The following is a 115,343-nucleotide window of genomic DNA, read 5'->3' on the forward strand; positions in this document are numbered from 1 at the left end:
GCGTGGTGTGGGCGGCGCTCAACCTGTCCACGTCGCGCGAGGTGGCGCTGAAGCTCATTCACCGCCCGGATCCCGAGCTCCGGCGGCGGCTGCAGCGGGAAGGGCGGAATGGCGGGGCGTTGCGGCACGGCAACGTCATCGACGTGTACGACATGGGCGAGACCGAGTTCGGCGAGCCCTTCCTCGTGATGCAGCTGCTCGCGGGAGAGACGCTCGCGGAGCTGCTCCAGCGCAGGCGTCGGCTCGACGCGGACGTGGCGGCGGCGATCGGGCGCGACGTGGCGAGGGGCCTCGCCGCGGTGCATGCGGCGCACATCGTCCACCGCGATCTGAAGCCGGCGAACATCTTCCTGCACCGCGAGCCGGACGTGGACGAGCCGGTGGTGAAGGTGCTCGATTTCGGGGTCGCGAAGAACCTCGCCCTGAACGACGGCATCCGCACGGCGACCGGCGGCGCGGTCGGGTCGCCGCTCTACATGAGCCCGGAGCAGGTGAGGGCCGATCCGAGCGTCGATCACCGCGCCGACCTCTGGGCGCTCGGCGTGGTGCTGTTCGAGATGCTGACCGGCATGCGGCCGTTCCAGGGGGACGCGCGGGCGATCTTCACCGGGATCTTGACCGGGGAAATCCCGAAGATTTCCAGGTACTTGCGTCGGGTGGATCCGGGGCTCGTGGAGCTCGTGGCGCGGTGCATGGCGCGCCACCGGGACGAGCGGATCGGGTCGGCGGCGGAGGTCGCGGAGCTCCTCGACGGGTACACGGCCGCGGGAGCGAGGTCGGGCGGGAGGGCGGGCGCCGCCGTGGGGGGCGCGGGTGGAGGCGGCTACGCGGCGCCGGCGGGGATGGCGCCGGCGGGGATGCCGCCGGCGCTGGGGGCGAGCGTGGTGCCGGCGGGGATGCCGCCGGCGCTGGGGGCGAGCGTGGTGCCGGCGGGGATGCCGCCGGCGCAGAGGGCGAGCGTGGTGCCGGCGGGGATGCCGCCGGCGCAGAGGGCGAGCGTGGTGCCGGCGGGGATGCCGCCGGCGCAGAGGGCGAGCGTGGTGCCGGCGGGGATGCCGCCGGCGCTGGGGGCGAGCGCCGGGGCCGAGCCGGTGTGGAACGCTGAGCTGACCCAGAAGCTCGATCCGGAGGTCATGGCGGGCGCGGACGCGGGGGCGCGCGTCTCGCCGGCACGAGGACAGGACGAGCCGGGCAGATCGGGGAGCTCGACGACCGCGCCGCTCGTGCCGGGCCGGGAGGCGGTCGGGGCGGGAGCGCAGCCGTCGCCGTGGGCAGCGCGCGCGACGCCGCCGCCGCCGCTGGAGCAGCAGCGGCGCCCGGCGAGGGTCCAGGTCCCCGGCGCGATCCTGGCGTTGCTGGCCGCCTTCGCCGCTGGGCTCGTGGGAGCGGTGCTCTTCTTCGCCCTGCGCGCGCCCGAGGGCAGCGAGGTGCTCGCGGAGCCTGACGCGTCGATCGATGCCGGGGTCGCGAGCGAGGTCAGCGTCGTCCGGCCGGCTGAGACGCTGCCTCCTCCGGCGGCGCCTGCACCGCAAGCTCCGGCCGCGGCTGAGCCGATCGAGGGCGATGCCGACGCGGATGCGGGCGCGGCGAGCGACTCGGGCCACGCGGAGGCGGACGCCTCGGCGTCACCGGCGCCGAGCGCTCCGGCCGCAGCGGCGACGGCCGTCACGGGGGCGGCGGCGCCGGCGGCGGCGGCGGCGCCGTCTGCGCCGCGGAGCGCCGTTGCCGCGCAGCCCGTGGGCAAGGCGCCTGGGAAAACGGCTGCGCCGTCGCCTCCGCAGCAGCCCGCTGCCAAGCGGCCCAAGGTGGATCCCTGCGCGGGAAAGACGGGGTTCATGCGGACCAACTGCCTGCGGGAGAACGAGAAGAAGCGGGATCCGTACGCGCCCTGAGCGGCGTCGACCGCCGAGGCGCGCGTTCCGTGATTCCGGTCGCGCTGGAGCGATGGTAAGCCCGCGGTGAGCTGACGGCGTGACCCGGGGGGGCATATGTCGGAACCGATCGAGGCGTACAGGCTCCTTCCGGGCATGCTGCTCGCGCGGAAGTACCGCCTGAGCCGCAAGATCGGGCAGGGCGCGATGGGGGTCGTCTGGGCCGCGAGGAATGAGGCCACGGGGCGCGAGGTGGCGCTCAAGGTGATCGCCCGTCCTGATCCGTCGCTGCGCAAGCGGCTCCTCCGCGAGGCGCAGTCCTGCGGCGCGCTCCAGCATCCGAACATCGTCGACGTGATCGATGTGGCCCGCGCCGAGGGCGGCGAGCCGTGCCTCATCATGGAGCTGCTCGTGGGCGACAGCGTGGCCGCGCTGCTCGAGGCGCGGCGCCGTCTGGAGGCGCCGCTGGCCGCCCGGATCGCGCACGACGTGGCGGGCGCGCTCGCCGCGGCGCACGCCGTGCAGATCGTGCACCGCGACCTCAAGCCGGCGAACGTGTTCCTGCACCGCCCGCCCGAGGTGGGCGACTTCGTGGTCAAGGTGCTCGACTTCGGGGTGGCGAAGAGCCTCGCGGCCGCGAGCGGGTTGACGTCGACGCTCGATGTGGTGGGCTCGCCGGTCTACATGAGCCCGGAGCAGCTGCGCGCGGACGAGGACCTCGATGCGCGGGCGGATCTCTGGTCGCTCGGGGTGATGCTGTTCGAGATGCTGACCGGCGTGCGACCCTTCCAGGGCGAGGGGCCGCAGCTGCTGTCGCAGATCCTGTCGGGGGAGATCCCGAAGGTGTCCCGCTATCTGCGGCGCGTGGACGAGCGGCTCGTGACGATCGTCGACCGGTGTCTGCGCAGGGAGCGGCAGGAGCGGTTCGGGACCGCGGAGGAGGTGGCGCGGGAGCTCGCGGCGTTCGTCGTGTCGACCGCGGGCGAGGCGGAGCGCGGGGCGCTGCACATCACGGGGGAGCGCGGGCGGCCGCCGCTGGGGAGCACGGCGGATCAGGAGACGGTGGTGGCTCCGGCGCGAGGGCAGGGGAGCGCGGTCGGCGCGGAGGACGTGGTGACGACGGTGCCGCTCGGGCGGCCGGGGACACCGGCGACGGAGAACGGCGGCGGGAAGACGGCGGTGGTGCAGAGCAGGAGAGGGCTCCCGCTGCGACGACAGCGGCGCCTGCTGCTGAAGGATCGGGACGGCCGGCGGCGGCGGAGAGAGCCGCCGCGGGCGCAGAGCGCAGGGCTGCGGCGCTGCGGCGCCGGTCGCGGGCGAGCCGGCGGCGCCGAAGGCGGCGGCATCCGCGGCGGGATTGGGGGCGCAGGCCGAGGGGGCAGAGCCGGCGGTTGTGCCAGGGCCGGAGCCCGCGCTGACGCTGATGCAAGGTGTGTCGGGTGGCGCTGCTGGAGCGAGCGCGGCGCCTGAGCGGGCGCAGGTCCCCGGGGCAGCGTCGCCGGCGCCGAGCGCCGCCCCGGCTGCCCCCAGGGAGGCATCGATGGGGAGCATCGAAAAACCGATGTGCCGCGTCGAAAAGCCGATGCGCGACGGCCAAAGATCGAGGTGAGATCTCGACGAACGGGGGGCTCACTTCGCCGGGCCGAAGGTGCGCATCGACGGGTCGATGGGTGACCTCCGCCGGGCGCCATGGCGCATCGGTGCGCTGCGCCGGAGCGTTCAGGGCGAGGTGAGCTCGGGCGAGCTCCACGCCGGCCGCAGCGCTTGATGCAAGCGTCGTAGCGGAGCCCTGGACGACGGGTGAGCCGTCGCAAGCGTTGAAACGAGCTGCGCGGCGGGGGTCGGGGTGGCTCGGCGCCCGAGGCGCGCTGCGAGGCCGGCGAGGTGCCCGTTGCGTGCGCTGACCGCGCTGATTGCGCGGCGGAGAGGTGATTTCAAGCGTTGCAGCGGGCTGCAGTGTGCCAGCAGCCGGTGGGATTTCGGCGGAGTGTCGGTGGTGCTCATCGCGGTGGCCGGCGTATCGGGGCGGTCTAGTTGAAGACGAGCGTGTCGGCCGCGATCCCTGTGGCGCCTCGGTGGCCGGTGTCGCCGTCGCCGCCGAGGCCAGCGGCGCCGAGCTGGATGGCAATACCGCTGAGGGGCGGCGGGGTGCCGTTGAAGGCGATGCCGAGAGAATGGCCGCCCTGCCCGCCGCCGCCCTTGCCGCCGTCGCCGCCGCGGCCGCCTCGGCCGCCGTCGCAGCCGCCGTACAGGCCATCGGACTCGTTCAGATCAACCGTTCCGCCCAGACCGGCCGCGCCGCCCTCGCCGCCCGGCTGTCCGTCTCCGCCGTTGCCACCACGGCCGCCATCGCCAGCTTTCAAGACGACGGCTTCGAAGGAAAGCGTTGCATCGACGCTGAGGAGCGCGATGCTGGCGCCGCCCGGGAGGCCACCTCGGCCACCCAGGCCGCCGCAGCCGCCAGCCCCGCCGGAGCCACCGGCTGCGCCGGCGCGGTCTTCGATGAGGTTATCGAAACAACGATAATCTCTCGAGACGGACGATTCGCCTCGGTCACCGCCGCCACCGCCACCGCCCTGTCCAGGCGCGCCACGGCTCCCAGGGGCTCCGGGGACGCCGGCATAGCCGGTCATCGAGATGCTACCGGGGCCCTCTGCGCCAGCGCCGGGGGTACCCCTGGGACGGCTGTTGCCCGAGGCGCCATTGGCGCAGCGGCCCGATGAGCTCCAGCCTGTGCCGCCATTTTCCTCATCGCCGCTTGCCGGGAGAAGGGGTGTTCCGTTGCCCCCGGGGCCACCCATCGCAGGCCAGCTCCATCCGCCGTATCCACCGGTCGAATCATCGGTCGGATCGTCGGGGGTGCCGCACCGATTCATCGCGGTGGCTCCGCCGGGGACGCGCTCACCATCCGTGCGGGTACATCCGGGGCTTCCCGTGTACCCTGGTACGCCTGGAATGGCCGGCTCCGTGAAGGTCGCGCCATCCGCGCCCGGCGCTGCATCTCCGGCCTCCAGCTCGCAGCGCACGAGCTCCACGGCCGTGCCGTGCGCGACGGCGGCGATCGACGAGACCCCTGCGCCGTTGTGTTGCTGCGCGGTCGACCTCGTCACGACGTGCAGGTCCTCGATCCGGACGGTCCCCGATGGCCCGCCCATGGTCAGCGGGATCATGCCTTCGCCTGCGGTCAACACCGTCTTGGTCGCGTCGCCGGCCCAGATCCAGCCGTTGTTGCAGTCGAGCCCGCCGTAGAGGGTGACGCCGCCCGGCACCGCGACGACTTCGCTGAACTCTTCACCGGCACCGGCGCACGCGTAGACGCGCCCGGTTTTATTCTGCTGGGCTTGGTGGATGGCTTCCTGGAGCGAGCCGGACGGTGCTGCCTTCGTTCCCGTGCCCACGGAGCCGGCGCGGCTCGCCGACACGAACACGCCGCACGTGTCGTCGACCGCGCCGGTGCTCTCGCGGGGCACGCACGTCTCGTCCGGCGGGTCGGCGTCCGGCGGATCGGCGTCCGGCGGATCGGCGTCCGGCGGGTCGGCGTCCGGCGGGTCGGCGTCCGGTGGGTCGGCGTCCGGCGGTCCCGCGTCCGGCGTCTCCACCGGGGGCCCGCCTGCGGCGCCATCCAGGCAACCTTGATGCCGGTCCTCGCAGTTCCCCAGTGGCGTATCGTAGACACAGCTCGATGTCTGCATCACGCCGATCATCGATGCCATGATCAGCGCCGAAGCCCCGTGTGCGGCGAGCCGCATCGCCCTCTTGGTCTGTCGGTTCATGGATCCCTCGACTCAGAAAACGCCGCCGGCGGCGATACCCCCGCCGACCGGGCTCACAAGCGGAATGACGCGCACATGCCGCTCGTCCGGCGCGCGCGACGGGCTGGCAATCCAGTAGCCGAGTGTCCCGAGCGCGGCGACTCCTCCACCGACGAAGCTCCACAGCGCCAGGTTGCTGAACAGGTCTCTGTCGTCGACCAGCGAGCTCAGCTTCTGGCAAGCCGTCACCGGATCTCCGGGGGTGAGGTTCGTGCAATCCACATTGCCGCCTCGGACGGCATGGACCGCATTCCACTGCCTCCTCACGGCCCTTTCGGTGCCGTTCGCGGCGAACGTGAACACCACCCCCGCGATCACCCCGGCACCGGCCGCCGCGCCGCCGGCCAGGAGCACCCCCACGTTCGAGCGCTTCGCGCCGTCCCGTGGCGGAGCCGCCGGACTCGGCGGCGGTGCGCTCACCGGCGGTCTTTCGAGCGCGAAGGCGCGCCGGATCTCGCTCCCCGCCGCGACCTCCACGGCGGTTTCCTGCGGCGCATGGTCATCATGCCGCACGGCCAACGTGTGCGGCCCCGGCTCCAGAAACACCGGATCGAGGAGCGGCGTCTTTCCCACAACAGCGCCGTCCACCACCACCGCCGCTCCTGGGACGTCGGCGTGGACGATCACCGCGCCGACCTGCGCGCGCGCTTTCGCGAACGTCTCGGCGGCGGCGGCGCGCTCTTGCGGGGTCGCGGTTGCGTCTTTCTCGAGCTCGCGCACGTAGACCGCGAGGTGCTCGGCAGCGTCGCGGTAACGCTGTAGCATCAGCTCGCACGTGCCGATTCCCCCGAGGATCGTGTAGTGCTCTTGCAGCGCCCATGCCGCGACGAACGACGCGTGAGCGTCCGCCCACCGCTTCTTCTCCGACGCGGCCACGCCCTCGAGATAGAGCTTCCGCGCCTTGTCGCTCACGGCCTCGCCGGGCGCGCGCTGCATGCCTGGCCGAGGCCCGGGCTTCGGCTGCGCGCTGTTTCCCGTCGGAGCACTGCCCTTCGGTTGCGCCTCGCTCGGCGAGGTGGCCGCGAGCAGGCCGAGGAAGCAGAGCAGCGGAGCCACCGGGGTGAGGCGCATGCCACCATCTTACCCGCGGTTCGAGTGCTCGCCGCGGTTTTTGACGGGCCGCGCCACGCCGCGGATCGTGGGGCTGCCGACGTGGGGTCCAGCGGAACGGGCGATATCGTCGCTGTCCTTGCTGCCTGGACAGGCTTCACGTGCTGTCGTGAACCGGCGCTCGCGGGTCCGGGTCTGGCGGGTGGCGGCTTCGTGGCCAGAGGCGTCTCGCTGCGGTCCCAGGCGGCCCCAGGCGGCCCGGGGACGAGGGGGGCGCCGACAGGGGCTCGCGCCACGAGGAGGTCAGGGGTTGGCGAACTCGAACGTGTCGGCCGCGACGCCAGGCTTGCCGTTGTATTTGGGGTCGCTGTTGTGACCTTCGCCGCCGTCGCCAGCAGCACCGTGGTCTATCTCGACCCCGACGGTCGGCGGCGCAGTCCCACGGAAGGCAATACCGATGGAGTGCCCGCCGAGCCCGCCACCCCCCTTTCCGCCTTGACCGCCGTCGCCGCCCGTACCACCGGCACAGCCGGCGCTCAGGGGTCTATTCGCTATGCCCATGCCGCCGGGTCCGCCGTCGGCACCGCTTCCGCCGAGCTGGCCCGAGGCTCCGGCGACGCCATGGCCACCGGCCCTGGCGATCAGGCGAACGTCCTGAAAGGTGAGCGCTGCATCGATGCTGAGAAGGGCGATGCTGGAGCCACCTGCTCCGCCGCCGTTGCCACCGTTGCCGCCACAGCCGCCGGTCCCGCCGGAGCCGCCGCTCGCGCCGCCAAACTCTGCTGAGGCGCCGGTGCAGGCGCCCTCACCCTTCCCACCTGCGCCGCCGCCACCGCCCTGGCCGGGTTTCCCGAGTTGGCCCGGCTCCCCAGGAGCGCCCTCATAACCGGCGCTGCTGATTGTCCCTGTTCCAGTGGCGCCCATGCCTGGAACTCCGGGGTCACCCGCCTTGCCCATGCCGCCGCCGCCGCAGTCTCCGTTCGCCAGGCGGGCCCCGGCATTGGCTATGCCGTTGGGAGTACCGTTGCTGCCAGGGAGCCCTTGGGAATCCGAGCCGTTCCCGCCCAATCCGCCCCTTGATTCCTCACTGGAATCCCCGGTCCGGCACTCCTTGCGTGGAGATGCGTTAGGGGCCACGACCACCCCCGTGCATGCAGCGTTGCCGGCGTTGCCCGGCTTCCCAGCCATCGCGCTGTCCGGCGGATCGGCGGGCGCTCCCGTGGCTCCCGGCGCCGCGTCGTCCGCTTCAAGCGTGCAGCGCACGAGCGTTATGCTGCCGCCCTCGGCGATCGTCGCGATGGACGACGTTCCACGCATCGCGACATCCTGCGGGTCGAACTTTTCTGCTTTGACATGGAGGTCCTCAATTCGAACGCTTCCGCCCGCAGCGCTGATCTTGAGAGGGACCGTTCCGGGCTCCGCCGTCAGGACCGTCTCTGCGCCTTCTTCATCGACCCGTATCCAATTGGCGTCGCAGTCGAGCCGGCCGTAAATCGTCACGCCTGCGGGCACCGTGACGGCTTCCGTGTAGGTCCCGATGCACACATAGACGCGCGGATTCTCGCTGTCCACCACGCGGCCGATCGCTTCGCTGATCGACTTGAGCGGCTCCTGCTTCGTGCCATCCGCGCCGTCGACGCCGGCCTCGGACACGAACACCCCACAGTCGTCGCCGACACCGTCTTTTGCTGCTCCCGGGTCACACCCCGGAGGCGGAGGGTCGATTCCGCCACTGCCACCGTTTCCGCCGCTTCCGCCGTTGCCACCGTTCCCGCCGGAGCCAGATGCGCCAGTGAGCAATTTGTCTTTATCGTCGTCTGGTTGTATGCACCCGCTCACGTGGATCCCCAGGGCCACGGCGGTCAGGAGAAGCGTTGCCGCGAAGCGACAACCAAGACGATGACCCACCCTGCTGACTTCCCGGTCCACGATGCCTCCGCTCAAAACTGGCCGCTCAAGGAAAGACCTGCCGAGCCCCAACCCACCTGCGGCGCGACCTGCATGCGACTGGCCGGCGCGGCAGGCCGGTCCACGAGCGCGTAGATCACCGTCCCCGCCCCGACTGCGCCGACGATGAAGCTGTAGAGGGCCGTATTGATGAAGGTGTACTGGAGATCGACCGTATCACTCAGCTCCGCGCACACCGGTGGGTACTTGATGCTCGGGCAGCGCCCCTTGAGCGTGCGATCGGAACGGACCGAATCGCGCAGGTTCTCGGCGTCGCCTCCCTTCCCCAGCGCGAGGACCGTGAACACCGTCCCCGCGACCACGCCCACCCCCGCGACTGCCCCTCCAGCGATGAGCAGCGTCCGGTTCGGCCCTGGGTCTTTCACGTCCTTCCCCTGCCACGGCGTCTCCCGCTTCTGGTCCTGCGGCGGCTCGCTCGCCCGCGCGCTCTTCAGCTCGACGCTGCGCTCGATCTCTTCCCCCGCCTTGAGCTCCACCGCGACGCTCGCCGGCTCGTACCCTTGCCGCCGCACCGAGATCGTATGCGCCCCCGGCTCGAGGAACACCGGATCCAGAAGGGGCGCGGCGCCAACGACCTCCTGCCCCACGGCGACCTCTGCGTTCTCCACGTTGACGTGCAGCCGGACCGCGCCCACCTTCGCCCGCGCCTGCGCAAACGTCTTGAGCGCAGCCGCGCGCTCCTCCGCCGTCGCCGTCGCGTCCTTCTCGATCTCGCGCACGTAGATCGCGAGGTGCTTCGCCGCGTCGACATACCGCTGCAGCATCAGCTCGCACGTCCCCATGCCGCCGGCGATCGTGTAGTGCTTCTGCAGCGCCCAGGCCGCCACGAACGACGCATACGCGTCAGCCCAGCGCCCCTTCTCCGACGCGGCCACGCCCTCCATGTAGAGCTTCCTGGCCTTGTCGCTCATCGCCTCGCTGGGCGCGTTCGGGGCCTTGATGGCCGTCTGGCCCGCAGCGCCCGCCTGCCCCGCGCCCCCCGGCGAGGCGCCGCCCCTCGGCTGCGCCTCGCTCGGCGAGGCGGCCGCCAGCAGGCCGACGAAGCACATCAACGGAACACTCTGCGCGAGACGCATGATCAAAACTTTACCTTCGGTTGAATCGCGCCCACAGGCTTCTGGTCCTCTGGCTCGCGCGCTGACTCTTTCCCGCGTGGCTGCTGCGCGGCAGACGGCTTCGAGGTCGACTTCCCGCCGCCGGTCTTCCGCGGCTGGCCCGCCGTCGACGCCGACGCAGGCGGCTTCGCCTGCGGATCCCCCTCGGCGCTCGCCGCCTCTTCCGGCTGCGCCGCTCGCCCCGCAGCCGGCGCCGCCCCCGTCGCCTGCGGCGCCGCCGTCTCGGCCCCCTCCTTCACGCTCGCCCCCGGCGTCCCGCGCTCCGGCTCCGGGGCCGCCGAGGGCGCCCCCGCCGGCGACGGCGCCGGCTGCGCTCCCGGACCCTTCGACACAACGGCCCACGCAACAGCCCCCGCCGCGACGGCGCACCCGAGCCCCGCGACCGCCCAGAGCGCCTTCCGCGATGTCCGGGGCTGCTCGACGACGATGGGAATGTCCCCGAGGTCGTCATCCGCCGTGTTCACCCCCGCCGCGACAGACGGCACCCCCGGCGCGTGCGGCGCGCCCCTGCCCGCAGCGCTCGGCAAGGGCGCCGCCCCCCGCCGAGCCGCGTCCGCCGAGCCCCTCGCCGTCGACCCCCCGCCGCCCACCGCCGGTCCTCCTGCGGCCACACCCCCGCTCACCGCATGGCCCGGCCGAGCCTCCACAAGCCCCGCGTCCCGCAGCAGCTTCTCGGCATCGATGACCAGCGTCCCCTTCGGCCCCATCGCCTGCGACGCCGGCCCCGCGCTCGGCCCCTCCGTCGCGTGCGCCTCGCCCCACTCGACCCGCCGCTGCGCCGCCGGCGGCGCCGACAGCGCCCGCCCCCGCTCCGACACGGGCCCCGCAGGCATCGCCCCTCCAGCGGTCTGCGCCAGCTGCGCCGCGCCTCCCGCCTGCTGCGCCGCGTACCGCTCGCGCCAGCCCCCGAACTGCGGCTTGTTGTCCCCCGGCTCGCCCTGCGGCCGCGCCCCGAACACCTTGCGCGCGATCTCCCCCTCGTCCTCCGCGAGGTCCTCGATCCGGATCAGCACCCCGTGCCGATCCTCCATCGTCATGTCGCGCTCCCTCACGAACCGCACCGAGACCCCACCCGGGATATCCGCCTCGCGCCCGCTCGTGATCGACGTCCACTTGATGTTCGACCGGTACAGCACCATCGCGATCTTCGCCGCCGCATGCGCGATCGCGCCGAACGGCTCATCGTGCTTGTGCACGATCACGACGCGCTTCGGCAGCGCCCCCTCGTCGGCCACCCAGTCCCACGTCGCGCTGCTCCGCCGCAGGTACGGCAGATCCCCGAACTCCTCCACATACCGCTCGAGCACGTGCGCCACCCGCTCCGGCGCCTCGCGCACCGCGCCCGCGTACTCGCGGTAGAACATGCCCGCCGACGAGTTGACCTCCGTCGCGTTCATCACGTGCCGGTAAAACGTCGCCGACGCCTCCAAGAGCGACGTGTAACCGAGGTCCCGATCCACCGCGACGAGCCCGTGCGCGAACGGCGGGTTCCCACGCCCGGCGTGATCGATCGCGCCGCCGATCCGGAACCCGAAGATGAGCCCCACCGCCCCGTGCCCCGGCTCATGCTGCGTGTCGTCGCGCGACAGGTTGCCGATCGCGAACGCATGCGTCGCCCCCGTCGCCGGCTCGATGTACTTCATCAGCCGCGCCAGGTGGCTGAAGTGCGTCGTCGTGAGCGCCCCCTGGGGCACCTCGGGGCAGTACATGAAATCGATCTGATGCCCAGGGATGTTCCCGTGCAGCACGTGATACCACGACGCCTCCGCAGGCGCGCGATACCGTGGGATCACATACCCCGAGGCGCCCTCGCTACCGTACATTGGGCCTGACCTGCTGCGGCATCTGCGGGGCAGGGAGCTGCGCGGTCCGCGACAGCGCCGGATTCGGCCCCATGTCCTGCTTCATCCGCTGGAGCAGCTGCGGGTCGTACGCGTTCTTCGGGAGGATGCGCTCCACGAAATGCGAGAACAGATGGTGCGTGCTGTGCCCGTAGCTCGCCGAACCGACAAGCACCCGGATATCGATGTGGTTCTTGTACCGCTCCAGGCTGTCGATGAGCGGCTTGTAATACCCGCGCGCCTCCTTCTCCACCTCGGCAGGCGTCCCGGACAGAACATCGGACTTGTTGATGAACAGCACCACCGCCTTGCACGACGCCAGCGTCTTCGGGCTGAAGAAGAACTGCAGCGACTGCGGCTGAAACTCCCGGAGCTGCTCCTGGATCCGCGACGGCTCGAGCTTCTGCCCGTCCTTGCCCGCCAGATCCACCACCATCAGGAGCCCGTGGATCTCCTCCATGATGAGCTCCTGCTGCGCGTCCACGATGTGCTCGCCGCCCCAGTCGCCGACCTCGAACACGTGCTCCGTCAAGACCTCTTTCGTCTGCACGTGGCTCACCGTCCGCTCGTAACGCTCGATCTTCGTGCCCTGCAGCGTGCCGAGATCCACGAGCGGATTCGCCCACTTGAGCGTGAGCGACGTCTTGCCGGTCCACTTGATGCCAAGCGTCAGGATCTTGTACCGCTTCTGCGTGATCTTCGGCCGGCTCTCGAGCTCGCTCTTGTACCAGTCGATCTCCTTCTGCTGAGCGTCGAGCCAGTCGACCTTCTGCCGGTCCTCGCTCCGCGCCATGTCGAGCGACTGCTGGAGCTGAGCGTACTGCGCCCGCACCTGCTCCAGCTGGCCCTTGGCCTGCCGGAGCGCCTCGATGTGCTGGTTCGCGTCCTTCAGCTGCCGCTTCAACGGCATCACCTGCATCAGCAGGAACACGGCGCCCGCGCCGCACGCCACCGCAATCAACCCGAGCACAATCGGTAGAACAACCTGCATGGCTCACAACCCTCGCGCCCCGCCGGGCGGCTCTCCCAAGCTGTCCTGTCCCGTGCGGCCGGAAAAACGGTCAGCGCGGGCCGGCCTGAGTCCTGAGCTCTCATCAGACCACGGCTCGCCGCAGCGGACAAGTGCGAGGTAATCCTCGGCACGAGCCGCTCATTCACCGCCCGTCACCGCCCCACACGCGGCCCCACGCCCCACGTACGAGTGCCCCACGCCCCACGTGCGAGTGCCCCGCGCCCTCGTCGCCGCAGCCCGCTCCCCGCGACGTCCCGCTACCGGCCCGCCCCGCTCACCTCGCGCCGCCGCCCTTCCGGGTCACCCGCGGCAGCGCCGTCCTCGTCTCCGGCGCGAGATCCAGCGCGTCCCGCTCCCCGGCCGCGAGCCGCTGCGCGCCCGCATAGGCGATCATCGCCCCGTTGTCCGTGCAGCTCGCGAACGGCGGGACGAACAGGGCAAGCCCGCGCCGCTCGCACGCCGCCGCCATCTTCGCCCGGAGGCCCCGGTTCGCCGCGACGCCCCCCCCGAGGACCACCCGCTCGACGCCCTCCACCCGCGCGGCCCGCACGGTCTTCTGCACGAGCGCGTCGACCACCGCGCCCTGGAACGCCGCGCACAGGTCGTGGAGCGCCTGCCCCTCCGGCCGCCCCCGCTTCGCCACGTGGCGCGCCACAGAGCTCTTGATGCCCGAGAAGCTGAACTCGAGCGACTCCTTCCGCGCCATCAGCGCCGGCACCGCCTCCGCCGCGGCCGCCGCGTCCCCCGTGGCCGCGAGCCGGTCGACCACCGGGCCGCCCGGATACCCGAGGCCGAGCAGCTTCGCCACCTTGTCGAACGCCTCGCCCGCCGCGTCGTCGCGCGTCGCGCCGAGCTCGCGGATCGCGCCGATCGCAGGCCCGTCCACCCGGTAGATCGCCGTGTGCCCGCCCGAGGCGAGCAGCGCGACGTACGGGAACGACGGCCGCGGCTCCGGCGAGGGCAGCAGAGGCGCGCCGTCCCGCCGCAGGAACACCGCGAGCAGGTGCCCCACGAGGTGATCGACGCCGACGAGCGGCTTGCCCGCCGCCCACGCGAGCCCCTTCGCGGCCTGCAGGCCGACGAGCAGCGCCCCCGCGAGGCCCGGCCGCGACGTCACCGCGACGCCGTCGAGGTCCGCCGCCGTCATGCCCGCGCGCGCCAGCGCCTCGCGCACCACCGGGACCACCGCGCGCGCGTGATCGCGCGCCGCGATCTCGGGCACGACGCCCCCGTACGGCGCGTGCAGCGCCACCTGGCTGCGCACGACGTCCGAGAGGACGTCGCCCCCCTCGGTCACCACCGCCGCCGCCGTCTCATCGCACGATGTCTCGATCCCTAGAACCCGCATGTTCCCGTCCGCCGCGTCAGCCTGAAGTTGCCGAACACCTGCCGCTGTCCCTCCTCCGGCGCCTCGCCCGACGCGAGCGGCTCCCGGCCCGGCCGGAGCAGGCGGACCTCGACCGACCCGTCCGTGCGCAGCGACAGGATCGCGAGCAGCGGCTCCGCCGCCGGATCCGACGCGCTGACAGCGTAGATCGCGTTGCGCTCCCGGCCCTCGCCGAGCTCCAGCCGCGAGAGCGGATCGTGGGCGAGCGCGCCGATCGGCCGCAGCGACGCCCCGTCGAGGAGGCGCCGCTCCGGCGCGGCCCCGTCGGGCGCCTCGTAGGTCCACAGCGCGCCCGGCGGCTCGGGCCCGTCGAGCGCGTCCGCGTCGAGCGACAGCCGCATCTGCACCCGCGGGCTCAGGCCCGCGCGGAACGCGCCGCCCAGCGTGATCGCGCCGCAGTAGGCCTCGCCGTCGGCCGTCGAGAACCGGCTCACGTCGTCGCAGCCGGCCGCCGCGCCCGCGCTCAGGGAGCCGGCCAGGGCGAGCGGCGCGAGCCGCAGCGCGCCGCGCCGCGGCCCGGGCAGAGCGGCGCAGCTCAAGGCGCGGCGCTCCGCAGCAGCTCGGCCGCGGCCTGGCGCACGCGCGGCTCGGGGTCGCGCGCCGCGAGCTGCTGCAGCACCGGCGCCGCCGCCGCGCGATCCGCCGAGGCGAGGGCGCGCGCCGCCGCCTCGCGCACCAGGGCGTACGCGTCGGAGCGGGCCGCGGCGCCGAGCGTCCCGGCGACCTGACCCGACCCGCCGCCGGCCGGCGCGCCCAGCCGACCCAGGGCCTCCGCCGCGCGCACGCGGAGCGGCCAGCTGGGCGAGGTCCGCAGGAGCTCCGAGACGGCCGCGATCGTCGCCCCGTGCCGGACCGCGCCGAGCGCCGCGAGCGCCGCCCGCCGCACGCTCTCCTCCGGATCGCCGAGCGCGTCGACCACCGCGGCCTGCGCCTCGGGCTCGGGCCGGGTCGCGAGCAGCTCCACCGCGCGCGTGCGCACCTCGATCGCCGGGTGCCGCACGAGCGCCACGAACCCGCTCACGACCGCGGCCGCGACCCCCTCCACCGCCGCCTCCACCTGCCGCTTCAGCTCCGGGGCGAGCTCCGCGCGCGCCTCCGTGAACGGCGCGAGCCCGAGCGCCGCCCCGCCCCCGGCGGCGCCGCGTTCGCCGCCCGCCTCGCCGGGCACGCCCACGCCGCGCGACAGGATCGCGTCCGCCACGACAAGCGCCCGCTCCGGCGACGTCGCGACCGCGGCGACCGCCGCCTTCTGGAGCGCCGGGCCGAGCGCCACGAGCGCCGCCGCGCGGTCCTCCGGGCCGGGCGGATCCGGATCGAGCCCCGCGAGCACGTCCTTCACCGTCAGCGCCCCGTCCGGTACGGGCAGCGGCTCGCGCGCGCGCGGGTACTCCCGCCGCGTGAGCGCGACCGCCGCCGACACCGCGGCGGCGCGCAGCCCCTCGTCCGACGAGAACGCGCCGGCCGCGATCGCCTGGGCGGCCCCCGCCGAGGCGGACGCGTCGGCCTCGCCGGGGCCGCCGCCGCCCTTCGAGGCGCCGCCGCCGCCGAGCCGCGCGAGCGTGATCAGCGCCGCGCGGCGGAGCTCCGGCTCGCTGGAGTCGGCGAGCGACATGAACAGCGCGGGCCCCTCGCCGCCGCCCCCGAGCTCGCCCAGCGCGCGGACCGCGGCCGCGCGCGGCATGGAGCCGGCCTCGGGCGCCCGCGCGACCGCGGACAGCGCCGCCGCGTGCTTCCGGTCGTGCGTCAGCCCGAGGCCGATCGCCGCGATGGCCCGCACCTCCGGCGCCGGCGACGACAGGAGCCGCGCGAGCAGCGCCTCGGCCTTCGCCGCCGCGGGCCGGCCGCCGCCCGCCGCGAGCCGGGCCACGCCCCAGGTGGCCGCGACCGCGACCGCGTCGTTCGGCAGCACGCTCGCGGCCGCGTCCCTCGGCGCGAGCATCTGCTCGTAGCGCTGCAGCATCGCCGGGTCGCGCAGCGCGCCGCACGCGATCATCGCGCGGGCGCGCAGGCCCTTGTCCGCCTGCCCGATCGCGAAGTTGTAGAGCGCCGGCCCGGCGCTCTTGTTCTCGACGTAGGCCAGCACCTCGATCGCGATCTTCTGCTGCGACTCCTTCTCGTCGGCGAGCGCGTCGAGCAGCGGCTTCACCGCGCGCGCGCCGATCTTCGCGAGCTCGGCGCGCGCGGGCGCGCTCGCCGCGCGGTCCTCGGCGCGGACCTTCTGCATCAGGGGGAAGGTCATCGCCCCGTACAGCTCCACGAGCAGCCGCCGGTAGAGCGGCCTCTGCGGGTTGCCGACCGCGACCGGCAGGAGCTCGCGCTCGAGCACCTCGAGCGAGCTCCTGCCGAGGTTCACCTGCATCGACATCCGCGCCGCGCGCGCGACGAGCTCCTCGTCGTTCGACGCCCGCACCACCCGCCGGAAGAGCCGGTCGGCCTCGTCGGCCTGCCCCGCGGTGAGCAGCAGCTCGGCCAGGTCGAAGTAGACGGGGAACAGCCGGTCGTTCTTCGCGAGCGCCTGCCGGTACTCGGCGATGGCGCGCGGGAAATCCTGCCGCCTCCGGTACATGTCGCCGAGCTTCTGGTGACCGCCCGCGTCCTCGGGCGACAGCTCGACCGCGCGCGCGGCGTACCGGATCGCGTCGTCGTCGCGGTAGAGCTCCGCGGCGTACTGCGCCATGCGCTGGTAGAACTCGCGGGCCCGCTTCGGGTTCACCTCGACGAGCTTGCCCAGCACGTCGATGGCGCCGAGGAGGTTCTGCTGGAGCACGAGCACGCGCTCCAGCGCGAGGAGCGAGTCCTCGTCGCCCGGCGCGGCCTGGACGAGCCTCCGGAGCGTGGCCTCGGCGTCGGGCAGCCGGTGCAGCTTGCGCTGCACCTCGGCGAGCAGCCGCCCCGCCTCCAGGTCGGGCGGGGTCGCGTTGAAGCGCGCGCCGAGCGGCCCGACGCGGCTCGGCAGCTCGTGGGTGAGCGACCAGAGGCTGACGATGTGGGTGCGCGCCTCGCGCGCGAGCAGCTTGTCGTTGCCCGCGCCGGCGAGCAGCTGCTCCCAGAGCCCGCGCGCCTCCGCGTAGCGCGGCGCGGCGTTGCCGAGCGAGCTCGCGGTGCGCTCCAGCGCGATCGCCAGCGCCTTCTTGTAGCGGGCGTTCGCGGGCTCGAGCTGCGCGGCCTCCCGGAGCGCGGCGAGCGCCTCGGCCGCCATGTCGTGGTCGAGGTACACCTCGCCGAGGGTGGCCGCGGCGCGCGCCCGGCTCGGCACGACCTGCTTGATGCGCGCCCAGGTCTCCAGCGCCTTCTTCTTGTCGCCCGCCTGGAAGTACCGATCGCCCAGGTCGACGAGGTGGCTCGGATCGCCGCCCGCGGCCCCGGCGAGCCGCTGGAGCACCTTGAGGGCACGGTCCTTCTCCTCGACCCGCTCGTAGAAGTCGGCGACGGCCGCGAGCGTCTCGGGCTCGTCCGCGACGCGCCCCTCGAGCTGGGTGAGCAGCGCGAGCGCCTTGGGCCGATCGCCCCGCTGGATGAGCGTCTCGCACAGCTCGAACACGAAGTCGGCGTTGTTCGGGGCCGCCTTGATCAGGAGCTCGTACTCGCGGATCGCGGTGTCGAGCTCGCCGGCGGTCTGGAGCAGGTGGACGAGCCGGAGCCGCGTGTCGATGTGCTTGCCGTCGAGCGCGAGCGCCCTCCTGTAGATCGCGATCGCCTTGTCGACGTCGCCGGTCTCCTCGTACAGCGCGCCCAGGGTCGAGAGCCGCTGGAAGTCCTGCCCCTTCTCGGCCTCGAGGAGGGTGATGAGCTCCGCGAGCTTCCCCTCGGCGCGGAACGCGTCGGTCAGGATGAGGAGGATCTCGGCCCGCACCCCCGCCGCGTTGCCGGCGATGGCGAGCGCCCGCTTCAGCACGGCGAGCGCCTCGTCCATCTTCTTCTGCCTGGCGAGCGCCTGCCCGAGGTCGCGCAGCGCCGGCGCGAGCGCCCGGTTGTCGCCGGTCGCGGCCTTCACGAGCTCGCGGAACTCGGCCTCGGCGCGCGCGTGATGCCCGCGCGCGGAGAGCTCGCGCCCGAGCTCCGCCTTCACGAAGAGCGAGCCCTGCGCGTTCTTCATGAGCGCGTCGTGCTGCGCCTTCGCCGCGTCGAAGTCCGAGAGGTCGAGGCAGAGCGCGAGCAGCGTGCGCCGGGTCTGCTCGACGTCCGCGGTGACCTTGAGCAGCGGCAGCGCCTTCTCGTAGTGCGCCCGCGCGCGGGCCTTGTCGCCGCGGTCCGCCTCGAGCTGGGCGAGCGCCATCATCGCCGCCGGGTCCGCCGGCCGGTCCGCGATGGCGGCCTCGTACGTCTTGATGGCGTCGTCGTAGCGCCCGTCCTGCTTGTAGATGCCGGCGAGCACCACCTTGGAGGCCCAGGCGCCTTCGCCGGGCTGCGCGGCGCGGCGCTCGAACTCCTCGACGAGCTTCTTCAGGTTCCCGTCGCGCTCGCGGTAGAGCTGGGCGAGGCGCTGGAGGGGGAAGGGCGCGCTCGGCTGGCTCATGACGATGGCCGTGTAGCGAGCGATCAGCGCGTCGCTCGACGGCCCGCCCCGCTTCGCGTCGCCGCTCTCGCCTGCCTCGGGCTTCGCCTGCGGCCGCGGTCCGGGCTGCGGCCGCGGTCCGGGCTGCGGCCGCGCGGCGGGGCCCGGCTTGCCGCCGCCGGGCTTCGGGGCCTTGGGCCTGGGCCGCTTGCCGCGGCCGGAGGGATCGAAATCCGCGGCCGCGGCGTGCGGGGCCGCGAGCGTCGCGGCTGCGGGGATCACGACCGCGAGGCAGCCGGCCAGAACAAGGGATCGCACGGGGGTAGGGTAGACCGGCGGTGCGCGGCGGGCCACGCGGAGCGGCGGCGGCGCCTCCAGGAAGGGGCGCGGTCCAGGCGCCGCGGCGCGCCGGGCGGGTGAGCTCGGCAGGCGCCTCGTGCCGTCCCGGCGGAGCGCTTTACCCGCAGGGCGCGGGCGGAGACAGCCCCGTGCGCGGAGCGGACGAGTACGACACGCCCATCCAGTCCGGCATCTGAACGACGTCTTCAATGACGTGACGCGTTGATTCGGGAACTTCTTGTCTGCCGCCCTCGAGGACAACCTCTTTCTCGTCGTCACGGTGATGTCCTGTCAGGACCCCGCCGGCCGGGAGCCGGACAAGCCCCATCACGGCTTCATCCTGGGCCCTGCCGGCGCCGCGCCCGCGCACGCGCTGGGGCAGCCTTCGACGGAAAGCGCGCCAGGGTGAGGCCGGTCGATGAGGCCCTCTCGGGAGCCGAGGACGGACGCTCGCGGGAATGACCGCTCCGGACACGCGTTGTGGTACGGAGCACAATGTCCTGTACACCTTTCCATCGGCCCGCGACAAACCTTCCCCGGCACCTCGCAACGGTTGCCTTGCTTACAAGATAAATTGCTGCCTGGAAGCGGTACGGTTCTGGATATCCTCGGCCACTGCGATGGGTTCCGACGCACCGCACTGGCGAGCGCTGCGGCTCCGGAGCCGCCGCGGGGGTACCGCTGATGCGCGCAGGTGACGTCGTCGGCAACCGCTTCGAGATCGAGGGCCACGCGACCGCCGGCGGCATGGCGCAGGTCTTCCGCGCCCGCGACCGGCTCACCGGCTCGCCGGTCGCCGTGAAGATCCTCCAGCGCAAGGGCCCTCAGGAGACGCACCGCTTCGTCCGGGAAGCCCAGGCGCTCGCCACGCTCCGTCACCCCGGGATCGTCGGGTACGTCGCCCACGGCACGACCGAGGGCGGTGACCTCTTCCTTGCCATGCAGTGGCTCGCCGGTGAGACGCTCGCCGAGCGCTTCCTCCGCGAGCCGCTCACCGTGACAGAGAGCCTCGCGCTCGGCGCGCGCGTCGCCGCCACGCTCGGCGCCCTCCACCGGCTCGGCATCGTCCACCGCGACCTCAAGCCGAGCAACCTCCTGCTCGTCGGCGGCTCCGTCGACGAGGTCACCCTGCTCGATTTCGGCGTCGCGCGCGTCGCGGAGGCGAGCCAGGAGCTCACCATGCCGGGCGTGATGCTCGGCACCCCCGGCTACATGGCCCCCGAGCAGGCGCGCGGCGAGCCCACCATCGACGCCCGCGCCGACGTCTTTGCCCTCGGCTGCGTCCTCTACCGCTGTCTCACCGGCCGGCCCCCGTTCGTCGGCAACGACGGCCTCTCCGTGCTCGTGAAGGTCCTCCTCGAGGATCCTCCGCGGCTCCGGGAGCTCCGCGGCGAGGTGCCCGCGGCGCTCGACGACCTCGTCACCCGCATGCTCGCCAAGGCCCCGCGCGACCGCCCGCGCGACGGCGCGGCCGTGGCCGCCGAGCTCGCGTCGGTCGGCGATGTCGCGCCCGGCTCGCGGCGCGGCCTCCCCTCGCCGATCGGCGGCCCCGCCCCCGAGCTCACGACCGGCGAGCGACGGATGATCTGCCTCCTCCTCGCCCGCGACGGCGCGCTCGACAGCGACGCGACCCGGTCCGAGGGCGAGGACGCGCTCCGGGTGCGCGCGCTCAGCGCCCTGGCCGAGCGCCACCAGGGCCGCCTCGAGATCATCGAGTCGCGCTCCCCCGTCGTCGTGCTGTCCGGCGCCGTCGCGCCGACCGATCTCGCCGCCCGGGGGGCGCGGTGCGCGCTCGCGATGCAGGTGCTGCTCGGCGGCGCGCCGGTCGCGCTGGTCTCGGGGCGCACCGAGCTCACCGCCCGCTCCCCCATCGGCAACCTCATCGATCAGGCCGCCGCGCTCCTCGCCGGCGACGCGGCGCGGCCCGGCGTCGTCCGCATCGACGAGGTCACGGCCGCCCTGCTCGGCGCGCGGTTCGATCTCGGATCGGATCACGCCGGCCACCTCCTGCGCGGCGAGCGCGACGACCTCGAGGTCGTGCCGCGCCTGCTCGGCAAGCCGACGCCGTGCGTGGGCCGCGACCGCGAGCTGTCCCTCCTGGAGGCGACCTTCGTCCAGTGCATCGAGGAGCAGACCCCGTCCGCGGTGCTGGTCACGGCCCCCGCCGGCCTGGGCAAATCGCGCCTGCGCACCGAGCTGCTCCGGCGCCTCCGGTCGCGGGGCGAGCCGATGGAGGTGTGGATCGCGCGCGGCGATCCGATGAGCGCCGGGGCCGCCTTCGGCCTCCTGGCGCAGGTGCTCCGGCGCGCGCTCGGCGTCGCCGACGGCGCGCCGGCCGCGGCGGTGCAGCGCAAGATCCGCGAGCGCGTCGGTGGCCACGGCGCGCACGGCGCCCGCCTCGCGCCGTTCCTCGGCGAGCTCGTGGGCGCGCCCTTCCCGGACGAGGAGAGCGAGGCGCTCCGGGTGGCGCGCCGCAGCTCCGTGCTCATGGGCGATCAGCTGCACCTCGCCTGGGAGGAGTTCCTGCGCGCCGAGTGCGCGACGCAGCCGGTGCTGCTCGTGCTCGAGGACCTGCACTGGGGCGACCTGCCCACGGTGACCATGATCAACAGCGCCCTCCGCAACCTGCGCGACGCGCCGTTCATGGTGCTGGCGCTCGGCCGGCCCGAGGTGCGCGAGATGTTCCCGAAGCTGTGGGCCGGCCGCGGCGTGCAGGAGATCGAGCTCACGGGGCTCTCGCGCCGCGCCAGCGAGCGGCTCGCGCGCCAGGCGCTCGGCAACGCGGTCACCGACGAGGTCGTCGCCACGCTTGTCGAGCGCGCCGACGGCAACGCCTTCTTCCTGGAAGAGCAGATCCGCGCCGCGGCCGAGGGGCGAGGCGCCGCGCTGCCGGAGACGGTGCTGGCGATGGTGCAGGCGCGGCTCGAGGCGCTCGACCCCGAGGCGCGGCGAGTGCTCAGGGCGGCGAGCGTCTTCGGCCAGAGCTTCCGGCCCGCCGGCGTGGCCGCGCTGCTTGGCGGCGCCGACGCCGAGGTGGCGGACCGGCTCGCCGAGCTCGTCGAGCGCGAGGTGATCGTCCCGAGGCGGCAGCCGGGTCGGGGCGGCGCGCGCGGCGAGGGCCTCTTCTCCGCCGGCTCTTCCTCCCCGCCGCGCGCGGTGCTCGGCGACGGGCCCGAGCGCGGCGCGTCGCCGGCGGGCGAGGCCGCGGCGCTCGATGTCGGCGAGGCGGGCACGACCGAGCCCGAGCACAGCTTCCGGCACGGCCTCGTGCGCGAGGCGGCGTACGGGGCGCTGACCGACTACGACCGGCAGCTCGGCCACCGGCTGGCGGGCGAGTGGCTGGAAGGGGAGGGGAAGGGCGACGCGGCGGAGCTCGCGGAGCACTTCGAGCGCGGCGCCGAGCCGGGGCGAGCGGCGGCGTGGTACCGGCGCGCGGCGGAGCAGGCCCTGCGCGGCAACGACCTCCTCGCCGCGATCCGCCACGCCGAGCGCGGCCGCGCGTGCGGCGCCGCCGGGGCGGAGGCGGGCGGGCTGCTCCTTGTCGAGTCGGAGGCCCGCGTGTGGCGCGGCGATTTCGCCCTGGCCGAGCAGCGCGCGCTCGAGGCGATCGCGCTGTTCGAGCCGGGCTCGCCGTCCTGGTACTCCGCCGTGACCGACGTGGTGATGTCCGCCGGCAAGCAGGGGGCCCTCGATCGCGTCGAGTCCTGGGTGGCGACGGCGCGGGGCGCGTCGCCCCGCGAGGGCGCGCTGACCCGGCGGGACATCTCGCTCGTCGAGGGGGCCCTCTGGCTCGTCTTCGGCGGCCGCTACGCCGCCGCGGACGGGATCATCGCCGCGCTCGAGCGCAGCGAGGGGGAGGGCCGAGCGCTCGACGTCGAGGTGCTCGCCAGGCTCTACGAGGCGCGCGCCATCCGCGCGATGACCTCCGGCGACCCCGGGGCGTGCCTGGAGGGCATCGAGGCGGCGCTCGCGGTGTTCGAGCGGAGCGGCGACCGGCGCAACGCCTGCTCGCTGCGGGTGAACCTGGGCGCCATCACCATGGAGCTCGGCGATTACGAGGGGGCCGAGGTCGCGCTGCGCGCCGCGCTGCGCGCCGCGGAGCAGATGGAGCTCACGGATCTGGCCGCGTTCGCCCGCAGCAACCTCGGCAACGTGATGATCGCCCGCGGCGATCTCGACGAGGCGCGGCGGGTCGAGGCGGAGGCGATCGCGACGTTCCAGCGGCTGGGCGATCCGCGGGCCGAGGGGGTCGCCCGCGCCTACCTGGCGAAGGCGGCGCTGCTCGGCGGCGACCTCGCCGCCGCGGAGGCCGAGGCTCGCGCGGCCGCGGAGCTCCTGCAGAGCGCGCCGCCGCTGCGCGCCGCGGCGTGGGCCCTCTCCGCGCGCGTGCTGCTCCGGAGGGGCCGCGCCGACGAGGCGCTCGCGCTGTCCGGCGAGGCGCTCTCCCTCCTGGAGTCGCTCGGCGCGGTCGAGGAGGGAGAGTCGCTGATCCGGCTCGTCCGGGCCGAGGCCCTCTTCGCGAGCGGCAGGCACGATGAAGCGAGCGCCGCGATCGCGCGGGCGCGCCACAGCGTGCTCTCCCGCGCGGGGCAGATCTCGAATCCTTGCTACCGGGCTCAGTTTCTCTCGTCGCTCGACAACGACGAGACGCTCGCGCTCGCGGCGCGGTGGCTCGGCGACAGCGATGCTTCGTGACGTTGCGATCCGCCGTACGTAGGACTCCCTGCCATCGGCTCTCCCGGAGTCCGCGCGTCGCCTACGAGCACGCCAGATCGACCGCTCTCTCGCTGTTTTCGCGAGCTCACCGCAGGCGCAGAATTTTAAGTTTTCTCCTGAAAACGCGTTGAGGAAATTCCTGATTCGTGTTTCATTGATGTTGAGGGGGCTATGCGAAATCGTATCGTACTCGCGATCTCGTTCCTGGGCCTGGTGAGTGCCTGCTTGCCGGCCTGTATCCATGACGCCGATCCTGTCGAGGAGGACAGCGAGACGGCGGCGCAAGCGGTGTTCACGCGGAACGCGTTCACGAATAACGCGCTCACGGCGAGCGCGCTCACGACGGACAGGCTCGCTACGGGGGCGCTCACGGGCAACCCGCTGACGAGCGCCGCGATCGCGCGCAGCACGGATGTCATGAGCGCGCTCCGGGATCCCCTGGCCCGCGAGTTCCTGACCTATGTGGCGGGTTGCGCGCTCCCTGCGGGGCAGTCCGTGGAGGTCTCGCTGGACGGCGAGACTCACGTGTTCGACGGGGACGTCGGCCTTTCGCCCGAGTGGGGCAGGGCGGACGGGCACTGCAACGCACGATGTCAGGGCTGGGTGTCGGCCTGCATGCTGGCCAGGGTCAACCACCTCGGGGAGAGCCTCCCCATCTCGATGCGTGGCCAGAACAAGGCCCTTGACGCGGATCCCGCCGAGCGGGAGTCCTTCCCTCACCGGGAGGGGGCCTACTTCGGCGATCTCTTCGCGCCGGAGCAGCTCCGGTTCGCGTGCAGGTCGCCCGGGGCGACGCTCATCCGCCGCGTGTGCGGCGGGACGGGCGTGGACACGCAGGGCTGCGTCGTCGACGTCCTCGGCGGGTGCGACGCGCATTGCGGCTCGCCGGCGTCGGACGGCAGCTTTCGGAACTGCGCCGGCGGGGGCCACAAGATGCCGACGACGGTGACGATCTACCGGCAGTAGCTGCGCGCGCCGGTCCCTGACCGCCTGAACGAGGACGAGGCCTGGCCAGCGCGGCATTCACGCCGTGATCCACGGGCATCGTCGTCTCTCTCCGGCCTCGGCCCGGCCCCTTTGCGGCGGGCGTCTCTCCCGCGACGGCTCCCCGCTTTCGTACTAGAGTCGCGCCGTCATGAACCGAAGGCCGCCCGCCCTGCTCGCCTGTCTGCTCCTCGCCGCCTGCGCCTCCCCGGAACCCCGGCCCAAGGAGCCCCTCGGCCAGATCCCCGAGGCGACGACCACGGCGAAGCCCGAGTGGCTCCCGTTCCGCATCCGCGCCGGCAAGAGCGTCGCCGCCGACCCGCGCGAGAAGCACCTCGCCGACCTCCGGCAGCTCACCTTCGGCGGTGAGAACGCCGAGGCCTACTGGTCGCCCGACGGCAGGAAGCTCATTTTCCAGTCGACCCGCGACGGCAACAAGTGCGATCAGCAGTATATCATCGACCTGGAGAGCGGCGAGATCCGCCGGGTCTCGAACGGCCAGGGCAAGACGACCTGCGGCTATTTCCTCTTCCCGGCGCCCCCGGCCCCGGCGCAGCCGCGCGTCCTCTTCGCCTCGACGCACGCCGCCGGCGAGGCGTGCCCGCCGAAGCCCGACCACTCGCAGGGGTACGTGTGGCCGCTCGACGAGTTCGACATCTACACCGCGAACGCCGACGGCTCGGATCTCCGCCCCCTCATCCAGGGCAAGGGCTATGACGCCGAGGCGACCGTCGCGTTCGACGGCTCGCGCCTCGTGTTCACGAGCACGCGCGACGGGGACATCGAGCTCTACACCGCGAAGCTCGACGGCTCCGATGTCCAGCGCATCACGAGCACGCCTGGCTACGACGGCGGCGCCTTCTTCTCGCCCGATTCGACAAAGCTGCTCTGGCGGGCGAGCCGCCCGACCGGCGCGGCGCTCGACGACTACCGCGCGCTGCTCGCCAAGGGGCTCGTGCGCCCCAGCGCGCTCGAGATCTTCGTCGCGAGCGCCGACGGGCAGAACCCGCGCGCGGTGACGAGGAACGGCCGCGCCAACTTCGCGCCCTACTTCCTGCCGGACTCGCGGCGGCTCCTCTTCGCCTCGGATTTCAGCACCCCGCTGGGCGCCCGGGGCATCCCGAACTTCGACCTCTACCTTGTCGACTCCGAGGCGCCCCCGGGGCCGGACGGCGTGCCGCCCGTCGAGCGCGTGACGTTCTACGACGGCTTCGACAGCTTCCCGATGTTCTCGCCGACCGGCGAGCACGTCGTCTTCGCCTCGAACCGGTACGGCGCGAAGCCCGGCGAGACCAACCTGTTCGCGGCCCGCTGGGTCGAATGACCGCGCCGCCGTCGCGGACCCGCGCGCCGATCGCCCTGGCGTCGGCGTGCGCGCTCGCGGGCTGCTCCAGCGCCCCCGCGCAGCCGGCCCGCCCCGCCGCGGCCGCCCCCCCCTCGGCGGACATCGCGGGCGCGGCCTACGCCTCGCCGGCGCGCTGGAGCTATCACCCGGCGCCGCCCGAGGCCGCGGTCGCGTGGGCGCCGTTCGCCGGCTCCGGCTGCGTCGTCGTGGCCCAGGGCGGCCAGCGCTGGACGGTGACGCCCGATCCCCGCGCGTCCGTGCCGCCGCCGGGCGCCGGCGCGCAGCCCGGCCGCTGCGCGGGGCAGGGCAGGACCAGCGCCTCGCCCGCGCCCGAGGAGCTCACCGCCATCGTGCGGCGCTCGCCGGCCTCCTGGGTGTTCGTCGGCGCGAGCGGGGCGATCTACGAGGCCTCCTCGCCGCTCGGCCAGTTCACGCGTGCGCTGTCGCCGCCGGAGCCGCTCGCGCAGCTCGCGGGCGCCGGCGGCTCGCTGATCGGGGTGACCCGGGGCGGCGGCGTGCTCCGGTGGCGCGAGGAGCTCGGGTGGAAGCCGGTCCTGCTCGACGGCGCCGCGGCGCAGACCGGGGCTCTGCCGCGCGCCTTCGGCGTCGCCATGGCCGACGGCGGCCGCGCGCTCGCGCTGGCGCTGCCCGAGGCGCTCTTCGCGAGCGAGGACGGCGGGGCCACCTGGGCGCGCGCGCCGCTCCCGACGATGGGCCTCTCGCGGGTCGGCGTCCTCGGCGGCGAGCTCCTCGCCGAGGGGCTCCTCGCGTCGGCGACCTGGGACCCGCGGCGGGCGCCGGCGTTCTCGCGCAGCGCGGCGACGCTCCCGCGCGCCGACGTCGAGCTCGCCATCGCGGCCCCGCGCGCCCCGTCCGCCTCGTCGGTGGGGTTCGGGCGGGCGGCGATCACCGGCGACCGCTACGTCGAGGCGGTGCGCCCGGACGACGCCGGCGCGCCGTGGCTCCTCGCGAGCGGCCCCATCGACGGCCCGCTCAAGGAAGCGCCCCTGCCGGGTACGGGCGAGTGCGGGAGCATCAAGCTCGGCGCGAGCGGCCGGCGCATCGTCGCGGTGTGCTCCGAGCCGGACGGCGACCGCATCGTGGCGCGGGTGCTCCGCAGCGAGGACGGCGGCGGCGCGTGGTCGCCGGCCGCCACGCTGGAGACGCCCGACATCGACCTGGTCGGCGTCGCCGTGGCGCCCGAGGGCGCGGCGCTCCTGACCGGCGTCTGCAAGCCGAGCGACGGCGCGGACAGCTGCAAGCCGACCGCGCCGCTGCTCCTGACCCGCGAGGGCGCCGGCGACGAGCGCGACGCGGTGGCCCTCGCGGCGGCCCCCACGCTCGGCACCCCCGCCGTGCTGCCCGCGTTCTCGGCGGACGGGCGCTCCGCCTACTTCCTCGGTTACCGCGGCAAGGACGATCGCCTCGCGCTGTTCGTCTCGCACGACGGCGGCGAGACCTTCGCGCCGCGCTCGCTCGACACGACCGCCGCGGCGTCGCCGGCGCCCCGGGGAGATGGCGCCGAGGACGAGGAGGAGGACGCCGAGGGCGGGCCGGGCGACCGCCCGTCGCCCGAGGGGCTCGAGATCGTCGAGGAGAGCACGCTGCGCCCCGCGGACGACGGTACCGTCGGCTTGCTGCTCTCGGAGCGCGGCTCGCTCACGTACCTGACCGCCGACGACGACGGCCGGGTGCTCACGGTGGCGGCCACGCCGACGGAGGCCGCGGCGCTCGCCGGCTTCGGGCGGCGCGTGGTCGCGCTGGCGGCGCGGTCGTCGCGCGCTGGCGGCGAGGACGTCGCGGCGCTCTGGGAGTCGCTCGACGGCGGCATGACCTGGGCGGAGCTCCCGGAGATTCCTGCGCTCTCGCGCGAGCTCTCCCAGGCCCCGATCGCCTGCGGCGCGAGCGGCTGCCTCTTCGGCGACGTCGCGACCCGCGTCGGCTGGGGCGGCCAGGCCGAGGGCGCGCGGCCGCGCGCGCCTGAGCCTGCGCCGCGCGCCCAGCCTGCCCAGCCTGCCGTGCGCGCGCCCATCGTCTGCGAGACGCTGCCGTCCTCGAAGTGGACGCGCATCGACCACGTCGACTCGAGCGGCCTCGGCCTGCCCGACGGCGACGAGCTCCTGCGCGGCCGGTCGGTCTGGTCGTTGCTCACGCGCGCCCCGAGCGGCGCCATCGACGTCGTCTCCGCGGTGCTCCCCGAGTCCGGCGCCGGCGAGGCGCGCGTCATCACGCGACCGCTGTTCCCCGCGGTGCCGGCGGGGGCCGGGCGAGCGCGGGTGGCGACCAACCTCACCCTGCAGATGGAGGGCTACGCCGCGGCGCGCGTGCGGATCCCCGGCGGCGCGGCGAAGCCCGGCGCGCCGATGCGCAACGTCGAGGTCGCCTGGGAGAACTGGATGGACGGCACCTCGGGTCGCGGCGTGATCCCCGACGCCGGCCCGTTCGAGCTCGGCGACGTGAAGGTCGCTCCGGACGCCGCGCGCCAGCCGCAGACGGGCGCGCGCCCTCAGCCCGGCCCTCGAGGCGCGGCCCCGCGCCGCGCGCCCGCGCCGCCTCCCGAGGATTTCTTCGATCCCGCGCTCCTGTCGGTCTCGCTGGGCGGGCTCTTCGTCCGCCCGCACTCCGGCAGCGCGCACTCGGCGCTCACGTTCTTCTACGAGCGGTCCGGCAAGCTCCAGCGCTTCGACTTCCCGTCCTGGCCCGCGTCGGGCCTCCACGGCAGCCTCGACGTGCGTGCCGACGCCGTCTTCGCGGACGGCCGGCCCGTCGGCGTGGGGATGGTCCGGCAGGCGTCGAGCGGCCCGGTGACGGGGATGCTGCTCGCTCACCGCCCGGCCCCGGCGCCCTCTGCCGGCGCGTCCACCTCACCGGGTCCAGGCGCCGCGTGGGCGATCGACGCCGTGACCGTCGCGCCTCCCGCGGGCCGCGATCGGGTCGTGCACACCGACTGGACCTATGCTGGCAAGTCGATCGGCGTCACGACGCTGGTCGCCGATCCAGGGCATGCGATCGCCTGGGCTGTCTTCCAGCCCTTCCGCGGAGACGGAACGCTCGGCCCTGCGCAGCCGTTGCCGACGCCGTTCGATCTCGGCGACGTGCCGCGCCCGTGCTCCGCCGCCGATCGCGCGGCGACCGCGCGCCACGAGGCGCCGCTTTTCCTCGGCAGCGACGCCCTGTTCCCGGGCACGCGCCACCCCGTCGTCGTCACCGACGCCGCTGGCCCCTCCGGCGCGCCCGAGGTGATGGTGCTCCTGACCGCCTCCACGGTGCTCCACGGCGCGCCGGCCGCGCCGTGCGTCGCCGGCTGGGACGCGCGGGCGATCGGGCGGGCTCCCCTGTCCGCGATCCTCCCCGGCGATCTCGCGCAGTCGTGGCTGTTCCGGGCCGCGGCGAGCTCGTCGGGCGCGAGCGGTACGGCCGTCGAGCTCCGCCCGATGGCCTGCCGCTTCGATCCAGGCGCGAAGGTCCCGGAGGCGGTATGGAGCGAGCCGGCCACGGCGCGCCCCGAGCGCTGAGCGCTCGCCCAAAAAAGGATGAATGAAACGAAGCCGATGGTGCGATGAAACGATCCCGGATCCTGGCTTGCGGTAACCTTATAGCGGCTCGCGTCTGCGCTTCGGCGCTTGCGTTGGCGGTCTCTGCGGCGATAGCCTGGCCTGCCTGAAAGGGAGGCGGCATGATCCGGAAGCGACGGCGGTTCGAGCTCAGGAAGACGCTGTTCCTGCTTCCGAACCTGATCACCCTCTCATCGATATTTTGCGGCTTCGACTCGATCCGGCGCTCGGCGACCGCGCAGTCGGAGGATGACTTCTACCGCGCCGCCCTGCTGATCGTCTTCGCGATGTTCTTCGACACCCTCGACGGGCGTGTCGCGCGGATGACGAAGACCCAGAGCGCCTTCGGCCTGCAGATCGACTCGCTGGCCGATATCGTTTCGTTCGGCGTGGCGCCGTCGATGCTCGTGTACCAGTGGACGCTGCACCGCTTCGATCTCGCGGGGCTGCTCGTGGCGTTCATCTTCACGGCGTGCGGCGCGGTCCGGCTGGCGCGCTTCAACGTCCTTTCCATGGGCGACGCGGGCAAGCCCGCGAAGCCCTCGAAGTACATCGTCGGCCTGCCGATCCCGGGCGCGGCGGGGATCCTGGTCTCGATCGTGGTGGCGAACCACGCGGCCGCCGGCGAGATCGGCGGCGAGCGCTACGCCTCGGCGATCCTCGTGACAACGGCGATCCTGTCGCTGCTGATGGTCTCGACGATCCGGTTCCGCTCGTTCAAGGATCTCCGGCTCAACGTCCGGACGGTGCTCTTCGTCGCGTTCGCGGTCGGGTCGAGCGCGGTGATCTCGACGCAGCTGCAGCCTGCGTTCGTGCTCGTGTGGCTGCTCGGCTTCTACGTGCTGCTCGGGATCTTCGAGTCGCTCTGGCACCTGCCGGCGCGCCTCCGCGGCCTGCCGCGGGACTCGGTGCCTCCGCCCAGGGTGCCCCCTCCGGCCTGACGCGTGCCTGGCCCGGGGCCATCCCTTGCCGCCAGCGTCGCGGTCCAACCGCTCGGGCCTGTTTTTGGGTAGACTGCGCGCGATGATGAAGAACCGCGTGTTCTTTCCGCAGGCCGCGCTCGACGACTGGATCGCGAGCGACCGCGTCGATCTGAACAACGACGAGCTTCTGATCAAGACCGAGGGCCGCCGCTACAAGATCATCGAGGCGATCCGCGTCCTCCGCGAGGTGACGGGCTCGGCGGACATCCACGAGGTCCTCGGCAGGGTCAAGACGCGCGCGTTCCTGCGGGAGCTCGGCGCGGAGATCCTCGAGGGGTCCATGATCATCGGCGACAACGCCTACGACGTGATCCCGGGGTTCGTCGGCGCGCCGGTGGGCACGTTCGCCGAGCACCGCAAGGCCGCGACGGCGTCGATCGCGACGAACAGCAGCCTGACGAGCGACGAAGAGCTCCTCGCCGCGTTCCTGACGAGCGAGATGTAGCGACACCGCATCACGTCGCATCGGCGCCTCGGTCGGCGGCGCATCGATGTCCCTGAACGGGGCGCACCGGACGCAGCGGCGCGCCGGCGGTCGGGGGCTCCCGTCCGTGCATGAACCGGCTCTGCCGCGCATCGGGTCGGCTCCGACGAGAGTACGCCTCCGCCTTCGAGGCCGGCGGGCCATCCCCGGTGAGGCACGCTATAACGGGGGCCATGCCCGAGGTCATCTCCGGGATCAGCTTTGCGCTCGCGCTGCTGTTCTACGGTGCCGCCAGCGCCCTGTTCTTCTTCGACGTCGCCCGGAGCCGCACGCGGCTCCCCTCCGCGGGCGACCTCTCGGGCTTCCTTGGCGCGGCGGGGCACGTCCACGACGCCACCGCGCGGCCGAGCTCTGCCGTCGCCGCGCCCACCTCGCGGCATGCGCCCCTGCTGCTCGGCCTCGGCGCCCTCGGACACGCGACCTACGTCACGATCGCCAGCTTCGTCGCGCGCGTCTGCCCGGTCCAATCGGTTCACTTCATGCTTTCGGTCGCGTCGCTCCTCGCGATCGCCGTTTATCTCATCGCCCGCCGTCGCTTCCGCATCGACGCGCTCGGCCTCCTCATCGGGCCGCTCGGGCTCGCCTTCCTGCTCGGCACCTTCTTCCTCGGCAAGCCGCACCCCGAGCCGAAGCTCAGCCCGCTGTTCATCGCGGCCCACGTCATGGCGAACCTGCTCGGGATCGCCCTCTTCCTCCTCGCCGGCGCCTCCGCCGCGCTCTATCTCGTCCAGGAGAAGCGGCTCAAGCGGAAGCGGCACGTCGAGCGCATGGGCAGCCTCCCGCCGCTCGACACCCTCGATCGCGCCGTCCACCGCTTCCTGAGCGCCGGTTTCCCCTTGCTGACGCTCGGCATCGTCACGGGGACGTACTGGGCGCACCAGCTCGAGCTGGGCAACACCGACGAGGTGATGCGCGCCATCTTCGGCTACGCCACGTGGCTCCTCATCGCGCTCGTGCTGCTCCTGCGCGCCGCCGCGGGCTGGCGCGGCCGCCGCGCGGCGTACGGCACCATCGCGGGGCTCGCCTGCGCCGCGGCGGTGCTCATCATCTATCTCGTCCGCCCCGCCGCGGGGCTCGGAGGCTAGCGCCGGTGATCTTCGTCGGGCTCTCCCACAAAAGCGCGCCCATCGAGGTGCGCGAGCGGCTCGCGATCGGGCGGGACCAGCTCCCCGAGGTGCTCGCGCGCCTCACCGCGCACCCCGCCATCGGGGAGGCGCTCGTGCTCTCCACCTGCAACCGCGTCGAGGTCTACGCCTCACCGCGGCAGCGAGCGCCCGCGCTGCCCCGCACCGGCAGCGCCTCGCCGCCGCCCGGCGACGAGCTCCCGCTCCAGAACGAGGCGCTCCGCGCCGCCGTGGCGGTGCTCGTCGGCCTCGGCGGCGATGGCGTCCGCAGCCACCTCGCCGGCCGCGTCGGCAGCGACGCCGTCCTCCACCTCTTCCGCGTCGCCGCCTCGCTCGACTCGATGGTCGTCGGCGAGCCGCAGATCCTCGGGCAGATGAAGGAGGCCATCGAGATCGCCCGCGGGGCGAGGACCCTCGGCGTCAAGCTCGGCCGCGCGGCCCACCGGGCGATCAAGGTCGGCAAGCGCGTGCGCACCGAGACGGCGATCGGCGCGGGCCAGGTCTCGGTCTCCAGCGTCGCGATCGACCTCGCCCGCCAGATCTTCGCGGAGCTCGCCGGCCGCACGGCGCTGCTCATCGGCGCCGGCGAGATGGCCGAGGCCGCCTCGAAGCTCCTCGTCCGCGCCGGCGCCCGCCTCGTCGTGGTCAACCGGAGCCTGGATCGCGCGGCCGCGCTCGCGCGCGAGGTCGGCGGCGAGCCCCGCCCCTGGGCCGAGCTCGAGCGCGCCGTCATCGACGCCGACATCGTGATCTCGTCGACCTCGAGCCCGAGCTACGTGGTCTCGCCCGACCTCGTCCGCCGGGCCCGCAAGGCCAGGAGGGGCAGGAGCCTGTTCCTCATCGACATCGCGGTCCCGCGCGACATCGACCCTGCCGTCAACAAGCTCGACAACGTCTATCTCTACGACGTCGACGACCTCTCGCAGATCGTGGCGCAGTCCGTCGAGGGGCGCGCCGCCGAGGCGGCGCGGGCCGAGGCGATCGTCGCGGACGAGGCGCACGCCTTCGAGGCGTGGACGCTCGAGCGCGCCCTGACGCCCACGATCGTGGGCTTGCGGGCCCGCACCCGCTCCATCCTCGTGGCCGAGGTCGAGCGCAGCCTCGCCGGCAAGCTCCGTCACCTCGGCCCGGCCGAGCGCCATGCCCTCGCGCTGATGGTCGACGCCGCCACGAACAAGCTGCTCCACGTGCCCACCACCCGCCTCCGCGCGATGGCCAGCGATCCCCGCGTCGCGGAGCACGTCGACTCGCTCCGCGAGCTGTTCGACATCGACGGCGCGCCGGCCGACTGCGGCGCCGCGGCGCTCGCCGAGGGGGAGCTCCGCGGCGCCGCGGACAGCCCTCACACGCCGCGGTCTGCCCGCGGCGCAGCGCCGCCCGTCTCCGGCGCTCGCAACGGCGCATCGCCCCGGCAGGCCGAGCCGTGCCCTCTGGCCGCGGAGGACAACGGCCTCTACGCCCGGCAGCCCGGCGCGCGCCCCCAGGCCGCCGAGGCCGGCGTCATGGCCGTGGCGAATCCAGCCGCGGCCGTGCGCGCAGCTGGGTTAAAGGGAGCGTGACCCCATGGAGCTCACCCTCGCCACGCGCCGCTCGGCGCTCGCCCTCGCCCAGTCCCGCGCCTTCGCTCGTTCCCTCGAGGCGGCGGTGCCCGATCTCACCCTCCGCGAGCTCGAGGTGGTGACCTCGGGCGACAAGACGCAGGATCGCTCGCTCCAGGACATCGGCGGCAAGGGGTTGTTCATCAAGGAGCTCGAGGAGGCGCTGCTCGACCGGCGCGCCGATTTCGCGGTCCACTCGATCAAGGACGTCCCCGCCGAGATCGCCCCGGCGCTCTGCCTCGCCTGCATCCCCGCGCGGGAGGATCCTCGCGACGTGCTCGTCACCCGGAGCGGCGCGCCGCTCGCGGAGCTGCCGGCGGGCGCCCGGGTCGGCACCTCGAGCCTCCGCCGGGCGGTCGCGCTGCGCGAGGCGCGCCCGGATCTCGTGATCGAGCCGGTCCGCGGCAACGTCGACACCCGCCTCCGCAAGGTGTTCGACGGATCGTTCGACGCCGTGGTGCTGGCGCTCGCCGGCCTGAAGCGGCTCGGCATCGAGGGCCGCGCCACCGAGGTCCTGTCGCCCGAGGTGTCGCTGCCGGCGATCGGCCAGGGGGCGCTCGGCATCGAGTGCCGCGCGGAGGACGCCGGCGTGCGCGACGTCCTGGCGGCGCTCGCGGATCGCGAGACCACCGTCTGCGTCACGGCGGAGCGAGCCGTGATGGCGGCCGTGGAAGGCAGCTGCCGGACGCCCGTGGCCGCCTACGCCGTGCGGGACGGCGACGCGCTCTGGCTGCGGGCGTTCCTCGCCGAGCCCGACGGCTCCCGGCTGCGGCGGGCGGAGCGGCGCCTTGCGTGGCCCGGAGACGCCCGCGAAGCCGCGCGCCTCGGAGAGGATCTCGGGGTGGAGCTCAAGCAAGGCTGAGGCGCACAGCGCGACGCGGCCGAGCCAGCAGTCGATCACGAGGGCTCGCACCCCACCGCGATGAACGGTCAAGCCTGGGCGCCGGCGCCTCGGCTGGCGATGCATCCGGGCGAGCCGTCGGCCCGCGCTCCGCGCGCCGCCGCGTCCGCGCGAGCGTTCGCCCCGCGCTTCCCACGCCGGCGCGCCCGTGCGAGACCGGGCCTGCCGGCGGTCTCCCGCCGCCCAGCGCTCATGCCGGGCTACGTCGCCCTCGTCCTCCACGCCCACCTGCCGTACGTGCGCCACCCCGAGCACGCCCGCTCGCTGGAGGAGCGCTGGTTCTTCGAGGCGCTCTGGGAGTGCTACCTCCCCTTGCTCGGCGTCCTCGATCGCCTCGCGGCCGATCGCGTCGTCGCCCCGCTGACCCTCTCCGTCTCGCCGTCGCTCCTCGCGATGCTGCGCGACGAGCTCCTCCTTCGCCGGTTCGAGGATCACCTCCGCCGCCTCGCCGCGCTCGCCGCCCGGGTCGAGGCCCGCTTCGCCGGGAGCGGCTTCGCGGCGGCCGCCGCGCTCTACCGCGCGCGGCTCGCTGACGCGGCGAGCGCCTGGGACGCGCTGGGCGGCGATCTCCCGGGCGCCCTCGTGCGCCACGCCGGGGCGGGCCGCGTCGAGCTCCTCACCACCGCCGCGACGCACGCCTACCTGCCCGGCCTGCTCCCCACGCCGGCGTCCATCCGGGCGCAGCTCCGGCTTGGCCGCCGCGCCTTCGCGGCCCTCGCCGGCGCGCCCGAGCCGCGCGGCTTCTGGCTGCCCGAGTGCGCTTACGCGCCCGGCATCGACGCCGATCTCGCGGCGGCCGGCGTCCGCTTCACCGTGCTCGACGCCCACGCCCTCACGCTCGCCGCGCCGCCTCCGTCCGCCGGCGCCTCGGTCCCCGTGCTCTCGCCGGCCGGCGTCGCGTGCTTCGGGCGCGATCGCGACAGCGCGCGCGAGGTCTGGTCGCGCGACGCCGGCTACCCGGGCCACCCGGTCTACCGCGAGTTCTACCGCGACGTCGGGCTCGACCTCCCCGAGCGCGAGCTCGATGGGGAGCTCGGTCCCGGCGGCACCCGGCTCATGACCGGCCTCAAGCTCCATCGCGTGACGGGGCCTGGCCCCGACAAGGCGCCCTACGACCCGGCCCGCGCGTCCGCGCAGGCGCGCGCCCACGCCGCGGAGTTCGTGGCCCGCCGCGAGGCCGCGCTCGCGTCGAGCCGCGGCGCGCCGGCCCCGCCCATCCTCGTGGCTCCGTACGACGCCGAGCTCTTCGGCCACTGGTGGCTCGAAGGGCCCGAGTTTCTCGAGCACGCCCTGCGCCGCCTCGCGGCCTCGGATCGCGCCGTCCCGATCGCGCTCGGCGCGTACCTCGAGCGCCACCCGCCCGTCGAGGTCGTCGCGCCCGCCGCCTCGACCTGGGGCGAAGGCGGGTTCGGCGCGTTCTGGACGGGCCCGAGCGCGGCGCCCCTGTGGCGGCACGCCCATCACGCCGAGCGCGCGGTGCTCGGGGCGCTCTCGCGCTGCCGTGGCGCGGGCGGCCTATCCGGCCGCGCGCTGGACCAGGCGATCCGCGAGCTCCTCCTCCTCCAGTCGAGCGACTGGGCGTTCATGATGTCCGCCGGCGAGATGGTTCCCTATGCGGAGGCGCGCGCCCGCGCCCACGCGGCCCGTGCCCGCCGGCTCGCGAGCCTGGCCCAGCAACCCACGGCCGCTCCCGCCGACGTCGCCTGGCTCGACGCGCTCTGCAGGCTCGACCCTTTCCTCGCCGAGCTCACGGGCCCCGCGCTCCAGGACGCCTTCGACCCGTGGCGATGAGGCGCGTTCCCTCCCTGTCGCCCCGTCTCCGGACATCTCCGGCGGCGAGGGACTGAACAGCTCCCGGAAACAGCGAATCTACTTGTGCTGAAATATTCTGTGACGGAATTTGTCGCGGCGGCTGGCCACCCGCCCCGTTGCGCAGCACCATTCGGCGCTCGGCGCCGTCTTTCTGGATGATGACCGGCGATTCACCGGGGCGTTTCATTGCCGAGCGTCGGCCGGCGCAACCATGACCACGGCGTGCGGCACGTTTTCCGCGGTCATGGCGGCATAAAGTGCGAGAGGGACGGAGACATTGCCTCGAGCACCCCCTTGCTGACCGGCTGGTCAGCACCCTACTGTCATGTCCGCCAGCTTTGCTCCTGGACCGCACCGGCAGGCGCTGGCAAAGAACCGGGCGAACTCCCCATGACACATCCTCCTTGCGGACCCGAGCACCGTATCGCTCGAAGGGCCTTCGGCGCTCGTAGCGCCGCCTCGATCCACTCCCGCGCCGCAGCCGTCGCGGCGCTGCTCGCGGCGCTCGCGCTGCCCACGCTGACCGCTTGCCGCCGCGCGGACGCGGACGCGCAGCCGTCGGCGGCGCGCGACACCGCCGCGCCCCGCGAGAAGCTCGCCGTGCGCTTCGGGAAGGTGACCGCGCGCCCGCTCGCGCAGACGCTCGACGTCAGCGGCACCCTCGTCGCCGACGAGCGCAGCGAGGTGGCGACGCAGGTCGCCGGCTCCGTCGTGAGCGTCGCGGTCGACGTGGGCTCCCGGGTCAAGAAGGGCGATCCGCTCGTCGTGCTCGACGCGCGCAACGCCGCGCTCCAGTCGCAGGCGGCCTCCGCCGCCGTGGCCCAGGCCCGGGCCAGGCTCGCGCTGCCGGAGGGCGCGTCGCCGAAGGGGATCGATCCCGACCAGGTGCCGGAGGTCCGGGCCGCGAAGCAGAGCATGGAGCTCGCGAAGTCCGAGGCGGATCGCGTGAAGCAGCTCTTCGATCAGGGCGCCGTCGCCCAGTCGACCTGGGACTCGGCGCGCACGCAGGCCCAGAACGCGGCCGCGCAGTACGAGGCCGCGGTCAACGGCATCCGCGCGACCGTCGCTTCGCTCACGTCGGCGCAGGCGCAGGCGGGGCTCGCCTCGAAGTCGGTGTCCGACACGACGGTGCGGGCTCCGTTCGACGGCGCCGTCGCCGAGAAGCGGATCAGCGTCGGCGAGTTCGCGAGCCCGGGCCGCGTCGTGGCGGTCGTGGTCCGCGACAACCCGCTGCGGCTCCAGATCGACGTGCCCGAGGGCGACATCGCGTCCATCGAGATCGGCAAGCCGGTCAGCGTCTCGGTCGCCGCCTTCCCCGATCGCACGTTCCCGGGCGTCGTGAAGCGGATCGGCGCGAGCCTCAGGGCCTCCTCGCGCACGCTGCCCGTCGAGGCCGAGTTCGACAACAGCGAGGGGAAGCTCCGGCCCGGCCTCTTCGCGCAGGGGCAGCTGGCGCTGACCGGCGAGTCAAGAACGGCGCTCCTCGTGCCCGAGTCGGCGGTCGGCACCTCCGGGACGAGCGCGCGCGTGTTCGTGAGGGCCGGCGAACGCGTGACGGAGCGGCTGGTCAAGACCGGCCGCAAGATCGACGACCTCGTCGAGGTCATCGGTCCGCTCGCCGAGGGGGATGAGGTCGCGATCGACAAGGTGGGCGAGCTGGCGGACGGCATCGAGGTCGCGGCGGCGCAGTGAGCCGAGCGCACGCGCGTCTCATTACTGAGGAAAGGTAGCGACCATGCAATGGCTCGCGGCAATCTGCATCCGTAGGCCGGTGTTCGCCTCGGTGATCGTCCTGCTCCTGACCGTGCTCGGGGCGTTCTCCTACTTCGGCCTCGGCGTGGACCGGTTCCCCAAGGTCGAGTTCCCGTTCATCGTCGTGACGACGGTCCTCCCCGGCGCGGCGCCCGAGGAGGTGGAGACGGAGCTCTCGGACAAGATCGAGTCGGCGGTCAACACCATCAGCGGCATCGACGAGCTGCGCTCCGCGTCGGTCGAGGGGCTGAGCCAGGTCATGATCTCCTTCCAGCTCGAGAAGAACGTCGACGTGGCCGCGCAGGAGGTCCGCGACAAGGTCGAGGGCATCCTCGCGGAGCTCCCGGAGGGCATCGACCCGCCGATCGTGGGCAAGCTGGATCCGGACGCCGCCCCGATCCTCACGCTCGCCGTCTCGTCGCCGAAGGCGAGCGTCCGCGAGGTGACCGAGTTCGCCGACAAGACGCTGCGGCGTGAGCTGGAGTCGCTCGCCGGCGTCGGCCAGGTGCTGCTCATCGGCGGCCGGAGCCGCCAGATCAACATCTGGATCGATCCGGAGAAGCTCGAGAAGTACTCGCTGACCGGCGGCGTGGTGGCCCAGGCGCTGGCGAGCCAGAACGTCGAGATCCCCGCCGGCCGGATCGAGCAGGGCGGCAGATCGCTCACCCTGCGGACGCGCGGCCGCGTGCAGTCGGTCGAGCAGATGGCGGACATCGTGCTCGTGGACCGCGACGGCTACTCCGTCCGGCTCGGCGACGTCGCCGACGTCCAGGACGGCATGGCGGAGCCGGAGTCCGCCGGCTTCCGCGGCCTCGATCCCGCCGTGCTCCTCAGCATCCGCAAGCAGAGCGGGACGAACACCGTCGAGGTCATCGACGGGCTGAAGGCGCGGATCAGCGACGTCGAGAAGCGCCTGCCCCCTGGCTACCAGATCGTCATCGCGCGCGATCAGTCGGAGTTCATCAAGAACTCGGTCAACGCCGTCAAGGAGCACCTGGTGCTCGGCGCGCTGCTCGCCGCGATCATCGTCGCGCTCTTCCTCGCGAACGTCCGCAGCACGCTCATCTCCGCGATCGCCATCCCGACGAGCATCATCTCCACGTTCGCTCTGATGAAGGTGGCGGGCTTCACGCTCAACGGGATCACGCTCCTCGCGCTGACACTGGCGGTCGGCATCGTGATCGACGACGCGATCGTCGTCCTCGAGAACTGCTACCGCTGGATCGAGGAAAAGGGCGCGAGCCCGTGGGAGGCGGCGCTCCAGGGCACGCGGGAGATCGGCCCCGCGGTGCTCGCGACGACGCTCTCGCTGATCGCTGTGTTCGTCCCCGTCGCGTTCATGAGCGGCATCGTCGGCCGCTTCCTGAACTCGTTCGGCCTCACCATGGCGTTCTCGATCCTGGTCTCGCTGATCGTGAGCTTCACGCTGACGCCGATGCTGTCGGCGCGGTGGCTGCGGAAGCCGGAGAAGCACGACGCCGGCAGCTCCAAGGAGTCGCGCTTCTACGGGCCGATCGAGCGCGGCTACATGGCGCTCCTCCGCTGGTCGATGGCGCACCGCTGGGTGATCGTGCTCGCCTCGGTCCTCGCGCTGCTCTCGATCCCGGTGCTGGGCGGCCTCGCGAAGTTCAACTTCCTCCCGATCGAGGACGAGTCGCAGTTCCAGGTCAGCATGCGCGCGCCCGAGGGCGTGAGCCTCGACGGGACGCGCGTCATCGCCACGCGGCTCGCCTCGGACCTCGAGAAGCTCCCGGGCGTGGTCTACACGCTGACGACGATCGGCGACGATCCGCAGAAGACGCCGAACCTCGCCAGCATCTACGTGAAGCTCAAGCCCGCGGACGAGCGCGATCTGTCGCAGCAGGACCTCATCGATCGCGCCCGGCGCGAGCTCCAGCCGAAGTTCGATGCGGAGAAGCTCCGGGCGAACATCGGCCCCGTGCCCGCCTTCTCCGGCGGCCAGAACACCCAGATCGCGTACCAGGTGCAGGGCCCCGACCTCCAGCGGATCGGCCAGTACTCCGACACGCTGCTCCAGAAGCTCAAGGCGATGCCGGGCGTCGTCGATCCGGACACGTCGCTGCTCGTCGGCAAGCCGGAGATCCGCGTGGTCATCGACCGCAAGAAGGCCGCCGATCTCGGCGTCCAGGTCGGCGACGTCGCCAGCACCCTGCGCCTCCTGGTCGGCGGGTACAAGGTGTCGACCTACAACGAAGGCGGGGAGCAGTACGAGGTGCGCGCGCGCGCGCTGCCGAGCTTCCGCTCCGACAAGGAGGGCCTCGCGAAGATCACGGTGCCGTCGACGAAGCTCGGCGCGGTCACGCTCGACAACGTGGTGACGTTCACCGAGGGGACAGGGCCGTCGCGCATCGAGCGCTACAACCGCCAGCGGCAGGTCATGCTGACCGCCAACCTCGAGGCGGGCTACTCGCAGCAGACGGTCGTCCAGGAGCTCGACAAGGCCGCGTCGCAGCTGAACCTGGCGTCCGGCTACTCCGCCGGCCCCGTCGGCGCGTCGAAGGAGCTCGTCAAGATGATGAAGAGCTTCCTGGTCGCCCTGCTCCTGTCGCTGGTCTTCATGTACCTCGTGCTCGCCGCGCAGTTCGAGTCGTGGCTGCACCCGATCACGATCCTCCTGTCGCTGCCGCTGACGGTGCCGTTCGCGTTCATTGCGGTCATCATCTTCCGGCAGTCGCTCAACATCTTCTCGCTGCTCGGCATCGTCGTGCTGTTCGGCGTCGTGAAGAAGAACTCGATCCTCCAGATCGATCACACGATCAAGCTGCGCGAGCACGGCTTGCCGCGCGCGCAGGCCATCCTGGAGGCGAACCGCGACAGGCTCCGGCCCATCCTGATGACCACGCTCGCGTTCGTGGCCGGCATGATCCCGCTCGTGGCCTCGAGCGGCGCGGGCTCGGGCACGAACCGCGCGACCGGGTTCGTGATCATCGGCGGGCAGTCGCTGGCGCTCCTCCTGACGCTGCTCGCGACCCCGGTCGCCTACTCGCTGTTCGACGACATGTCGTCGTGGTTGAAGCGGGTCCTGCCCTTCATGCGGGGCAGCGACGACCAGGGCGCGCCGCGCGGGGCGGGGGAGGGCGGCGTCGCTCCGGCGGGGGACGGGGGCGTCGCGGCGGGGCCTCACGGCGCCGCGGCGCGCGCCGCGATCGCGCACGAGGGGGGCCGGCCGGCGGGGGCCCACCTCGACTAGCCTCGCCGCCTGGCCGCGCTCCGGGCCGCGGCGCGCCGCGCCCGGCCCCCGGAGCGATCGCGACGCGCCGCCGCTCAGTCCGCGTCGCCGTGCACCTTGCGCAGGATCACATCCAGCAGACCGTCGAACGCGTCGCGCATCGCCCAGGCCTGGGCGGCGTCGTCGTCGAGCCTGGCGGCCTTGCGGCGGCCCTCGGCGAGCGCCTGCTTCGGGCCCCTGCACGCGCGGCCGAGCCGGCGCTCCATGTCGAACGAGGCGCCCTCGTAGATGTGATAGCAGGACGCGAAATCCCCCTGGTTGTAGAGCGGCGAGCCGACCTCGATCGCGCCGTCCATCGTCCGCGCCAGCACGAGGAGGTCACCCTCGGTGCAGCCGCGGAGGACCGCGAGCCGGTGGTGGGGCACCGCGCGCTTGACCGCCGGCAGCGCTTGCCCCTCGTCGGCCGTCTCGGCCGCGAACGTCGAGAGCGGGACGGGGTCGGGGTGCACGAGCAGCGTCTTGAGGTAGTCGGCGGGCACGCCGAAGTTGAGGTTCTGCCCCTGCGTCGCGACCGCGGCGGCGACGCCGATCACCTCGCCGCGCTCGTTGAACAGCGGTCCGCCCGAGGAGCCCGGCGCGATCGGCGCGGAGATCTGCAGCAGCGTCAGCGCGGGATCGACCACGCGGACCGCGCTCACGAGGCCGTTCGACACGGTGTCCGCCAGGCCGAGCGGATGGCCGATCGCCACGACCGGGTCACCGGGGCGGACCGCGCGGCTGTCGCCCAGGGACAGCAGCGGGAGCCTCCGTGGCGCGTGGATCCGGACGATCGCGAGATCCCGGCCCTCGTCGAACGCGAGCACCTCGAGCACCGGGTGCTCGCTCTGATCCCAGAGGACCACCTTGAGATCCGAGATCCCGGCGATGACGTGGTAGTTCGTCGCGATCCAGCCGTCCTCGCGGACGAGGAAGCCCGCCCCCAGCGAGCCGTCGCCGCGGATCGTGACGACCGCCGGCGTGGCGCGCGCCGCGATCTGGGCCGGGGTCATCGCGGCGGGCTGCGACGCCGCGCTCGCCGGCTGGCCGCCTGAGCCGGCGCCGCAGCCGAGCGCCGCGAGCGCCGCCGCGGCGAGCAGCCCGGAGAGGCGCGGCCGGCGGGACCGCGGCTGGGGCCGGGGACGGGGAGGAGCGGCGCTGGAGCGCCGGTCGTCGTCATGGAGCTCGCCTGGCAGGCTGCGGTGGTTCATGTCGCTCCCCGGGGCCGCCCCGTGAGCGGCCTCCCTCCGGCAAGCGTAACGAAGAGCCGACGGATCGTCTCGCGTGCACGGAGAAAATCCCGGCGTGGCCGCCTATGCTGTCGCGGTGAGCCAAGACCACGACGCGCGCGATCCGATCTTCGCCCTCAGCGACGAGTTCGTCGACGCCTTCGCCGCACAATGTCCTGCCCACGCCACCCTGGCGGGCATCCCGTGCGACGACGGCGCCTGGAACGACTGGAGCCCGAGCGGCGCCGCGTCCTGGGCTTCGACGGCCGCGTCCTTCCAGGAGAGGCTCCGGTCGCTGCCGCCGCCTGGGCGCGGGGCGGAGGCGCGGTGGGGTCGCCTCGCACGCCGTGTGATGGCCGATCACCTGGACGAGCGGCTCGACGATTTCCGCCACGGCGAGCACCTGCGCGACCTCAACAACATCGAGTCGGCATTCCAGCACCTCCGGATGGTCTTCGACCTCATGGACGTGCGCAGCGCCGCCGGCTGGGAGGCCATCGCGTCGCGCCTCGAAGGCCTCCCGCAGGCCTGCGACAGCTACCAGGCGTCGCTCGAGGAGGGGCGCCGGACAGGCCAGGTCGTCGCGCGCCGCCAGGCGCGCGCGGTCATCGAGCAGGCCCGCTATCAGGTGGGCGAGGCGTCGTTCTTCCTCACGTTGCCCGCCGCCTACGAGGCCTCCGGCTGCGCCACGGACGCCGGCCGCGCGCGCCTCGCCGCCGGGGCCGAGCGGGCGCGCGCCGCCTTCGGGGCGCTCGCCGGCTACCTGGAGCAGACGTACCTGCCGAGCGCGCGCGCCGCGGATGCGGTGGGCGAGGAGCGCTACCTGCGCATGGCGCGCCGCTTCCTCGGCGCGAGCATCGATCCGATCGAGACCTACGCCTGGGGGTGGTCCGAGGTGCACGACATTGAGGCCCGGATGGCGCGCCTCGCTGGCGAGATCCTTCCCGGCGCGTCGTTGCCCGAGGTGATCGAGCTGCTCAAGACCGATCCCGCCCGGTGCGCGCACAGCGCCGACGAGTTTCTCCGGATCATGTCCGAGCGCCAGCGGAGGGCGCTCGCCGAGCTCGACGGCGTCCACTTCGACATCCCCGCGCCCATCCGTCACATCGAGGTGAAGCTGGCCCCGCCGGGCGGCGCGCTCGGTGCGTACTACGTGCCCCCGAGCGACGGCTTCAAGCGGCCCGGCACCGTCTGGTACGCCCCTGGCGCGAAGCAGGAGTTCCCGCTCTACGAGGAGATCACCACCGCGTACCACGAGGGATTCCCCGGCCATCACCTGCAGTGCGCGCTTCAGGTGCACCTCGACGACCGGCTGAGCCGGCTCCACCGCTTCCTGGTGACGTGCTCCGGCTACGCCGAGGGGTGGGCGCTCTATGCCGAGCAGCTGATGTACGAGCTCGGCTATTTCGAGCGCCCCGACTACGTGCTCGGGATGCTCTCGGGCAAGCTCACGCGCGCCTACCGCGTCGTCCTCGACATCGGCATGCACCTCGAGCTGCCGATCCCCCGGCACGCCCCGCTCCACGCCGGGGAGCCGTGGCGCTACGAGACCGCGGTCGAGTACCTCCACCGCCGGGCCTTCCTCGCGCCGGAGTACGCGCACAGCGAGGCGACGCGCTATCTCGGCTGGCCGGGGCAGGCGATCTCCTACAAGGTCGGCGAGCGGGTCGTCCTGGAGCTGCGCGAGGCGCTGCGGCGCCGGCAGGGCGAGGCCTTCGATCTGAAGGCGTTTCACGCCAAGGTGATCGGCTCCGGGTCGGTCGGGCTCGACCACCTGCGCGAGCTCGTCCTCGACGACGCGACCTGAGCGCGCCTTGGACGTGGCTCGCCCGCCCGCGTCGCGGCTCGACGCGCGGTCGCGAGCGTGCCAATCGAGGCGGGTGAGCTCTCCCCCCGCGAGCGAGATCCCCGAGGCGCGGCCGAGCGGCTCGGATCTGTGCACCGCGTGCGGTCTGTGCTGCACGGGGCTGCTCTTCGACGTCGCGCCGCTCGAGGAGCAGGAGCTCCCGCTCGCCGAGAAGCTGCGCCTGCCGCTCGCGTGCAACCAGTACCACGACGCCTTCAGGCTGCCGTGCCCCTGTCACCTCGACCGGAGGTGCACCGTCTACGAGACGCGCTTCTCCGTGTGCAGCAGCTACGAGTGCGGCCTGCTCCGGCGCTGCAAGGCCGGCGAGGTGCCGCTCGGCGAGGCGCTGTCCCGCGTCGAGCGCGTGCTCCGCCTGACGGACGCCGTGCGCCGGCGCGTGCCCCCGCTGGATCCTCCGCGCCCGCTCTGGGACGAGGCGCGCGAGCACCTCCGCCGCCGTGACGCCGCGGACGACTCACCGGCGTGGCGGAGCGAGCGGGAGTCGCTCGTCGCCGAGCTCGCCGAGCTCAGGGTCGCCTGCAGGGAAGGGCTGGATCCGTAGCGCTGGCAGCGCTGGAGATGCCGCCAGGACGCGGAGAGCGCGAGACGGTGTTTCCGGAGCTCGCGCTGGTTCGATCCGTAGCTCGTTCTACCGTGCGCCGGGGGATCTCACTTCGTCGCTCTCTCTCGAAGGCGGCGCCCCGACTCCGGTGCTTCGTTCTGGTCGAGCGCGATTCGTCCTCGACTTCGCGCGTCGCACCGCGAGCCGGACGGGCTCGTCCGGGCCTCCCGGTGGCTGACTCCGCGCCGTATATACGGCTGATGGAACCGAAGATCCGCCGGATGACCAACAAGTATTCTGCCATCACCGCAGTGACGAGCTTCGTCACGCAGCCCATTCCCGGCGCAGATGAGCTGATCGTGGTTCCCATCCATTACTACTTTTCCGTGTCGCTGACGCGGGCGCGGGGCGCGCCGCTCCTCGGGGCTCCGTGGCTGCAGGTGAGCAAGATCATCTGGGGCGGAGCTGCCGTGCGGCTCTTCGCCAACTTCACGCTCGGCCTCGTCCCGGTCGCCGGTCTCTTCTCCAACGCGATCACCGCCATCGCCTTGACCGAGCTCCTGGGTCGCTACCTCGACGGCGCGCTCAGCAGCTCGGCGCCTCCTCCCCCGGTTTCCATGAGGACCATCCGAGACGCGGTTCACGGACGGCGCCAGGCGTCGAGAGCTCAGCCTATCTGACCGGCGCTCCGCCGCGTCGTCCGGAGATCTGTCCCCGGTCCGACCCCTGCTCGAGCCGGAGCGCATCGCGGCCCGCGTGCTGCGTGCGCTGCGTCAACCCGCGGCCTCGCCACCGCGCCCCGGCGCGGGCTGCCGCGGTCCGCGCGCGCGGGACGGTCTCTCCTGGCGATCGCCGCCGAGATCGAATAGATCCCCGGCCATGCTCTCCGAGACCCGCGAGAAAGTCCTGGACATCAAAAGGCGCTTTGAGGCGCTAAGGGGGCATCTTTGACGTCCCTAAGCTCGAACGGATGCTCCAGGATCTGACCCAGACGACGCTGTCGCCCGGGTTCTGGAACGATCAGGAAAAAGCCCAAGCCGTCCTCCGCAAGCGCACCCAGGTCGAGTCGAAGCTCGAGCTGGCGCAGAAGCTCGGCCGCGAGATCGAGGATCTCGCGGAGTACCTGGAGCTCGGCGCGGCCGAGGGCGACGAGGGCGTCATCGCCGACGCCGACACGCAGGCCGACGCCATCGCGGCGCGCCTGCGCAAGGTCGAGCTCGATCGCATGCTGTCCGGCCCCGCCGACCGCGGCAACGCCATCGTCAGCATCCACCCGGGCGCGGGCGGCACCGACGCGAAGGACTGGGCATCCATGCTCCTCCGCATGTACCTGCGCTTCTGCGAGCGCCGGGGCTACAAGACGGAGATCATCGACTACCAGGACGGCGACGAGGCCGGCATCGACGCCGTCACCTTCACGGTGACCGGCGACGCCGCCTACGGCTACCTGCGCTCCGAGGCCGGCGTCCACCGTCTGGTGCGGATGAGCCCGTTCAACGCCGATCACACCCGCCAGACCGCGTTCGCCGCCGTCGAGGTCACCCCGGACAGCGACGACGAGATCAACATCCAGGTCAACGAGAAGGACATCGAGATCACGACGATGCGCGCCGGCGGCAAGGGCGGGCAGAACGTGAACAAGGTGGAGACCGCCGTTCGCCTGCGCCACCTCCCGACCGGCCTCAACATCGTGTGCCGCGCCGAGCGCAGCCAGCACCAGAACCGCGCGATGGCGATGAAGGTCCTCAAGGCGAAGCTGTACGAGATGGAGCTCCAGAAGCGGGAGGCCGAGGTCCAGGCCTACAACGCCGGGAAGAGCGCCATCAACTTCGGCAGCCAGATCAGGAACTACGTCCTCGCGCCCTACAGGCTCGTCAAGGACGTCCGCACCTCCATCGACGCCACCGACGTGGACGCTGTCCTCGACGGCGATCTCGATGGCTTCATCGAGGCTTATCTGCTCGCCGCGGCCGGCGGCTCGCTCAAGAAGGGCGGCTCGGTCGCGCAGGACGACGCTCTGTGAGCCAGCAAAAAGACAGACCGAACGACAGGAAGACCGAGCGGTTGGCGAAGGACGCCGCCGAGGCCGCGCGCGCCGAGGAGACGCTGATCGCCACCCGCAAGGCGAAGGCGGCGCGCCTCCGCGCCCGCGGCGAGAACCCGTTCGCCAACGACGTCACGGCGGGCGAGCCGCTCGTCGAGCTCGCGGCCGTCCGCGCCCGCTTCGACGGGGCGCGGCTCGCGGCCGAGCCCAGGCCGGAGGGCGCGGCGCCGGACCGGCCCGCCGGGGACCGCTACGACCCGGCGCGCGTCGAGCCGCACCCGTTCCGCGTCGCGGGCCGGGTCCTCTTCGTGCGCTCGTTCGGCGGCGTCACGTTCGTGCGGCTGCGCGATCGGACCGGCGAGCTCCAGCTCATCTGCGAGCAGGGGAGCCTCGCCGATTTCGAGCGGCTGGAGGAGATCGATCTCGGCGACTTCGTCGAGGCCCACGGCGTCGCGATGGCCACGCAAAAGGGGGAGCTCTCGATCCGCGCAGGGCGCCTCCGGCTGCTCACGAAGGCCTACCGCCCGCTGCCGACCAAGACGAGCTTCAAGGACGTCGAGTCGCGCTACCGCATGCGGTACGTCGACCTCGTGGCCAACCCGCACGTCGCGGGGGTCTTCCGCGCCCGCAGCGCGATCGTCGCCGCGCTGCGCGAGTTCCTCGACGCGCGCGGCTTCCTCGAGGTCGAGACCCCGACGATGCACACGCTCGTCGGCGGCGCGGCGGCGAAGCCGTTCAAGACCCACCACAACGCGCTCGACCTCGAGCTCTTCATGCGCATCGCGCCCGAGCTCTTCCTGAAGCGGCTCGTGGTCGGCGGCTTCGAGCGCGTCTACGAGATCGCGCGCTGCTACCGGAACGAGGGGCTGTCGACGCGGCACAACCCCGAGTTCACGATGCTCGAGTACTACCAGGCGTACGCGACGTACGAGACCCTGATGGACGCGACCGAGGCGATGCTCCGCCACGTCGACGCCCGCCTCGCCGAGCGCCTCCCGGCCGAGCACGCCGCCTGGGCGGCCGGGCGCGCGTTCTCGCTCGATCGCTTCGCGCGCGTCCCCATGGCCGAGGGGATCGCCCGCGCCCTGGCGAAGGCGGGGCTCCCGGCCGACGTCCCGCAGCGCGTCGCCGCGGACGACGCCCCGATCAAGGAGTGGGCGAAGGCCGCGAAGGCGAGCGGGCGCGAGATCGACTGGACGAACTTCCGCTCGGGCGCGAAGAAGTGCGAGTCGCCCGGGGAGCTCGTCTTTTGCGCCTACGAGTACGTGGTCGAGCCGTTCCTCACGAAGGACTACCGCACCGAGGCGGGCGACAAGAGCGTCCCCGTCTTCATCATCGACTATCCCTTCGAGGTCTCCCCGCTCGCGCGCAAGAAGGACAGCGATCCTGCGCTCGTCGATCGCTTCGAGCTCTTCATCGAGGGCCGTGAGCTCTGCAACGCCTTCAGCGAGCTCAACGATCCCGAGGACCAGGACGCGCGCTTCCGCGCGCAGGTCGCCAAGAAGTCGCGGGGCGAGGAGGAGACGATGGATTACGACGCCGACTACGTCCGCGCCCTCGAGCACGGCCTCCCGCCGACGGCGGGCTTCGGCATGGGGATCGATCGCTTGGCGATGCTCCTCACCGGCGCGACGTCGATCCGCGACGTCATCCTGTTCCCCCTCCTCCGCCCCGAGACCGACGCGTGATCGAGCTCTCCAGACCCTTGCAGGTCGCGCTCCTCGCCGCCGTGGCGCTGGGTGTCCTCCTGCTCGTATGGCGCGGCGCCACCCGCTTCGACAAGAAGGGCGAGCAGGAGCCGCGGCGCCCCGTCGTCGCGCGTATCGGGCTCGTGGTCGCGCTCGCGGGCGCCAGCCTGCTCGCGCTCACGCTCATCACGTCCAGCGGGCACTCGAAGGGCCTCGCGTTCGTCGGCGCCTTCTTCTCCAGCAACTCCGAGGGGATCGCGAAGCTCGTCGCCGCGCTGGTCCTGGGGGGCGTCCTCCGGCTGTTCCGGGCCGGAACGGATACGGAGAACGCCAGGTGGCTCTCCGGCAGGAGGGGGTCCAGGGTCCGCGCGGGGCTCAGGGCGCTCGGCGCGACGTCCCTCCTCGCCGCGCTCGCGCTCGTCGTCCTCTGGGGCGCGGTCCTGCCCATCCAGCCGACCTCTAAGTGGATCCTCGGAGGCCTCCTGTCCGGCGTGGGCGTGGGCTATCTGGTCGCCGGGAGCCGCCCTGTCCGCAAGGGGCTGTATCGCGCGCTCGTCTGGTGGTGGGGCGCGCTCGTGGGCGTGACGTTCGGGGTCACCGCGGCGCTCACGTCCAGGATGCCCACGGGGCGGCTCGCGTCGGTCAACGCCGCCGATCAGATCATCCGCTTCACCGCGCTCGTCTCGAGCGTCATCTTCCTGTTCTTCGTGCTCTCGGCGCTCCTGCCGCTCATCCTCGACGCGCTCGAGCGCCGGAGCTTCGTGCCCTACGTGGGCGCGCGCCACGTGCGCGCCTCGAAGAGCGGCTTCCTCACGGTCATCTCGGTCCTGTCGATGGCCGGGGTCGGCGTCAGCTCGTGCGCCCTGTGCTCGGTGACGAGCATCATGGGCGGCTTCGGCGCCGACCTGAAGCGCAAGATCCTCGGCAACAACGCGCACATGGTCGTCGACGTCAGCCGCCCCGGCGGCTTCGGCGACTGGGACGACAAGCTCACCCAGGTGCGCGTCGCGCTCGCGCCCTATGGAGCCGCCGCGACGCCCGTCGTGGCCGGCGAGGCGATGGGCTCCAGCGCCTCGAACACCGCCGGCGCCCTCGTCCGTGGCATCGATCCGGATACCATCGGACAGGTCATCGACCTCGCCAAGAACATCGAGGTCGGCAGCTTCGACTACCTGCGCGACCCCGAGAAGCTGACGAGCCTGCCCCCCGAGGAGATCATCGGCCGGGGCCCGGGCGGAGAGCCGTACTTCAAGGGGCCGGACTTCCGCCAGCCGTCGGACGTCGACCCGTCGGTGCGCGACTACCTGAAGCAGCAGACGCGCATGTACCCGGGCGTCATCATCGGCCGGGAGCTCGCGAAGTCGCTCCACGTGCTCGTCGGGGACGAGGTGACCCTCCTGTCACCCATGGGCGAGCTCGGCCCCACCGGCGTGATGCCGCGCTCCCGCAGGTTCCGCGTCGCGGCGATCTTCTATAGTGGCATGTACGAGTACGACGTCACGCACGCGTACGTCTTGATGGAGGAGGCGCAGAAGTTCTTCAGCCTCGAGGACAAGATCACCCACATCGACATCCGGGTCCCGGATCCCGAGCGGGTGCAGGAGGTCCGACCGGCCGTCGAGGCGGCGATCGCCGCGAGCGCTGCGCTGGACGAGGCGCCGCCGGAGGGCGGCAAGCCGCCGCCGAAGCTCCGCGTCCGCGACTGGATGGAGATGAACAAGAACCTCTTCAGCGCGCTCAAGCTGGAGAAGATCGCGACGTTCATCATCCTGTCCATCGCCATCGCGGTCGCGAGCTTCTGCATCGTGTGCACGCTGCTCCTCATGGTGACGGAGAAGGGCAAGGAGATCGCCGTCCTGAAGGCGCTCGGCGCCTCGGACAACGCGGTGATGCGCGTGTTCATGCTGGAGGGCGTCATCATCGGCGCCATCGGCACCGTCTACGGCGTCGGCACCGCGCTCGCCGCCTGCACGGGCCTGTCCTGGTTCGGCGTCCGGCTCGATCCGGACGTCTATTACATCGACCGGCTGCCCGTGAACGTGAACGGCTCCGACTATGCGATGGTCGCGGCGGCGGCGCTGCTCATCTGCACCATCGCCACCCTCTACCCGGCCCGCGCCGCCTCGAAGCTCTCTCCGGTCGACGGGCTCCGTTACGAGTAATCCCTCCATGTCCACTCCGCTCGTCGTCGTCGAAGATCTCCGCAAGACGTTCGTTCACATGGGGCGCGAGCTCCACGTGCTCTGCGGCATCGATATCGTCATCAACCAGGGCGAGGTCGTGGCGTTCGTGGGCCCCTCCGGGGCGGGCAAGAGCACGTTCCTCCACTGCATCGGCACGCTGGACCTCCCGACGAGCGGCCGCATCCGCCTCGGCAGCGACGAGCTCACCGGCCTCGCGAGCTCGCGGCTCGCGGCGATCCGGAACCGGATGATCGGCTTCGTCTTCCAGTTCCATCACCTGCTCCCCGAGTTCAACGCGGTCGAGAACGTGATGATGCCGGGCCTCATCCAGGGGAAGACCCGCCGCGATATGGAGCCGCTCGCGCGCTCGTTGCTCGCCGAGGTCGGGCTCGCGGAGCGCGCGACGCACCGGCCCGGGGAGCTGTCGGGCGGCGAGCAGCAGCGGGTGGCCCTGGCGCGGGCGCTCGTCCTGTCGCCGAAGCTCCTCCTCGCCGACGAGCCGACCGGGAACCTCGACACCGCGACGAGCGACTCGATCCACCAGCTGTTCTTCGAGATGAACCGCAAGCACGGCACAACGATCGTCGTGGTGACGCACAACCTCAGCTTCGCCGAGTCGATGCCGCGCGTGGTGACCATGCGCGACGGGGCCATCGAGAGCGACCGCATCGGCAGCGAGCGCGCCGCGGCCGCCGGGTACCGCGGCGGCTCAGCCGGATAGGCGCTCGCTCAGGAGCTCGGCTGCGCGCAACGACATGGCCATGATGGTCATCTGCGGGTTCACGCCGAGCGACGAGGGGATCGCGCTCCCGTCGCACACGTAGAGGCCGGCGACGTCGTGCGCCTGGTGGTCCGGCCCGAGGCACGACGACCGCGGATCGACCCCGATACGGCATGTCCCGAGCGGGTGGAACGCGGCCACGTCGAGGTCCCCTGCCTTGATCTGCCGCGCCTTGAGCCGCTCCAGGTCGGCGGGGCCGTTCACCTCGTCGCAGCCGGCGACGAGCGGCAGGACCCGCCGCGCCCCCGCGGCCAGGAACACCTCGCAGAGCGTCTCGATCCCGCGCTGCATCTTCGCGACGTCCTCCTGGTTCATCGTGTAGAGCACGAGCGGCGTACCGCCGAGCCCGGGCCTCACCTCGCCGCGGCTCGTGTCCTTGATCATGAACCCGAAGGTCGCGAGGTGCGGGTATCGCTCCATGAGCTCCGTGTAGCGATGCCCTGTCCAGGGAACGGCCAGCGCCGCGACGTCGAACGGGAGCGAGCCTCCCTCGAACATCAGCCCTTCATCGGCGAAGTGATCGATCTGGTAGCCCTGCGGGATGCCTTGCCACTGGTCGATTCGCTCGTCGAAGAGCGCCATCACCTTCGACGCCGGGTGGATCGACAGGTTCTTCCCCAGCATGCCGCTCGAGAGGCATGCCCCGCTCCGGCGCAGCAGCAGCGGCGTCATCAGCGCGCCGCCGGCCACCACGACGGCCTCCGCCCTGACCACGAGCCGCGGCCTCCGCCGCCTGGCGCCGCTCGGCGCGCGACCGCCGGCCCTCGCGTCGCCGCCGAGCACAGCCGTCGCCCCGCGCGCGCGGCCCGCCACGATGTCGATCGTCCTGACGCGCGCCGCCGTGATGAGCTGCGCGCCCCGCTTCAGCGCCTCGGGCACGTAGCTCACGTCGGTCGAGCGCTTGGCCCCGGTGGGGCAGCCGAAGCAGCAGAGCCCCTGCCCATCGCAGTCCGGCGCGTTGCGCTGGAGCGGCCCGTGCCGGAGGCCGAGCCGCTCCGCGCCGCGCCGGACGATCGGCCCGATCGCCCCGAGGTGCAGCGGATCGGCGGGGGCGACCTGGAGCATGCGCTCGACGCGCTCGTAGTAGGGGGCGAGCCCGTCGGACGAGAACTCCGCCGGCATCCCCATGCCGTCCCGCCACGAAGCGAAGGTGCTCTCCGGAGCCCTGTAGCAGGTGCCGGAGTTGATCACGGTGCTCCCTCCGACGGCGCGCCCCGCGAACACCGGGATGCCCACGTTGCCGATCGCCATGTCGAGCCCGTGGTCGCGGTACATCTCCCGGTACGCCCGCGCGGGCCGCCCGGTGAAGCTCGAGCGGCGGTGGTAGTCGCCCTCCTCGATCATGAGCACCGCGTGTCCTCGCGACGCGAGCTCGTAGGCGGCGGCCGCTCCGCCGGCCCCGGTGCCGATCACGAGCACCTCGCACTCGAGCTCCAGGTCCTCCTCGACCTCGCGCCCGTTCGTCACCTGCGAGAGCCAGCGGGGCGCCTCATCGCGCACCGTGGGCAGCTCGTAGCGGCAGCCGACGTGCTCGAACATCTCGGGCCGGTCGTAGTGGATGAACCTGAGCGGCGTGAGCACGGCGCGGAGCAGCGAGCGCAGCGCCAGCGCCCGGCTCTGCTCGAAGCTGCGGAGCACCTCCATCCGCTCCTCGAGCGGCAGCGCCGACAGCGGCCTGAGCCGCATCGGCACCGGGGCGAGCTCGATGGCCCACAGCGCCGCGCGCAGCCCCTTCGCGAGGTGCGGCGGGATCGAGGAGAGCCAGGCCGCGAGGCGGGTGGCGGTCGCCGCCCCAGCGCCCTCGAGGAAGCGGCCGGCCGGCATCGCCGCCTCGGCGAGCGCGGCGGCGATGCGCAGCTCCCGCTCCGAGAGCGCGGGCCCCTCACCCGCGCCGCCCCCTGTCCGAGGCGCGCTCTCCGCGCCGCCCTCCGCCTGCTGCGCCGCCCCGGCCGAGCGCCCCCTCCGCTCCAGCGCGGGCCAGCGCCTGAAATCGAGGTCCAATCCCAGGGTCATGGTCGTCCGAACCCCTTGCGAAAGTTTCTGTTAATTCTGTAGCAATAGAATCGTCACGATGCAAGGTGGTCCGGTCCGCTCGGTCCTGCGCGTTCCGGACGAAGCGCGCAGGCGTCGCCGATCACGGCATGGGCAGGGCCCAGATCGGCGCGCGGGGCTGAAGCGCGAGGTGGTCCCAGGCGTCCTCGGCGATCGCCAGGCCGCGCTCTCCCTCGTCGCGGAAGTGCGCGGCGACCGCGCGGAAATAGGGGGCGTCCGGGCGCTCGATCGCGACGATGCCCTTCGGGTCCGACGGGCTCGGCGCGAACGGGCGGCCTGCCTTCGCTCGGCGCGTGTCGCTCACGAGCGAGATCTCGTCCATGCGGGCGGTGAAGTGCGGCCCCCCGTCGAACGGGTCGACCCTGTGGGCGTAGCGGAAGCCGATGCGGCGCAGGAGCTTCTCCACCCCCCGGGTCTGCGACCCCACCTTTCCGATCACGCGCTGCGCGTCCTCGGGCAGCAGCGAAGCGTAGATGGTCCCTTCCGGGAAGAGCCCCTTGATGAACTCCTTGTTCTTCTTGGAGAGGAGGTCTGCTTCGGCATAGCTCATGTCGGTGAACTTGCGCCCGAGCGCTTCCCAGAGGTGGCTTGTTCCATCCGGCTCGAGCGGGGGCATCAGCTCCGCGAGGATCTCCTCCTGGAACAGGTCGGGGCGCGCGGCCATGTAGAGGAAGCGAACATACGAGATCATCGTGCCGAGCCGCTCGGGCCCCTGCCGGTAGTCCGGCATGAGCACGAGTCCGCCGATCTCCGTGGGGCCGCTGTACGAGTAGCCGATGCGCAGCACGGTATGATGGAAGTGCTTGTCGATCGTGGCCGAGTACTTCTCTTCGTCGAACACGTCGAAGAAGATGTACGGGATGCCGCGCCGGCCGAGCTGCGCGATGATCATCGAGGTGCCGACGATCATGCCCTTGTCGCCCTTCGTCCGGTCGACGAGCACAAACACGTATTGGCGGAGACGGGGGTCCTGGATCGCCCCGCTGAAGCTCCTGTGGCTCTCGGCGACGATCTCGTGGATTGCGTCACGGTTGTTCGGCAGGTTGACCGAGTTCAGGTGGCGCGCGACATAGAGGAGCTGCTCCTCGTCGCCGGTCACGGCTGCGCGTATTTCAAACGAGATCATCGGGTGAAGCCTACGCGTGGCGCTCGCGCTTCGCCATTGCTCCGGATGCGGCGATCGAGGCCTACAACAGCGGTCGTCGCGCGCCGCGCCGCCTGGCCGCGCCGGTGGGCCGGACAGCGGAGTCGGCCCGGCGGGCTGCGCGCGTCAGCCGAGCTGAGCGCGGAGCGCCTCGTCCATGACGTCGAGCGGCGGCTCCCGCCCCGTGTAGAGCCGGAACTGCTCTGCTGCCTGGTGGAGGAGCATCCTCCCGCCGTGAACGGCGGTGGCCCCGCGCCGCCGCGCTGCCTCCACCAGCTCCGTGATCATCGGTTTGTACACGATGTCCATCACCAGGAGGCCCTCCCGCAACGCCTCTTCCGGGACAGGGCTCCGCGGGTCGACCTCGGCCATGCCGCGCGACGTCGCGTTGACGAGGACGTCGTGGTCGGGCGAGAGCGCCTCCCCGCCGTCCGCGTCGAGCGGCGCGGCCGCGCCGCCGACCGCCGCCGCGAGCTGCCGCGCCTTCTCGAGATCGCGGTTCGCGACCGTGACGCGGGCGCCGCGCTCCGCGAGCCCGAACGCGACCGCGCGCGCCGCCCCGCCCGCGCCGAGGAGCAGCACCCGCGCGCCTTCGAGCGGCGTCACCTCCTCGAGCGCCCGCACCGCGCCGATCCAGTCGGTATTGTAGCCCCGGAGGCGCCCGTCGTCGTTGACGATGGTGTTCACCGCGCCGATCCGCGCGGCGACGGGATCGATCTCGTCCAGCAATGGAATTACCGCCTGCTTGTAGGGCATCGACACACCCAGGCCGCGGATCCCGAGCGCCCGCATCCCGCGCGTCGCGCCTTCAACATCGGTCACCGCAAAAGGGATATAGGTAAATTCGAGCCCCAGCGCGCGGTAGCCGGCGAGGTGCATGGCGGCCCCTGTCGATACCGGATGACGCGACATTGATCCGCAGAGTGTGACGCGGCCCAGCTCCTGGGAGAACGATGCAGTCGACGAAGTACAGCCGTGCATGCAGCGAAGCTGGCCTGTCTCCGGCGCGGATGCTAGCCCCGCCAGCGATGAGCGAACCCAGCTCCCCCGGGCCGGCGGCGGAGGCTGCGACAGCGTGCCTCCAGCCCGTCAAGGCCGGCCTGATCGTGCCCCGATCCGATCGCGCGTTCGCGCGGCGCGCCTACCGGACGGTCGCGCCGCTCGCCCGGAGCCTCTTCAAGGTCCTCGCGGCCCTCGTGATCCTCACGCTGGGTCGCTCGACCCTCGCGGACCAGTACCATGTGCCCACCGGCTCGATGTGGCCGACGATCGCCCCGGGCGATCGCATCCTCGTCGACAAGGTCGCCTACGGGGTTCGTGTTCCGCTCACGGATCGCTACCTGTTCGAGCGCAGCGGGCCGAGCGCCGGCGACGTGGTGCTCTTCGCGGATCCGCGCGGCGGCTCCACCCTCCTCGTCAAGCGCGTGATCGCGCTCCCTGGGCAGACGGTGATGCTCCGGCGAGGCTTGCTGTACGTCGACGGCGCGGCGCAGGCGATCGAGCAGCTCGGGGACGGCACGCGGGTGGAGCACCTCGGATCGGTCACGCACGCGGCGGGCGAGCCCGACCTCGCCGCGTTCGGGCCGGTCGTCGTGCCTCCGGACCACCTCTTCGTGATGGGCGACAACCGCGCCGCCTCGCTCGACAGCCGGGCGATGGGGGCGGTGCCGAGGGAGCTCGTCCGCGGCCGCGTGCTCAGCGTCGTCTATCACCACGACGCCGAGGGCTTCGACCTGTCCCGCGCCCTGCTGAGCGTCGACTGAGCGTCGACTGAGCGTCGACCGAGCGCCGCGGACCTACGCTTCGCCGCTCGTCATCATCGCCCTGATCTCGTCGCCGCTCAGGGTCTCGACCTCGTACAGCCTCGCGGCGATGCGCTCGAGCGTCGCGCGGCGCCCCTGGATCATCGCGCGCGCCCGCGCCTCCGCGTCCGCGAGGATCCGCGCGACCTCCGCGTCGATCTCGCGCGCGGTCGCGTCGCTGCACTCCCGCCCCGCGCCCGGTGCGGGCGCGCCCCGCGGCTCGCCCAGGAACGACAGCGGCCGGCGCGGCTCCAGCGCCGAGAGCCCCACCCCCTGGCCCATCCCGAGCTCGCGCACCATGCGGCGCGCGAGCTCCGTCGCGTTGAGCAGGTCGTCCTGCGCGCCGGTCGACAGGTCCCCGACGGCCTCCGCCTCGGCGGCGCGCCCGCCGAGCAGCACGACGAGCCGGTCGAGGATCTCCTGCCGGCTCCACAGGTAACGGTCCTCGCGCGGCTGCTGCATCGTGTACCCGAGCGCCCCCGCCCCGCGCGGCACGATCGACACCTTGCGCACCGGGTCCTGCGTCGGCAGCAGCGTGGCGGTCAGCGCGTGCCCCACCTCGTGGTAGGCGACCACGAGCTTCTCGCGCGCTCCGAGCCGCCGGCCCCGCCGCTCGATCCCCGCGATCCCGCGCTCGATCGCGGCCTCCATGTCGCTCTGCCTCACCGCGGCCGCCCTGCGCCGCGCCGCGAGCAGCGCCGCCTCGTTGACGATGTTCGCCAGGTCGGCCCCGACGAGCCCCGCGGTCTGCGCGGCCACGGCGTCGAGGTCCACGTCCGCATCGAGCACCACCTTCTTCCCGTGCACCGCGAGGATCTCCCTCCGCTCGGCGAGGTCGGGCCTGTCGACGTGCACCCGGCGGTCGAACCGCCCCGCCCTGAGGAGCGCCGGATCGAGGATCTCGGGGCGGTTCGTCGCGGCGAGCACGATCATCGCCGTGCGCGCGTCGAACCCGTCCATCTCGGTCAGGAGCTGGTTGAGCGTCTGCTCGCGCTCGTCATGGCCGCCGACGGAGCCGCCGATGCCGCGGGCCTTGCCGACCGCGTCGAGCTCGTCGATGAACACGAGGCAGGTCCCCTTCTCGCGCGCCTGGGAGAAGAGGTCGCGCACGCGCGCGGCGCCGACGCCGACGAACATCTCCACGAACTCCGACCCGCACGCGCTGAAGAAGGGGACGCTCGCCTCTCCCGCGATCGCCCGCGCCAGCAGCGTCTTGCCCGTGCCGGGCGGCCCCACCAGGAGCACCCCCCTGGGCATCCGGCCGCCGAGCTTCTCGTAGCGCTCGGGCGCCTTGAGGAAGTCGACGATCTCGCCGAGCTCGGCCTTCGCCTCGGCGCTGCCCGCGACGTCGCGGAACGTCGCCGTCGCCCCCCGCTCCTCGTAGAGCCGCGCCTTGTTCTTGCCGAACGCTGTCGCGGCGCTCGACACGTTCCCTGCCGCCGTCGCCCGCCGCGACGCGAGGTGGACCATCGCGACCAGCGCGGCGAGCGGCAGCGCCAGCCAGAGGTACGGCAGCAGCCCCCGCTCGTCCGCGACGCGCGTGTACGGGATTCCTCGCCGGTCGAGGTCGGCGAGCAGATCCTTCTCGGTCGGCTCGATGCGCCCCGTGCGGTAGCTCCGCGGCGCGCTCGCGCTCAGTCCGGGCACCGTTCGCCCGATGTACACGCCGTCCCGGATCTCGACCGCGGCGAGCTCTCCGCTCTCCGCGAGCGAGCGGAAGCGCGCGTAAGGAATGCGGCTGTCGGACGCCGCCACCACCTGAAGCAGCAGCGCCGAGCCGAGCACCATGACGAGAACAATCCAGATCGACCGCATGGCTCGCCTCCGCGCGGACAGGGGACGTTGCCCGCAGGCACGGCCCGTCGCCACGGTGCGCCCTGCACGGAGCCTGCCAAGGCGGCCAGTGGACCGTCGGAGGCAAGCCGTGGGAGGGCTCGATCCATGAGCCGCGCCGAGCGCGCCCGGCGCGGCATGGACGCACGGCGCGAACCGATCAACCCTGGTCGCATGGGGAGAGCTCTTTTCTTGATCACGGGTCCGTTGACGATGCTGCTGTTCGGGTGCGGCGGGGCTCCGCCACCTCCGGCCGAGCAGCCCGAGCCCGCGCGGCCGGAGGAGCCCGCGCCGGGCGCCGAGCCTACGCCGGAGGCCGCCCTGGGCGTCGAGGCGCCGGAGGCGGAGCCCGCTGCGACGACGCCGTCCGCGGCGCCGGCGGCGCCGCGGCGCGACGACTCGGTGCCCGACGACTATGCGCTCATGCATGGCGACTGCGTGGATCTCGGCAAGCAGCTCACGGCGCTCACGCGCACGGAGCAGGTCGCGGCGCTGAGCGCCAAGCTGACGCCGGAGCAGCGGGGCGAGACCGAGAAGAAGATCGACGCGGTCGCGGCCACCCTCGGGGAGCAGTATGCGCAGGCGTGCGAGCAGAACGTCGGCAAGCACGTCGATCCGAGGTCCCTCAAGTGCGCGTTCGACGCGCGGAGCGTCAGGGCGTTCGAGGCCTGCCTCAACGCGCCGCCGCCGGCCAAGTGACGCCTCCGCGGCGCGCGCCGGATGACGGCGCGCTCGATGCAGATATAATGTGGCCCCGCATGGACGCTTCGCTCCTCGACGACCCCTGGATCGCCGCTCAGGTCGACGCCGCCGTGGCGCCTTACGTGGGTCGCCTGCCGGCGCAAGAGGTCGCGTGGATGCGCGAGCAGCTCGCGGAGGTCTTGCTGCACGACGAGGAGGCGATCCGCCTCCTCCGGCGCGCGCAACCGCGCGAGGTCGACGAGAGCGGCGAGCGGGCTTTCGGGGTGCTCGGCGCAGCGGGGCGCGCCAAGGCGGGTTAGCGGTGCGCACTGCGGAAGACCGGCTGCTCGCCGAGGGACTCGACCTGCTCCGGCTGGTCGCGAAGCGCATCGCGCGCCGTCTGGGCCGCCGCATCCCGGTCGAGGACCTCGTCGCGCTCGGGCACCCGGCGCTGCTCGATGTGGTGCGGACGCACGATCCGAGCCGATCCACGTTCGAGGCGTACGCCAAGAGGAAGATCCGCTGGGCGATCTTCGACGGCATCCGGCGGGAGACGCGCTGGCGATCCGCGGCCGCGCGGGCCAGCGCGCTCGCTGCGTCGGCGCGGTTCGCGGAGGGGCGCGGCGCGGACGACGACGCGCCTGCCACGCAGGAGGCCTACGCCGCGCGGCTCGGCGGCCTGCTCGCCGGGCACGCGGCCGCGATGGCGCTCGGCCTGCTCTCGGCCCAGGGCGACGTCGCCGCGGTCCCGGACGCCGCCGACAGCCCCGAGGAGCGCGCCTCGCGCGCCGAGCTCGCGCAGGCCGTGCGGCACGCCGTGCGCGAGCTCCCCGAGCGCGAGCGCGCCCTCGTCGAGCGCCACTACTTCGACGACGAGCGCTTCGATCAGATCGCGCAGGATCTCGGGATCAGCAAGAGCTGGGCGAGCCGCCTGCACACTCAGGCCATCGAGCGGCTGGGCGAGCTGCTCCGCACCCTGCGCTGACGCGCGCCGAGGCGCGGGCGCGTCGTGTCCCTATCGACGGACCGCCGTCAGCGCTGCCGGCTGTTGACCGAGCGGAGATACGGGGCCCGCTCGTCGTCGCTGACCGGCTCGTTGCTGATCACGCGGTGGTCGCGCGGCATGAAGTTCACGAGCCGGACCATCATGTGGTCCATCGCGACGGTCAGCTGCCCTTTGCGGCGGAGCTCCGCGGCCTCCTGGAAGGTCTGCACCTTGGGATCGTAGGCGATCATGTGCAGGTCTCGCCCGAACGGCTCGGGCAGGTCTTCCACCTCGACGATCTTGTAAATGCGGATCCCTCCGACCTTCTCGGTGGCCGCGACCACGGCGCCGACGACCAGATCCTTGCCTGTCGGATCGGAGGTCTCGGGGACGGGGGGAGTGCGGTTACAGGCCGGTGCGAGCGTCAGGGTGCCGGCGCACACGGCGGCGGCGAGTGCGATCGACCTCATGGGCGCTGAATAACATCGATGCGACCCGGCGCAAGCGCCTACTGCGCGCGACGCGGGGGAACGCGGCGCGCCGCGAGGTCGACCGCCGCCGCGTGGCAGCGCCGTGGTAGACGCGCCGTCGAGACACCGGTCGGGAGCGATCCCTGGAGGAATGCGATCATGCGACTCGAGGACACGAGGTTTGTCGTCACAGGCGCCGCCCAGGGGCTGGGTCGTCACTATGCGCTGCGGCTCGCGGAGCTCGGGGGCCAGGTCGCCGCGGGCGACGTGAACGAGGAGGGGCTCGCGTCGCTGGTCGAGGCGAGCCAGGGGCTCCCCGGGAAGGTCCACGCGCGGCCCTTCAACGTGGCGGTGGAGGCGGAGGTCGAGGCGTTCGTCCGCTTCGCGCACGGGGCGATGGGCGGCCTGAACGGCCTCGTGAACAACGCCGGCATCCTGCGGGACGGCCTCCTGGTCAAGAAGGACCGCCAGACGGGCGCGGTCGTCAAGCTGAGCGCGGCGCAGTGGCAGGCCGTCATCGACGTCAACCTGACGGGCGCCACGCTCATGGTCCGCGAGGTCGTCGCGAAGATGGTCGAGACCGAGCAGAAGGGCGTCATCGTCAACATCAGCTCCATCGCGCGCCACGGCAACCGCGGCCAGTCGAACTACACCGCCGCGAAGAGCGCGCTCGCGGCGAACACGAAGACGTGGGCGCTCGAGTTCGCGCCGTTCGGCATCCGCGTCGGCGCGGTCGCGCCCGGCATGATCGAGACGCCCATGACGCAGGGCATGCACCAGAAGGCGCGCGACGCCCTGGTCGCCATGATCCCGGTCGGCCGCATCGGCGTGCCCGAGGACATCTGGCAGGCCGTGCGCTTCGTGATCGAGTGCGAGTACTTCAACGGCCGCTGCATCGACGTCGACGGCGGCCTCACGATGTGACGCCGCCGTCGCGGCGGCGTCCCTGCGTACCCACCGCGTCCCTGCGTACACCCACCGCGTCCCGGCCGTCCTGCCGCGTCCCGGCCGTCCTGCCGCGTCCCGGCCGTCCTGCCGCGTCCCATGCCGTCCTGCCGCGTCCCATGCCGTCCTGCCGCGTCCCTGCGTTCTCGCCCCGCCCCGGACCACGAGCCACCCCGGAGATCCGCCCACGAAACATTCTCGCTTGACGCGTCGATGTTGAAAGCTATGTTCAATATCAATCTACCCGTTAACGGAGCCGGGGGTCTGCATGTACGTCTGCCTCTGCATGGGCGTCTGTGATCGAGAGATTCGCGAAGCGATGAACGAGGGGGCTTGTTCCGTGGCAGAGGTGATGGAGTGCACGGGCGCCGGTACGCGGTGCGGCTCCTGCCAGCCGACGATCGCCAAGCTCATCGGCGATGATGAGGGCGCCTCCCCGCCCGTCACCGCGCCGCGCCGCCTGGCGATGGCGCCGGCCTCCAGCGCCGCCTGATTCTCTGGATCGCGCCGCTGCGCTCCGATTTCCTGGGGCCGGCGGGGGCTGCCGCCTGTTTTCTTAGAAATTTCTTGCGCAATTCCGCTGAGCTTGCGCATTTGACCTGGGCGCTGGCGCTCCAGCCGGCGCACCCCTGCCTGCAGAGGCGGGGCGAGCACGACAGGCACGAGCGCGAGAGGGTACGATGAAGGGTGCGAAAGACATCGTCGACGTGTTGAACGAGGTGCTCGCGGGAGAGCTCGTCGCGATCAACCAGTACTTCCTGCACGCGAAGATGTGCGCGCACTGGGGCTTCGTCACGCTCGCCGCGCACGGCCGCGCCGAGTCGATCGACGAGATGAAGCACGCCGATGCGATCATCGATCGCATCCTCTTCCTGGAGGGGCTGCCCAACCTGCAGCGCCTGGACACCCTTCACATCGGGCAGACCGTGCCGGAGCAGCTCAAGAGCGACCTCGAGCTCGAGTACCAGGCGGTCAAGCGGCTCAACGCGGCGATCGCCCTCTGCCGCGACAAGGGAGATCGCACCTCCGAGGAGCTCCTGGCCAAGATCCTCGAGTCCGAGGAGGAGCACGTCGACTGGCTCGAGACGCAGATCGGTCTGATCGAGAAGCTTGGCGAGACGGCCTACCTGTCCCAGCAGATCCGCGAGTAGGGTAGGGTGGGGGGCTCGCCCCGCGCCGGCGGCGCACCCCGCGCGCCTCCTGGCGGCGGAGGCCGCGCTTGACGTACGATACGCTGGACGCATGTCCAAGCCGCCGCGGACGACCGCGCTCGCGCGGTTCCGCGCCAGCTCGGCGCGTCGGTCGTGCTCGTCGCGCCGCGCCCGTCCCGCGAGGAGGATGAGCGCGGCGGGGGAAATCCATGTCGAAGATTCTTGTCGTCGATGACCAGCGGAACATGCGGACCACGCTCGCGATGATGCTGCGTGGCGCGGGGTACGAGGTCGATGAAGCGGCCGACGGCAGCCAGGGCGCCGACCTGGGCGCCAAGGGCGCGTACGACGTCGTGCTCACCGACCTGCGGATGGGCGGCTTCGACGGCATCGGCGTCCTGCGCGCGGTGAAGGAGTCGAACGCGAACACCGAGGTCATCGTGATGACCGCGTACGGCACCATCGAGAGCGCGGTCGAGGCGATGCGGCTCGGCGCGTTCGACTACATCCAGAAGCCGTTCTCGGAGCAGGAGCTGCTCGTGAAGGTGGAGCGCGCGATCCAGAACCGGAAGCTCACCGGGGAGGTGCAGCTGCTCGCCAGCGAGTTCAAGGAGCGCTACCGGTTCGAGAACATCGTTGGCCGCTCGCAGGCGGTCCGCGAGGTGCTGGGCCGGATCGTGAAGGTCGCGCCGACCGACGCGACGGTGCTCATCACCGGCGAGAGCGGCACCGGCAAGGAGCTGGTCGCCAAGGCCATCCACGCCAACAGCAAGCGCGCGGATCGCCCGTTCGTCCCGGTGAACTGCGCCGCCATCAGCGAGACGCTCCTCGAGAGCGAGCTGTTCGGACACGCGCGCGGCTCGTTCACGGGCGCGATCTCGGCGAGGAAGGGGCTGTTCGAGGAGGCCGACGGGGGCACGTTCTTCTTCGACGAGATCGCCGAGACCCCGCTCACCTTCCAGGCGAAGCTGCTCCGCGCGATCCAGGAGAACGAGATCCGCCGGGTGGGCGAGAACAAGCCCATCCACGTCGACGTGCGCATCATCGCCGCGACGAACCAGGAGCTCCTGGGCGCGGTGTCGGAGAAGCGGTTCCGCCAGGACCTCTATTACCGGCTGAACGTCGCGCGCTTCGTGCTCCCGCCGCTGCGCTCGAGGCGCGAGGACATCCCGATCCTCTGGGAGTTCTTCCTCGAGAAGTACAACCGGAAGATGACCTGTCGCGCGCGCGCCGCGGACGGCGTCGTCGAGGCGCTGACGCAGTACGATTTCCCGGGCAACATTCGCGAGCTCGAGAACATGGTGGAGCAGGCGGTGGCGCTCTCGGGCGGCGGCGTCATCAGCGTCGACGACGTACTGCCCGCCGCGTTGCTGCCGACGCGGGCGCCCGAAGGCGGCGGCAGGCTGCTCGCCGACGTTGTCGACTGCGCCGAGCGCCAGGCGATCGAGGCCGCGCTGCGGGAGTGCGACGGCAGCCGGGAGCGCGCCGCCGAGGTGCTCGGGATCAGCGCCACCACCCTGTGGCGCAAGATGACCCGCCTGGCGATCACGTATCCCCCGGGCTGAGCCGTCGCCTCCTCAGCCGGCCTCCCCGTTCCTGACGACCAGGCTCGGCAGGGCGTTCCCTCGGGATACAGCAGGCGCCCGCAGACCCGGCCGAGCATGCCTGTGCTCACCTGGTTGAGCCATCTGCTACTCACCGGGCTCAGCCGGCGTGCGCCTGCGCGCGCCTGGCGGAGTTTCGACCAGGACGTACGACCGGGCTGAGCAACACCCCTGACTCAGCAGTAAGATTGGGCAGCTAGCCCACGTTGGGTTGCACCTTTGCAATGTCAGCGCGTCGGGATTTGCCTTAGTGCAATGGGTCAGCTGATGTAGACTGTGCGCTTCTGTTTCACTTCGGCGTCGACGACAGCAACTCGATGATTCGTCAGCTTGGCCCGGTAATTGCTAGGTCGTAGACCGATAGGCGTAGTCATCGTTGGCGGCGCTCGCCGCAGGAGGACGCTTAATGGCCCGCATGCTGATCGTGGACGATGAGAATTCCCAGCGTCGCGCCCTTTCAGCTGGGCTAAGCGTCGAGGGGTTCGAGGTCGTGTTCGCCGCCTCGTTCCAGGATGCGAACCGCGTCCTCGGCTCTTCCCCGGTCGACGTGGCGATGATCGACCTGATGATGCCCGATCTGAACGGCCTGGAGCTCGCGCGTCACATCCGGCATGCGTTCCCGAGGGTGCGGGTCGTGCTTTCCAGCGCGTATCACCTCTCCGCGCGCCAGGTCGAGCGCGCCGACTGCGGCGCCGTGGCCTTCGTCCCGAAGCCGTACAAGGTGGGCGAGATCTGTCGCTTCCTCCGCGCCAAGACGGACGTGCTCACGCCCGCGTCGTGCTAGTAGCGCGGCGTGCGCTGCGAGCTGCTCGATTACGAACTCCCTGAAGCGCTCATCGCGTCGCGGCCCCCCGAGGAGCGGGACGGCGCCAGGCTCCTCCTGGTCGACCGCGGCCGAGGGGCCGGCGACGTCGAGCACGCCGCGATCCGCGACCTCGGCCGGTACGTCGAGCGCGGCGCGCTCGTCGTCGTCAATGACACGAAGGTCGTGCCCGCCCGGCTGTTCGGCAAGAAGCGTGGCACCGGCGGGCAGGTGGAGCTCTTCCTGCTGCACCGGCTGGACGAGGCGCCGGCCGGGGCGGAGGACCTCGCTCGCGGGCCCCGGGAGCTCGCCGGCGGGCCCGGGGAGAGCGCGGCGCACCCCGAGCGCTGGCGAGCGATGGGGCGCGCCTCCAAGCCGATCCGCCCGGGCGCGGTGCTCGATCTCGAGCGCGACGGGGCGCTCGTCGCGGAGGTGCTGGAGCGCGCAGAGGACGGGGTGCTCACGGTGCAGCTCTCCTCGCCGGCAGGGCTGTCCGTCGCGGCGGCGATCGATGCCTACGGGCACGTCCCGCTCCCTCCCTATCTCGGCCGGGGCGACGACGCGTCCGATCGCGAGCGCTACCAGACCATCTTCGCCCGCGTCCCGGGCGCGGTCGCTGCGCCCACGGCGGGCCTCCACCTCTCGCCCGGCCTCGTCGAGCGGCTCCGCGCGAACGGGGTCGAGATCGCGAGCGTCACGCTGCACGTCGGCCTCGGCACGTTCCAGCCGGTCACGGTCGACGACCTCGACCTGCACCCGATGCACGCCGAGGTCTACTCGGTCCCCGAGGCGACCGCCGGCGCGGTCGCGGCCGCGCGCGAGCGCGGCGCGCCGGTGATCGCGATCGGCACCACCGTGGTGCGCGCGCTCGAGAGCGCGGCCGACCCGGCGCGCGCGGGCCTCGTGCGGGCGCAGTCCGGGGAGACGCGCCTCTTGATCCAGCCCGGCTACCGGTTCCAGGTCATCGACGCCCTGTTGACGAACTTCCACCTGCCGCGCTCGACGCTGCTCGCGCTCGTGTTCGCCTTCGCCGGCCGCGAGCGCGCGCTCCTCGCGTACCGCGCGGCGATCGACGCCGGCTACCGCTTCTACTCGTACGGCGACGCCATGCTGATCTCCGGAGCGAGCGCGTCATGATCCGGACGCCTGGCTTCGCCTTCTCCGAGCTCGCGCGGGACGGTCATGCCCGCACGGGCGTGCTCTCCACGCCGCACGGCGACGTGCTGACCCCGACGTTCATGCCGGTCGGCACCCAGGGCAGCGTGAAGACGCTGGCCCCCGGCGAGGTGGCCGCGACCGGCGCGAGGATCGTCCTCGGCAACACGTACCACCTGTGGCTCCGCCCGGGCCCCGAGCTCGTCGCGCAGCTCGGCGGCCTGCACGCGTTCACCCGCTGGCCGCACGCGATGCTCACGGACTCCGGCGGCTTCCAGGCCTTCTCGCTCGCCGAGCGGCGCACCCTCACGGAGGACGGCTTCGTGTTCCGCTCGCACCTCGACGGCGCCCGCAAGGCGCTCACGCCCGAGGTCGCGATGGAGGTGCAGGGGCTGCTCGGGGCCGACATCGCGATGCAGCTCGACGTGTGCCCGCCCGGCGGCGCGCCGCACGCGGAGGTCGAGGAGGCCTGCCGCCTGACGACGCGCTGGGGGAAGCGCTGCCTCGCCGCCAAGCGCCCCACCCAGGCGCTCTTCGGTATCGTGCAGGGCGGCACCTCGGCCGCCCTCCGCACGGCGCACGCGGACGAGCTCGGCGCGTTACCGTTCGACGGGCTCGCCCTGGGCGGCTTCTCCGTGGGCGAGCCGATCCCGCTGATGCACGAGGTCGTCGCGCAGATCGCGCCGCACCTCGACCCTTCGCGCCCCCGCTATCTCATGGGCGTCGGGACGCCGCTCGACCTCATTCACGCCGTCGGCGCCGGGGTCGACATGTTCGATTGCGTGCTCCCCACCCGGAACGCTCGCAACGGGCAGGCGCTCACGCAGCACGGCAAGATCGTCATCAAGCAGGCGCGCTACAAGGAAGACCGATCTCCGCTCGACCCGACCTGCGCCTGCCCGACCTGCGTCGGGGGGTACAGCCGCGCGTACCTGAGGCACCTCTACATGGCGGGCGAGATCCTCGTGCTGCGCCTGCTGACGGAGCACAACCTCCACCTGTATGGCCGCCTGATGCGCGAAGCGCGCGCGGCCATCGCCGAGGGGCGGTACGCGGCGTTCGCCCGCGCGTGGCTCGGCGCGCCCGATGTGACCGAGTGATCGAGCCACCCTACATCGTCTCCATGGCCTCTTCGACGCGCTCCCGACGCGGGCGCGGCGGGGATCGCGCGGCGGGCGCAACGTCCGCGCTGTCCGGAGGGTTCCGGAGTAACATGGGCGCATGGTGAGCTCTCGCCTCCGCCGCGCCGCGCGCTCGCATCCGCGTGCGCCGGGCGACCTCTCGGCCGCGCTCGACCAGGCGGTAGGCCCGAGCCGCCGGCGCACGAGCCCGAGCCGGTCGTGCCAGCCGAACGCTCGCCTTCGCGCGCGGGTCGCGTGCTTGCCCGCGCTTTCCTCGTCCATTAGCCTTCGGACTCGGCCCGCGGAATGACGCAAGACGCCAACAAGAAGCCGCTCGGACGCATCCTCCTCCAGCAAAGGGCGGTCACCCAGCCCCAGCTCGAACAAGCGCTCCTCGATGCGCGTGCAAAGGGAGTTCCCCTCGCCACGAACCTCATCGAGAGCGGCACCGTCTCCGAGGTCGCTGCGCTGAAGGCCCTCTCCGAGCAGAGCGGTGTTCCTGGCATCGATCTCAACCAGGTCTGCATCAAGCTGAGCGACCTCTCGATCCTGCCCCGCGAGATCGCCGCGAAGCACAAGCTCCTGCCCGTGCTCGTCCGCGAGGACCGCATCCTCGTGGCCATGGCGGCGCCCGCCGACAAGAAGGTGATCGACGAGCTCGAGTTCGTGACCGGCAAGCGCGTCTTCCCGTACATCGCGCTCGCGGGCCCCCTCGTGCGGACCATCGTGGCCGCCTACGACATGAAGGAGCAGGGCGAGCCGTTCTACGTCGGCGCCAAGTGCCCGCCCGAGGTGCTGAAGCGGGCCGGGCTCGGCGCCGCGGCGGCGTCTGCTCCCGAAGCGCCGCCCGCGCCCGCCCCTTCGCAGCCTGCGCCGCGGCGGTCTGCGTCCGCCGTGCCGCCGGCGACGGTGGCCCATCCCCCTGCCGCTCCCCCCCCTGCGCCCAGCGCCCCGCCGCCGGCGCGACCCGCGCCGGAGCGCTCGCGCGACGAGGCGGAGATCTCGTTCGCCGATCTCACCGACGAACCGAGCCCGCCCGCCGCTTCGCCGGGCCGCATGTCCTCGGCGGGGCCGCCGCTCGTCGTCGACGACGCCATGCGGAGGGCAGCGGCAGCCGACGAGCTCACGGACACGGATTTCGGCACCGCCGACCGCGACCTGTCCGTTGTCGAGTCGCTCCCGGGCGCGAGCAAGGCGCCGCAGGGCGATCAGACCACGATCCTTGTCGTCGACGACGAGCCCGAGATCCGGAAGCTGCTCCGCCGCATCTTCGAGGAGCGCGGGTACCGCGTCGAGGAGGCCGACCGCGGGCTCCTCGCCCTGCGCATGGTCAAGGAGCACCCGCCCGACGTGATGATCCTCGACGCCATGTTGCCCGAGGTGCACGGCTTCGACATCGCCCGCCGCATGAAGGGCACGCAGCGCTACGGCCACATCCCGATCATCATGATCTCGGCCGTCTACCGCGGGTGGCGCTTCGCCGAGGACCTGAAGTCGAGCTACGGCGTGGAGGCCTATATCGAGAAGCCGTTCCGCGTCGCCGATGTCGTCGCCGCCGTGGAGAACGCGCTCCAGGCGCGCTCGATCCGCGGGGATCAGGACCGGATTTCGGCAGAGGCGGAGCGCCTCCTCGCCGCGGGGATCGCGGCGTACCGCGCGGGCGATTTCGATAAAGCCGTGCGGCACCTGCGCGAGGGCACGGCGATCGATCCGCTCGCCTACCGGCTGCACTTCCACCTCGGCCTGCTCTACGGCAAGCAGGGCCAGCTCTACGACGCCATCCAGGAGCTGGAGACGGCGCTGCACATCAACGGCAAGCACTTCCCCGCGCTGAAGAACCTCGCCGTGCTCTACCAGAAGGCCGGGTTCCGCAACAAAGCCATCGAGACGTGGGAGCGCGCCCTGGGCGTCGCGCCCGATGACCCGACGCGGCAATCCATCAAGGAGCATCTGCTCGGGTTGCTCTGACCGCCTACCCCATGTCGTCCGGGGCCAAGCTGTCGTAGACTGCGCCGATTCCACCGGCAGGCGCGTCCTTGGATGAAATTCATCTGCGATAACTGCAAGGCCAAGTACCAGATCGGCGACGAGAAGGTCGCCGGCAAGATGGTGCGGATGCAGTGCCGGCGATGCGGGCACCTCATTCAGGTGAGCGCGAGCGTCACCGAGAGCTCCGTGGCGCGGGCTCTCCCGGTCGAGCCGCCGCGCGCGGCCGGCGACGACGCGCAGATCGCCCCTCCGAGCGACGAGGCGCCGCCCGCCGGGGTCGGCGCCGGTGGCGCGAGCGCCCCGAGGCCGCCGCCGGCTTCGGCCCTGGGCCACGGCGCCGCGCCGTCGCCGCCCCGGCCGGCATCGCAGGCCCTCCCGCGCCCGGGAGGCGCGCCTCGACCTCCGGCGGCGCCGCGCGCCGCGCCCGGACCGGTATCGAGCCCGCGCCCGGCGCCCGCGCCCGCCGCAGCGCGGGCCGCTCAGCCGGCGCCCGCCGCAGCGCGGGCCGCCCAGCCGGCGCCCGCGGCTCCAGCCGTGCCCGCCGCCCGGACGGAGCCCATGCCGCCGGCGGGGGCCGCCAGCGCGTTCACGCGATCGATGTCCAACGACCGGCCGCTCGGGAAGACGCCGGCCGCGCGCACGACGTCGAGCGAGGACTGGTACGTCGGGGTCGGCGGCGTCCCGCTCGGCCCGGTGCGGCTCGCCGTCATCCGCGAGAAGGCGCTGGTCGGCGCGGTGGACGGCGACTCGCTCGTCTGGCGCGAGGGCTTCGACGAGTGGCTGCCCCTCAAGAACTTCCCGGAGCTGCTCGAGATCGTCACCCAGGCCCAGTCCACCCGCGTGTCCGCGCCCGCGCGCCGCACAAGCAGCACGGGCTTCTCTGTCGGCCACCAGCAGGTCCCGCCCTCGACGAAGGCGCCCTCGTCGGCGAGGGTCCCTCCGCTCGCTGCGGCCGCGCCCGCGCGCTCGGCAACGCGCGAGCCGGAGCCTCCCGGCCTGAGCGAGCGGTCGCCGGTGGGCGTCGGCTCGGTCGCTGCCTTCTCCGCGACGGGGACGCCCGCTGCGAGCGCGCCGGCCGGGTGGCCCGACGCGTCTGGGGGCGCCGCGCGGGCCCACGCCGTGGGCGCGGCGCCGGTCGAGGTGCTGGCCGATCCGTTTGCGGCCGGGCCGGCGGCCGCCGTCGCCTCCGCGCCGAGATCCGAGCTGGCGCCGCCCGTCTCGGCCGACGTCGCTCGCGGCGCAGGCGGCCTTTCCCTCGGCGGCTCGCCCTCGGCAACGGCCCGCGCGGGCGGCCCGCCGTCTGTGACGTCGGCGCCGGCCGGTGGCCTTTCCTCCGCGGAGCCCGCCCCCCTCGTGGCCAACCCGGGCAGCCTGGTGGAGACGGTCGCGCCGAGGCGGCGCTCGGGCATGAGCCCGCTCGCCTACGCCTTCATCGCCATGGCAGCGGCGTTCGGCGGCGTCTCCGCCTATGTCCTGCTGTCGCCCAAGCCGCAGCAGGCCCCCGTGCAGGTCGTGACCGCGCCGCCGAGCCACCCGGCCGACCTGCCCACGGCCGCCCCTCCGCCGCCGCCGAGCGTCGAGCCGGAGACGCCTCCGGCGGCCGAGACGGCGTCTGCCAGACCGGAGCCCGCCTCGCCCGGCAAGCCGGGCGCCGTGGCGAGCCAGCGCCCCCAGCCGGAGAAGCCCGTCGCTTCCGCGACAGCTGCTCCGCTCGATCGATCCGGGTTCGGCGCCGGGGTCCCCGGCCCGACGTCAGGGCCGGGCAGCCAGGGCGCCGGCTCCGGCTTGAGCCAGCTCTCTCAAGGGGAGATCGCCGGCGTCGTCGAGGCGAACCGGCCGAGCGTCCGGCGCCACTGCTGGCAGCCCGCCCTCGACGCGCGCGACCGCAACGCATCCACCACAGCCCGCGTCTCGGCTTCCGTGGTCATCGGCGCGTCGGGCGCCGTCCAGTCCGTCTCGGCCGGCGGCTCGGAGAAGGACTACCCCAGCCTGGCGAGCTGTATCGGCTCGCGGATCAAGTCCTGGCGGTTTCCCCCGTCCTCGGGCACCACGCCCGTGACCATTCCGTTCGTCTTCGCCGCCCAGTGAGCACACGCTCCCTGCGGAGGGGAGCCTCACGTCCCCGGGGCGCTGCGCTTTACGCCTGCCCGGGCAGGCGGTAATCGACGCGATCATGGCAGAGCGCAAAGTCCGCATCCTCGTGGCGAAGCCCGGCCTGGACGGCCACGACCGCGGCGCCAAGGTCGTCGCCCGGGCGCTCCGCGATGCGGGCTTCGAGGTGGTCTACACGGGCTTGCACCAGACCCCCGACATGATCGCCTCCGCCGCCGTGCAGGAGGACGTCGACGCCGTGGGGCTGTCGATCATGTCCGGAGCGCACAACACCCTCTTCCCCGCCGTCCTCGAGGCCCTCCGCAAGTACGGCGCCGAGGACATCGTGGTGTTCGGCGGGGGCATCATCCCGGACGAGGACATCGCGCGCCTCCAGGACGCCGGCGTGAAGGGCGTCTTCACCCCCGGGACCACCCTGAAGAGCATCGTGGAGTGGGTCCAGACCCACGTGACCCCCCACGGCTGACCGCCGCGGCGGCGCGCGTCCCCACTCTCCCCCACCGCGCGCGCCCCCCACGCTCCTCCACCGCACGCCACCCCGCCGGACCTCCTCCCGGGCAGCCGGCTCGCTGAGCCCTCCCGGGCAACCGGCGTAGACCTGCCTGTCGGGGCGCGACGTCATGCGGCCAGGGCGGCGATCCGCCTCGCTTCCTTTCCGCCTTGCCAGCGTCCGCCTGCGGCGGTCGCGCAACCCTCCGAACGGCTCCCCACTTCCTCCCACGGACCTGGGTCTGCCGCCGGATCGCGATAATTCGCGTTATTTTGTCGGGTATTACCTTGGGCGCAGATGTCCTACATAGGTGGTGGATGAGGTCCAGAAATCTCCCAAACTGTTGACACTCGGCACCTCCCTCCGTAGCGTGGCGGAGCTTCGTGGGAAGAAGTGGCAGAGAATGTCACGACGCGGCGTGCACCCGGTGGAGCAACGCGGCGCCAAGCCCTCGGCGGGACAGGCCAGCCGGAGCTGGGGTCGATGAGCACGATGTTTCGCGGTCACTTCGAGCACGCGATCGACGCGAAAGGGCGCACGAGCCTCCCTTCGCGCTTTCGCGATGTGCTCGCGGCCGCGAACGACCTGCGCATGGTCATCACCCCGGCCCTCTTCGACCCCTGCCTGCACGCGTATCCGATGAAGGCCTGGGAGGAGCTGGAGGCTAAAATTGCAGCGTTGCCACAGTTCGATTCCAACGTGGTCGCATTCCGCCGCCGCTACCTGTCCGCGGCCGTCGAGTGCGACCTCGACAAGCAGGGCCGGATCCTCATCCCGCCGTCGCTCCGCGAGCACGCGAGCCTCACGAAGGACGTGCTGTGGGCGGGGATGGGACAGACGATCGAGCTCTGGTCAGCGGAGCGGTGGAAGGCCGCTCAGCAGATGAGCGAGGTCGAGCTTCAGAGCTTCAAGACAGCAATCGCGGAGCAGTTCCGCCTATGAACGTCGTCAATGTAGTCCCCATGCACCTGCCCCCTCCGCCGCCGCGCCCGCGCGGCGAGCAGCACGTCTCCGTCCTCGGCCGCGAGGTGCTCGCCGCCCTCTCACCGGTCAGCCAGGGCGTCTACGTCGACGCGACGCTCGGCGCTGGCGGCCACACCGCGACGATCCTCGAGACGCCCGGCACCCGGGTCATCGGGATCGATCGCGACGAGCGCGCCCTCGTCATCGCGCGCGCCCGGCTCGCCCGGATGGGGGACCGGGTGACTTACGTTCACGGCGCGTTCTCCGAGATCGAGCGGCACCTCGCCGCCCTCGGCGTCCCTCAGGTGGATGGGCTCGTGGCCGACATCGGCGTGAGCTCCATGCAGCTCGACGACCCGGCCCGCGGCATGAGCTTCCGCACCGAGGGGCCGCTCGACATGCGGATGGACCCGAGCCGCGGCGAGACGGCGCTCGAGCTCATCGAGCGGCTCGACGACGAGGAGCTCGCGGACCTCATCTACCGCTACGGCGAGGAGCGCCGCAGCCGGCGGGTCGCCCGCTGTATCAAGCAAGCGGCCGAGAGCGGCGAGCTCGAGACGACGCTCGATCTGCGGCGGGCCGTGGTGCGGGCGGTCGGGCCGGCGCGCATCGGCGGCGTCGATCCGGCGACGCGTACGTTCCAGGCGCTGCGCATCGCCGTGAACGGAGAGCTCGACGAGCTCGAGGCGCTGCTCGAGGCGGCGCCCAGGATCATCGCGCCCGGCGGCGTGCTCGCGGTGATCTCGTTCCACTCGCTCGAAGACCGCATCGTCAAGCGCGCGCTCCGCGAGCCGGAGGTCTGGCAGCCGCTCACGAAGAAGCCGGTGACCGCGGGCGACGACGAGATCGCCGACAACCCGAGGGCCCGCAGCGCGAAGCTCCGCGCCGCGCAGCGGGTCTCCGGCGAGGCGCTCGCGTGACGCAGCAGCGCCCGTTCCTCGTGCTCTGGACGCTCGCGGTGGCCGCGACGGTGGCGGCGTTCGTCGTGCACCTCGCCCTGAGGGGGCGCACGGTCGACCTCGGCTACCGGCTCGGTCGGGCGCGCGCCGAGCAGGCGCGGCTGCGCGAGGTCAAGCGGGTGCTCTCGCTCGAGGCGGCCAGCTACGAGACGCCGCAGCGCGTGGAGATGGTCGCCCGCTCGCTGCTCGGCATGACGCCGCCCCCGCCCGAGCGGGTCATCCCGGTGCGGGGCTACACGGCGTCGCCCGAGCGCGATCCGACGAGCGAGGAGGCCGGCAGCGCGCCGCCGGGCGGGGGGCGCCGGGAATGAGGAACCTCGACCCCCGGCGCGCGCGGTGGATCCGCATCCGCATGGGGCTGCTCTGCGGTCTCATGGCGCTCGGCCTGGGCGGCGTCGTGTCCGGCGCCTACCGCATCGAGGTCGAGGACGGCGACGCCTGGTACGACCTCGCGGAGCGGCAGCGCCAGCGGCGGCTCCACATCACGCCGAAGCGCGGCACCATCTACGACCGGAACGGCGCGCCGCTCGCGGAGAGCGTGGAGGTGCCCAGCGTCTCCGTGGACGCGGTCGAGATGCTCCGCGGCGTCGACGAGCAGTACGTCCCGATGCGGATCCAGCAGTACGCCGAGCGCATCGCGCAGGCGCTCTCGCTGCCGGCCGAGGACGTGGTGGAGAAGCTCAGCCGGCGGCGCCGCTTCGCCTGGCTCAAGCGCCGCGTCTCGGAGCAGGAGGTCGAGCGCGTCCGCGCGCTCGGGGACCGGACGCAGCGCTACCCGGTGCGCGGGCTCGTGATCGAGGGCGAGGGGCGCCGCTTCTACCCGAACCGCGAGCTCGCCGGCCCGCTGCTCGGCTTCGTCGCCACCGACGGCGAGGGCAAGGAGGGGATCGAGCTCAGCCTGGAGCACGAGCTCCGCGGCAATGCATCGGAGGTGCGCGGGCTCCGGGATCGATCGGGCCGGCTCATCTTCTCCGAGGGGATCGAGGACGAGCAGGCGCTCGCCGGGCACAACGTCCACCTCACGATCGACAAGGGCATCCAGTTCACCGTCGAGCGCGAGCTCGAGGCGGCGATGAAGACCTACGAGGCGATCGGCGGCTCGATCGTGGTCGTCAACCCCGAGAACGGCGAGGTCCTCGCCATGGCGAGCTCCCCGGGGTTCAACCCGAACGACTACTCGCAGAGCGATCCGGGGTCGCGGCGCAACCGCTGCGTCGTCGATCGCTTCGAGCCCGGCTCCACGGTGAAGATGTTCGCCATCGCGAGCGCGCTCGCGGCGAAGAGCGTCTCCCCGAGCGCGACCATCTACTGCGAGGAGGGGAACATGGCGATCGACAACGTCGTGATCCACGACACGCACGTGCACAAGTGGCTGACGCTGCCGCAGATCCTCAGCCAGTCGTCCAACATCGGCACGGCGAAGATCGCGCTCGGGCTCGGCGAGCAGCGGCTCTACGAGGGCTTGCGCCGGTTCGGCTTCGGGGACCTGACCGGCGTGCCGCTGCCGGGCGAGTCCGTGGGCGTGCTCCGGCCGCGCGGCCGCCCCTGGGTGCAGGTCGAGACGGCGTCGGCCGCGTTCGGCCAGGGGATCAGCGTGACCACGCTGCAGCTCACCATGGCCGCGGCGGCGATCGCCAACCGCGGGCGGCTGCTCGAGCCCATCCTGATCAAGCGGATCACCGACGGCACAGGCGTCACGCTGTCGGAGCCGTCGCCGCGCGTGCGCCGCGACGCGGTGCCCGCGTCGATCGCGCGGATGGTGTCGGAGATGCTCGTCGCGGTGACCGAGGGCGACGGGACCGGCGTCGAGGCGGCCATCCCGGGCTTCCGCGTCGCGGGCAAGACGGGCACGGCGCAGAAGATCGATCCCGCGACGGGCAAGTACACGGACACCCACTACGTGGCGTCATTCGTCGGGTTCGTCCCGGTCGAGCGGCCGCGGCTCGCCATCGCGGTGGTGCTGGACGAGCCCCTGGGCGGCACCTACGGCGGCGGCTCGGTCGCGGCGCCCGTCTTCCGGCGGGTCGGCGAGATGGCGCTGCGCTACCTGGGCGTTACCCCGCGCGGGAGCGTGCCGATGAAGCTGTCGGAGGTCGCCGAGCAGTCGGGCGAGGACATCGCGGCGAACACCTACCAGGTGCTGAGCGAGGCGCGCGCCGCGGCGGCGCCGAGCTCGACGGGGGTGGTAACGCCGTCGGCGCCGCTCAAGACGGGGGAGCTGCGCGTCCCCGATCTCACCGGCCTGCCGCAGCGCGAGGCCGTGAGGAGCGCCGCGACGCTCGGGCTCGACCCGAGCGTCGAGGGCACGGGGAGGCTCACGCGCCAGGAGCCCCCGCCCGGGACCGTGCTGCCCAAGGGATCGCCCCTGAAGCTGATCTTCGAGCCCCCCACATGACAGCGCGCGACCCCAAGGAGGCCGGCGTGGCCGAGGTCGAGCTCGCGCTTCGCCTCGGCGATGTGCTGCGCGAGATCCCGGGCGCCGCGCTCTCTCCCGCCGGCGCCGCGGACCTGCTCGTGACGGGCGTGCACCTCGACTCGCGCAAGGTGGGGCAGGGGGACATCTTCGTCGCGCGCGCGGGCGCGCGGGTGCACGGCGAGGACTTCATCCCCGAGGCCGTCGCGCGCGGCGCGCGGGCGGTCATCCTCGCGCGTGGGAGCACGGCCGACACGCTCGGCGCCGCCCGCGTCGAGGTGCCCGACGTGCCGCTCGCGCTCGCCCTGGCGGCCGCGGTGGCCTACGGGCACCCGGCCTTCACGCTCGAGGTCGTCGGCATCACCGGCACGAACGGCAAGACGACGACCGCCCACCTCGTGCAGGCCTGCATCGACCGGTGCGGCGGTCGGGCCGGGATCGTCGGGACGCTCGGCTACCGCTTCGACGATCTCGACGTCCACGCCTCGCACACGAGCCCCGAGGCGGACGAGCTCGCGCGCGTCGCCGCCGCGATGGTCGACCGCGGCGCGACGCACCTCACGATGGAGGTCTCGTCGATCGCGCTCGCCGCGAAGCGCGTCGACGCGGTCCGCTTCCGGATCGCGGTCTTCACGAACCTCACCCAGGATCACCTCGATTACCACGGCACGATGGAGGCCTACGCGGAGGCGAAGGCGCGCCTGTTCGTGGATCTCGGCCCCGGCGCCGCGGTCATCAACGTCGACGATCCGTTCGGGAGGCAGCTCGTCCAGAGGATCGCCCCGGGCGGGCTCTCGCGTCCGGCGGCGTCGACGCTCGCGCGCTACTCGACGGAGGTGGGCGCCGGCCCGGACGCGGCGGAGATCGCCCCCGTCGAGCTCGCGCACGACGCGCGCGGCATCTTCCTCCGCGCCCGCACGCCCGCCGGCGAGGTCACCATCCGCTCCCACCTGCTCGGCGCGTACAACGCGTCGAACCTGCTGGCCGCCCTCGCCGTGGCCTACCTGCTCGGGTTCGACGTCCACGACGCCGCCGCGGCGCTCTCGTCGCCGATCCAGGTCGCGGGCCGCATGGAGCGCTGCGACACGCCGGGCGTCGACGATGTGATCGTGCTCGTCGACTATGCCCACACGCCGGACGCGCTCGCCCGCGTGCTCGCGAGCGTCCGCGCCCTCGGCGGCGGGCGCATCTGCTGCGTCTTCGGGTGCGGCGGCGACCGCGATCCGCTGAAGCGGTCGCGGATGGGCGAGGCGGTCAGCCTCGCCGCCGACGTCGCCATCGTGACCAACGACAACCCGCGGAGCGAGGATCCGCGCGCGATCGCCGGCGCCATCCTGCCGGGCCTCGCCGCCGGGCGCGCGCGCGTCGTCGTCGAGCTCGATCGAGCGCGCGCGATCGAGCGCGCGGTGCTCGACGCCGAGCCCGGGGATCTGGTCCTCATCGCGGGCAAGGGCCACGAGCCGTACCAGATCATCGGCGGTGTCACGCTGCCGTTCGACGACCGCGACGAGGCGCGCCGCGCGCTCGCCGCCCGCCGCGCTCGGGCCCAGGCCGAGCGGCAGCCGCGCGGAGGTGCGGGATGATCTACGAGCTCTTTTACCCGCTCAAGTTCCACTACGGCTGGCTGAGCTGGCTCAACGTCCTGCGCTACATCCCGTTCCGCACGATCATGGCGACGATCACCGCCATGGTGCTGACGTTCGTGCTCGCGCCGTGGTTCATCCGCGAGCTCCGGCGCAAGCAGATCGGGCAGGTGGTCCGCGCCGAGGGGCCGGAGACGCACAAGATCAAGGCGGGCACGCCGACGATGGGCGGCGCGCTCATCCTGCTCTCGCTGCTGCTCCCCACCGTGCTGTGGGCCGACCTCAGGAACCCGTTCGTCCTCGCGACGACGGCGGTGACCGCGGGCTACGGCGTCATCGGCTACCTGGACGACTTCCTCAAGATCAAGCGGCGGAGCAGCGGCGGCCTGCCGGGCCGCTACAAGCTCATCGGCCAGGTGCTCATCGGCGGCGCGGCCGTGGCCTACACGTTCCTGCTCGCGTCCAAGCTCCCGCCGGACTGGGTGGAGATCAGGACGCGGCTCTCGATCCCGTTCGTCGCGTTCTCGAAGTTCCCGATCGAGCTGCCGCTCTGGGCCTACGTCCCGTTCGCCGTCTTCGTCGTGGTCGCGACGTCGAACGCCGTGAACCTCACCGACGGCCTCGACGGCCTCGCGATCGGCCCGGTGATCATCAACGCGGGGACCTACCTCATCCTCGCGTACATCGTCGGCGCCTCCATCGCGAACTTCTCGCTCGCGACTTACCTCGACATCCCGGCGATCGCGTCGGCCGGCGAGCTGTCGGTGTACTGCGGCTCGGTCATCGGCGCGGGGATCGGCTTCCTTTGGTACAACACGTACCCCGCGCAGGTCTTCATGGGGGACGTCGGGTCGCTCGCCCTCGGGGGCGGGCTCGGGATGCTCGCCGTCTTCACGAAGAACGAGCTCCTGTCGATCATCCTCGGGGGGATCTTCTTCATCGAGACGGTCAGCGTCATCACGCAGGTCCTCTCGTTCAAGCTCACCGGCAAGCGCGTCTTCTTGATGGCGCCGATCCACCACCACTACGAGAAGAAGGGGTGGGCGGAGCCCAAGATCATCGTCCGCTTCTGGATCATCTCCATCCTCCTGGCGCTGGTCTCCCTGGCGTCGATGAAGCTGCGCTGAGGGCATGATGGACGTCCGCGGGCGAACAGTGATCATCGTCGGGCTCGGTCGGAGCGGTGTCGCGGCTGCGCGCCTCTTGCTGGAGCGCGGCGCGCGCGTGATCGCGAACGACGGCGCGCCGCGCGAGCGGCTCTCCGCCGCGGCAGCGTCCCTCGAGGCGGAGGGCGCTGTCCTCGCGCCGGGCGGGCACGACCCGGCGCTGTTCGACGTCGCCGACCTCGTGGTCGTCTCGCCGGGCGTGCCGTCCTTCCCCGCGCTCGACGCCGTCGCGCGCTCCGGGCGCGAGGTCATCGGCGAGCTCGAGCTCGCGTCGCGCTTCGTGTCGGCGCCGATCGTGCTCGTCGGCGGGACCAACGGCAAGAGCACGACGACGGCGCTCACGGGCGCGATGCTCGAGCGGGCCGGCCTCCGCACCTTCGTCGGCGGCAACTTCGGGATCCCCCTCGCCGAGGTCGTCGGGGAGGCGTGGGATGTGCTCGTCCTCGAGATCTCGAGCTACCAGGCGGAGCGCGTCCCGACGCTGCACGCCCGCGCCCATGCCCTGCTGAACATCACGGACGATCACCTCGATCGCTACCCGAGCTTCGCGGCGTACGCCGACGCGAAGGGCAACCCGTTCGAGCGCATGACGCCGGAGGATGTCGCGGTCGTGCCCTTCGGCGACGCGCTCGCCGCCGGCCAGGCGGCGCGCGGGCGCGCCCGCGTCGTGACGTTCAGCGCGCGCGACGCCCGCGCCGACGTCAGCGCCCCGGGCGGCGCGATCGTCGACCGCGTCACCGGCGCGAGCTACCCGCTGGATCGCGTCCGGCTCACGGGCGCGCACAACCTCGCGAACGCCTGCGCCTCCGTCGCGCTGGCCGCCGCGCTCGGCGCCCCCGCGTCGGCGATCGCCGACGCGCTCGCGCGCTTCGAGGGGCTCCCGCACCGGACCGCGCTCGTCGCGGATGTCGAGGGCGTCCGCTACTACGACGACTCCAAGGGGACCAACGTCGGCGCCTCGGTCGCCGCGCTCACCGGCCTGCGCGAGGCGAGGGCCGTGCTGATCGCGGGCGGGCGCGACAAGCTCGGCGACTACGCGCCGCTCGTGGCCGCGCTGCGCGAGCGGGGGCGCGCCCTCGTCGTCCTCGGCGAGGCGGCGGACCGCATCGCCGCCGCGGCCGACGGCGTTGTGCCGATCGCGCGGGCCGGCTCGATGGATGCAGCGGTCCTCGCCGCGCGGGCGCTCGCCCGGCCGGGCGACGCGGTGCTGCTCAGCCCCGCGTGCTCCAGCTTCGACATGTTCCGCGACTACAAGGATCGCGGCGACGCCTTCGTCCGTGCGGTGGGCGAGCTCCAGCGAGCTGCCGGCGGGGCTGCCGGGGAGGTGCCGTCGTGATGTCGTGGAGCGACAGGTTCGGCGCGCGCGGCGACGCGCCCAAGAACCGGCACATCGGCCCCTCGGAGCAGGACAAGTCGGCGCCGGGCGCGGTCGTGGCGGCCGCCGAGGCGTTCTGGAAGGGGCGATCGAGCCCCTCGGGGCCCGTCGACGCCCTCCTCGCGGCGGTCGTCACGGCGCTCATCGGCTTCGGCGTGGTGATGGTCTACAGCGCGAGCGCGGTCGAGGCGACGGTGCGCTACAAGGACGCGCAGTTCTTCCTCAAGCGCCAGGCCGCCTACGCGGTCCTCTCGATCGCCACGATGTGGATCACGAGCCGCATCGATCATCGCCGGCTCAAGGTCCTCACGTACCCGGTGCTCATCGCCGTGACCGGGATGCTCATCGCCTGCGTGGTGGGGCTCGGCCACAAGGCGGGCAACGCCTACCGGTGGATCGCGCTCGGCCCGGTCCACGTGCAGCCGGCCGAGGTGGCGAAGCTGGGGATCGTCCTCTGGCTCGCCTACTCGCTCTCCAAGAAGGCCGACCGCATCAGGTCGTTCTCCGTCGGCTTCCTCCCGCACCTCCTCGTGGTCGGGATCCTGATGCTCCTCTGCCTCAAGCAGCCCGACTTCGGCAGCGCGGTCGTGCTGCTCTTCCTGACCTTCACGCTGCTGTTCGTGGCGGGCGCGCGCGTCCCGTACATCGCCGCGTTCTCCATGCTGCTGGCGTTCGGCGGCGCCGCGCTCGTGCGCTTCAGCGGCTACCGCTACGCGCGCTACCTCGCGTGGATCGACATGGACAACAACCGCGCCGACCTGGCGTACCAGCCGTTCCAGTCGGTCATGAGCTTCGGCTCCGGCGGGGTCTTCGGCCTCGGCCTCGGGCGGGGGCTGCAGGTGCTGTACCTGCCGGAGGCGCACACCGATTTCGTGTCGGCGATCGTCGGCGAGGAGCTCGGCTTCGTCGGCATCGTCGGCCTCTGCACGGCGTACCTCGTCATCGTCTCGCGGGGCGTGAAGATCGCCCTCGAGGCCGACGACGATTACGGCAGCTTCATGGCGTTCGGCATCGCGACGCTCTTCGGCGTGCAGGCGATGACGAACCTCGCCGTCGCGATGGCGATCCTCCCCACGAAGGGGCTCACGCTGCCGTTCGTCAGCTACGGTGGCTCGTCGCTGCTCGTGAACGCCGCGGCCGCGGGCATCCTGCTCAGCATCAGCCGGTCGCGGACCCCAGTGGCCTCCCAGCAGCGCAGCGCGGCGGGCGCTTCGCCCGTCCCGAACGCGCCGAGCGCGTCGGCCGTGGTCGTCGCGTCGGCCGAGGAGGGCGGCGCATGGTGACCGTCCTGATCGCCGGAGGCGGCACCGGCGGCCACGTCTTCCCGATGGTCGCCGTGGGCGACGCCGTCCGCGCCGCGGCGCGCGACGAGGAAGCGCGCGTCGTCTACGTCGGCACCGCGCGCGGCATCGAGGCGCGCGTCATGCGCGAGCGCGGCGACACCCTCGAGCTGCTCCACGTCCTGCCGCTCCGCGGGGGTGGCCTCTCCGGCTTCGTGCGCGGCGCCGTCCGCGCGGGCCGCGTGCTCCCGGAGGCGAGGCGGCTCGTCGAGCGGCTCGACGCCCGCGTGGTGCTCTCGCTCGGCGGGTACGCGGGCGGTCCGGTCTCCCTCGCGGCGGGCTCGCTCGGCGTGCCGGTCGCGATCCTGGAGCCGAACAGCGTCCTCGGGCTCTCGAACCGGCTCCTTTCGCCCATCGTCGATCGCGCGTACATCGCCTTCCCGGAGACGGCGCGCGCGCTGCGTCCGAGCACGGTGCGTCTCTTCGGCGTCCCGCTCCGTCGCGCCTTCGCCCGCGCGCCGTACGCGCCGCGCGAGGGCAAGCTCCGCCTGCTCGTGCTCGGCGGCAGTCAGGGCGCGCTCGCCCTGAACGACATCGTCCCGCGCGCGATCGCGCAGGGCCGCGAGCGCGGCGTCGACCTCGACGTGGTGCACCAGACGGGCAGGGACCGAGAGGCCGCCGTCCGGTCGCTCTACGCCGAGCTCGGCCTCTCCGGGCGCGCGCGCGTCGTCCCGTTCATCGACGACGTGGCGGAGGCGCTCGCCGCGGCCGACGTCGTGATCGCCCGCGCGGGCGCCTCGACGCTCGCCGAGCTCTGCGCCGTCGGGCGCCCGTCGATCCTGATCCCCTACCCGTTCGCGGCCGACGATCACCAGCTGAAGAACGCGCAGTCCCTCGAGCGGGCCTCCGCCGCGGTGGCCATCGCCCAGGCCGACGCCACCGAGGCGCGCCTCGCCGGCGAGATCGCCCGCCTCGCGGCGGCCCCGGCGCTCCGCGCCCGCATGGCGGACGCCGCGGCGGCCTTCGCCACGCCGGACGCCGCGGCGCGCGTCGCCGCCGATCTGCTCGAGCTCGCGCGAGCTCCGCGCCACCGCGCGCTGCGCTTCCCCGTCCTCGGCGGTCGCGCGGAGCGCGCAGGGGAGGCGCCGCGCCGCGCCGCGATGAACGAGGCCGCGCCGCGCGGTGCTGCCCTCGGTCGGGAGGAGGCAGGCTGATGTTCCGCGGTCGCGTTCGCCACGTTCACTTCGTCGGCATCGGGGGCGTCGGGATGAGCGGCCTCGCCGAGATCCTGCGCTCGCTCGAGTTCGAGGTCTCCGGCTCGGACCTCAAGGAGAGCTCGACGACGCGGCGGCTCACGTCGCTCGGCGTCCGGATCGACATCGGCCACCGCGCCGAGAACGTCTGCGGCGTCGACGTCGTCGTCTACTCGAGCGCCGTCCGGCCCGATAACCCCGAGCTCACCGAGGCACGCGCGCTCGGGATCCCGGCGATCGGGCGGGCGGAGATGCTCGCCGAGCTGATGCGCGTGAAGTACGGCGTCGCGATCGCGGGCTCGCACGGCAAGACCACCACGACCTCCCTCGTCGCCACCGTCCTGCGCGCCGCCGGCCTCGATCCCACCGTCGTCGTCGGCGGCAAGATGGCGGCGCTCGGCACGAACGCGCGGCTCGGCGCCGGCGACCTGCTCGTCGCCGAGGCCGACGAGAGCGACGGCTCGTTCCTGCGGCTCACCCCGACGATCGCGGTCGTCACCAACATCGACGCCGAGCACCTTGATCACTACGGCACGCACGAGCGCATCAAGGACGCCTTCGTCGAGTTCGCCGCGCGCGTGCCGTTCTACGGGCTCGCCGTGCTCTGCCTCGACCACCCGCACGTCCAGGATCTGCTCCCGCGCATCCCGCGCCGCCACGTGACGTACGGCGTCTCGCCGCAGTCGGACTACTCCGCGCGCGGCATCCAGTTCCGCGGCCTCGAGACGAGCTTCAACGCGTACCGCCGGGGGGAGCCGCTCGGCGGCTTCACGGTGAAGATGCCGGGCGCGCACAACGTCCTGAACTGCCTCGCCACGATCGCCGTCGCGGACGAGCTCGAGGTGCCGCTCGACGTCACCAAGCAGTCGCTCGCCACGTTCGGCGGCGTCGCGCGCCGCTTCTCCGTCGTCGGATCCATCGGCGGCGTCACGCTGGTCGACGACTATGGCCACCACCCGGCCGAGATCCGCGCCACCGTCGACGCGGCCCGGCGCGCGTTCCCGGGCGAGGAGCACCGCGTCGTCGTGGCCTTCCAGCCGCACCGGCACACCCGCACGCGCGATCTCTACGACGAGTTCACGCGCGCCTTCAACCAGGCCGACGTGCTGCTCGTGACGGACATCTACCCCGCCGGCGAGGCGCCGATCCCCGGCGTCACCGCCGAGCGCCTCGTCCAGTCGATCCGGGAGCACGGCCACCACGACGCGCGCTTCGTCGCGGACAAGGCCGACCTCCCGGAGGCCCTCGAGCAGATCGTCCGGCCGGGCGACGTGGTCATCGCGCTCGGCGCGGGCGACGTGAACGCCTGCGTGCGGGAGCTGAAGGCGCGGCTCGAGGCGAAGACCCCGCCGCGGGAGGGCAGCTCATGACCGAGCGCCCGAGCGCCCCGCCGCCGAACCGTCGTCGCGCGTCGACGCCGGTGCCCGCGGCGCCGCCTGGTCGGGCGGCGTCCGCGCGCGGCTCGAAGCCGGAGCCCGTGGCCCCGGCGCGCGCGCCGAAGAACGCGCGCGTGCGCGCGGCGTCCCCGTCATCGCACGAGTCGCCCGCCCCGCCCGCGACCAGCGTCTCCGTGCGCCCGCCGCGCGCGCCGGTGAAGGGCGGCTCGCCCGGAGAGGCTCGCCCTGCGCGGCCGATGTCGCGCCACTTCCGCGCGCTCCAGCTCCTCGCGGGCGCCGCCGTCGTGCTCATCGCCTCGACCGCGGTCGCGTGGGGCGCGCGGCGCTACATCGTGTCGAGCCCGCGCTTCGCCGTGCGCACGGTGCTCATCGACGGCGTCCAGCGCCGCACCGCCGAGCAGGTAGCGAGCTCCGGCGGCATCGAGGTCGGCAAGAACATCTTCACGCTCGATCTCGAGCTCGCCAGCGCCTCGATCTCCACCGATCCCTGGATCGAGAAGGCGACGGTCACCCGCAAGCTCCCCTCGACGATCCACGTCAACGTCGTCGAGCGGGAGGCGCAAGCCCTGGTCGCGATCGGCGGCGATCTCTACCTCGCGACGCGCGATGGCGAGCTCTTCAAGGAGCTCGCCGAGGACGATCCGGTCGATCTCCCGATCGTCACGGGGATCACCGGCGAGCAGGTGGCGCGGGATCGCGCAGGCGTCGTCATCGCGGTGCGGCGCCTGCTCGACGTGGTCGAGGACATGGAGCGCGCCGGCCTCGCCCGCCGCTATCCGATCCAGGAGCTCCACGTCGAGCGGGACGGGTCGGTCGTCATCACCATCGGCAAGGAGGGGATCGCGCTCCACGTCGGCCAGCCGCCCTACCGCGACAAGGTCGGCCAGGCGGCGCGGGTGCTCACCGAGCTCGCCCAGCGGAAGGCGAGCGCGTCGGTGATCTTCCTGGACAACGACGCGCACCCCGAGCGCGTCGTGGTGAGGATGAAATGACCGCCGCCGCGCCCGCTCTCTGCGTCGGTGATCGCCGAGCAAAACTTGGCCGGTGCTGCTGGCTCATGGCAGCGTCGTGCCCGCCTGACACGCGCATGGGGCTCGTCCCCGCATGAGGTGGTGCACGCAATGAAGAGCCGGATGGAGACTACTGAGATCGTCGTCGGCCTGGACATCGGGACGACCAAGGTCTCGGCGGTCGTGGGCGAGATCGACGCGGATGGGATCACCATCCTCGGGGTGGGCAACGTCCCGTGCCGCGGCCTGCGAAAGGGCGTCGTGAGCAACATCGACTGGACGGTCCGGGCGATCGCCGAGGCGATCGAGGCCGCGCAGACGATGGCGGGGGTCGAGATCCGCACCGTCTATGCCGGCGTCGCGGGCAGCCACATCCGCTGCCAGCAGTCCGACGGCGTCGCCGCGGTCTCCGGCGGCGAGGTCACCCGGCTCGACGTCGAGCGGGTCCTCGAGGGCGCGCGGGCCATCCCGGTCGACGCCGATCGCCAGATCATGCACGTCTTGCCGCGCGAGTTCATGGTCGACAACCAGGACGGCATCCGCGATCCGGTCGGCATGAGCGGCGTCCGGCTCGGGGTCAAGGTGAACCTCATCACCGCCGCGACCTCGTGCGTGCAGAACGTCGTCCGCTGCGCGGAGCGCTGCGGCCTCACCGTGGCCGACGTCGTGCTGGAGCCGCTGGCCAGCGCCGAGGCGGTGCTCTCGGAGGACGAGAAGGAGATCGGCGTCGTCATCATCGACATCGGCGGCGGCACGACCGACCTGCTCCTCTACGTGGACGGCGGCATCGCGCACGCCAGCGTGATCCCGGCGGGCGGCAACAACGTGACCGCGGACATCGCCGCCGGGCTCCGCACGCCGATGGGCGAGGCCGAGCGCCTGAAGCGCAACGTCGGCTGCGCCCTCGGCCGCATGGTCGGCGACGAGGAGGAGATCGAGGTCCCCGGCGTCGGCGGGCACCTGCCGCGCAAGGCGTCGCGCCGCGTCCTGTCGGACATCATCGAGCCGCGCGTCGAGGAGATCTTCGCCGTCGTCCGCAAGCGGATCGAGGACACCGGGATGCTGGAGCAGCTCTCGGCCGGCGCGGTGCTCACCGGCGGCGGCGTCCTGATGGAAGGGATGACGGAGTTCGCCGAGGAGATCCTCGGGATGCCGGTGCGCCTCGGCGTGCCGGTCGGCGTGCGGGGCATCACGCAGCTCGTGGCCGGCCCGCAGTACGCGACCGGCGTGGGCCTCGTCCAGTACGGCGCCAACGCGCTCGCGCAGGCGCGCGCGCTCACGCCGGTGACGCTCGAGGCCGCTCACGCCGGCCGCGCGGAGAGCCGCCGCGAGAAGCTCCGAGAGCGCGAGTCGCGCCGTGAAATCGTCGAAGAAATGTCGATTGAAAAGAGGTCGAGCGGAAGGTTCTGGAACTGGCTCCGAGCAGCATTCTAGGCATGACGTAGCAAGAGAAAGTTGTTAGAGAAGTGGGTTTGAGAGGGTCGGAGAACGCACCGGCGTTCCCTCTTGAGCGCAGAGTCAAGAGGGTTTGAAAAAACGGCGTTCGAAGGGGAAGAGGCGCCCCTCGGAACGCCGTCCGGAGCGAGGACGTCCTCGCGCATTGAGGGTTCCGTGCCGCTCGACCACCGCGAGGGTCGGCGCCGGGCCGAGCGGCTAGCTGTACATCCCCGGGAGGAGTTCATGAGTTTCTCCATCGAGTTTGCCGACGAGCACACCGGGTACGACGCCCGGATCAAGGTCATCGGTTGTGGCGGTTCTGGCGGCAATGCAGTCAACACGATGATCAACTTCGGCCTCGAGGGCGTGGAGTTCATCGTCGTCAACACGGACGCTCAGGCGCTCGGCGCGAGCCTGGCTCCGACCAAGCTCCACATCGGGGCGAGCGTCACGCGGGGTCTCGGCGCGGGCGCCGATCCCGAGAAGGGGCGCAAGGCGGCGCTCGAGGACGTGACCCGCGTGAAGGAGTGCATCCAGGGCGCGGACATGGTGTTCGTCACCGCGGGGATGGGCGGCGGCACGGGCACGGGCGCCGCGCCGGTCATCGCGCAGCTCGCGCGCGAGGAGGGCTGCCTCACCGTCGGCGTCGTGACGAAGCCGTTCTTCTTCGAGGGCAAGCAGCGCTCGCGCCGCGCCGAGCTCGGCCTCGCGATGCTCGCGGAGCACGTCGACACGCTGATCACGATCCCGAACCAGAAGCTCCTCTCGCTGGGCGACGAGGACCTCTCGTTCGTCGAGGCGTTCCGCAAGGCGGATGAGGTCCTCTACCAGGCGATCAAGGGCATCAGCGATCTCATCACGCAGAACGGGATCGTGAACGTCGACTTCGCGGACGTGAAGACGGTCATGTCCAACATGGGCCGCGCGCTCATGGGCACCGGCTGCGCGAAGGGTCAGGGCCGCGCTCGGCTCGCCGCCGAGATGGCGGTCAGCTCGCCGCTGCTCGACGACATCTCGGTCGAGGGCGCGACGGGCGTGCTCATCAACATCGTCGGCGGCCCCGACATGCGGATGCGCGAGATCGAGGAGGCCGCGACGCTCGTGCAGGAGCAGGCGCACGAGGACGCGAACATCATCTTCGGCGCGACGATCGACGAGAACATGGGCGAGATGATCAAGGTCACGGTCATCGCGACCGGCTTCGATCACCTCGTCGCCGAGGTCCCCCAGCAGTACGCGAGCGCCGCGCAGCCCCGCGCCACCGCGCACTCCATCGGCGCGTCGCTCGCCGCGGCGGCCGGGCCGATGTCGGCCCGCTCCGCCCCGAGCGCTCCTCCCATGACGCAGCGCCAGCCGCACCGTCATGAAGAGGTCGCGTACCCGACCACCCGCCGGCCCGCGCCGCAGGTGCAGTCGGCCGGCGGCGGCCCGCGCGACCGCGCGAGCTTCGTCCCGCCGCTCGACTCCGACTGGGACACGCCCGCGTTCCAGCGCCGCGGCCAGTAGCAGCGCCGCGGTCTGCACGGAAGACCTCGCGACGCACAGCCCACCGTGGGCGTTCACGCTGTATTACGCGTTGACAGGCGCGGGCGAGGACTTATGGTCTGCCGGCGCCTATGCCCCCTGTCGGGCAGGATCGACGCGGCGGTCCACGATTCATGAGTGAAAAGCGCGACTTCTACGAAGTTCTTGGCCTCGCTCGAGACGCGACGCCTGACGACATTCGCAAGGCCTATCGTCAGGCTGCGTTGAAGTATCACCCGGACCGAAACCCCGGCGATGCATCGGCGGAGTCTCGCTTCAAAGAGGCCACCGAGGCGTACCAGGTCCTCTCCGACGAGGAGAAGCGCGGGCGGTACGACCAGTTCGGGCACGCCGGCCTCGAGGGGATGGGCGGCGGGGCCGACAGCGACATCTTCTCCCACTTCCAGGACATCTTCTCGGAGTTCTTCGGCGGCTTCGGCGGCGGGCAGCGCCGGCGGCGCGGGCCGGCGCGCGGCCAGGACATCCGGGTTCAGCAGCGGCTCTCGCTGCGCGACGCCCTGCTCGGCTGCAAGCGGGAGGTCGTCCTCCGCACGCCGGTGGCGTGCGAGGAGTGCTCCGGCTCGGGCGCGAAGCCGGGGACCAAGCGCAAGCCGTGCGGTACATGCGGCGGCGCCGGTCAGGTCTCGACCTCGCGCGGCTTCGTGATGTTCACCCAGACCTGCCCCGAGTGCTCGGGCGAGGGGTCGGTCATCAAGACGCCGTGCGCCATCTGCAAGGGGTTCGGCGCCGTCGAGAAGACGCGGAAGGTCGTGGTGAACTTCCCGGCCGGCATCGACGGCGGCCAGCGGCTGCGGGTACCCGGTCAGGGCATGCCGGGCGCCCAGGGCGCGCCGCCCGGCGATCTGTACGTCGACGTCGATCTCGCCGCGGACGAGCGCTTCGAGCGCGACGGCCTCGACCTCATCACGCGGGTGCCCATCCCCTTCGTCGACGCGGCGCTCGGCAGCACGGTCAAGATCGACCTGCCGGACGACACGACGGTCGACGTCGAGATCCCGGCGGGCGTCCAGCCCGGCGAGGTGATCTCGGTCAAGGGCAAGGGAGCGCCCCGGATCGACGGCCGCGGCCGCGGCACGCTCCAGGTGCTCATCCAGGTCGAGGTGCCGCGGAACCTCTCGCCCGCGGCGCAGGAGCTGCTCCGCAGGTTCCAGGACGAGGTAGCGAAGAACCAGCCGGCGGCGAAGGCGGCGACCGCGTAGCGCAGGTCGCGCGAGACCCGGGCCGCGCCAGGCGGACCGCCGGGGGCGGGGGAAAGCGCCGGGGGAGGCGCGATCCGGGCCGCGCGCATCTTGCCGCAATGCGGCGGCCCGGAGCCCTGCAGGGGCTCGGGCGCGCGGCGCGAGAGCGCACCGGGCTCAGCGCGTCGTGCCGATCCAGGCGCCCGCGCATGCGAGGCTGAAGGCGATGGGGGCGACCGCGGTCGCGAACACGACGGCGACGGGCGCTGCGAGGCCGAGCAGCACCAGGGTGCCCAGGATGGCGAGCGCCGCCGAGGCGGCCGGCTCGAGGAGGCTGCTCGTCGACGAGGCCCGGGCGACGAGGTAGCCGGCGAAGGGGAAGGCCGCGATCGCCCCCGCGACGAGCAGCAGGAGCGGCGCTGCCGCGGCGGTCGTCGCGTCGCCCCGATCCACCGCCGCGAAATCGACGCCGAAGCGGTGGCCGAGCGCGATCGCGAGGGCGAGCGTGGTCGCCATCACCCCGACCGTGACGAGCGCGCCGAAGGCGATCCAGGTGAGCGTCACCGGTCGCTCCGTGCGCCTCAGCGCCTCGCGCATCGTTCCGAGCGACGGCGGCGCGATGTGCGGAAGGAAGCGGCGCTCCCTGCGCTGCGAGCCGTGGGGCGACGCGCTCCGGCGGAGCAGGTCGCGCGCGGCGAGGAAGGTCACGGAGCCGATGCCAAGGAGCATCGGCGCCGCGAGGACGAGCGCGACCGGGCGGCACGCGAAGACGATGTAGTCGTAGGCGCCGTTGAGCAGCATCGCGCCGAGCCACGCGGCGTTGAAGCGACGCCCGCCCAGCGGCCGCTTGCGCTCGCGACCCAGCGCGTAGCCCCAGAGCGAGGCGAAGGAGAGGTGCGCCGGCACGGCGAGCAGGGCCCGCACGATGTCGATCGACGACAGGGGCCGGCCCCACAGGTACACGGCGTTGTGGGCCGACACGAACCCGAGCGCCGCGGCAGCCGCGTAGACGAGCCCATCGATGGGCTCGTCCACGGTGCGCAGCCGGGCGATCGGCGCGACCGCCGCCACCTTCAGCCCCTGCTCCAGCGGCGCCGCGACCACGAAGAGGTACACGAGCGTCACGGCATCGAGCGTGCTGGCGTTCTTGTCGAGGCCTTGCCAGCGCTGGAGGAAGCTCTCGATCAGCAGCGCCGGCACGAACGCGAGCGCGCCGAGCAGCGCGGTCCCCACCACGAACCGGCGCCTGCCATAGAGGCGCTGTGACCCGAGGAGGAGCGCGGCGAGCCCCCCGACCGGCGCGGCGACGGTGGCGAGCCAGAGGAGCACGGAGGCGGCGTTCATGGCGCGGAGGGCAAGGCGGCGGAGCCGGCTTCGCGGCGGCTAGAAGTGGAGCCCGGCGACGGCGGTCAGGGCGAGCGCCGAGCCCACGCTGGAGCCCTCGGCCGCCAGCAGATCGGCCTTGGCCTGCTGCGGTGTGGTGGCGGCTTCGCCCTTGATCCGGTCGATCTCCGCCGACGAGAGGCCCGGCCTGGTCAGCGCCAGGAGCTCCCAGCTCGCGTTCGCGCCGATCGAGAAGACCGGCGACAGGTAGAGGTCGAGCCCACCGGAGATCCTCCCGTAGAAGCCGCGGATCGCGATGGCGTCGGCCGCGCCGCTCACCGCGCTCTTGAAGCTGCCCAGGCCGGCGTAGCCGAAGCCCAGATCGACGTGCGGGTCGAGCCGGCCGAGCGGGAGGTGCATGCCGATCTCGCCGCCGGCGCTGAAGAGCTGCCAGTCGCTGAAGAACCCGACCCGCCCGCGCGCGCCCAGCGTGAAGTACAGGAGCCGGACGCCGACACCGGCGCCGAGGACGCCGCCGTTCGCCGAGCTCGAGATGAACCCGGCCGTGAGCTCGTCCTCGTCGATGTTGAACGTCTGGAGACCGACGTTCTCGTAGCCTCCCTCGACGTTCAACCAGACGAGCTCGAGACCTCGTCCTGAGTCCTGTCTCTTTGCCTCGTCGAGGCGCCGCTCCGTGCCGCCGTCGGGCGACACGGGCTCCGGCCCGGGCATCGTCATCGGAGGGGGCGGCGAAAGGCCTCCGGCTTGCATCGACGGATCGTACGGGTTCGGCTGCGAGGGGGCGGCAGCGGCGGGCGAGGCGGCGCTGGCACCGCCCGGCGACGTCCCCGCCGCCGGCTGGCTCTGCTGCGCCGCGGCGGTGGACGCCGCGGCGGCTGCCGTGAGAACCGTGAGCAGGCAAAGCGCGCGGCGAGCAATCATTCGTCCTCTTCCTGGATATTGCCGTCGAGCCCGCCTATCCGCCCCATCGACTCCAGCGCCTCGGCATCTTCTGTCGAGGAAACGGGTGGGCCCGGCACCCGGTAGCCGCCGTCGAGCCAGCGGCCGAGGTCCACCAGCTTGCACTGGGGCGAGCAGAACGGAAAGGCCGGGTTCTCGGGCCTGGGCCCCGCCGACTTGCGGCAAATCGGGCACATCGCGCCTGCCGAAGCTCCCATGCGGCGTACCGTAGCAGCGTCCATCGCGGGCATGTAGCCCGCGCTCGGCGCGCCGGACCGACCTCGCTGCCCGGCGCTCGCTCAGCGCGCCGGGACAGCGAGGTACCGGGTCGCTCCGTTGCGCCGCACCCGGAGCAGCAGATCCTGGCGCCCGACAGCGCGCAGGCGCGCCGTCAGATCGGCCGCGTCCCGCACCGGCGCGCCGTTCAGATCGAGCACCACGTCGCCGACCTCGAGGTGGCCAGCCGCCGGGCTTTGCGGCGCGATCGACTCGATGCGCGCTCCTTCGAGCGCGTCGCCCGCCAGCACGCCGAGCGGCGGCTCCTCGGCGTCCCCGTGGGCGCGGTCGGCCGGCGCGCGCCGGCTCGGCCACGCATCGTGCCGGGCCGACCGCTCGAGCTTCACCGTGGCGCGCCGGTCCGCGCCGTCGCGCTTGTAGGTGAGCTTCACCTCGTCTCCGGGCTTGGAGCGCCGGAGCGCGCGCGCGAGCTCGCGGGCGTGATCGACGCGATGCCCCTCGACCGACGTGATCACGTCGCCGGGCTTGAAGCCCAGGCGCGACCCGGGGCCCTCCGGCTCGACCTCGGTGATCAGCGCGCCCATCCGGACGGGCAGCCGGAGCACCCGCGCGAGCTGCGAGGTCACCTCCTGGAAGCTGATCCCGATTCGCCCGCGGTCCACGCGGCCGGTCTCGCGCAGCTCGGGGAGGATCTCCAGGACCTCATCGATCGGCACGGCGAAGCTGATGCCGCGGCCGCCTTCGTGGATCGCCGTCGCGATGCCGATCACCTGTCCCGCCGCGTTGAAGAGCGGCCCGCCGCTGTTGCCGGGGTTGATGGCGGCGTCGGTCTGGAGGAAGCCGTCGAGGCTCCCCGCGCCCATCGGCCTCGACGTCGCGCTGATGATGCCCCGGGTCACCGTCGGTCCGAGCCCGAACGGGTTGCCGATCACGATGACGTCGTCGCCAAGCCGGATCGGCGCGCTCGATCCGAGGGACGCGGCGCGCAGCGACCCCGCCCCGCGCAGCTTCAGCAGCGCCACGTCGAGCATCGGATCGCGCCCGACCACCGTCGCCTCGAAGGCGCGCTCGTCCGAGAGCTGCACCTCGATGCCGAACGCGTCGCCGACCACGTGATCGCTCGTCAGCACGAGCCCCTCCGTGGCGATCACGAACCCCGATCCGATCGCCCGCTCCACCCGCGGCACACCGCCGCCGAAGGGGTAGACGGGGGTCGCGCGCCCGCCCGGCAGCGAGGTCGCCCGCAGGGTGGTGACGGTCACCACCACGGGCCGCGCGCCGTCGATCAGCGCGGGCAAGGTCATCGTGGCGCCGGCCGCCGGCGGCGCGGGCGGCGCCTCCTCGCGCGGGATCGAGCACGGCGCGCTCGCCTCCTCGCGCGACGCCGCCGGGGGTACGAGCGCGGCCGCCCGGTTGTCGCAGGCAGCGAGCGGCGCGGCGCCGAGCCACCCGACACACGCCCATGCGGCAGCGCGGAGCGGTCTCACGCGCCGCACGTAGAGCTCCGACGGCAGACCGCAAGGAGCGCCAGGACCACGCGCTGGAGGGCGCCCCGTGCGCAGGCGGGCGGCGCGGCGGCCTGGCCTGGACAGGGCGGCGCGGCGCGCTCAGCCGGGAGGCGCGCCTCGCGCGGCCTCCGTGCGCACCACCTGGACGACGATCTCCACCAGGCGGCCGCCGGGCTGAGCGAACGACGCCTTGCCGCGGCCGCCTTCGAAGCGCCACGCCAGATCGGCCGGCGCGCCTGTCTCGCCGTGATCTGCGCCGGCGCGGATCACGGCGCTGACCTCCAGCGTCTGTTTCCCGGCCGTCACGGCGCCGCGGGCCACGGCGAACGTCCCGCGGCCGAGCAGCGCGACCGTTCGCTTCGCCAGGTTGCCGAGGTGCCGCGCGGGCGGCTCTTCCCCCTCCGGACCCCACGACGCGATGTGCCCGGCCTCGTCGATGTCGATCACGAAGCGCGCTTTGCCGGCGCTCCCCAGCGGCAGCGTTGCCCAGATCGGGTCCGCCTGGCACGCAGGAGGAATGGCCCTCGTGAAAGCGCGCCCGAGGTTGCGCACCGCGCTGGCGCCGGCCGCCCCGAAGTCGCCCTGGCCGGCCTCGCCCGCGCCGTCGCTCGTCCGCGCGGTGGACGGGCGCGCCGTGTCGCCGGCGGCCTCGTTCGCCGCCGGCTCCCGGCGCTCGTCCGAAGGCCGAGGCGCTGCCCTGGGTCGAGGCGCCGTCTTTGGCCGAGGCGCCGCCTCGACGCGCGGCGCGGCCGTCGCGGGCGGCGGCGCCGGCTCGCCGCCCGCTGCGTCTCGCTCCGCGGGGGCGGGAGGCCGCGTGGCGTCTGCCGGAGCGCGCGCCGTCGGGGCGCTCTCCGGTCCGGTGCGAGGGTCGACCGGGGGCGTTGAGCCCCCGCTGCCTGGCAGCGCAGCGGTGGTCCCGGTCCAGAGATCGATGGGCTCGCGCTCCGCCGTGGGCACGGCGGGCTCGCTCTCTGGCGCCTCCGGCGACGGCCGCGCGGACCCCCACGCGCCCAGGTGGACGAGCGCCGACACGAGGAGCGCCGGAAGCATCGCTCGTTGATCGCGCATCGGCTCGCACTCCGCGCCATGGCCCGGTCGAGGGGCCGCGACGCCCAGCACCTCGCTGAAGCTCGTTGCCCGTTGCCCGTGGTTCTGCCAGACAGCATCGCGTCTGCAACGTTCCCGAGCGCGCCTTGAAGCTCCTCGCCCTCTCGACATCGACCCCGCGCGGCAGCGTCGCGCTCCTGGATGCAGCGGACCTGGACGGTTCCGTCGAGGTGGCCGCGCCTCGAGGCGGCGCCCTCTCCGCCGGCGCCCTCTCCGGCGGTGAGCGCGGGGCGGCGTCGGGCGCAGGCGTACGCCTGCTCGCCGCGACGACGTACGCTGACCTGCACGGGCACGCGGAGCGCATCTTCGGCGCCATCGATGAGGTGCTCGCCGCGGCAGGCATGCCGGCGGCGGCGATCGAGGCGCTCGGCTGCGACGTGGGGCCCGGCTCGTTCACCGGGGTCCGTGTGGCGGTCGCGGCGGCCAAGGGCGTCGCGCTGGCGCTCGATGTCCCGGTCGCTGGCGTCACGTCGCTCGAGGCGATGGCCGCCGCCGCCTTCGCCGGAGGCGCGGCGGTCCCCGGCGACCTGCTGGTCCCGCTGATCGACGCAAAGAAGGGGGAGGTCTTCCTCGCCGCCTTCGACCGGCCCGCAGGCGCGCCGGAGATGTCGCCGCGACACCTGCCGCGCGACGCGGCCTTCGACGCGGTGGCATCGCTCGCCGCGGGGCGCCGGATCGTCGTCGTCGGCGCGGTCGCCGCGGAGATCGAGGCGCTCCGGCCGCTCGCCGCCCGGGGCGAGGCGCTCGATTTCCCCGACGCCGCGTTCATCGGACGCCTCGCGATCGACCGGCTCCGGGCCGCTGCTGCGGGCGGAGAGCGCGGGCGAGCGGCCGCCGAGCACGACCCGGCGCTCCTCGAGCCGCTCTATGTGCGCGCGCCGGACGCGAAGCCAGCCGAGCTGGGATACACTGCGCCCCGATGACCAGCTCGTCTGAAGGGGACGGCGTCGCACCCGACGCGGAGAGCGAGGCCTCGGGCCCCGGCGACGCGGAGCGCGCGCCGCTGCCCGCCGCGGCGGCGCCTGCGCGTCCTCGCTCCAGCCCCGCTGCAGCGCTCGATGCGCCCGACGAGCTCGCCGCCCGCGTGGAGCCGGCAGACTCGGGGCCCGATCCCGAGCGGCTCCGCGCTCGGTTCGGCCGCCCGTTCGAGGCGGGCGACGTCATCTTCCGCGAGGGCGAGCCCGGGACCGAGGCGTATCTCCTGGAGGAGGGGCGGATCCGGCTCATCAAGAAGGTCCGCGGCGCCGAGCGCAGCCTGATGGTCCTGAAGCCCGGCGACCTGTTCGGCGAGTCCGCGCTCCTCGGCGGCGCGGCGCGCTGGTCGACGGCGATCGCGCTGTCCCGCGGCGTCGCGCTCGCGCTCGATCACGGCACGCTGCAGAACCTCGTCGAGCGCAACCCGGCCGTCGCCCTGCGCATCATCAAGCAACTCGTCGGTCGGCTCCGCGACGCGGAGGACCAGATCGAGATCATGATGCTCACCGACACGCAATCGAAGGTGGTGAACGCGCTGCTCAAGCTCGCGCAGCAGTCGCGCGCCGCGAGCGGCACCTCCTCGAACGGCGCCTCGTTCGCGATCTCGCCGATGGAGCTGTCCACCCGCGTCGGTCTCGACGTCGATACCGTGAAGCGCGCGGTGCAGCAGCTCCGCGAGGGCCAGTACCTGCGCGTCGCCGACGAGCGCCTCGAGATCCCCGACATCGACGCTCTGCGGCGACTGTTCAGCCTACTCGGCGTCAAGGACGAGATCCGTGGCGAACAGTGACGGCCAGGAATGGCCTGCTCCGTCATCCTAAGTCGACCTGACATCTGCTGGAAGCGGAATCGCGATCGCGAGGACGCGCCGCGTCTTCAAGGCAGATTCGCGGGTTGACGTGACCAGCGGCCTGGTTTACTCAGGGGTCCCCGCAGGGCAGTCGACCTCCCGCCCTGACGTGTTGCCGCGCTGCGGCGTTGCTCAGCAGCGGATTCAAGATCGCACATGACATCGCAGCGACACATGACAGCAGCGACCCGCGCGGGGTGCATCCGCGGCGCGGCTGTCCTCTCGTCGCTCTGCTCTCTGTTGTCGGTTGCGTCGGTTGCGTCAGTTGCGTCGGTTGCGCCCTTCACGCTCGCCGCGTGCGGCGGCGCGCAGCCTGCGGCGCAGGCGGACGAGACGCGGTCGATCGCGGAGTATGATCTCGCGCGCGATGCGTTCCAGCACGGCCGCCTGCGCGAGGCGCTCGCGCACATCGAGCAGGCGCTCGCGCTCGACGAGGGCAACGCGGAGGCGGCCTATCTGGGCGCCCTGCTCCTGCTCGGCTTCTGCGCGGGCGACGCTCAGTCGAGCGACTGCCGCTTCGACAGCGCCGAGAAGATGGCGCGGCGGGCCCTCGAGGCGAACCCCGAGATGCGCGACGCGAAGAACGCGCTGGGGGTCATCCTCGTGCACCAGCGGCGCTACGACGAGGCGATCACGGTGCTCAAGCCGCTGACCGAGGACATCCTCTACGCCTCGCCGGAGAAGTCGTGGGGCAACCTGGGCTGGGCGTACCTGCTCAAGGGCAGCAACGACGAGGCGATCGACGCGCTACGCCGCGCCGTCGCGGCGCAGCCGCTCTTCTGCGTTGGCCAGTACCGGCTCGGCCTCGCCTATGAGAAGCGGGGCGAGCTCGATCTGGCGCGCGAAGCGTTCACCAGGGCGGTCGAGACCGACCAGCCGGAGTGCCGGCGGCTGCAGGACGCGTTCGACGCGCGCGCCCGCGTCGCCGAGAAGAGAGGGCTTGTGGACGACGCGCGCGCCGATCTCGAGCGGTGCCGCGAGATCGATGAGAGGACGGCGGTAGGGCAGCGCTGCGCTGCACAGTTACAGACGTTGCAGTGAGCCCTCGGCGCCGCTCTCTCCGAGAAGGATGTCGGGGCGCGATAAGGGGTTGAGCAACGGCTCTCGGGGTGAGTAGAGTGACGACCGAATGACGATGGGTGGAATGGGATGGAGTCGATCGGACGCTACCTGAGACGCACGCGTGAGGCCCGAGCCATGAGCGTGGAGGAGGTCGCCCGCGCCACGCGCATCCCCGTGATCTCCATCGAACGGATCGAGGCGGATCACTTCGATGACCTGCCTGGCGAGGTGTTCGTTCGCGGGTTCCTGAAGGCGTATGCCCGCGCCGTCTCGCTCCCGATGGAGGAGGTGCTGGCCCGGTACACGGCGAGCCGCCGGATCGCGCTGGTGACGCCGCTGCCGATCGCGGCGCCCGCGCGCCGCACCCAGAGCAGGCGGTTCGGGGTCGCGATCGCGTTCGTGTTGCTGCTCATCCTGTTCACGCTGGCGCTCAGCATCGTGCTTCGACCCCGCGGCCATGACATGCCGCCGGAGCTGTCGGAGGGCACCCACTCGCGGGCTCGTACCTCCCTCTCGACCTGAGGGCCAAATTTTCGTCGCGCGTTCGCCGCGGCTCGCGCTGCAACCCGCCGTCCCCTTCCGTCATCCATCTGCCATGCCCCGATCCGTTCGCCCGCGGACGGAGCGGCTCCGCACCGAGGCGCTCCTGGTCCGGCGTGTACCCTTTGGTGAAGCCGATCTCCTGGTCGGGCTCTTCACCGAGCAGGGCGGGCTCCTCTCTGCCACCGCGCGCGGCGCGCGCCGCTCGACGAAGCGTTTCCCGGCGTTCGAGCCGATGCACCTGCTCCGCGTGACCCTGGAGATCCGCCCCGGCGCCGAGCTGGCGCAGCTCACCGAGGCCGCGATCGAGCGCCCGCGCCTGCGGCTCGCGGGGGATCTCGGTCGCCTCGAGGTGGCCGGGCGGGCGCTGCGCTGGGTGCGCGAGATCGCGCCGCCGCACACCGCCGAGCGCGCGGCGTGGCAGGAGCTGAACCAGCTCCTCGACCGCCTCGACGAGGTGTCCCCCGCGCCTCCGCAGGCGCTGCTGGCGGAGACCGGCCTGCGCCTGCTGGCCGCCTTCGGCTGGGGTCTCGAGCTCGCGCAGTGCGTCCGGTGCGGGCGCGCTTGCGACGCGACACAGTCCGCCCAGGTCGACCCGGCGCGCGGCGGCCTCGTGTGCCGGGCGTGCGGCGGCGGCCCTCTCTTGCTGCGTCCGGAGCCGCGGGAGCGCCTGCTCGCCGCGATGCTCGGCGGTACCCCGATCCCGGACGAGGACGTCCCGATCGCGCTCGATCTGGTGGAGGGCGCGCTCACCGCGCACGCGAGCGGCGGCTAGGGTCTCAGGCCACGGCTTTCCAGAAGCGGCTCACCGCGCGTGGCGCGTCCGGAGGCCCCTCGATCTCCACGTACGGCCTGCCGGGCGCGGTGCGCGGGAACGAGAAGCTGCCGGTGTTCGCGTACCCGTCGCCGAGCGCTTCGCGGTGCGTGTGACCGAAGACGACGAGCTTCGCGCCGGTCGTCCTCGCCACGTGGCCGGCGCTCTCGGCCAGCCGCTCGGCGACCGTGCCGGCGTAGCGGTTGTGTCCGCTCGCCCAGCTCACGCCCATCAGCAGCGCGCCCAGCCCGAGCGCCGCGGCGCCGGTCTCCCGCGCGCGCAGCCCGAGCGCCGCGAGCCCGGCGCCCATCGACAGCGTCGCGATCACCCGATCGAAGTACAGCCGCGTGAACGTGCTCGCCGCGCTCTCGAGCGTCGGCGTGGCCGCGAGCCCGATGAGCTCGTCGGCCATCGCGCGCGGCACCCCGAGCTCGTGCGCGAAGCGCTCGACGACCGCGGCCCCCACCGTCGCTTCGCCGCGCGCGCGGTAGAGCGGCCCGCTTTTCAACATCGCGCCGATCGCCGCGTGGAAGTAGCGGTAGATGACGTGGGGCGCGCGCGGGCCGTACCAGGTGAACGCCGAGACGAACAGGCTGAGCGGCGTCTGGTCGTTCGCCTGCAGGTAGCGGTGCGCGCCGGTCGGCGCGATGAACTCCTCGACGAAGTGAACGCCGAGGCTGCGCTCGCCGACCACGAGCGGGTGAGCAGGGGCGTTGTCCGGATCGTACAGGTGCCCGTGCTCGATATGGATCGCCCCCTCGCGAAAGAACCAGGGCGTCGTCCGGATCCGCGACCGGGCCTCGCCGGTCGCCGCGAGCGCCTCCGCCAGCGCGTGCGGAAAGTCGGGCGCTCCGACCTCGGCGTCGTGGTTGCCCCCCGCGAGCCAGAGCTCGCCGCCCCGGTCGAGGTGCTCGGCGAGCGCCGCCCGCGCGGTCGGGTGCGCGAAGAGCGCCTCGCGCAGCGCGCGCGGCCGCGGCATCCAGGGCGATTCGGAGGAGAGATCGAACAGATCGCCCGCGATCACGATGCGGGCTCCCGGATGGGCCGCCACGAACCGCGCAAGATCGGCGGTCACGTCGCCCGGCGTCTGGCGCACGAGATGGAGATCCGCGAGCACGACCGTGCGGCGCTGCGTCATAATCTTTCCTATTCACCACGTCCGTCCGGACGCTGCAACTCGCCGCCCGTCGCGTGATCTCGTCACGACGGAGGGCCGCAACCCGACGAGCTCAACCCTCCACGCCGCTGTCGCGGGCACGGCCCTCCTGGGCTCGACGCCCACACCGGCGGGTCCCATGCAAGCAGGCATGGAAGGTTCGGCGCGGACGCGGCCTTTGGCCCAGCGGGTGAGCGGTGGACTGCTCGCGGAGATCACCCGCGCGCTGAAGGGCCAGAACATCGAGGCCCTCTCCCTGCTCTACGCCGAGGACGCGGTGATCGAGGAGGTGAGCAGCCTCCATCCCCCGGCCCACCCCAACGTCACCACCGGGAGGCAGGCGATCCTGGAGCGGCTCAAGAACGAGCACTTCCGCGATCCGGTCTCGGGCTGGGAGCGCCAGCTCGACGCGACGGAGATCCTGGACGGCATCGAGACCGACGACGGGCTGGCGTTCATGGAGGTGCGGGTCTACGCCGCCGGCGATCGGGTCTTCGCGCAGCACCTCGCCCGCAAGGAGAACGGGCTCATCGGCCACGATCGCGTCGTCGTCGTCTGGGACGCGAAGTGAGCCGCTGCCAGCGACCGGCGCCGCCGCGCGCCGGCGCCGCTGGCGCTGCTCGCTCGGAGGCGATGTAGAGTGCCGCCGTGACCACCGCCGTCCTCCTCAGCTGCCACGGCACCGTCGAGCGGCTCGACGATCTGCCCGCGTTCCTCTCCAACATCCGCCGCGGCCGGCCGGCCCCGCCGGAGCTGATCGAGGAGGTGCGGCGCCGCTTCCAGACGATCGGCGGCTCGCCGCTGCTGCGCATCACGCAGGCCCAGGCGGACGCGCTCGCCGCGAGGCTCGGTCTCCCGGTGGTGATCGCGGGGCGTCTCTGGCACCCGTATCCCGAGGACGTGCTCGGATCTCTCCACGGAAGCGGCGTGCGGCGCGTCATCTCGCTGCCGCTCGCGCCGCAATCCGTCGACGTCTACCACGCCGTCGTCCGCGACGCGGCCGCCAGGCAAGGCGGCATGGAGGTCCGGTGCGTGCCCGCGTGGGGGCTCGAGCCGGCGCTGATCGACGCCTTCGTCGAGGTGATCGACGAGGCGCTCGCGCGCTTCCCCGAGGAGAGCCGGGCGAAGGTGGCGGTGATCCTCTCGGCCCACAGCCTGCCGCAGCGGATCATCGACGCGGGCGATCCGTACGAGCGCCAGTTCCGCGCGATGGCCGCCGAGGTGGAGCGCCGCGTCGCCTCCCGGGGCAACCCGGTGCTCGTCGCCTTCCAGAGCCAGGGCATGACCGGCGACGCCTGGCTCGGCCCGGATCTCCGGTCGACGTTCGAGGCGCTCGCCGCGCGCGGCGCGCGCGAGGCGCTCATCGCGTCGATCGGCTTCGTCGCGGATCACGTCGAGACCCTCTACGATCTCGACGTGGAGGCGCACGTCGTCGCCAGAGGCGCAGGCCTCGCTCGCCTGGAGCGGGCGCCGGCCGTGAACGCGCGGCCGCGCTTCATCGACGCCCTGGAGGCGCTCGTCCGGCGCGAGCTCGAGACGGCCGCGCCGTAGGCGGGCCTGCGCCGGCTCAGCGGCCTGCGCCTCTGCTCCTGCGCGGGAGCCTCGCGACGGCCGCGCTTCAGCGGCCTGCGCCTCTGCTCCTGCGCGGGAGCCTCGCGATGGCCGCGTTGAGCAGCCCGGGGGCGTGCCTCGCGAGGGACACCCCGAGCTTCGCGTGGCCGGTGACGATCGCCTCGGCGCGGCGCGCGACGATGGCGTCCATGATCTGCCGTGCCGCCGCCTTCGTCGGCATGACGAGCCAGCGCGGCACCGGCTCCGGGGCGCCGTCGCGGAGCTTGCCCGCGTTGTCGATACGACGGATCTCGCTCTCGATGAACCCCGGCGCGATGTGCGTGACCGCCACGCCCTCGGCGTGGAGCTCGCCGCGCAGCGTCTCGGCGAGGGCGCGCACCGCGAACTTGCTCATGGTGTAGGCGCCCATCGTGGGGAACGCGACGTAGCCGCTCGCGCTGCCGATGAGCGCGACGCCGCCGCGCGATCGCTTGAGCTCCGGCAGCGCGGCCTTCACGGTGCGCAGCGCGCCGAAGACGTTCGTCTCGAGCTGCCGTCGGAAGTCGTCGAGCGAGAGATCCTCGACGCGGCCCGTCACGCCGAACCCGGCGTTCGCGATGGCGATGTCGAGGCGCCCGAACGCCACGCGCGCCTGCTCGACGGCGCGCTCCACGTCGCCGTCGCGCGTGACGTCGCACTGGGCCGCGATCGCCTCGCCGCCGGACGCCAGGACCTCGCTCGCGAGCGCCTCGAGCCGCTCGGTCCGCCGCGCCGCGAGGACGACCCGACCGCCGCGCCGGGCGACCTCCCGCGCGAGCGCCTCGCCGATACCCGACGATGCGCCCGTGATCAGAACGACCTGCCCTGCGAGCCTGCTTGCCATGGCTCCCCGCATACCACGATCGCGCAGGAGCGAGCCCTGGCGCGCCCCCGGCCGCTCGCTCATGCTCGGCCCTCCTCTTCTCTCGGCTAGGATGGCCTTGCCCGGCTCGACCGGGCGCCGCCTTTCCAGCAGCAAATCCTGAGTGAACCCACACGGTTACGTACGGTTTCACACGACTGCGAACGATGGCGCACGGTTGTGCACGGGGTCCCATGCGAAGCCACTCGATCCGCCGCTCTCTCGCCGCTCTCCTCGTCGCCGCCGCCTGCGCGGCCCAGGCTCCTGCGTCCGCCGAGCCGCCTTCCTCGCTCGCGCGCGCGGAGGCGCTCCTCGCGCAAGGCGACCACGCGGGCGCCGAGAAGGTCGTCCTCGCCCTCCAGGGCGGGGCGGAGCGCGCCGGGGCGCTGCTCATGAGGGCGCGGATCGAGCTGCTCACCGGCCGCTACGACGACGCGGCGAGGACGGCGAAGGCGGCCGCCGCGCTCGGCAAGGAGGCGAAGATCGCCGCCGCGCCGCTCCGGGCCGAGGCGCTCGCGCGCCGCGGGAAGATGGCCGAGGCGATCGCGGCGGCGCGCGAGGTCGAGCGGGAGGACGAGGCCCGCCGCGCGCGGCTCCTGCTCGGCGAGCTCCTGATCCGGTCGGGCAAGCGCGGCGAGGCGCGCGCGCCGCTGATGACGATCATCGACGACTACAACGACGACAAGATCACCGCGGACGACGCGGAGGGGCTGTCCCTGGTCGGGCGCGCGGCGCACCTGCTCCGGAGCGCGCGCGACGCGAACGACGCGTTCAACGCGGCCGAGAAGGTCGGGGGCAAGCAGCGGGTCGAGACGTTGCTCTGGCGGGCCGAGCTGTTCCTCGACAAGTACGACCCCGGCCACGCCGGGCAGGTGCTGAAGGAGGCGCTCAAGCTCGCCCCGAAGGACCCGGTGGCCCGCGTCGCGATGGCGCGGGTCAAGCTCGACAGCGCGCTGGACTTCGGCGGCGCCGACAGCGAGATCGCGCAGGCGCTCTCGGTGAACCCGAACCTCGCGCAGGCCTATTTCGTGCGCGCCGGGCTCGCGCTTCGCGACATGGACATCGCCGCCGCGGACGCCGCCGCGGACCGCGGGCTCAAGGTGAACCCGAGCGACCTGGAGCTGCTCTCGATCAAGGCGGCGGGCCGCTTCCTCGCCGACGACGCGGTCGGCTTCGAGGCCCTCAAGGCGAAGGTGCTCGGCCTGAACCCGGAGTTCTCGCGGTTCTTCCAGATCGTCGGCGAGTTCGCGGAGTGGGAGCACCGCTACGACGACATCGTCAAGATGATGGGGGAGGCGGCGCAGGTCGATCCGAACGACGCGAAGGCGTACGCCACGCTCGGGCTGAACCTGATCCGCGCCGGCGACGAGAAGAGCGGCCTGCAGGCGCTCCAGAAGGCGTGGGACAAGGATCGCTTCAACGTGCGGGTCTTCAACACGCTGAACCTCTTCGAGAAGGACATCGCCACCCAGTACGTGACCGTGGAGGGACAGACGTTCCGCGTCCGCTACCACAAGCAAGAGCGGGCGATCCTGGAGCGGTACGTGCCGCGGATGCTCGAGGAGGCCTGGGGCTCGATGGTGAAGCGCTACGGCTTCACGCCGAAGGTGCCGGTCTCGATCGAGCTCTACGCGTCGACGGAGAACTTCAGCGTCAGGACGAGCGGCCTGCCCAACGTGGGCATCCAGGGCGTCTGCTTCGGCCAGACGCTCGCCGCGCTGAGCCCGGCGGCGGCGGAGTTCAACTGGGGGAACGTGCTGTGGCACGAGCTCGGGCACGTCTTCGCGATCCAGCTCTCGAAGAACCACGTCCCGCGCTGGTTCACCGAGGGGCTCAGCGAGTACGAGACGATCGTGCGGCGGCCGGAGTGGCACCGCGAGGAGGATCCGGCGCTGTTCGCCGCCCTGAAGGGCGGGAGGATCCCGGGGGTCGAGGGGTTCAACCGGGCCTTCACGCACGTCGACGACATCGAGGACGTGACGATGGCCTACTTCGCGGCGAGCCAGATCGTTGTCTTCATGGTCGAGGAGTTCGGCTTCCCGAAGGTCGTGTCGATGCTGCCCCGGTGGGCCGCGGGCAAGCGGACGCCGGACGTCGTGAAGGAGTCGCTCGGCATCGGCCACGACGAGCTGGATCGGCGCTTCCGCGCGTGGCTGAAGCCCCGCCTCGAGCGCTACGAGAAGCAGTACGTCCCCGACCTGCAGGCGCCGCCGCTCGACGAGGCGCGCAAGGCAGCGGCGCGCGCGCCGAAGGACGCGAGGCGGCTCGTCGAGCTCGCGCTGGCGCTGGAGAAGGACGGGCAGCGACAGGAGGCGGAGGCGGTGCTCGCCGAGGCGCTCCGGGTGGATCCGAAGCAGCCCGACGCGAGCTACCTCAAGGTGCGCGCGGCGTTCGCCGAGAAGAAGCCCGACGAGGCGGCGAGGCTGCTGGGCAAGATGATCGCCGACGGCCACGACGGCTACGTCGTGCGGATGAAGCTGGCCGATCTCGCCGAGCTGAAGAAGGACGCGGCGAGGATGAAGGCGAACCTCGAGGCGGCGTCGCGCCTGGATCCCACGCAGGCCGAGCCGCTGCAGGGCCTCTGCGACCTCGCGCGCCGGCAGAAGGACGCGGCGGGCGAGCTCTCGGCGCTGCGCCGGCTCGCGCTCCTCGACCAGCACGATCGCCGGGTCTGGCGTCGGCTCCTCCGGCTGCTCGTGGAGCGCGGCGCGTGGGAGGAGGCGCGCAAGGTCGGCGAGAGCGCGATCTACGTCGACGTGGCGAACCCGGAGATCCACCGGCTCTATGCGCGAGCGCTGGCGCGCACGGGGCGGCATGTATCGGCGGTCTACGAGCTGAACAGCGCGCTCCTGTCCGGGCCGAAGGCCGGGGACGCGGCCGAGATCTACGGGGAGCTCGCCAAGGCGTACGCGAAGATGAAGCGGGACGACTACGCGAAGCAGGCGCTGGAGTACCAGAAGGCGATGAGGGGCGCGTCGCCGCCTGCGCCGCGGGCGATGCCGGATTGAGGTGATCGACAGCGCGGCCGTCGCGCCGTTGAGACCTGGGGGGCGGACCGGAAACGGTTCGGGGGAGGCAGCTGGGAGCCCTCGAGGAACCGGAAACGGCCTGGGGGAGGCAGCTGGGAGCCCCCGAGGAACCGGAAACGGTTCGGGGGAGGCAGCTGGGAGCCCTCGAGGAACCGGAAACGGTTCGGGGGAGGCAGCTGGGAGCCCTCGAGGAACCGGAAACGGTTCGGGGGAGGCAGCTGGGAGCCCCCGAGGAACCGGAAACGGTTCGGGAGAGGCAGCTGGGAGCCCCCGAGGAACCGGAAACGGTTCGGGAGAGGCAGCTGGGAACCCCCGAGGAACCGGAAGCGGTCCTATGGCGCAGCAGCAGTCATGAGCTCGAGGTTCCGGCGTGCGTGGAGCGCGGGGCTCCGTCGTTAGCCACCGGCTCGGCGGCTGCTTGCTCCCGCTGCTTCCGCACCGCGCGCGCGATGAGGGGCGCCTAGCGCGCCGGTCTCGCCGCGCATCAGCGCCTCGGCGGCCTCGATGGCGCGCTCCGCCTCGATCGACCGCGCCTGCTCCAGGCCGAACACCGGGGACGTGAGCCACCCGATCGCATCGCCACGCTTCGCCCAGGGGAGCTCGCGCATGGCCACGTCTGCGCCGTCAAGCTCGAACGCGGCGGCCCCCGGCTACTCGTCCTCGGCCTCTGCCTTGTCCCCGCGCAACCCGAGCGCCTTGCACTTCTTGTAGAGGTGGCTCCGCTCGAGCCCGAGCCCCCGCGCCGTCGCGGCCATCTGCCCTCCGTGATGGACGAGCGCCTCCTCCAGGATGGTCCGCTCCGCCTCCTCCGCGAGCACCCGGAACGGCACCCCCGGCCGGAAGATCCCGCCCTTCATCGCGGCCTGCTGCCCTCCGAGGCAGACCTTCACGTCGCCCTCGTCGATCGTCTCATCGGGCGTCAGGATCACCAGCCGCTCGATGATGTTGCGCAGCTCCCGCACGTTCCCCGGGAAGCTGTAGGCGACGAGCATCCTCATCCCGCCCTCCGTGAACGCCATCCCGGGCCGATCGTTCGCCTGCGTCGCGATCGCGAGGAAATGCCGCGCGAGCTGCGGCACGTCGTCGCGCCGCGCCCGGAGCGGCGGCAGCGACAGCGGCAGCACGTTCAGCCGGTCGTGGAGGTCCGGCCGGAACTGCCCCTCGCGGCACGCGGCCTCGATGTCGCGGTTCGTCGCCGCCACCACGCGCACGTCGACCTTGATCGTCTCGTTCCCGCCCACGCGCTCGATCTCGCGCTCCTGCAGCACCCTGAGCAGCTTCGCCTGCATCGCGAGCGGCATGTCCCCGACCTCGTCGAGGAACAGCGTCCCGCCGCTCGCGCGCTCGAACTTCCCTCGTCGCTGCTTCGTCGCGCCCGTGAACGCCCCCGCCTCGTGGCCGAACATCTCGCTCTCGATGAGCTCGCTCGGGACCGCGGCGCAGTTCATCTTCTCCAGCGGCCCGCGCGCCCGCTTCGACGCGCCGTGGATCGCGCGCGCGACGAGCTCCTTCCCGGTGCCGCGCTCGCCCGTCACGAACACCGTCGCGGTCGCCCTCGCCGCGCGCGCGATCTGCTCGCGCAGATCGAGCATCGCCCGGCTCTCCCCGATGAGCTCGCCCACCTGGCCGGTCTGCGTCCGGAGCGCCTTCGCCTCGGCCTCGGCGCGGATGAGGCGCAGGGTGTTCTCGAGCACGAGCAGCAGCCGATCGGTCGACAGCGGCTTCTCCAGGAAGTCGATCGCGCCGAGCCGCGTCGCGCGGACGGCGGCGTCGACGGTCGCGTGGCCGCTCATCATCACGACCGGCAGCTCCGACCCCGCAGCGCGTATCCGCTTGAGCAGCTCCACGCCGTCGCCGTCGGGCAGCGAGACGTCGAAGAGCGCGATGTCGTAGCTCCGCTTCGCGAGCTTCTCCTCGGCCACCCCGACGCCGCCGGCGACGTCGACCGTGTAGCCCTCGAGCGACAGGGCCTTCTGGAGTGTCGTCAAGATCGCTCGCTCGTCGTCGAGCACCAGGACATGTCCGCGCGGCATGCTCGCCACCGTAGCGCGGAACCGCCGCGGCCGACGCCCGCCGACGCCCGCCGCGGCCGACGCCCGCCGCGCCTCCCGCCGTCCGGCGTGGAGAAAGGGGCTCCGGCGCGCGTGCGCTATGGTACCTTGGCATAGAATGCCTGCCGACGGTTCCGTGACGGCGGAAGGAGATCTGGAGCGGACGCCGTTCGCTCACCTCTTCGTCTACGCCGTCGACCATCGGCTGACCGGCGCGCTCATCCTGCTGGAGCCCACGGGCGCCGAGCACACCCTGCGGATCGTCCGGGGGTCCCCGGTCAAGATCCGTCCGAGCGACGGCTACGCCCCGCTCGGAGAGATCCTGCTCGAGGAGGGGGTGATCTCCGCGGAGATCCTGAGGGACGCGCTCGCGACAAGGGGCCTCCTGGGCGACGTGCTGCTGCTGTCGGGGTGCCTCGACGCCCCGACCATCGACTGGCTCGCCCAGGTCCAGTTCGTGCGGCGGATGGTGCGTCTGTTCGACCTGCCGCCGGAGACAAGGTACCGCTACTTCGACGGCCTCGACGTGCTCGCCGACTGGGGGGGCGATCCGGCGAAGGTCGATCCGCTCGCGCTCGTCTGGGCGGGGCTGCGCGACCACGGCGAGCGCTCGACGCGGCTGGAGCGGACCCTGGAGCGGATCGGATCGGTGCCCCTCCGTCTGCACCCCGCCCTCGAGCCGGTCCGCTTCGGTTTCGGCGAGAGCGAGCTCGCCGTGCTCGACGTGCTCCAGAGCAGCGCCACGCCCTCGCTCGCCGCGCTCGTCCGGTCCGGGGTCGCGCCGGAGCCGACCGTGCGCAAGCTCATCTACGCCCTGGCCATCACCCGTTATCTCGATTTCGGGAAGGGCATCCCGGTGAGCGCGGAGCCCTCGTCGAGCGTGCCGCCCGCCAGCGCGGCGAGCCTGTCGCTCGGGCGCATGCAGCTCCGCGCCACCGTGCATCGCGTGGGCGCCGCCGCCCCGGATCCGGCCGGCGACGGCGAGCGTGCGCCGGTGCTCGGTCGAGGTCGCCGCCGCGATCGCTCGCCGTCGGAGCCGTCGCCCGTGTCCGTCGTCGCGAGAGCGTCTCCGCTCAGCGGAGGCTCGCTCTCCGCCGCGGTCGCTGCCGAGCTCGCCAGCACCGCCGGGATCGACGGCGGCCGCGCGGCGCGCGAGCCCTCCGGCGCCGACAGGGGTCGCGAAGCGTGGGGCTCGCCCGCTCCGACCGACGAGGGCGCCCCCGGCGGCTCGCCGGCAACCGAGGACCCCTGACGACGGCTGCCCGCGGCGGAGCACAAGGCCAGACGAGGCCGCGCCGTACTGGAAGGCGCGCTCGCGCTTCTTTATAGGCCGCCGAGCGATGCCGAGGTCCGCGCAACACCAGCTCCCCGCTCAGGTTCACCTCCCGTCCGGCACCGTGGCGCGCCTGTCGGACGCCGCCGCGCGCGCCCAGGCCGAGACCGTCTTCGGCGCGCCCGGAGGACGCGGCGGCGACGAGCGTTCCTTCGTCGGCAGGTGCGCGCGCGACGTGCAGGTCCTCGCGGGCCCGTCGGTCCTGGCCGACGCGCGCGGCGCGCCGCTGGATCCGCTCGGCCTCCCGCTCGCCGACGCCCATGTCCTGCGCGCGCTCCTCGCGTCGGCCGGCGTCGTCCCCGAGGAGCCGGGCGCGTACACCTGCGAGAACTGCGGCGCCCCGTTCGAGGTCGCCCCGTCGAGCCTGATCGAGATCGGGCCGTTCACCGACGGCGAGCTCGACGATCCTGAGCTCGATCGCCCGTTCGGTTTCGACGTGGTGCACCCGATCCCGGCGCTGCGCGTGGGTCGCGCCGTCTGCCGCGGCGTGCGGTTCGCCGAGCGGACCGTCGAGGAGGCGATGCCGCTGCTGCGCCTGTCCGGCGAGGGCGCGCTCCGCATCACGCCGTCGGTTGTCGTGGCCATGGGGATCGCGGCGCTCGGCCGTGAGCGGCGCGCCCCGGTGATCGCCGACGCGCTCGTCATGGCTCCGGACGAGGTGTGGGCGGCGATCGTCGACCTCTACCACGAGGCGCGCTACCCCGCGCGGCTCGTCGCGGTCCACCGCTGCCAGGGCTGCGGCGCCCGCAACGATCTCGATGTGCCTCTCGAGCGCGAGCTCGCGCGCGCGCCGCTCCGCGCGCCCGACGCAGGCGCGGATGATCCCGCGGAGCCCGGCGCCGCGGCGGGGAGCGCGGGCGACTTCCCGGATCTCGACGCCTTCGAGGCGCGCGTTCGCGCGGCGGCCGAGCGCATCTACGAGGCCCGCGGCGTGCGGAACATCGATCTCTTCATCGACGCGGGGGTGCCGGCCTGCGACGACGGAGGCGAGCCGCTGCTCGGCTGCTACACGCCCGGGACGCCCGCGGACGAGCTCGGGATCGCCCGCCCTCCGGAGATCCGGATCTTCTACCGGACGTTTCGAGCGGAGGCCCGCGAGGACCCCGGGTTCGACGTCGACGCCGAGATCACCGAGACGATCGATCACGAGGTGATCCACCACCTGCACCACCTGGCCGGCAGCGATCCGGTGGACGACGAGGAGCATGCGCAGATCGAGCGCGAGCAGCTGCGCCGGATCGGCCACGCCGAGGCCGCGCGGCGCGCGCGGCGCGGCGTCCTGTCGGACCTCGCCGGCTTCGCGCGCGCGACGTGGCCGGCCTGGTTGATCGCCGCCGTTGGAACGGCCCTCGCGTGGTGTGGGGGCGGAGGCTGACGCTCCCGCTCCGCGCGGCGCGAGCGCGGCCGTGCGCTCGCCGCTTTCTTCGAGGCGGAGGGATGAGCTGCTTATACTGCGGGAGCAGCACGAAGATGTGCCGGGGAATACCGGCTCCTCGCGCGCCGCTGTGCTCCTGCCGAGGATCGTGAAGACGAAGAGCTCGCCGGCCGTCAGGGCCGGGTCCACCAAAGCGCCCCGCCCAGCCAAGCGGGACGGCGATGTGCAGAACCGCCGGGGAAGCCCGGATGCGGTCGAGAAGCGCCGTGCTGCGCGCCGGTTCAACGAGCTGCTCCTGGGCGGCGGCGGACGCGCCGGGGACGGCCGCACCGAGCGCCGGCGCCGGCGCCTGCTCGCGGAGCTGGCCGAGGGCGTCGCGCGCCGCGGCAAGCGGGCGCTCAAGCCGATCGACGTGCTGTCGCGGGTCGAGGAGCTCCTCGAGCTGGGCGAGCCGCTCGCCTCGATCCGCAAGGCATACCCGCCGCCGCCCCCGGTCGAGGTGACCGCCGAGCTCGTCGAGGGCCTGCGGCACCTCCACCGCGCCTACGGTTTCTCCGCGGACGTGTACCGGTTCGTCGGGCTCGACGCGCACGCCCTGCGGAAGGCAGGGGTGCTGCGGAGCGGCGAGCGCGGAGACGAGCGCGGCGTGTCCGTCGAGACAGCGCGCCGCGGCGTGGCTTGACCCTGCCCGCCGGCGCGGGGATAACCCGCTCCGATGCGCGCGAGAACGGTGAAGCTCTCCCTCGCCGCGGCCGCCGTGGCGGCCGTGTGCGCGGCGTCGACCGGCCTGTCGCTCCGCGCGCAGGCCCAGCCAGCGGCCGACGCGGTGGTGGCGCGCGTCGGCGACAGGGTGATCACGGCGCCGGAGGTCGAGCGCAGGATCGCGCAGATCCCGCCGTTTCAGCTCCAGAGCCTCGGGCGTACCCCGGAAGAGATCCGGAAGAACTTCGTGAGCCAGGTCCTCGCGCGCGAGCTGCTCCTCGCCCAGGGGGCCGCCGCGCAGAAGCTCACCGAGCGCGCTGACGTGCAGGATCGCATCCGCGGCGTCCTGCGCGCCGCGCTGCTGCAGCGGATCCAGGCGGAGGCGGCCTCGAGCTCCCCGGTGACGGACGAGGAGATCCGCGCCTACTACGAGGCCCACCGCGACAAGTTCAGCTCCCCGGCGATGGTGGCGCTCTGGCGCATCCTCGTCGCGACGCGCGAGGAGGCCGAGGCGATCCTGGCCGAGCTCAAGAACGACCCGTCGCCCCAGCGGTTCAAGGACATCGCGCGCGAGAGGTCGCTCGACAAGGCGACCAGCATGCGCGGCGGCGACCTCGGCTTCGTGACGTCCGACGGCACCACGACAGAGCCGGGGCTCAAGGTCGCCCCGGGGCTCCTGGAGGCCGTCGCCCGGGTGAAGGACGCGGAGCTCGTGCCCGAGCCGGTGCCGGAGGGCGATCGATTCGCCGTGCTGTGGCGGCGGCAGAGCAGGAGGCCTGTGAGCCGCTCGCTGGAGCAGGAGGCGCCGTCAATCCGCCAGATCCTCGCGCACGGCAAGGCAGAGGCGCAGGTGAAGCAGCTCCTCGAGCGCCTGCGGGCGCAGGACGTATCGGGTCACGCGCCCGAGCTCGTCGACCTCATCGACGTCACCTCGACGGGCGATCTGCAGCCGCTGAAGCGCCCGGGCACCCTCGCGAGCAGCCGCCGCCCGGGCGCGCCCCCGCCTTCGCCCGTGCCGCGCAACGACATGCGCTGAGGACGGCGACCTCGCATGGAGGGCGGAGTCGACGCCCCCGGATCACCGCCGTCGATCGCGGGGTGAGCGTCAGTTCAAGGCGACGGCGAGCGCGATGGCGGCGAAGCCGGAGGCGATGGTGAGCGCGAGCGCGGCGATGCTTCCGGCGCGTCGAGCGCGCTCTGCCGCGCCGGGGTGGAGCGCATAGACGCCGAGGAGCAGCGCTGTGGAGGCCTTGCCCGGCACCCGGAGCGAGGCCGACAGGGCCTGCTCGGCGCCCTTGACGCCGCCGGTGACGAGCATGACCAGCGCGCCGAGCGGGCCGGCCATGAGGTCCCAGCCGCACGCGTAGAGCCCGAAGCGGAGCGCGCGCCGTCGCTCTGACCGCGCGCCTTGGCGGCGCGCGCCGAGGTCGAGCGCGGCTCCGTGCAAGGCGTGCGCGAGCACCATCCACACGGTGAGGCCCGGGACGCCGAGCGCGAGCCACTGGAGGGCGCTCGCGCGCGCGGCCGGGTTCCGGGCGAGCTCCAGCGTCAGGCCCGGCAGCGCCAGCGCGGCGATGGGCAGGAGCGCGACGATCATCGAGAGGATCGCGAGCGTCTCCGCCAGCAGGGCGAACCGCATGGCCGCCGAGATCGCGCCGTCGGGGATCGCCGCGAAGAACGTCTCGGCCCCCAGCGTGGTCGCCTTCGAGGTGGCCCAGAGCCGCGACCAGACCCCGTCGATCGGGCGCTCCCAGGGGATGATCGCGACGACCCCCGAGCCCTCGTCGCTCGCAGCGGAGCAACCGGCGCAATCGGGCTGGCCGCAGCACGCGCAGAGCACCGCTGCGGGGACGTCGAACACCTCGTCGTCCCGCGCGAGCTCACGGCGTACGCTGGCAGATCTCTTGGCCATTGCGCACCTTCGAGGAGCGGACAGAGGCCACTCCCACCAAGGTTACGTCGCACGAGCTGGCCTGTCGACCCGAGATGCCCCCTGAGCACGCTCTTCCTGGCGGCTTGCCTGGCTGCATGCCTGCCCGCGCGTGACTCGCGGATCGGGATCGGCGCCGCGCTCGGAGCGGAGAGCGGCGCGACGCCGGAGGTCGGCCATGGTTCACGCGCGCTGCGCGCTCTGCGAGCTCAGTGCAGCACCTCGTCGCCCCGTCGCCGCCGTCCCGTGGGGAGGTCGTCGATCCTTCCTCCGAAGAGCGCTGCGGTCACCAGCGCGAGGAGCGCGATCGCCCCGGTCGCGTAGAGCCCGTAGCCCCACGTGAAGCGGACTGGACGGAGCAGCGTGCTGGCCGGCGTGGACAGCAAGCGCATCGCGACGGTGGTGAGGGCGACCGCGGCGAGGAACGCGACGGCCACGCGGGCGCCGCGCATCTTGTGGATCGACCGCCGCGTCAGCACGAGCGGGATCATCACGAAGAACGCGACCGCGGGGGCCCACATCCACCCGAGCCTGCGCGCGAGCCCGAAGCCGCTGAGGTCGCGGAGCTCCGGGGCCGTCTCGTGGATCCACGGCGAGAAGAACGCCGCGAGGCCGAGGACGGCGAGCGCGAGCAGGACCCCCCTGCCGCGCCCGGCGTAGCTCCACGGAAGCGGCTCCATGTGCGGCGGGAGCGGCTCGTCGGGCTCCTCGTGCAGCGCGTCGTAGGAGGGGGGGAGCTTCGAGAGCGCCTCCAGCCGGAGGCCGCAGGCGGGGCAGGTGGGGGCCTCTTTTGCCTCGAACATCTCCCGGCAGAAGGGGCAGGCGTAAAGCCCGGTCATCGCGGCGGGAGGTATAGCGCACGGCGGCCGAGGGCGCGTCGAGCGGCGCGCGCGGGGGCGGGGTCCACATTCCGGGGTTCCACCGGGGCGGGGCTTAGCTCATAGTTGCGCCTCATGGGCAAGCGTGATCGGCTCTCGGGCGATGAGATCGCCAGGTTCGTCGCTGCTCACCCGGGCTGGGCGCAGGCGGGCGAGCGGATTGAGCGGAGTTACTCGTTTCCGGATTACGGGGCCAGCGTGGGCTTCGTGATGCGGGTCGCCCTCCTGGCCGAGCGGCGCGACCATCACCCCGACATCGAGCTGTCGTGGGGCAAGGTGCGGGTCGCGTGGTCCACGCATGACGCTGGCGGTCTGACGGCGCTCGACCTAGAACTGGCCGAGCTCACCGACCGCCTGAGCGCGGGCTGACTCCGCGCGTGGGCAAGGTGCTGGGGATGCTCCCGAGCGAGCTGCTGCAACGTCTGGATCTGGGGCTGGAGGGGGATCTGCCGCACCTCGAGGAGGCGCTGACGCACCCGAGCTTCTCGAACGAGCAGCGAGGCGGCCGCCGCGTGGACAATCAGCGCCTCGAGTTCCTGGGGGACGCCGTGCTCGGGCTCTGCGTGACGGAGCTCCTGATGGAGCGATTTCCTGGCGCGCGGGAGGGGGAGCTCTCGATGATGCGCTCGGCGCTGGTCAACACGGACGCGCTCGCGGCGTGGGCGCGAGGGATCGAGCTCGGCGCGGCGCTCCGGGTCGGACGCGGCGCTGAGGTCGCCGGGGAGCGCGACCAGACGAACGTGCTCGCCGACGCCGCCGAGGCGCTCGTCGCGGCCCTGTACCTCGATCGCGGCTTCGAGAGCGCGCGCGCGCTGAGCCGGAAGATCGTCGCGAGCCCGCTCGCCCAGCTCGCGAGCGGCAGCATGCTCGGGCGCGACGCGAAGAGCGAGCTGCAGGAGCGCGTGCAGGCGCGCGGCGCGGCGTCGCCGCGCTACCGGCTGATGGGCACGGAGGGGCCGGACCATGACCGCGCGTTCCTCGTCGCCGTGGAGGTCGATGGCAGGGTCATCGGCACCGGCCGGGGCCGGTCGAAGAAGCTCGCGGAGCAGGCGGCCGCGCGCGCCGCGCTCGTGGCGTGCGCCGCCCCGGAGCCCGCGACCGCATCCGATGAACAGGCGCCCGCCGAGGCGCCGCGAGGCGCGCCCGAGGGCAGGGGTGCCCCGCCTGCCGGCGGGCTATCCTCCGAGCAATCCGTGAACGACCGAGGACCCAGTCGATGATCCGTCACCTGTTTCTTGCCTTCGCCTTCGCGCTCTGCGCGCTCTTCGTCGCGCTGCCGGCCTGGGCCGGGAGCTACCTGGACAGGGCGAGCCTGCTCCTCGCCGAGGCGCGCAGGGAAGGCGACATGCTGTTGCCGCGCACCCATGACAAGGAGCTCATCATGGTGGTGCACGCGCTCGCCGACGCGCGCGCCCGGGTGGCGAGCAAGATGGAGTGCCCTGCCTCCGTCTCCAGGGCGCACCC

90 protein-coding genes and 1 pseudogene (2 of these 91 running past the window's edge) are annotated in these 115,343 nt (G+C 72.8%); 65 read left to right on the forward strand and 26 right to left on the reverse strand.

The genetic code is table 11. From position 1 onward, the window contains the following. Positions 1 to 1,892, forward strand: the 3' portion of a protein-coding gene (locus tag WMF28_RS07780; protein WP_437601467.1) for a protein kinase domain-containing protein. 88 nt of this gene lie to the left of the window's left edge; only the last 1,892 of its 1,980 coding nucleotides appear in the window; the start codon falls outside the window, past its left edge; it ends in the stop codon at positions 1,890 to 1,892. Positions 1,893 to 1,988: 96 nt separating this feature from the next. Beyond that, positions 1,989 to 3,341 carry a serine/threonine-protein kinase gene (locus WMF28_RS07785; RefSeq protein WP_437601468.1) on the forward strand — a complete coding sequence of 451 codons (1,353 nt, stop codon included), beginning with the start codon at positions 1,989 to 1,991 and terminating at the stop codon, positions 3,339 to 3,341. Positions 3,342 to 3,901: 560 nt separating this feature from the next. Here the strand turns inward: WMF28_RS07785 and WMF28_RS07790 are convergent. The 9 genes from WMF28_RS07790 to WMF28_RS07830 form a co-directional block, all read right to left on the reverse strand. Continuing rightward, positions 3,902 to 5,620, reverse strand: coding sequence for a PGRS family protein (locus tag WMF28_RS07790; protein WP_437601469.1), 1,719 nt, complete (start codon positions 5,618 to 5,620; stop codon positions 3,902 to 3,904). A gap of 36 nt (positions 5,621 to 5,656) precedes the next feature. Further along, positions 5,657 to 6,595: a PEGA domain-containing protein gene (locus tag WMF28_RS07795; protein WP_437601470.1), complete on the reverse strand. Its 939-nt coding sequence runs from the start codon at positions 6,593 to 6,595 to the stop codon at positions 5,657 to 5,659. Positions 6,596 to 7,036: 441 nt separating this feature from the next. Further along, on the reverse strand, positions 7,037 to 8,662 hold the full coding sequence (locus WMF28_RS07800; RefSeq protein ID WP_437601471.1) for a hypothetical protein: 1,626 nt from the start codon (positions 8,660 to 8,662) through the stop codon (positions 7,037 to 7,039). An 11-nt stretch (positions 8,663 to 8,673) separates the two neighbouring features. Next, positions 8,674 to 9,777, reverse strand: a complete 1,104-nt coding sequence (locus WMF28_RS07805) for a PEGA domain-containing protein (RefSeq protein WP_437601472.1) — start codon at positions 9,775 to 9,777, stop codon at positions 8,674 to 8,676. A gap of 2 nt (positions 9,778 to 9,779) precedes the next feature. Continuing rightward, positions 9,780 to 11,639, reverse strand: coding sequence for a hypothetical protein (locus tag WMF28_RS07810; RefSeq protein WP_437601473.1), 1,860 nt, complete (start codon positions 11,637 to 11,639; stop codon positions 9,780 to 9,782). Next, positions 11,629 to 12,648: a hypothetical protein gene (locus WMF28_RS07815; protein WP_437601474.1), complete on the reverse strand. Its 1,020-nt coding sequence runs from the start codon at positions 12,646 to 12,648 to the stop codon at positions 11,629 to 11,631. The genes WMF28_RS07810 and WMF28_RS07815 overlap by 11 nt, the downstream gene beginning before the upstream one ends. Before the next feature lie 295 nt (positions 12,649 to 12,943). Next, positions 12,944 to 14,017: a tRNA (adenosine(37)-N6)-threonylcarbamoyltransferase complex transferase subunit TsaD gene (gene tsaD / locus WMF28_RS07820; protein WP_437601475.1), complete on the reverse strand. Its 1,074-nt coding sequence runs from the start codon at positions 14,015 to 14,017 to the stop codon at positions 12,944 to 12,946. Then, the gene (locus WMF28_RS07825; protein WP_437601476.1) at positions 14,005 to 14,595 is read right to left on the reverse strand and encodes a hypothetical protein; all 591 of its coding nucleotides are present in this window, start codon (positions 14,593 to 14,595) and stop codon (positions 14,005 to 14,007) included. Before WMF28_RS07825 ends, tsaD begins: the two co-directional genes overlap by 13 nt. Next, positions 14,592 to 18,869 (reverse strand): HEAT repeat domain-containing protein, encoded by a 4,278-nt coding sequence (locus tag WMF28_RS07830; protein WP_437601477.1) that lies wholly within the window; start codon positions 18,867 to 18,869, stop codon positions 14,592 to 14,594. The genes WMF28_RS07825 and WMF28_RS07830 overlap by 4 nt, the downstream gene beginning before the upstream one ends. Before the next feature lie 259 nt (positions 18,870 to 19,128). Between WMF28_RS07830 and WMF28_RS07835 the strand changes: the two genes are divergently transcribed. The 13 genes from WMF28_RS07835 (at position 19,129) to WMF28_RS07895 (ending at position 41,354) form a co-directional block, all read left to right on the forward strand. Then, entirely contained in the window at positions 19,129 to 19,299 is a 171-nt protein-coding gene (locus tag WMF28_RS07835; protein WP_437601478.1) for a hypothetical protein, read from the forward strand. Positions 19,300 to 19,574: 275 nt separating this feature from the next. Further along, on the forward strand, positions 19,575 to 23,585 hold the full coding sequence (locus WMF28_RS07840) for a protein kinase domain-containing protein (RefSeq protein ID WP_437601479.1): 4,011 nt from the start codon (positions 19,575 to 19,577) through the stop codon (positions 23,583 to 23,585). Between the two features lie 192 nt (positions 23,586 to 23,777). Then, on the forward strand, positions 23,778 to 24,572 hold the full coding sequence (locus tag WMF28_RS07845) for a hypothetical protein (protein WP_437601480.1): 795 nt from the start codon (positions 23,778 to 23,780) through the stop codon (positions 24,570 to 24,572). Positions 24,573 to 24,741: 169 nt separating this feature from the next. Then, positions 24,742 to 25,914 (forward strand): hypothetical protein, encoded by a 1,173-nt coding sequence (locus WMF28_RS07850; RefSeq protein WP_437601481.1) that lies wholly within the window; start codon positions 24,742 to 24,744, stop codon positions 25,912 to 25,914. Further along, on the forward strand, positions 25,911 to 29,450 hold the full coding sequence (locus WMF28_RS07855; protein ID WP_437601482.1) for a hypothetical protein: 3,540 nt from the start codon (positions 25,911 to 25,913) through the stop codon (positions 29,448 to 29,450). Before WMF28_RS07850 ends, WMF28_RS07855 begins: the two co-directional genes overlap by 4 nt. A 161-nt stretch (positions 29,451 to 29,611) precedes the next feature. Continuing rightward, on the forward strand, positions 29,612 to 30,430 hold the full coding sequence (gene pssA / locus WMF28_RS07860) for a CDP-diacylglycerol--serine O-phosphatidyltransferase (protein WP_437601483.1): 819 nt from the start codon (positions 29,612 to 29,614) through the stop codon (positions 30,428 to 30,430). An 82-nt stretch (positions 30,431 to 30,512) separates the two neighbouring features. Next, positions 30,513 to 30,917, forward strand: a complete 405-nt coding sequence (locus tag WMF28_RS07865) for a hypothetical protein (RefSeq protein WP_437601484.1) — start codon at positions 30,513 to 30,515, stop codon at positions 30,915 to 30,917. Between the two features lie 212 nt (positions 30,918 to 31,129). Then, a complete protein-coding gene (locus tag WMF28_RS07870) occupies positions 31,130 to 32,041 on the forward strand; it encodes a cytochrome C assembly family protein (protein ID WP_437601485.1) in 912 nt (303 codons plus the stop codon). A 5-nt stretch (positions 32,042 to 32,046) separates the two neighbouring features. Continuing rightward, complete coding sequence (gene hemA, locus WMF28_RS07875; RefSeq protein ID WP_437601486.1) at positions 32,047 to 33,639, forward strand: glutamyl-tRNA reductase; 1,593 nt, start codon at positions 32,047 to 32,049, stop codon at positions 33,637 to 33,639. A 4-nt stretch (positions 33,640 to 33,643) separates the two neighbouring features. Then, positions 33,644 to 34,540 carry a hydroxymethylbilane synthase gene (hemC, locus tag WMF28_RS07880; RefSeq protein WP_437601487.1) on the forward strand — a complete coding sequence of 299 codons (897 nt, stop codon included), beginning with the start codon at positions 33,644 to 33,646 and terminating at the stop codon, positions 34,538 to 34,540. A gap of 231 nt (positions 34,541 to 34,771) precedes the next feature. Beyond that, positions 34,772 to 36,370, forward strand: coding sequence for a glycoside hydrolase family 57 protein (locus tag WMF28_RS07885; RefSeq protein ID WP_437601488.1), 1,599 nt, complete (start codon positions 34,772 to 34,774; stop codon positions 36,368 to 36,370). A 411-nt stretch (positions 36,371 to 36,781) separates the two neighbouring features. Further along, positions 36,782 to 38,083 (forward strand): efflux RND transporter periplasmic adaptor subunit, encoded by a 1,302-nt coding sequence (locus tag WMF28_RS07890; protein WP_437601489.1) that lies wholly within the window; start codon positions 36,782 to 36,784, stop codon positions 38,081 to 38,083. 43 nt (positions 38,084 to 38,126) lie between these two features. Further along, positions 38,127 to 41,354, forward strand: a complete 3,228-nt coding sequence (locus WMF28_RS07895) for an efflux RND transporter permease subunit (RefSeq protein WP_437601490.1) — start codon at positions 38,127 to 38,129, stop codon at positions 41,352 to 41,354. Positions 41,355 to 41,428: 74 nt separating this feature from the next. On the opposite strand, the gene WMF28_RS07900 is transcribed toward WMF28_RS07895, so the two are convergent. Beyond that, entirely contained in the window at positions 41,429 to 42,580 is a 1,152-nt protein-coding gene (locus WMF28_RS07900) for a S1C family serine protease (RefSeq protein WP_437601491.1), read from the reverse strand. 115 nt (positions 42,581 to 42,695) lie between these two features. Here WMF28_RS07900 and WMF28_RS07905 point away from each other — a divergent pair, with 115 nt between their 5' ends. The 7 genes from WMF28_RS07905 to WMF28_RS07935 all read left to right on the forward strand — a co-directional run bounded on the left by WMF28_RS07905 (position 42,696) and on the right by WMF28_RS07935 (position 51,642). Beyond that, complete coding sequence (locus WMF28_RS07905; protein ID WP_437601492.1) at positions 42,696 to 44,405, forward strand: DUF885 domain-containing protein; 1,710 nt, start codon at positions 42,696 to 42,698, stop codon at positions 44,403 to 44,405. A gap of 73 nt (positions 44,406 to 44,478) precedes the next feature. After that, positions 44,479 to 45,006 (forward strand): hypothetical protein, encoded by a 528-nt coding sequence (locus WMF28_RS07910; RefSeq protein WP_437601493.1) that lies wholly within the window; start codon positions 44,479 to 44,481, stop codon positions 45,004 to 45,006. A 260-nt stretch (positions 45,007 to 45,266) separates the two neighbouring features. Next, a complete protein-coding gene (locus WMF28_RS07915; protein WP_437601494.1) occupies positions 45,267 to 45,686 on the forward strand; it encodes a hypothetical protein in 420 nt (139 codons plus the stop codon). Between the two features lie 199 nt (positions 45,687 to 45,885). Further along, a protein-coding gene (prfB, locus tag WMF28_RS07920; RefSeq protein WP_437601495.1) for a peptide chain release factor 2 occupies positions 45,886 to 47,029 on the forward strand; the annotation gives its coding sequence in 2 pieces (ribosomal slippage) (positions 45,886 to 45,954 and positions 45,956 to 47,029; 1,143 coding nt in all). Then, the gene (gene lysS / locus WMF28_RS07925) at positions 47,026 to 48,738 is read left to right on the forward strand and encodes a lysine--tRNA ligase (RefSeq protein ID WP_437601496.1); all 1,713 of its coding nucleotides are present in this window, start codon (positions 47,026 to 47,028) and stop codon (positions 48,736 to 48,738) included. Before prfB ends, lysS begins: the two co-directional genes overlap by 4 nt. Beyond that, the gene (locus WMF28_RS07930) at positions 48,735 to 50,900 is read left to right on the forward strand and encodes an FtsX-like permease family protein (protein ID WP_437601497.1); all 2,166 of its coding nucleotides are present in this window, start codon (positions 48,735 to 48,737) and stop codon (positions 50,898 to 50,900) included. The genes lysS and WMF28_RS07930 overlap by 4 nt, the downstream gene beginning before the upstream one ends. A gap of 7 nt (positions 50,901 to 50,907) precedes the next feature. Further along, positions 50,908 to 51,642 carry an ABC transporter ATP-binding protein gene (locus WMF28_RS07935; RefSeq protein ID WP_437601498.1) on the forward strand — a complete coding sequence of 245 codons (735 nt, stop codon included), beginning with the start codon at positions 50,908 to 50,910 and terminating at the stop codon, positions 51,640 to 51,642. On the opposite strand, the gene WMF28_RS07940 is transcribed toward WMF28_RS07935, so the two are convergent. The 3 genes from WMF28_RS07940 to WMF28_RS07950 form a co-directional block, all read right to left on the reverse strand. Further along, positions 51,631 to 53,715, reverse strand: coding sequence for an FAD-dependent oxidoreductase (locus WMF28_RS07940; RefSeq protein WP_437601499.1), 2,085 nt, complete (start codon positions 53,713 to 53,715; stop codon positions 51,631 to 51,633). The genes WMF28_RS07935 and WMF28_RS07940 overlap by 12 nt on opposite strands. A gap of 121 nt (positions 53,716 to 53,836) precedes the next feature. After that, on the reverse strand, positions 53,837 to 54,880 hold the full coding sequence (locus WMF28_RS07945) for an arginine N-succinyltransferase (RefSeq protein WP_437601500.1): 1,044 nt from the start codon (positions 54,878 to 54,880) through the stop codon (positions 53,837 to 53,839). 144 nt (positions 54,881 to 55,024) lie between these two features. Next, positions 55,025 to 55,879 carry a shikimate dehydrogenase gene (locus WMF28_RS07950; RefSeq protein ID WP_437601501.1) on the reverse strand — a complete coding sequence of 285 codons (855 nt, stop codon included), beginning with the start codon at positions 55,877 to 55,879 and terminating at the stop codon, positions 55,025 to 55,027. 47 nt (positions 55,880 to 55,926) lie between these two features. Between WMF28_RS07950 and lepB the strand changes: the two genes are divergently transcribed. Continuing rightward, positions 55,927 to 56,661: a signal peptidase I gene (gene lepB / locus WMF28_RS07955; RefSeq protein WP_437601502.1), complete on the forward strand. Its 735-nt coding sequence runs from the start codon at positions 55,927 to 55,929 to the stop codon at positions 56,659 to 56,661. Positions 56,662 to 56,694: 33 nt separating this feature from the next. Here the strand turns inward: lepB and ftsH are convergent, their stop codons facing one another. Beyond that, positions 56,695 to 58,515, reverse strand: a complete 1,821-nt coding sequence (ftsH, locus tag WMF28_RS07960; protein WP_437601503.1) for an ATP-dependent zinc metalloprotease FtsH — start codon at positions 58,513 to 58,515, stop codon at positions 56,695 to 56,697. Between the two features lie 210 nt (positions 58,516 to 58,725). On the opposite strand from ftsH, the gene WMF28_RS07965 reads away from it, so the two are divergent. Genes WMF28_RS07965 through WMF28_RS07975 form a run of 3 tightly spaced genes read left to right on the forward strand, consistent with a single transcriptional unit; the run spans position 58,726 to position 60,199 of the window. Then, entirely contained in the window at positions 58,726 to 59,232 is a 507-nt protein-coding gene (locus WMF28_RS07965; protein ID WP_437601504.1) for a hypothetical protein, read from the forward strand. 59 nt (positions 59,233 to 59,291) lie between these two features. Further along, positions 59,292 to 59,534 carry a hypothetical protein gene (locus tag WMF28_RS07970; RefSeq protein WP_437601505.1) on the forward strand — a complete coding sequence of 81 codons (243 nt, stop codon included), beginning with the start codon at positions 59,292 to 59,294 and terminating at the stop codon, positions 59,532 to 59,534. A gap of 2 nt (positions 59,535 to 59,536) precedes the next feature. Further along, positions 59,537 to 60,199 (forward strand): sigma-70 family RNA polymerase sigma factor, encoded by a 663-nt coding sequence (locus WMF28_RS07975; protein ID WP_437601506.1) that lies wholly within the window; start codon positions 59,537 to 59,539, stop codon positions 60,197 to 60,199. Between the two features lie 47 nt (positions 60,200 to 60,246). Here the strand turns inward: WMF28_RS07975 and WMF28_RS07980 are convergent, their stop codons facing one another. Continuing rightward, on the reverse strand, positions 60,247 to 60,669 hold the full coding sequence (locus tag WMF28_RS07980) for a hypothetical protein (RefSeq protein ID WP_437601507.1): 423 nt from the start codon (positions 60,667 to 60,669) through the stop codon (positions 60,247 to 60,249). A gap of 159 nt (positions 60,670 to 60,828) precedes the next feature. Here WMF28_RS07980 and WMF28_RS07985 point away from each other — a divergent pair, with 159 nt between their 5' ends. The 24 genes from WMF28_RS07985 (at position 60,829) to dnaJ (ending at position 89,618) form a co-directional block, all read left to right on the forward strand. After that, positions 60,829 to 61,593, forward strand: a complete 765-nt coding sequence (locus WMF28_RS07985) for an SDR family oxidoreductase (RefSeq protein WP_437601508.1) — start codon at positions 60,829 to 60,831, stop codon at positions 61,591 to 61,593. A 289-nt stretch (positions 61,594 to 61,882) separates the two neighbouring features. Further along, positions 61,883 to 62,107: a (2Fe-2S)-binding protein gene (locus WMF28_RS07990; RefSeq protein WP_437601509.1), complete on the forward strand. Its 225-nt coding sequence runs from the start codon at positions 61,883 to 61,885 to the stop codon at positions 62,105 to 62,107. 187 nt (positions 62,108 to 62,294) lie between these two features. Further along, positions 62,295 to 62,765, forward strand: a complete 471-nt coding sequence (gene bfr / locus WMF28_RS07995) for a bacterioferritin (RefSeq protein WP_437601510.1) — start codon at positions 62,295 to 62,297, stop codon at positions 62,763 to 62,765. A 209-nt stretch (positions 62,766 to 62,974) separates the two neighbouring features. Next, positions 62,975 to 64,330: a sigma-54-dependent transcriptional regulator gene (locus WMF28_RS08000; RefSeq protein WP_437601511.1), complete on the forward strand. Its 1,356-nt coding sequence runs from the start codon at positions 62,975 to 62,977 to the stop codon at positions 64,328 to 64,330. A gap of 415 nt (positions 64,331 to 64,745) precedes the next feature. Beyond that, positions 64,746 to 65,153 carry a response regulator gene (locus WMF28_RS08005; protein WP_437601512.1) on the forward strand — a complete coding sequence of 136 codons (408 nt, stop codon included), beginning with the start codon at positions 64,746 to 64,748 and terminating at the stop codon, positions 65,151 to 65,153. A 9-nt stretch (positions 65,154 to 65,162) separates the two neighbouring features. Further along, a complete protein-coding gene (gene queA / locus WMF28_RS08010; protein WP_437601513.1) occupies positions 65,163 to 66,308 on the forward strand; it encodes a tRNA preQ1(34) S-adenosylmethionine ribosyltransferase-isomerase QueA in 1,146 nt (381 codons plus the stop codon). Then, on the forward strand, positions 66,305 to 67,426 hold the full coding sequence (gene tgt / locus WMF28_RS08015; RefSeq protein ID WP_437601514.1) for a tRNA guanosine(34) transglycosylase Tgt: 1,122 nt from the start codon (positions 66,305 to 66,307) through the stop codon (positions 67,424 to 67,426). The genes queA and tgt overlap by 4 nt, the downstream gene beginning before the upstream one ends. 327 nt (positions 67,427 to 67,753) lie before the next feature. Beyond that, positions 67,754 to 69,415: a response regulator gene (locus tag WMF28_RS08020; RefSeq protein WP_437601515.1), complete on the forward strand. Its 1,662-nt coding sequence runs from the start codon at positions 67,754 to 67,756 to the stop codon at positions 69,413 to 69,415. Positions 69,416 to 69,487: 72 nt separating this feature from the next. Further along, complete coding sequence (locus tag WMF28_RS08025) at positions 69,488 to 71,524, forward strand: GYF domain-containing protein (protein WP_437601516.1); 2,037 nt, start codon at positions 69,488 to 69,490, stop codon at positions 71,522 to 71,524. 85 nt (positions 71,525 to 71,609) lie between these two features. After that, positions 71,610 to 72,014 carry a cobalamin B12-binding domain-containing protein gene (locus WMF28_RS08030; protein WP_437601517.1) on the forward strand — a complete coding sequence of 135 codons (405 nt, stop codon included), beginning with the start codon at positions 71,610 to 71,612 and terminating at the stop codon, positions 72,012 to 72,014. Between the two features lie 507 nt (positions 72,015 to 72,521). Then, entirely contained in the window at positions 72,522 to 72,980 is a 459-nt protein-coding gene (gene mraZ, locus WMF28_RS08035; protein WP_437601518.1) for a division/cell wall cluster transcriptional repressor MraZ, read from the forward strand. Continuing rightward, positions 72,977 to 73,921 carry a 16S rRNA (cytosine(1402)-N(4))-methyltransferase RsmH gene (rsmH, locus tag WMF28_RS08040; protein ID WP_437601519.1) on the forward strand — a complete coding sequence of 315 codons (945 nt, stop codon included), beginning with the start codon at positions 72,977 to 72,979 and terminating at the stop codon, positions 73,919 to 73,921. Before mraZ ends, rsmH begins: the two co-directional genes overlap by 4 nt. Beyond that, positions 73,918 to 74,271 carry a hypothetical protein gene (locus WMF28_RS08045; RefSeq protein WP_437601520.1) on the forward strand — a complete coding sequence of 118 codons (354 nt, stop codon included), beginning with the start codon at positions 73,918 to 73,920 and terminating at the stop codon, positions 74,269 to 74,271. Before rsmH ends, WMF28_RS08045 begins: the two co-directional genes overlap by 4 nt. Then, positions 74,268 to 76,355 carry a penicillin-binding protein gene (locus WMF28_RS08050; protein ID WP_437601521.1) on the forward strand — a complete coding sequence of 696 codons (2,088 nt, stop codon included), beginning with the start codon at positions 74,268 to 74,270 and terminating at the stop codon, positions 76,353 to 76,355. The genes WMF28_RS08045 and WMF28_RS08050 overlap by 4 nt, the downstream gene beginning before the upstream one ends. Next, on the forward strand, positions 76,352 to 77,956 hold the full coding sequence (locus tag WMF28_RS08055; protein ID WP_437601522.1) for a UDP-N-acetylmuramoyl-L-alanyl-D-glutamate--2,6-diaminopimelate ligase: 1,605 nt from the start codon (positions 76,352 to 76,354) through the stop codon (positions 77,954 to 77,956). The genes WMF28_RS08050 and WMF28_RS08055 overlap by 4 nt, the downstream gene beginning before the upstream one ends. Further along, complete coding sequence (mraY, locus tag WMF28_RS08060; RefSeq protein WP_437601523.1) at positions 77,953 to 79,083, forward strand: phospho-N-acetylmuramoyl-pentapeptide-transferase; 1,131 nt, start codon at positions 77,953 to 77,955, stop codon at positions 79,081 to 79,083. The genes WMF28_RS08055 and mraY overlap by 4 nt, the downstream gene beginning before the upstream one ends. Positions 79,084 to 79,087: 4 nt before the next feature. After that, entirely contained in the window at positions 79,088 to 80,458 is a 1,371-nt protein-coding gene (gene murD, locus WMF28_RS08065) for a UDP-N-acetylmuramoyl-L-alanine--D-glutamate ligase (RefSeq protein WP_437601524.1), read from the forward strand. Continuing rightward, positions 80,458 to 81,780 (forward strand): putative lipid II flippase FtsW, encoded by a 1,323-nt coding sequence (gene ftsW / locus WMF28_RS08070; RefSeq protein ID WP_437604227.1) that lies wholly within the window; start codon positions 80,458 to 80,460, stop codon positions 81,778 to 81,780. Before murD ends, ftsW begins: the two co-directional genes overlap by 1 nt. After that, a complete protein-coding gene (gene murG, locus WMF28_RS08075) occupies positions 81,774 to 82,991 on the forward strand; it encodes an undecaprenyldiphospho-muramoylpentapeptide beta-N-acetylglucosaminyltransferase (protein WP_437601525.1) in 1,218 nt (405 codons plus the stop codon). The genes ftsW and murG overlap by 7 nt, the downstream gene beginning before the upstream one ends. Further along, complete coding sequence (gene murC, locus WMF28_RS08080) at positions 82,991 to 84,400, forward strand: UDP-N-acetylmuramate--L-alanine ligase (protein ID WP_437601526.1); 1,410 nt, start codon at positions 82,991 to 82,993, stop codon at positions 84,398 to 84,400. The genes murG and murC overlap by 1 nt, the downstream gene beginning before the upstream one ends. Beyond that, positions 84,397 to 85,419: an FtsQ-type POTRA domain-containing protein gene (locus WMF28_RS08085; protein ID WP_437601527.1), complete on the forward strand. Its 1,023-nt coding sequence runs from the start codon at positions 84,397 to 84,399 to the stop codon at positions 85,417 to 85,419. The genes murC and WMF28_RS08085 overlap by 4 nt, the downstream gene beginning before the upstream one ends. Positions 85,420 to 85,548: 129 nt before the next feature. Continuing rightward, positions 85,549 to 86,871, forward strand: a complete 1,323-nt coding sequence (gene ftsA / locus WMF28_RS08090; RefSeq protein WP_437601528.1) for a cell division protein FtsA — start codon at positions 85,549 to 85,551, stop codon at positions 86,869 to 86,871. Positions 86,872 to 87,117: 246 nt separating this feature from the next. After that, positions 87,118 to 88,380, forward strand: coding sequence for a cell division protein FtsZ (ftsZ, locus tag WMF28_RS08095; RefSeq protein WP_437601529.1), 1,263 nt, complete (start codon positions 87,118 to 87,120; stop codon positions 88,378 to 88,380). Positions 88,381 to 88,532: 152 nt separating this feature from the next. Then, positions 88,533 to 89,618: a molecular chaperone DnaJ gene (gene dnaJ, locus WMF28_RS08100; RefSeq protein ID WP_437601530.1), complete on the forward strand. Its 1,086-nt coding sequence runs from the start codon at positions 88,533 to 88,535 to the stop codon at positions 89,616 to 89,618. Positions 89,619 to 89,774: 156 nt separating this feature from the next. Here dnaJ and WMF28_RS08105 read toward each other — a convergent pair whose 3' ends face one another. The 5 genes from WMF28_RS08105 to WMF28_RS08125 form a co-directional block, all read right to left on the reverse strand. Then, positions 89,775 to 90,941 carry a PrsW family intramembrane metalloprotease gene (locus WMF28_RS08105; RefSeq protein WP_437601531.1) on the reverse strand — a complete coding sequence of 389 codons (1,167 nt, stop codon included), beginning with the start codon at positions 90,939 to 90,941 and terminating at the stop codon, positions 89,775 to 89,777. Between the two features lie 39 nt (positions 90,942 to 90,980). Continuing rightward, complete coding sequence (locus tag WMF28_RS08110) at positions 90,981 to 91,862, reverse strand: hypothetical protein (protein WP_437601532.1); 882 nt, start codon at positions 91,860 to 91,862, stop codon at positions 90,981 to 90,983. Then, positions 91,859 to 92,098, reverse strand: a complete 240-nt coding sequence (locus WMF28_RS08115; protein ID WP_437601533.1) for a DNA gyrase inhibitor YacG — start codon at positions 92,096 to 92,098, stop codon at positions 91,859 to 91,861. The genes WMF28_RS08110 and WMF28_RS08115 overlap by 4 nt, the downstream gene beginning before the upstream one ends. 81 nt (positions 92,099 to 92,179) lie before the next feature. Further along, positions 92,180 to 93,604, reverse strand: a complete 1,425-nt coding sequence (locus tag WMF28_RS08120; protein WP_437601534.1) for a trypsin-like peptidase domain-containing protein — start codon at positions 93,602 to 93,604, stop codon at positions 92,180 to 92,182. Between the two features lie 120 nt (positions 93,605 to 93,724). Further along, positions 93,725 to 94,693 (reverse strand): hypothetical protein, encoded by a 969-nt coding sequence (locus tag WMF28_RS08125; protein WP_437601535.1) that lies wholly within the window; start codon positions 94,691 to 94,693, stop codon positions 93,725 to 93,727. A gap of 125 nt (positions 94,694 to 94,818) precedes the next feature. Between WMF28_RS08125 and tsaB the strand changes: the two genes are divergently transcribed. The 5 genes from tsaB (at position 94,819) to recO (ending at position 98,934) form a co-directional block, all read left to right on the forward strand. Next, complete coding sequence (gene tsaB, locus WMF28_RS08130) at positions 94,819 to 95,655, forward strand: tRNA (adenosine(37)-N6)-threonylcarbamoyltransferase complex dimerization subunit type 1 TsaB (RefSeq protein ID WP_437601536.1); 837 nt, start codon at positions 94,819 to 94,821, stop codon at positions 95,653 to 95,655. Next, the gene (locus WMF28_RS08135; protein ID WP_437601537.1) at positions 95,652 to 96,497 is read left to right on the forward strand and encodes a Crp/Fnr family transcriptional regulator; all 846 of its coding nucleotides are present in this window, start codon (positions 95,652 to 95,654) and stop codon (positions 96,495 to 96,497) included. The genes tsaB and WMF28_RS08135 overlap by 4 nt, the downstream gene beginning before the upstream one ends. 234 nt (positions 96,498 to 96,731) lie before the next feature. Beyond that, entirely contained in the window at positions 96,732 to 97,598 is an 867-nt protein-coding gene (locus WMF28_RS08140; RefSeq protein WP_437601538.1) for a tetratricopeptide repeat protein, read from the forward strand. 108 nt (positions 97,599 to 97,706) lie between these two features. Beyond that, positions 97,707 to 98,141: a helix-turn-helix domain-containing protein gene (locus tag WMF28_RS08145; RefSeq protein ID WP_437601539.1), complete on the forward strand. Its 435-nt coding sequence runs from the start codon at positions 97,707 to 97,709 to the stop codon at positions 98,139 to 98,141. A gap of 73 nt (positions 98,142 to 98,214) precedes the next feature. Beyond that, entirely contained in the window at positions 98,215 to 98,934 is a 720-nt protein-coding gene (recO, locus tag WMF28_RS08150; RefSeq protein ID WP_437601540.1) for a DNA repair protein RecO, read from the forward strand. Positions 98,935 to 98,938: 4 nt separating this feature from the next. Here the strand turns inward: recO and WMF28_RS08155 are convergent, their stop codons facing one another. Next, on the reverse strand, positions 98,939 to 100,111 hold the full coding sequence (locus WMF28_RS08155; protein WP_437601541.1) for a hypothetical protein: 1,173 nt from the start codon (positions 100,109 to 100,111) through the stop codon (positions 98,939 to 98,941). Positions 100,112 to 100,319: 208 nt separating this feature from the next. Between WMF28_RS08155 and WMF28_RS08160 the strand changes: the two genes are divergently transcribed. Beyond that, complete coding sequence (locus WMF28_RS08160) at positions 100,320 to 100,700, forward strand: hypothetical protein (RefSeq protein ID WP_437601542.1); 381 nt, start codon at positions 100,320 to 100,322, stop codon at positions 100,698 to 100,700. A gap of 77 nt (positions 100,701 to 100,777) precedes the next feature. Then, positions 100,778 to 101,680 carry a ferrochelatase gene (hemH, locus tag WMF28_RS08165; protein ID WP_437601543.1) on the forward strand — a complete coding sequence of 301 codons (903 nt, stop codon included), beginning with the start codon at positions 100,778 to 100,780 and terminating at the stop codon, positions 101,678 to 101,680. Between the two features lie 67 nt (positions 101,681 to 101,747). Here the strand turns inward: hemH and WMF28_RS08170 are convergent, their stop codons facing one another. Continuing rightward, positions 101,748 to 102,563 (reverse strand): SDR family oxidoreductase, encoded by an 816-nt coding sequence (locus tag WMF28_RS08170; RefSeq protein ID WP_437601544.1) that lies wholly within the window; start codon positions 102,561 to 102,563, stop codon positions 101,748 to 101,750. Positions 102,564 to 102,775: 212 nt separating this feature from the next. Here WMF28_RS08170 and WMF28_RS08175 point away from each other — a divergent pair, with 212 nt between their 5' ends. Further along, a complete protein-coding gene (locus WMF28_RS08175; RefSeq protein ID WP_437601545.1) occupies positions 102,776 to 105,589 on the forward strand; it encodes a tetratricopeptide repeat protein in 2,814 nt (937 codons plus the stop codon). Between the two features lie 494 nt (positions 105,590 to 106,083). Here the strand turns inward: WMF28_RS08175 and WMF28_RS08180 are convergent. Both WMF28_RS08180 and WMF28_RS08185 read right to left on the reverse strand, forming a co-directional pair. Continuing rightward, positions 106,084 to 106,215, reverse strand: a pseudogene (locus WMF28_RS08180) (AAA family ATPase); the annotation flags it as partial. 45 nt (positions 106,216 to 106,260) lie between these two features. Then, positions 106,261 to 107,643: a sigma-54-dependent transcriptional regulator gene (locus tag WMF28_RS08185; protein ID WP_437601546.1), complete on the reverse strand. Its 1,383-nt coding sequence runs from the start codon at positions 107,641 to 107,643 to the stop codon at positions 106,261 to 106,263. A 136-nt stretch (positions 107,644 to 107,779) separates the two neighbouring features. Between WMF28_RS08185 and WMF28_RS08190 the strand changes: the two genes are divergently transcribed. From WMF28_RS08190 to WMF28_RS08205, 4 genes are all read left to right on the forward strand, one after another. Next, entirely contained in the window at positions 107,780 to 108,913 is a 1,134-nt protein-coding gene (locus tag WMF28_RS08190; RefSeq protein WP_437601547.1) for a hypothetical protein, read from the forward strand. 88 nt (positions 108,914 to 109,001) lie between these two features. Continuing rightward, positions 109,002 to 110,369: a metallopeptidase family protein gene (locus WMF28_RS08195; protein ID WP_437601548.1), complete on the forward strand. Its 1,368-nt coding sequence runs from the start codon at positions 109,002 to 109,004 to the stop codon at positions 110,367 to 110,369. Positions 110,370 to 110,517: 148 nt separating this feature from the next. Next, entirely contained in the window at positions 110,518 to 111,051 is a 534-nt protein-coding gene (locus WMF28_RS08200) for a hypothetical protein (protein WP_437601549.1), read from the forward strand. Positions 111,052 to 111,084: 33 nt separating this feature from the next. Beyond that, positions 111,085 to 112,107, forward strand: coding sequence for a peptidyl-prolyl cis-trans isomerase (locus WMF28_RS08205; protein ID WP_437601550.1), 1,023 nt, complete (start codon positions 111,085 to 111,087; stop codon positions 112,105 to 112,107). Positions 112,108 to 112,176: 69 nt separating this feature from the next. Here WMF28_RS08205 and WMF28_RS08210 read toward each other — a convergent pair whose 3' ends face one another. Together WMF28_RS08210 and WMF28_RS08215 are read right to left on the reverse strand one after the other, a co-directional pair. Continuing rightward, complete coding sequence (locus tag WMF28_RS08210; RefSeq protein WP_437601551.1) at positions 112,177 to 112,983, reverse strand: hypothetical protein; 807 nt, start codon at positions 112,981 to 112,983, stop codon at positions 112,177 to 112,179. A 227-nt stretch (positions 112,984 to 113,210) separates the two neighbouring features. Beyond that, positions 113,211 to 113,840 (reverse strand): hypothetical protein, encoded by a 630-nt coding sequence (locus WMF28_RS08215; RefSeq protein WP_437601552.1) that lies wholly within the window; start codon positions 113,838 to 113,840, stop codon positions 113,211 to 113,213. A gap of 114 nt (positions 113,841 to 113,954) precedes the next feature. Between WMF28_RS08215 and WMF28_RS08220 the strand changes: the two genes are divergently transcribed. The 3 genes in view from WMF28_RS08220 to WMF28_RS08230 are tightly spaced (at most 26 nt apart) and all read left to right on the forward strand, a layout consistent with a single transcriptional unit that may run on beyond the window. Beyond that, on the forward strand, positions 113,955 to 114,248 hold the full coding sequence (locus WMF28_RS08220) for a 4a-hydroxytetrahydrobiopterin dehydratase (RefSeq protein ID WP_437601553.1): 294 nt from the start codon (positions 113,955 to 113,957) through the stop codon (positions 114,246 to 114,248). Positions 114,249 to 114,274: 26 nt separating this feature from the next. Then, positions 114,275 to 115,099, forward strand: coding sequence for a ribonuclease III (rnc, locus tag WMF28_RS08225; protein WP_437601554.1), 825 nt, complete (start codon positions 114,275 to 114,277; stop codon positions 115,097 to 115,099). Continuing rightward, positions 115,096 to 115,343, forward strand: the 5' portion of a protein-coding gene (locus WMF28_RS08230; RefSeq protein ID WP_437601555.1) for a hypothetical protein. The gene runs 172 nt beyond the window's last position; only the first 248 of its 420 coding nucleotides appear in the window; it begins with the start codon at positions 115,096 to 115,098; its stop codon lies off the right edge, out of view. Before rnc ends, WMF28_RS08230 begins: the two co-directional genes overlap by 4 nt.

The organism is Sorangium sp. So ce590, assembly GCF_051521365.1.
GTDB lineage: Bacteria > Myxococcota_A > Polyangia > Polyangiales > Polyangiaceae > Sorangium.

Coding starts and splice junctions, on each gene's coding strand:
- WMF28_RS07785 (WP_437601468.1), top strand. CDS start 1,989: ATGTCGGAACCGATCGAGGCGTACAGGCTCCTTCCGGGCATGCTGCTC.
- WMF28_RS07790 (WP_437601469.1), bottom strand. CDS start 5,620: ATGCGGCTCGCCGCACACGGGGCTTCGGCGCTGATCATGGCATCGATG.
- WMF28_RS07805 (WP_437601472.1), bottom strand. CDS start 9,777: ATGCGTCTCGCGCAGAGTGTTCCGTTGATGTGCTTCGTCGGCCTGCTG.
- WMF28_RS07810 (WP_437601473.1), bottom strand. CDS start 11,639: ATGTACGGTAGCGAGGGCGCCTCGGGGTATGTGATCCCACGGTATCGC.
- WMF28_RS07815 (WP_437601474.1), bottom strand. CDS start 12,648: ATGCAGGTTGTTCTACCGATTGTGCTCGGGTTGATTGCGGTGGCGTGC.
- tsaD (WP_437601475.1), bottom strand. CDS start 14,017: ATGCGGGTTCTAGGGATCGAGACATCGTGCGATGAGACGGCGGCGGCG.
- WMF28_RS07840 (WP_437601479.1), top strand. CDS start 19,575: ATGCGCGCAGGTGACGTCGTCGGCAACCGCTTCGAGATCGAGGGCCAC.
- WMF28_RS07845 (WP_437601480.1), top strand. CDS start 23,778: ATGCGAAATCGTATCGTACTCGCGATCTCGTTCCTGGGCCTGGTGAGT.
- WMF28_RS07850 (WP_437601481.1), top strand. CDS start 24,742: ATGAACCGAAGGCCGCCCGCCCTGCTCGCCTGTCTGCTCCTCGCCGCC.
- WMF28_RS07855 (WP_437601482.1), top strand. CDS start 25,911: ATGACCGCGCCGCCGTCGCGGACCCGCGCGCCGATCGCCCTGGCGTCG.
- pssA (WP_437601483.1), top strand. CDS start 29,612: ATGATCCGGAAGCGACGGCGGTTCGAGCTCAGGAAGACGCTGTTCCTG.
- WMF28_RS07865 (WP_437601484.1), top strand. CDS start 30,513: ATGATGAAGAACCGCGTGTTCTTTCCGCAGGCCGCGCTCGACGACTGG.
- WMF28_RS07870 (WP_437601485.1), top strand. CDS start 31,130: ATGCCCGAGGTCATCTCCGGGATCAGCTTTGCGCTCGCGCTGCTGTTC.
- hemC (WP_437601487.1), top strand. CDS start 33,644: ATGGAGCTCACCCTCGCCACGCGCCGCTCGGCGCTCGCCCTCGCCCAG.
- WMF28_RS07885 (WP_437601488.1), top strand. CDS start 34,772: ATGCCGGGCTACGTCGCCCTCGTCCTCCACGCCCACCTGCCGTACGTG.
- WMF28_RS07890 (WP_437601489.1), top strand. CDS start 36,782: ATGACACATCCTCCTTGCGGACCCGAGCACCGTATCGCTCGAAGGGCC.
- WMF28_RS07895 (WP_437601490.1), top strand. CDS start 38,127: ATGCAATGGCTCGCGGCAATCTGCATCCGTAGGCCGGTGTTCGCCTCG.
- WMF28_RS07900 (WP_437601491.1), bottom strand. CDS start 42,580: ATGAACCACCGCAGCCTGCCAGGCGAGCTCCATGACGACGACCGGCGC.
- WMF28_RS07915 (WP_437601494.1), top strand. CDS start 45,267: ATGGAACCGAAGATCCGCCGGATGACCAACAAGTATTCTGCCATCACC.
- WMF28_RS07935 (WP_437601498.1), top strand. CDS start 50,908: ATGTCCACTCCGCTCGTCGTCGTCGAAGATCTCCGCAAGACGTTCGTT.
- WMF28_RS07940 (WP_437601499.1), bottom strand. CDS start 53,715: ATGACCCTGGGATTGGACCTCGATTTCAGGCGCTGGCCCGCGCTGGAG.
- WMF28_RS07945 (WP_437601500.1), bottom strand. CDS start 54,880: ATGATCTCGTTTGAAATACGCGCAGCCGTGACCGGCGACGAGGAGCAG.
- WMF28_RS07950 (WP_437601501.1), bottom strand. CDS start 55,879: ATGCACGGCTGTACTTCGTCGACTGCATCGTTCTCCCAGGAGCTGGGC.
- lepB (WP_437601502.1), top strand. CDS start 55,927: ATGAGCGAACCCAGCTCCCCCGGGCCGGCGGCGGAGGCTGCGACAGCG.
- ftsH (WP_437601503.1), bottom strand. CDS start 58,515: ATGCGGTCGATCTGGATTGTTCTCGTCATGGTGCTCGGCTCGGCGCTG.
- WMF28_RS07970 (WP_437601505.1), top strand. CDS start 59,292: ATGGACGCTTCGCTCCTCGACGACCCCTGGATCGCCGCTCAGGTCGAC.
- WMF28_RS07980 (WP_437601507.1), bottom strand. CDS start 60,669: ATGAGGTCGATCGCACTCGCCGCCGCCGTGTGCGCCGGCACCCTGACG.
- WMF28_RS07985 (WP_437601508.1), top strand. CDS start 60,829: ATGCGACTCGAGGACACGAGGTTTGTCGTCACAGGCGCCGCCCAGGGG.
- WMF28_RS07990 (WP_437601509.1), top strand. CDS start 61,883: ATGTACGTCTGCCTCTGCATGGGCGTCTGTGATCGAGAGATTCGCGAA.
- bfr (WP_437601510.1), top strand. CDS start 62,295: ATGAAGGGTGCGAAAGACATCGTCGACGTGTTGAACGAGGTGCTCGCG.
- WMF28_RS08000 (WP_437601511.1), top strand. CDS start 62,975: ATGTCGAAGATTCTTGTCGTCGATGACCAGCGGAACATGCGGACCACG.
- tgt (WP_437601514.1), top strand. CDS start 66,305: ATGATCCGGACGCCTGGCTTCGCCTTCTCCGAGCTCGCGCGGGACGGT.
- WMF28_RS08020 (WP_437601515.1), top strand. CDS start 67,754: ATGACGCAAGACGCCAACAAGAAGCCGCTCGGACGCATCCTCCTCCAG.
- WMF28_RS08025 (WP_437601516.1), top strand. CDS start 69,488: ATGAAATTCATCTGCGATAACTGCAAGGCCAAGTACCAGATCGGCGAC.
- WMF28_RS08030 (WP_437601517.1), top strand. CDS start 71,610: ATGGCAGAGCGCAAAGTCCGCATCCTCGTGGCGAAGCCCGGCCTGGAC.
- mraZ (WP_437601518.1), top strand. CDS start 72,522: ATGAGCACGATGTTTCGCGGTCACTTCGAGCACGCGATCGACGCGAAA.
- rsmH (WP_437601519.1), top strand. CDS start 72,977: ATGAACGTCGTCAATGTAGTCCCCATGCACCTGCCCCCTCCGCCGCCG.
- WMF28_RS08050 (WP_437601521.1), top strand. CDS start 74,268: ATGAGGAACCTCGACCCCCGGCGCGCGCGGTGGATCCGCATCCGCATG.
- WMF28_RS08055 (WP_437601522.1), top strand. CDS start 76,352: ATGACAGCGCGCGACCCCAAGGAGGCCGGCGTGGCCGAGGTCGAGCTC.
- mraY (WP_437601523.1), top strand. CDS start 77,953: ATGATCTACGAGCTCTTTTACCCGCTCAAGTTCCACTACGGCTGGCTG.
- murD (WP_437601524.1), top strand. CDS start 79,088: ATGATGGACGTCCGCGGGCGAACAGTGATCATCGTCGGGCTCGGTCGG.
- ftsW (WP_437604227.1), top strand. CDS start 80,458: ATGTCGTGGAGCGACAGGTTCGGCGCGCGCGGCGACGCGCCCAAGAAC.
- murG (WP_437601525.1), top strand. CDS start 81,774: ATGGTGACCGTCCTGATCGCCGGAGGCGGCACCGGCGGCCACGTCTTC.
- murC (WP_437601526.1), top strand. CDS start 82,991: ATGTTCCGCGGTCGCGTTCGCCACGTTCACTTCGTCGGCATCGGGGGC.
- WMF28_RS08085 (WP_437601527.1), top strand. CDS start 84,397: ATGACCGAGCGCCCGAGCGCCCCGCCGCCGAACCGTCGTCGCGCGTCG.
- ftsA (WP_437601528.1), top strand. CDS start 85,549: ATGAAGAGCCGGATGGAGACTACTGAGATCGTCGTCGGCCTGGACATC.
- ftsZ (WP_437601529.1), top strand. CDS start 87,118: ATGAGTTTCTCCATCGAGTTTGCCGACGAGCACACCGGGTACGACGCC.
- dnaJ (WP_437601530.1), top strand. CDS start 88,533: ATGAGTGAAAAGCGCGACTTCTACGAAGTTCTTGGCCTCGCTCGAGAC.
- WMF28_RS08105 (WP_437601531.1), bottom strand. CDS start 90,941: ATGAACGCCGCCTCCGTGCTCCTCTGGCTCGCCACCGTCGCCGCGCCG.
- WMF28_RS08110 (WP_437601532.1), bottom strand. CDS start 91,862: ATGATTGCTCGCCGCGCGCTTTGCCTGCTCACGGTTCTCACGGCAGCC.
- WMF28_RS08115 (WP_437601533.1), bottom strand. CDS start 92,098: ATGGGAGCTTCGGCAGGCGCGATGTGCCCGATTTGCCGCAAGTCGGCG.
- WMF28_RS08125 (WP_437601535.1), bottom strand. CDS start 94,693: ATGCGCGATCAACGAGCGATGCTTCCGGCGCTCCTCGTGTCGGCGCTC.
- WMF28_RS08135 (WP_437601537.1), top strand. CDS start 95,652: ATGACCAGCTCGTCTGAAGGGGACGGCGTCGCACCCGACGCGGAGAGC.
- WMF28_RS08140 (WP_437601538.1), top strand. CDS start 96,732: ATGACAGCAGCGACCCGCGCGGGGTGCATCCGCGGCGCGGCTGTCCTC.
- WMF28_RS08145 (WP_437601539.1), top strand. CDS start 97,707: ATGGAGTCGATCGGACGCTACCTGAGACGCACGCGTGAGGCCCGAGCC.
- recO (WP_437601540.1), top strand. CDS start 98,215: ATGCCCCGATCCGTTCGCCCGCGGACGGAGCGGCTCCGCACCGAGGCG.
- WMF28_RS08155 (WP_437601541.1), bottom strand. CDS start 100,111: ATGACGCAGCGCCGCACGGTCGTGCTCGCGGATCTCCATCTCGTGCGC.
- WMF28_RS08170 (WP_437601544.1), bottom strand. CDS start 102,563: ATGGCAAGCAGGCTCGCAGGGCAGGTCGTTCTGATCACGGGCGCATCG.
- WMF28_RS08175 (WP_437601545.1), top strand. CDS start 102,776: ATGCGAAGCCACTCGATCCGCCGCTCTCTCGCCGCTCTCCTCGTCGCC.
- WMF28_RS08185 (WP_437601546.1), bottom strand. CDS start 107,643: ATGCCGCGCGGACATGTCCTGGTGCTCGACGACGAGCGAGCGATCTTG.
- WMF28_RS08190 (WP_437601547.1), top strand. CDS start 107,780: ATGCCTGCCGACGGTTCCGTGACGGCGGAAGGAGATCTGGAGCGGACG.
- WMF28_RS08195 (WP_437601548.1), top strand. CDS start 109,002: ATGCCGAGGTCCGCGCAACACCAGCTCCCCGCTCAGGTTCACCTCCCG.
- WMF28_RS08205 (WP_437601550.1), top strand. CDS start 111,085: ATGCGCGCGAGAACGGTGAAGCTCTCCCTCGCCGCGGCCGCCGTGGCG.
- WMF28_RS08210 (WP_437601551.1), bottom strand. CDS start 112,983: ATGGCCAAGAGATCTGCCAGCGTACGCCGTGAGCTCGCGCGGGACGAC.
- WMF28_RS08215 (WP_437601552.1), bottom strand. CDS start 113,840: ATGACCGGGCTTTACGCCTGCCCCTTCTGCCGGGAGATGTTCGAGGCA.
- WMF28_RS08220 (WP_437601553.1), top strand. CDS start 113,955: ATGGGCAAGCGTGATCGGCTCTCGGGCGATGAGATCGCCAGGTTCGTC.
- rnc (WP_437601554.1), top strand. CDS start 114,275: ATGCTCCCGAGCGAGCTGCTGCAACGTCTGGATCTGGGGCTGGAGGGG.